At 54.5% G+C, this 113,758-nt stretch carries 109 protein-coding genes and 2 pseudogenes (1 of these 111 running past the window's edge); 64 read left to right on the top strand and 47 right to left on the bottom strand.

Translation table 11 applies throughout. The features are described 5' to 3' along the window. Position 1: a 1-nt sliver of a benzoate/H(+) symporter BenE family transporter gene (locus AAIR21_RS03500; protein ID WP_050736778.1), read on the bottom strand. 1,166 nt of this gene lie to the left of the window's left edge; a 1-nt sliver of its 1,167-nt coding sequence is all that appears in the window; the start codon is cut by the window's left edge — 1 of its three bases falls inside, at position 1; its stop codon lies beyond the left edge, outside the window. 92 nt (positions 2-93) lie between these two features. Between AAIR21_RS03500 and AAIR21_RS03495 the strand changes: the two genes are divergently transcribed. Both AAIR21_RS03495 and AAIR21_RS03490 read left to right on the top strand, forming a co-directional pair. Beyond that, positions 94-621, top strand: coding sequence for a helix-turn-helix domain-containing protein (locus AAIR21_RS03495; protein WP_050736779.1), 528 nt, complete (start codon positions 94-96; stop codon positions 619-621). 80 nt (positions 622-701) lie between these two features. Then, positions 702-2,666, top strand: coding sequence for a peptidase U32 family protein (locus AAIR21_RS03490; protein ID WP_040017455.1), 1,965 nt, complete (start codon positions 702-704; stop codon positions 2,664-2,666). On the opposite strand, the gene AAIR21_RS03485 is transcribed toward AAIR21_RS03490, so the two are convergent. Next, on the bottom strand, positions 2,667-2,897 hold the full coding sequence (locus tag AAIR21_RS03485; protein WP_025204219.1) for a DUF2554 family protein: 231 nt from the start codon (positions 2,895-2,897) through the stop codon (positions 2,667-2,669). A gap of 242 nt (positions 2,898-3,139) precedes the next feature. Here AAIR21_RS03485 and AAIR21_RS03480 point away from each other — a divergent pair, with 242 nt between their 5' ends. Beyond that, positions 3,140-3,502 (top strand): hypothetical protein, encoded by a 363-nt coding sequence (locus tag AAIR21_RS03480; RefSeq protein WP_020884170.1) that lies wholly within the window; start codon positions 3,140-3,142, stop codon positions 3,500-3,502. 158 nt (positions 3,503-3,660) lie between these two features. Here the strand turns inward: AAIR21_RS03480 and ftrA are convergent, their stop codons facing one another. Beyond that, complete coding sequence (gene ftrA, locus AAIR21_RS03475) at positions 3,661-4,662, bottom strand: transcriptional regulator FtrA (protein ID WP_032670382.1); 1,002 nt, start codon at positions 4,660-4,662, stop codon at positions 3,661-3,663. A gap of 73 nt (positions 4,663-4,735) precedes the next feature. Between ftrA and AAIR21_RS03470 the strand changes: the two genes are divergently transcribed. The 8 genes from AAIR21_RS03470 (at position 4,736) to zinT (ending at position 12,752) form a co-directional block, all read left to right on the top strand. Further along, on the top strand, positions 4,736-5,149 hold the full coding sequence (locus tag AAIR21_RS03470) for a rhodanese-like domain-containing protein (RefSeq protein WP_020884168.1): 414 nt from the start codon (positions 4,736-4,738) through the stop codon (positions 5,147-5,149). A gap of 156 nt (positions 5,150-5,305) precedes the next feature. Next, the gene (locus AAIR21_RS03465; RefSeq protein ID WP_020884167.1) at positions 5,306-6,409 is read left to right on the top strand and encodes a cobalamin-independent methionine synthase II family protein; all 1,104 of its coding nucleotides are present in this window, start codon (positions 5,306-5,308) and stop codon (positions 6,407-6,409) included. Between the two features lie 203 nt (positions 6,410-6,612). Beyond that, complete coding sequence (gene urtA, locus AAIR21_RS03460) at positions 6,613-7,884, top strand: urea ABC transporter substrate-binding protein (protein WP_020884166.1); 1,272 nt, start codon at positions 6,613-6,615, stop codon at positions 7,882-7,884. A 24-nt stretch (positions 7,885-7,908) separates the two neighbouring features. Then, a complete protein-coding gene (gene urtB, locus AAIR21_RS03455) occupies positions 7,909-9,483 on the top strand; it encodes an urea ABC transporter permease subunit UrtB (RefSeq protein WP_183516363.1) in 1,575 nt (524 codons plus the stop codon). Further along, positions 9,483-10,556: an urea ABC transporter permease subunit UrtC gene (gene urtC, locus AAIR21_RS03450; protein WP_183516362.1), complete on the top strand. Its 1,074-nt coding sequence runs from the start codon at positions 9,483-9,485 to the stop codon at positions 10,554-10,556. The genes urtB and urtC overlap by 1 nt, the downstream gene beginning before the upstream one ends. Next, a complete protein-coding gene (urtD, locus tag AAIR21_RS03445) occupies positions 10,556-11,353 on the top strand; it encodes an urea ABC transporter ATP-binding protein UrtD (protein ID WP_025204212.1) in 798 nt (265 codons plus the stop codon). The genes urtC and urtD overlap by 1 nt, the downstream gene beginning before the upstream one ends. Positions 11,354-11,362: 9 nt before the next feature. Then, the gene (gene urtE, locus AAIR21_RS03440) at positions 11,363-12,061 is read left to right on the top strand and encodes an urea ABC transporter ATP-binding subunit UrtE (protein ID WP_014170038.1); all 699 of its coding nucleotides are present in this window, start codon (positions 11,363-11,365) and stop codon (positions 12,059-12,061) included. Between the two features lie 52 nt (positions 12,062-12,113). Next, entirely contained in the window at positions 12,114-12,752 is a 639-nt protein-coding gene (gene zinT / locus AAIR21_RS03435) for a metal-binding protein ZinT (RefSeq protein WP_183516361.1), read from the top strand. 48 nt (positions 12,753-12,800) lie between these two features. Here zinT and ydeE read toward each other — a convergent pair whose 3' ends face one another. Then, positions 12,801-13,994, bottom strand: a complete 1,194-nt coding sequence (gene ydeE / locus AAIR21_RS03430; protein WP_025204210.1) for an efflux MFS transporter YdeE — start codon at positions 13,992-13,994, stop codon at positions 12,801-12,803. Positions 13,995-14,241: 247 nt separating this feature from the next. On the opposite strand from ydeE, the gene eamA reads away from it, so the two are divergent. Then, entirely contained in the window at positions 14,242-15,141 is a 900-nt protein-coding gene (eamA, locus tag AAIR21_RS03425; protein ID WP_020884160.1) for an O-acetylserine/cysteine exporter, read from the top strand. A gap of 38 nt (positions 15,142-15,179) precedes the next feature. Here the strand turns inward: eamA and marB are convergent, their stop codons facing one another. Genes marB through marR form a run of 3 tightly spaced genes read right to left on the bottom strand, consistent with a single transcriptional unit; the run spans position 15,180 to position 16,266 of the window. Next, positions 15,180-15,398 carry a multiple antibiotic resistance protein MarB gene (marB, locus tag AAIR21_RS03420; RefSeq protein ID WP_014170042.1) on the bottom strand — a complete coding sequence of 73 codons (219 nt, stop codon included), beginning with the start codon at positions 15,396-15,398 and terminating at the stop codon, positions 15,180-15,182. 32 nt (positions 15,399-15,430) lie between these two features. Beyond that, on the bottom strand, positions 15,431-15,811 hold the full coding sequence (gene marA, locus AAIR21_RS03415) for an MDR efflux pump AcrAB transcriptional activator MarA (protein ID WP_008502237.1): 381 nt from the start codon (positions 15,809-15,811) through the stop codon (positions 15,431-15,433). A 20-nt stretch (positions 15,812-15,831) separates the two neighbouring features. After that, positions 15,832-16,266, bottom strand: coding sequence for a multiple antibiotic resistance transcriptional regulator MarR (gene marR / locus AAIR21_RS03410; protein ID WP_020884159.1), 435 nt, complete (start codon positions 16,264-16,266; stop codon positions 15,832-15,834). 256 nt (positions 16,267-16,522) lie between these two features. On the opposite strand from marR, the gene AAIR21_RS03405 reads away from it, so the two are divergent. Then, a complete protein-coding gene (locus AAIR21_RS03405; RefSeq protein ID WP_014170045.1) occupies positions 16,523-17,188 on the top strand; it encodes a MarC family NAAT transporter in 666 nt (221 codons plus the stop codon). A 58-nt stretch (positions 17,189-17,246) separates the two neighbouring features. Here the strand turns inward: AAIR21_RS03405 and AAIR21_RS03400 are convergent, their stop codons facing one another. Continuing rightward, positions 17,247-18,443, bottom strand: a complete 1,197-nt coding sequence (locus tag AAIR21_RS03400) for a sugar transporter (RefSeq protein WP_020884157.1) — start codon at positions 18,441-18,443, stop codon at positions 17,247-17,249. Positions 18,444-18,620: 177 nt separating this feature from the next. Here AAIR21_RS03400 and AAIR21_RS03395 point away from each other — a divergent pair, with 177 nt between their 5' ends. Then, complete coding sequence (locus AAIR21_RS03395) at positions 18,621-19,409, top strand: PhzF family phenazine biosynthesis protein (protein WP_044866924.1); 789 nt, start codon at positions 18,621-18,623, stop codon at positions 19,407-19,409. A gap of 27 nt (positions 19,410-19,436) precedes the next feature. Beyond that, positions 19,437-20,237 (top strand): PhzF family phenazine biosynthesis protein, encoded by an 801-nt coding sequence (locus tag AAIR21_RS03390; RefSeq protein ID WP_108648283.1) that lies wholly within the window; start codon positions 19,437-19,439, stop codon positions 20,235-20,237. 51 nt (positions 20,238-20,288) lie between these two features. Here AAIR21_RS03390 and AAIR21_RS03385 read toward each other — a convergent pair whose 3' ends face one another. Continuing rightward, positions 20,289-21,251, bottom strand: coding sequence for an NmrA/HSCARG family protein (locus AAIR21_RS03385; protein WP_183516360.1), 963 nt, complete (start codon positions 21,249-21,251; stop codon positions 20,289-20,291). Between the two features lie 92 nt (positions 21,252-21,343). On the opposite strand from AAIR21_RS03385, the gene AAIR21_RS03380 reads away from it, so the two are divergent. Together AAIR21_RS03380 and AAIR21_RS03375 are read left to right on the top strand one after the other, a co-directional pair. Continuing rightward, a complete protein-coding gene (locus AAIR21_RS03380; protein ID WP_251884459.1) occupies positions 21,344-22,255 on the top strand; it encodes a LysR family transcriptional regulator in 912 nt (303 codons plus the stop codon). A 61-nt stretch (positions 22,256-22,316) separates the two neighbouring features. Then, a complete protein-coding gene (locus tag AAIR21_RS03375) occupies positions 22,317-22,799 on the top strand; it encodes a GNAT family N-acetyltransferase (RefSeq protein WP_183516358.1) in 483 nt (160 codons plus the stop codon). Here AAIR21_RS03375 and ptrR read toward each other — a convergent pair. Beyond that, on the bottom strand, positions 22,753-23,631 hold the full coding sequence (gene ptrR / locus AAIR21_RS03370) for a putrescine utilization regulator PtrR (RefSeq protein WP_014170051.1): 879 nt from the start codon (positions 23,629-23,631) through the stop codon (positions 22,753-22,755). The genes AAIR21_RS03375 and ptrR overlap by 47 nt on opposite strands. 99 nt (positions 23,632-23,730) lie before the next feature. Here ptrR and sad point away from each other — a divergent pair, with 99 nt between their 5' ends. The 9 genes from sad to AAIR21_RS03325 all read left to right on the top strand — a co-directional run bounded on the left by sad (position 23,731) and on the right by AAIR21_RS03325 (position 34,100). Beyond that, entirely contained in the window at positions 23,731-25,119 is a 1,389-nt protein-coding gene (gene sad / locus AAIR21_RS03365; RefSeq protein WP_041162600.1) for a succinate-semialdehyde dehydrogenase, read from the top strand. A 116-nt stretch (positions 25,120-25,235) separates the two neighbouring features. Next, on the top strand, positions 25,236-26,825 hold the full coding sequence (locus tag AAIR21_RS03360; RefSeq protein WP_040017476.1) for a methyl-accepting chemotaxis protein: 1,590 nt from the start codon (positions 25,236-25,238) through the stop codon (positions 26,823-26,825). 62 nt (positions 26,826-26,887) lie between these two features. Further along, the gene (gene glsB, locus AAIR21_RS03355; RefSeq protein WP_113656218.1) at positions 26,888-27,814 is read left to right on the top strand and encodes a glutaminase B; all 927 of its coding nucleotides are present in this window, start codon (positions 26,888-26,890) and stop codon (positions 27,812-27,814) included. Next, a complete protein-coding gene (locus AAIR21_RS03350; RefSeq protein WP_063156408.1) occupies positions 27,814-28,170 on the top strand; it encodes a DUF4186 domain-containing protein in 357 nt (118 codons plus the stop codon). The genes glsB and AAIR21_RS03350 overlap by 1 nt, the downstream gene beginning before the upstream one ends. Before the next feature lie 113 nt (positions 28,171-28,283). Continuing rightward, positions 28,284-29,729 carry a sensor domain-containing diguanylate cyclase gene (locus tag AAIR21_RS03345; protein ID WP_044859120.1) on the top strand — a complete coding sequence of 482 codons (1,446 nt, stop codon included), beginning with the start codon at positions 28,284-28,286 and terminating at the stop codon, positions 29,727-29,729. A gap of 109 nt (positions 29,730-29,838) precedes the next feature. Next, entirely contained in the window at positions 29,839-30,804 is a 966-nt protein-coding gene (locus AAIR21_RS03340) for a sensor domain-containing diguanylate cyclase (protein WP_014170057.1), read from the top strand. Between the two features lie 82 nt (positions 30,805-30,886). Beyond that, positions 30,887-31,414, top strand: a complete 528-nt coding sequence (locus tag AAIR21_RS03335; protein ID WP_044860087.1) for a GNAT family N-acetyltransferase — start codon at positions 30,887-30,889, stop codon at positions 31,412-31,414. A gap of 117 nt (positions 31,415-31,531) precedes the next feature. Next, complete coding sequence (locus AAIR21_RS03330; protein ID WP_434679952.1) at positions 31,532-32,983, top strand: tagaturonate reductase; 1,452 nt, start codon at positions 31,532-31,534, stop codon at positions 32,981-32,983. A 202-nt stretch (positions 32,984-33,185) separates the two neighbouring features. Continuing rightward, positions 33,186-34,100 (top strand): bestrophin family protein, encoded by a 915-nt coding sequence (locus AAIR21_RS03325; RefSeq protein ID WP_113656219.1) that lies wholly within the window; start codon positions 33,186-33,188, stop codon positions 34,098-34,100. On the opposite strand, the gene AAIR21_RS03320 is transcribed toward AAIR21_RS03325, so the two are convergent. Further along, entirely contained in the window at positions 34,088-34,636 is a 549-nt protein-coding gene (locus tag AAIR21_RS03320) for a GNAT family N-acetyltransferase (protein ID WP_050736792.1), read from the bottom strand. The genes AAIR21_RS03325 and AAIR21_RS03320 overlap by 13 nt on opposite strands. A gap of 143 nt (positions 34,637-34,779) precedes the next feature. Between AAIR21_RS03320 and AAIR21_RS03315 the strand changes: the two genes are divergently transcribed. The 5 genes from AAIR21_RS03315 (at position 34,780) to AAIR21_RS03295 (ending at position 39,769) form a co-directional block, all read left to right on the top strand. Further along, the gene (locus AAIR21_RS03315) at positions 34,780-35,220 is read left to right on the top strand and encodes a GNAT family N-acetyltransferase (RefSeq protein WP_014170062.1); all 441 of its coding nucleotides are present in this window, start codon (positions 34,780-34,782) and stop codon (positions 35,218-35,220) included. Between the two features lie 145 nt (positions 35,221-35,365). Then, entirely contained in the window at positions 35,366-36,361 is a 996-nt protein-coding gene (locus AAIR21_RS03310; RefSeq protein WP_032678150.1) for an alpha/beta fold hydrolase, read from the top strand. A gap of 44 nt (positions 36,362-36,405) precedes the next feature. Continuing rightward, positions 36,406-37,146 (top strand): response regulator, encoded by a 741-nt coding sequence (locus AAIR21_RS03305; protein ID WP_025204193.1) that lies wholly within the window; start codon positions 36,406-36,408, stop codon positions 37,144-37,146. Beyond that, positions 37,143-38,441, top strand: a complete 1,299-nt coding sequence (locus tag AAIR21_RS03300) for an ATP-binding protein (RefSeq protein ID WP_113656220.1) — start codon at positions 37,143-37,145, stop codon at positions 38,439-38,441. The genes AAIR21_RS03305 and AAIR21_RS03300 overlap by 4 nt, the downstream gene beginning before the upstream one ends. A 137-nt stretch (positions 38,442-38,578) precedes the next feature. Further along, a complete protein-coding gene (locus AAIR21_RS03295; RefSeq protein ID WP_113656221.1) occupies positions 38,579-39,769 on the top strand; it encodes a cytochrome c biogenesis protein/redoxin in 1,191 nt (396 codons plus the stop codon). 6 nt (positions 39,770-39,775) lie between these two features. On the opposite strand, the gene tam is transcribed toward AAIR21_RS03295, so the two are convergent. Both tam and AAIR21_RS03285 read right to left on the bottom strand, forming a co-directional pair. Next, entirely contained in the window at positions 39,776-40,534 is a 759-nt protein-coding gene (gene tam / locus AAIR21_RS03290) for a trans-aconitate 2-methyltransferase (RefSeq protein ID WP_434679945.1), read from the bottom strand. An 82-nt stretch (positions 40,535-40,616) separates the two neighbouring features. Then, the gene (locus tag AAIR21_RS03285) at positions 40,617-41,201 is read right to left on the bottom strand and encodes an NUDIX domain-containing protein (RefSeq protein ID WP_113656222.1); all 585 of its coding nucleotides are present in this window, start codon (positions 41,199-41,201) and stop codon (positions 40,617-40,619) included. 86 nt (positions 41,202-41,287) lie between these two features. Here AAIR21_RS03285 and AAIR21_RS03280 point away from each other — a divergent pair, with 86 nt between their 5' ends. Continuing rightward, positions 41,288-42,061 (top strand): DeoR/GlpR family DNA-binding transcription regulator, encoded by a 774-nt coding sequence (locus tag AAIR21_RS03280; RefSeq protein WP_020884137.1) that lies wholly within the window; start codon positions 41,288-41,290, stop codon positions 42,059-42,061. A 60-nt stretch (positions 42,062-42,121) separates the two neighbouring features. Here the strand turns inward: AAIR21_RS03280 and AAIR21_RS03275 are convergent, their stop codons facing one another. Then, on the bottom strand, positions 42,122-42,484 hold the full coding sequence (locus AAIR21_RS03275) for a DUF4406 domain-containing protein (protein WP_113656223.1): 363 nt from the start codon (positions 42,482-42,484) through the stop codon (positions 42,122-42,124). A 226-nt stretch (positions 42,485-42,710) separates the two neighbouring features. On the opposite strand from AAIR21_RS03275, the gene AAIR21_RS03270 reads away from it, so the two are divergent. The 3 genes from AAIR21_RS03270 to AAIR21_RS03260 all read left to right on the top strand — a co-directional run bounded on the left by AAIR21_RS03270 (position 42,711) and on the right by AAIR21_RS03260 (position 46,239). Continuing rightward, positions 42,711-44,330 (top strand): mechanosensitive ion channel family protein, encoded by a 1,620-nt coding sequence (locus tag AAIR21_RS03270; protein WP_183516355.1) that lies wholly within the window; start codon positions 42,711-42,713, stop codon positions 44,328-44,330. 343 nt (positions 44,331-44,673) lie between these two features. Beyond that, positions 44,674-45,639 carry a hypothetical protein gene (locus AAIR21_RS03265; RefSeq protein WP_063924941.1) on the top strand — a complete coding sequence of 322 codons (966 nt, stop codon included), beginning with the start codon at positions 44,674-44,676 and terminating at the stop codon, positions 45,637-45,639. A gap of 15 nt (positions 45,640-45,654) precedes the next feature. Beyond that, positions 45,655-46,239 (top strand): hypothetical protein, encoded by a 585-nt coding sequence (locus AAIR21_RS03260; protein ID WP_183516354.1) that lies wholly within the window; start codon positions 45,655-45,657, stop codon positions 46,237-46,239. A 49-nt stretch (positions 46,240-46,288) separates the two neighbouring features. Here AAIR21_RS03260 and AAIR21_RS03255 read toward each other — a convergent pair. After that, positions 46,289-46,381, bottom strand: a pseudogene (locus AAIR21_RS03255) (LysR substrate-binding domain-containing protein); the annotation flags it as partial. A 1-nt stretch (position 46,382) separates the two neighbouring features. On the opposite strand from AAIR21_RS03255, the pseudogene AAIR21_RS03250 reads away from it, so the two are divergent. The 3 genes and pseudogenes from AAIR21_RS03250 to AAIR21_RS03240 form a co-directional block, all read left to right on the top strand. Next, positions 46,383-46,919, top strand: a pseudogene (locus AAIR21_RS03250) (aldo/keto reductase); the annotation flags it as partial. Positions 46,920-46,948: 29 nt separating this feature from the next. After that, entirely contained in the window at positions 46,949-47,680 is a 732-nt protein-coding gene (locus AAIR21_RS03245) for a putative quinol monooxygenase (RefSeq protein ID WP_063156421.1), read from the top strand. A gap of 77 nt (positions 47,681-47,757) precedes the next feature. After that, a complete protein-coding gene (locus tag AAIR21_RS03240; protein WP_183516353.1) occupies positions 47,758-48,960 on the top strand; it encodes a serine hydrolase domain-containing protein in 1,203 nt (400 codons plus the stop codon). A 156-nt stretch (positions 48,961-49,116) separates the two neighbouring features. Here AAIR21_RS03240 and AAIR21_RS03235 read toward each other — a convergent pair whose 3' ends face one another. The 5 genes from AAIR21_RS03235 to AAIR21_RS03215 all read right to left on the bottom strand — a co-directional run bounded on the left by AAIR21_RS03235 (position 49,117) and on the right by AAIR21_RS03215 (position 55,816). Then, positions 49,117-49,428 (bottom strand): Silver-binding protein, encoded by a 312-nt coding sequence (locus AAIR21_RS03235; protein WP_183516352.1) that lies wholly within the window; start codon positions 49,426-49,428, stop codon positions 49,117-49,119. A 221-nt stretch (positions 49,429-49,649) separates the two neighbouring features. Then, positions 49,650-52,784, bottom strand: coding sequence for a Cu(+)/Ag(+) efflux RND transporter permease subunit SilA (gene silA, locus AAIR21_RS03230; protein WP_183516654.1), 3,135 nt, complete (start codon positions 52,782-52,784; stop codon positions 49,650-49,652). Between the two features lie 10 nt (positions 52,785-52,794). Beyond that, positions 52,795-54,045, bottom strand: a complete 1,251-nt coding sequence (locus AAIR21_RS03225; protein WP_063156426.1) for an efflux RND transporter periplasmic adaptor subunit — start codon at positions 54,043-54,045, stop codon at positions 52,795-52,797. 11 nt (positions 54,046-54,056) lie between these two features. Continuing rightward, positions 54,057-54,398 carry a cation efflux system protein CusF gene (gene cusF / locus AAIR21_RS03220; RefSeq protein WP_063156427.1) on the bottom strand — a complete coding sequence of 114 codons (342 nt, stop codon included), beginning with the start codon at positions 54,396-54,398 and terminating at the stop codon, positions 54,057-54,059. 32 nt (positions 54,399-54,430) lie between these two features. Further along, the gene (locus AAIR21_RS03215) at positions 54,431-55,816 is read right to left on the bottom strand and encodes an efflux transporter outer membrane subunit (RefSeq protein WP_183516351.1); all 1,386 of its coding nucleotides are present in this window, start codon (positions 55,814-55,816) and stop codon (positions 54,431-54,433) included. A 190-nt stretch (positions 55,817-56,006) separates the two neighbouring features. Between AAIR21_RS03215 and silR the strand changes: the two genes are divergently transcribed. Together silR and AAIR21_RS03205 are read left to right on the top strand one after the other, a co-directional pair. After that, positions 56,007-56,690: a copper/silver response regulator transcription factor SilR gene (silR, locus tag AAIR21_RS03210; RefSeq protein ID WP_032670366.1), complete on the top strand. Its 684-nt coding sequence runs from the start codon at positions 56,007-56,009 to the stop codon at positions 56,688-56,690. After that, on the top strand, positions 56,680-58,140 hold the full coding sequence (locus AAIR21_RS03205; RefSeq protein ID WP_063156429.1) for a Cu(+)/Ag(+) sensor histidine kinase: 1,461 nt from the start codon (positions 56,680-56,682) through the stop codon (positions 58,138-58,140). The genes silR and AAIR21_RS03205 overlap by 11 nt, the downstream gene beginning before the upstream one ends. Here the strand turns inward: AAIR21_RS03205 and AAIR21_RS03200 are convergent. Then, the gene (locus tag AAIR21_RS03200; protein ID WP_183516350.1) at positions 58,127-59,050 is read right to left on the bottom strand and encodes a LysR family transcriptional regulator; all 924 of its coding nucleotides are present in this window, start codon (positions 59,048-59,050) and stop codon (positions 58,127-58,129) included. The two genes, AAIR21_RS03205 and AAIR21_RS03200, sit on opposite strands and share 14 nt — an antisense overlap. 116 nt (positions 59,051-59,166) lie before the next feature. Here AAIR21_RS03200 and AAIR21_RS03195 point away from each other — a divergent pair, with 116 nt between their 5' ends. After that, complete coding sequence (locus tag AAIR21_RS03195; protein WP_063156430.1) at positions 59,167-60,576, top strand: MFS transporter; 1,410 nt, start codon at positions 59,167-59,169, stop codon at positions 60,574-60,576. 35 nt (positions 60,577-60,611) lie between these two features. Here the strand turns inward: AAIR21_RS03195 and AAIR21_RS03190 are convergent, their stop codons facing one another. Genes AAIR21_RS03190 through AAIR21_RS03180 form a run of 3 tightly spaced genes read right to left on the bottom strand, consistent with a single transcriptional unit; the run spans position 60,612 to position 63,339 of the window. Continuing rightward, a complete protein-coding gene (locus AAIR21_RS03190) occupies positions 60,612-61,607 on the bottom strand; it encodes a DUF2891 domain-containing protein (RefSeq protein WP_063156431.1) in 996 nt (331 codons plus the stop codon). 26 nt (positions 61,608-61,633) lie between these two features. Then, complete coding sequence (locus AAIR21_RS03185) at positions 61,634-62,620, bottom strand: DUF979 domain-containing protein (RefSeq protein ID WP_063156432.1); 987 nt, start codon at positions 62,618-62,620, stop codon at positions 61,634-61,636. After that, positions 62,617-63,339 carry a DUF969 domain-containing protein gene (locus AAIR21_RS03180; RefSeq protein ID WP_014170091.1) on the bottom strand — a complete coding sequence of 241 codons (723 nt, stop codon included), beginning with the start codon at positions 63,337-63,339 and terminating at the stop codon, positions 62,617-62,619. The genes AAIR21_RS03185 and AAIR21_RS03180 overlap by 4 nt, the downstream gene beginning before the upstream one ends. 244 nt (positions 63,340-63,583) lie before the next feature. On the opposite strand from AAIR21_RS03180, the gene AAIR21_RS03175 reads away from it, so the two are divergent. Continuing rightward, positions 63,584-64,132: a winged helix DNA-binding protein gene (locus AAIR21_RS03175; protein WP_014170092.1), complete on the top strand. Its 549-nt coding sequence runs from the start codon at positions 63,584-63,586 to the stop codon at positions 64,130-64,132. On the opposite strand, the gene glgX is transcribed toward AAIR21_RS03175, so the two are convergent. The 3 genes from glgX to treZ are packed head-to-tail and all read right to left on the bottom strand — an operon-like array spanning position 64,133 to position 70,477. Beyond that, positions 64,133-66,208: a glycogen debranching protein GlgX gene (glgX, locus tag AAIR21_RS03170; protein ID WP_032680984.1), complete on the bottom strand. Its 2,076-nt coding sequence runs from the start codon at positions 66,206-66,208 to the stop codon at positions 64,133-64,135. Between the two features lie 16 nt (positions 66,209-66,224). Then, positions 66,225-68,693: a malto-oligosyltrehalose synthase gene (treY, locus tag AAIR21_RS03165; RefSeq protein WP_183516349.1), complete on the bottom strand. Its 2,469-nt coding sequence runs from the start codon at positions 68,691-68,693 to the stop codon at positions 66,225-66,227. Further along, positions 68,690-70,477 carry a malto-oligosyltrehalose trehalohydrolase gene (gene treZ / locus AAIR21_RS03160; protein WP_183516348.1) on the bottom strand — a complete coding sequence of 596 codons (1,788 nt, stop codon included), beginning with the start codon at positions 70,475-70,477 and terminating at the stop codon, positions 68,690-68,692. Before treZ ends, treY begins: the two co-directional genes overlap by 4 nt. Before the next feature lie 132 nt (positions 70,478-70,609). Here treZ and AAIR21_RS03155 point away from each other — a divergent pair, with 132 nt between their 5' ends. The 4 genes from AAIR21_RS03155 (at position 70,610) to AAIR21_RS03140 (ending at position 74,113) form a co-directional block, all read left to right on the top strand. Continuing rightward, complete coding sequence (locus tag AAIR21_RS03155) at positions 70,610-71,137, top strand: GNAT family N-acetyltransferase (protein ID WP_020884118.1); 528 nt, start codon at positions 70,610-70,612, stop codon at positions 71,135-71,137. Between the two features lie 178 nt (positions 71,138-71,315). Then, positions 71,316-72,059 (top strand): 5'-nucleotidase, lipoprotein e(P4) family, encoded by a 744-nt coding sequence (locus AAIR21_RS03150; protein ID WP_194372958.1) that lies wholly within the window; start codon positions 71,316-71,318, stop codon positions 72,057-72,059. A 142-nt stretch (positions 72,060-72,201) separates the two neighbouring features. Beyond that, a complete protein-coding gene (locus AAIR21_RS03145) occupies positions 72,202-73,188 on the top strand; it encodes an MBL fold metallo-hydrolase (RefSeq protein ID WP_020884116.1) in 987 nt (328 codons plus the stop codon). Positions 73,189-73,201: 13 nt separating this feature from the next. Further along, positions 73,202-74,113, top strand: coding sequence for a LysR family transcriptional regulator (locus AAIR21_RS03140; RefSeq protein WP_183516347.1), 912 nt, complete (start codon positions 73,202-73,204; stop codon positions 74,111-74,113). Here AAIR21_RS03140 and AAIR21_RS03135 read toward each other — a convergent pair. Further along, positions 74,104-74,988 carry a LysR substrate-binding domain-containing protein gene (locus AAIR21_RS03135; RefSeq protein WP_063214437.1) on the bottom strand — a complete coding sequence of 295 codons (885 nt, stop codon included), beginning with the start codon at positions 74,986-74,988 and terminating at the stop codon, positions 74,104-74,106. The two genes, AAIR21_RS03140 and AAIR21_RS03135, sit on opposite strands and share 10 nt — an antisense overlap. A 115-nt stretch (positions 74,989-75,103) precedes the next feature. Here AAIR21_RS03135 and AAIR21_RS03130 point away from each other — a divergent pair, with 115 nt between their 5' ends. The 3 genes from AAIR21_RS03130 (at position 75,104) to AAIR21_RS03120 (ending at position 78,335) form a co-directional block, all read left to right on the top strand. Continuing rightward, positions 75,104-76,594, top strand: coding sequence for a UbiD family decarboxylase (locus AAIR21_RS03130; protein WP_331703654.1), 1,491 nt, complete (start codon positions 75,104-75,106; stop codon positions 76,592-76,594). A gap of 153 nt (positions 76,595-76,747) precedes the next feature. Beyond that, positions 76,748-77,035 (top strand): VF530 family DNA-binding protein, encoded by a 288-nt coding sequence (locus tag AAIR21_RS03125; protein ID WP_014170105.1) that lies wholly within the window; start codon positions 76,748-76,750, stop codon positions 77,033-77,035. A gap of 7 nt (positions 77,036-77,042) precedes the next feature. Next, positions 77,043-78,335 (top strand): glycoside hydrolase family 10 protein, encoded by a 1,293-nt coding sequence (locus AAIR21_RS03120; protein WP_025204161.1) that lies wholly within the window; start codon positions 77,043-77,045, stop codon positions 78,333-78,335. A 46-nt stretch (positions 78,336-78,381) separates the two neighbouring features. Here the strand turns inward: AAIR21_RS03120 and dsbG are convergent, their stop codons facing one another. The 16 genes from dsbG to AAIR21_RS03040 form a co-directional block, all read right to left on the bottom strand. Then, positions 78,382-79,140 (bottom strand): thiol:disulfide interchange protein DsbG, encoded by a 759-nt coding sequence (gene dsbG / locus AAIR21_RS03115; RefSeq protein WP_032678179.1) that lies wholly within the window; start codon positions 79,138-79,140, stop codon positions 78,382-78,384. 42 nt (positions 79,141-79,182) lie between these two features. Beyond that, the gene (locus tag AAIR21_RS03110) at positions 79,183-79,794 is read right to left on the bottom strand and encodes a DsbA family protein (RefSeq protein ID WP_063156440.1); all 612 of its coding nucleotides are present in this window, start codon (positions 79,792-79,794) and stop codon (positions 79,183-79,185) included. Positions 79,795-79,801: 7 nt separating this feature from the next. Then, entirely contained in the window at positions 79,802-81,835 is a 2,034-nt protein-coding gene (locus AAIR21_RS03105; protein WP_063156441.1) for a protein-disulfide reductase DsbD family protein, read from the bottom strand. A 47-nt stretch (positions 81,836-81,882) separates the two neighbouring features. Further along, positions 81,883-82,254 (bottom strand): hypothetical protein, encoded by a 372-nt coding sequence (locus AAIR21_RS03100; RefSeq protein ID WP_040017533.1) that lies wholly within the window; start codon positions 82,252-82,254, stop codon positions 81,883-81,885. 87 nt (positions 82,255-82,341) lie between these two features. Beyond that, positions 82,342-82,902: an RNA polymerase sigma factor gene (locus tag AAIR21_RS03095; RefSeq protein ID WP_080010525.1), complete on the bottom strand. Its 561-nt coding sequence runs from the start codon at positions 82,900-82,902 to the stop codon at positions 82,342-82,344. A gap of 5 nt (positions 82,903-82,907) precedes the next feature. Next, on the bottom strand, positions 82,908-83,327 hold the full coding sequence (locus AAIR21_RS03090; RefSeq protein ID WP_063156442.1) for a hypothetical protein: 420 nt from the start codon (positions 83,325-83,327) through the stop codon (positions 82,908-82,910). A 228-nt stretch (positions 83,328-83,555) separates the two neighbouring features. Further along, positions 83,556-86,147, bottom strand: a complete 2,592-nt coding sequence (locus tag AAIR21_RS03085) for an AAA family ATPase (protein ID WP_063156443.1) — start codon at positions 86,145-86,147, stop codon at positions 83,556-83,558. 227 nt (positions 86,148-86,374) lie between these two features. After that, positions 86,375-86,569: a phage virion morphogenesis protein gene (locus AAIR21_RS03080; RefSeq protein WP_320189567.1), complete on the bottom strand. Its 195-nt coding sequence runs from the start codon at positions 86,567-86,569 to the stop codon at positions 86,375-86,377. 239 nt (positions 86,570-86,808) lie between these two features. Then, a complete protein-coding gene (locus AAIR21_RS03075; protein WP_020884101.1) occupies positions 86,809-88,359 on the bottom strand; it encodes a methyl-accepting chemotaxis protein in 1,551 nt (516 codons plus the stop codon). 97 nt (positions 88,360-88,456) lie between these two features. Then, positions 88,457-89,473, bottom strand: a complete 1,017-nt coding sequence (locus AAIR21_RS03070; RefSeq protein WP_014170151.1) for a LacI family DNA-binding transcriptional regulator — start codon at positions 89,471-89,473, stop codon at positions 88,457-88,459. Positions 89,474-89,501: 28 nt separating this feature from the next. Then, on the bottom strand, positions 89,502-90,908 hold the full coding sequence (locus tag AAIR21_RS03065; RefSeq protein ID WP_063156445.1) for a sucrose-6-phosphate hydrolase: 1,407 nt from the start codon (positions 90,906-90,908) through the stop codon (positions 89,502-89,504). Further along, positions 90,908-92,278: a sucrose-specific PTS transporter subunit IIBC gene (locus tag AAIR21_RS03060; protein ID WP_014170153.1), complete on the bottom strand. Its 1,371-nt coding sequence runs from the start codon at positions 92,276-92,278 to the stop codon at positions 90,908-90,910. Before AAIR21_RS03060 ends, AAIR21_RS03065 begins: the two co-directional genes overlap by 1 nt. A gap of 67 nt (positions 92,279-92,345) precedes the next feature. Further along, on the bottom strand, positions 92,346-93,863 hold the full coding sequence (locus AAIR21_RS03055) for a carbohydrate porin (protein WP_014170154.1): 1,518 nt from the start codon (positions 93,861-93,863) through the stop codon (positions 92,346-92,348). Positions 93,864-94,036: 173 nt separating this feature from the next. After that, positions 94,037-94,942 carry an aminoimidazole riboside kinase gene (locus AAIR21_RS03050; protein ID WP_183516346.1) on the bottom strand — a complete coding sequence of 302 codons (906 nt, stop codon included), beginning with the start codon at positions 94,940-94,942 and terminating at the stop codon, positions 94,037-94,039. Positions 94,943-95,031: 89 nt separating this feature from the next. Beyond that, the gene (locus tag AAIR21_RS03045; RefSeq protein ID WP_183516345.1) at positions 95,032-96,243 is read right to left on the bottom strand and encodes a diguanylate phosphodiesterase; all 1,212 of its coding nucleotides are present in this window, start codon (positions 96,241-96,243) and stop codon (positions 95,032-95,034) included. 93 nt (positions 96,244-96,336) lie between these two features. Beyond that, on the bottom strand, positions 96,337-97,818 hold the full coding sequence (locus tag AAIR21_RS03040) for an alpha/beta hydrolase (RefSeq protein ID WP_183516344.1): 1,482 nt from the start codon (positions 97,816-97,818) through the stop codon (positions 96,337-96,339). Positions 97,819-98,084: 266 nt separating this feature from the next. Here AAIR21_RS03040 and AAIR21_RS03035 point away from each other — a divergent pair, with 266 nt between their 5' ends. From AAIR21_RS03035 to AAIR21_RS03005, 7 genes are read left to right on the top strand one after another with little or no spacing between them, the layout of a single operon-like run. Continuing rightward, entirely contained in the window at positions 98,085-98,939 is an 855-nt protein-coding gene (locus AAIR21_RS03035) for a MurR/RpiR family transcriptional regulator (RefSeq protein ID WP_025204147.1), read from the top strand. 12 nt (positions 98,940-98,951) lie between these two features. Continuing rightward, positions 98,952-99,527, top strand: a complete 576-nt coding sequence (gene ddpX / locus AAIR21_RS03030) for a D-alanyl-D-alanine dipeptidase (RefSeq protein WP_014170160.1) — start codon at positions 98,952-98,954, stop codon at positions 99,525-99,527. Between the two features lie 15 nt (positions 99,528-99,542). Next, positions 99,543-101,075 carry an ABC transporter substrate-binding protein gene (locus AAIR21_RS03025; protein ID WP_020884092.1) on the top strand — a complete coding sequence of 511 codons (1,533 nt, stop codon included), beginning with the start codon at positions 99,543-99,545 and terminating at the stop codon, positions 101,073-101,075. A 23-nt stretch (positions 101,076-101,098) separates the two neighbouring features. After that, the gene (locus tag AAIR21_RS03020; protein WP_014170162.1) at positions 101,099-102,121 is read left to right on the top strand and encodes an ABC transporter permease; all 1,023 of its coding nucleotides are present in this window, start codon (positions 101,099-101,101) and stop codon (positions 102,119-102,121) included. Continuing rightward, positions 102,118-103,014, top strand: a complete 897-nt coding sequence (gene ddpC / locus AAIR21_RS03015) for a D,D-dipeptide ABC transporter permease (RefSeq protein ID WP_020884090.1) — start codon at positions 102,118-102,120, stop codon at positions 103,012-103,014. Before AAIR21_RS03020 ends, ddpC begins: the two co-directional genes overlap by 4 nt. After that, entirely contained in the window at positions 103,011-103,997 is a 987-nt protein-coding gene (locus AAIR21_RS03010; protein ID WP_020884089.1) for an ABC transporter ATP-binding protein, read from the top strand. The genes ddpC and AAIR21_RS03010 overlap by 4 nt, the downstream gene beginning before the upstream one ends. Further along, positions 103,990-104,919: an oligopeptide/dipeptide ABC transporter ATP-binding protein gene (locus AAIR21_RS03005; RefSeq protein WP_044867223.1), complete on the top strand. Its 930-nt coding sequence runs from the start codon at positions 103,990-103,992 to the stop codon at positions 104,917-104,919. The genes AAIR21_RS03010 and AAIR21_RS03005 overlap by 8 nt, the downstream gene beginning before the upstream one ends. A 29-nt stretch (positions 104,920-104,948) precedes the next feature. Here the strand turns inward: AAIR21_RS03005 and AAIR21_RS03000 are convergent, their stop codons facing one another. Next, positions 104,949-105,698 carry an SDR family NAD(P)-dependent oxidoreductase gene (locus AAIR21_RS03000; protein ID WP_183516343.1) on the bottom strand — a complete coding sequence of 250 codons (750 nt, stop codon included), beginning with the start codon at positions 105,696-105,698 and terminating at the stop codon, positions 104,949-104,951. A 154-nt stretch (positions 105,699-105,852) separates the two neighbouring features. Here AAIR21_RS03000 and AAIR21_RS02995 point away from each other — a divergent pair, with 154 nt between their 5' ends. The 3 genes from AAIR21_RS02995 (at position 105,853) to AAIR21_RS02985 (ending at position 107,696) form a co-directional block, all read left to right on the top strand. Then, positions 105,853-106,758, top strand: coding sequence for a LysR family transcriptional regulator (locus AAIR21_RS02995; RefSeq protein WP_183516342.1), 906 nt, complete (start codon positions 105,853-105,855; stop codon positions 106,756-106,758). 148 nt (positions 106,759-106,906) lie between these two features. After that, positions 106,907-107,203, top strand: a complete 297-nt coding sequence (locus tag AAIR21_RS02990) for a polymorphic toxin type 44 domain-containing protein (RefSeq protein ID WP_230391351.1) — start codon at positions 106,907-106,909, stop codon at positions 107,201-107,203. A gap of 73 nt (positions 107,204-107,276) precedes the next feature. Next, positions 107,277-107,696, top strand: a complete 420-nt coding sequence (locus AAIR21_RS02985; RefSeq protein ID WP_183516341.1) for a hypothetical protein — start codon at positions 107,277-107,279, stop codon at positions 107,694-107,696. A 77-nt stretch (positions 107,697-107,773) separates the two neighbouring features. On the opposite strand, the gene AAIR21_RS02980 is transcribed toward AAIR21_RS02985, so the two are convergent. Further along, complete coding sequence (locus AAIR21_RS02980) at positions 107,774-108,202, bottom strand: OsmC family protein (protein ID WP_014170171.1); 429 nt, start codon at positions 108,200-108,202, stop codon at positions 107,774-107,776. A gap of 127 nt (positions 108,203-108,329) precedes the next feature. On the opposite strand from AAIR21_RS02980, the gene AAIR21_RS02975 reads away from it, so the two are divergent. Next, a complete protein-coding gene (locus AAIR21_RS02975) occupies positions 108,330-109,289 on the top strand; it encodes a hypothetical protein (RefSeq protein ID WP_068794656.1) in 960 nt (319 codons plus the stop codon). Positions 109,290-109,312: 23 nt separating this feature from the next. On the opposite strand, the gene AAIR21_RS02970 is transcribed toward AAIR21_RS02975, so the two are convergent. Next, complete coding sequence (locus tag AAIR21_RS02970) at positions 109,313-110,188, bottom strand: LysR family transcriptional regulator (protein WP_020884082.1); 876 nt, start codon at positions 110,186-110,188, stop codon at positions 109,313-109,315. A gap of 111 nt (positions 110,189-110,299) precedes the next feature. Between AAIR21_RS02970 and AAIR21_RS02965 the strand changes: the two genes are divergently transcribed. The 4 genes from AAIR21_RS02965 (at position 110,300) to AAIR21_RS02950 (ending at position 113,706) form a co-directional block, all read left to right on the top strand. Beyond that, the gene (locus AAIR21_RS02965; protein WP_025204138.1) at positions 110,300-111,151 is read left to right on the top strand and encodes a Vmh family MBL fold metallo-hydrolase; all 852 of its coding nucleotides are present in this window, start codon (positions 110,300-110,302) and stop codon (positions 111,149-111,151) included. 231 nt (positions 111,152-111,382) lie between these two features. Then, on the top strand, positions 111,383-111,598 hold the full coding sequence (bdm, locus tag AAIR21_RS02960) for a biofilm-dependent modulation protein (RefSeq protein WP_020884080.1): 216 nt from the start codon (positions 111,383-111,385) through the stop codon (positions 111,596-111,598). 95 nt (positions 111,599-111,693) lie between these two features. After that, the gene (sra, locus tag AAIR21_RS02955) at positions 111,694-111,831 is read left to right on the top strand and encodes a stationary-phase-induced ribosome-associated protein (protein ID WP_183516340.1); all 138 of its coding nucleotides are present in this window, start codon (positions 111,694-111,696) and stop codon (positions 111,829-111,831) included. 177 nt (positions 111,832-112,008) lie between these two features. Then, on the top strand, positions 112,009-113,706 hold the full coding sequence (locus AAIR21_RS02950; RefSeq protein WP_020884079.1) for an NAD-dependent malic enzyme: 1,698 nt from the start codon (positions 112,009-112,011) through the stop codon (positions 113,704-113,706). Positions 113,707-113,758: the final 52 nt, after the last annotated feature.

The raw sequence follows: 113,758 nt of genomic DNA, 5'->3' as shown, positions 1-113,758 counted from the left end.
TAAAAACTCCGTTGTGCGTTATAACGTCCGCTTTAAGGTAACAATGTGCGTTATAGCGTACAAGTGGTATGATCGGTCGCATCAGGAGGGAACATGGACATCACACAACATCTTGCTTACACACTGAAAACCGAGCGTCAGGCGCGTGGCTGGAGCCTCGCCAGACTGGCGGAAGAGACCGGCGTTTCAAAGGCCATGCTCGGGCAAATCGAGCGCAATGAATCCAGCCCGACGGTATCCACGTTGTGGAAAATCGCCACGGGGCTGAACATCCCTTTTTCTGCCTTCATCACGCCGGCAACTGACAGGCAGGCGGTATTCGACCCGGAACAGCAGGCGATGGTGGTGAAACCGTTATTCCCGTGGGATGAGACGCTAAAGTTTGACCACTTTTCGATAACCCTCGCTGCCGGCGCCCTGAGCGAATCCACGCCCCACGAGGCGGGCGTGATTGAACACGTGGTGGTGATCAGCGGCGAACTGGAGATGAACATTGATGGCGAGTGGCAGACCATTACTGCCGATTCGGGGGTGCGTTTTGCCGGGGATAAACCGCACGCCTATCGCAACAGCAGCGACCGGCCGGTGCATTTTCACTCCCTGATCCATTATCCCCGCTGAAGCGACGCAAAACTGTTTCGCTGCCGCATACTTCTGACTACAATAGCCGCCATTTTGACCATAACGGATAACGACGAAGTATGCGCCTGCAATCCCATCATCTCGAACTCTTAAGCCCGGCCCGCGACGCCTCCATCGCCCGTGAAGCGATCCTTCATGGTGCTGATGCCGTCTACATTGGTGGGCCTGGCTTTGGTGCCCGTCATAACGCCAGCAACAGCCTGAGCGATATTGCTGAACTGGTGCCGTTCGCCCATCGCTTTGGGGCGAAAGTGTTCGTGACCCTGAACACCATTCTGCATGATGATGAGCTGGAGCCTGCGCAACGTTTAATTACCGATCTCTACCAGACCGGCGTCGATGCCCTGATTGTGCAGGATATGGGCGTGCTGGAGCTGGATATTCCCCCCATTGAACTGCACGCCAGTACCCAGTGCGATATCCGCACGGTAGAGAAGGCGAAGTTTCTTTCTGATGTGGGTTTTTCCCAGATCGTGCTGGCGCGTGAGCTGAACCTGAACCAGATCCGCGATATTCACCAGGCGACCGACGCAACCATTGAATTCTTTATCCACGGCGCGCTGTGCGTCGCCTATTCTGGTCAGTGCAATATTTCCCACGCCCAGACGGGGCGCAGCGCCAACCGCGGCGACTGCTCTCAGGCATGTCGTCTGCCGTATACCCTGAAAGACGATCAGGGCCGCGTTGTGGCGTTCGAAAAACACCTGCTCTCGATGAAAGATAACGATCAGACTGCCAACCTGGGTGCGCTGATTGACGCCGGTGTGCGCTCCTTCAAGATTGAAGGGCGTTATAAAGACATGAGCTACGTGAAGAACATCACCGCTCACTATCGTCAGATGCTGGATGCCATCATTGAAGATCGCGGTGACCTGGCGCGTGCGTCGGCCGGTCGTACCGAGCATTTCTTTATTCCGTCAACGGACAAAACTTTCCACCGCGGCAGCACTGACTACTTTGTGAATGCCCGTAAAGGGGATATCGGTGCGTTTGATTCACCGAAGTTTATTGGTTTACCGGTGGGTGAAGTGCTGAAAGTGGCAAAAGATCACCTCGACGTGGAAGTGACCGAGCCGCTGGCCAACGGCGATGGACTGAACGTGATGATCAAGCGTGAAGTGGTGGGCTTCCGTGCGAATACGGTGGAAAAAACCGGTGAAAATCGCTATCGCGTATGGCCAAACGAGATGCCTGCGGATCTCTACAAAGCGCGCCCTAACGCGGCACTGAACCGTAACCTTGACCACAACTGGCAGCAGGCGCTGCTGAAAACCTCGAGCGAACGTCGTATCGCGGTGGACATTGAACTGGGCGGCTGGGAAGAGCAGCTGATCCTGACCATGACCTGTGAAGACGGTATCAGCGTGACGCATACGCTTGATGGTCTGTTCGAGGTGGCAAACAACGCGGAAAAAGCCCTTAATAACCTGAAGGATGGCGTGGCGAAGCTGGGGCAGACCCTTTACTACGCGCGTCATATCGACGTTAACCTGCCGGATGCCCTGTTTGTTCCGAACAGCCAGCTGAATCAGTTCCGCCGCGAGACGGCAGAAATGCTGGATGCCGCCCGCCTGGCTAACTATCCACGCGGCAGCCGCAAGGCCGAAACCGTTCCTGCGCCGGTTTACCCTGACACGCACTTGTCCTTCCTGGCGAACGTCTATAACCACAAAGCGCGTGAATTCTATCACCGTCACGGCGTACAGCTGATTGACGCAGCCTATGAAGCGCATGAAGAGAAGGGCGATGTGCCGGTGATGATCACCAAGCACTGTCTGCGCTTCGCCTTCAACCTCTGCCCGAAACAGGCGAAAGGGAATATTAAAAGCTGGAAGGCCACACCGATGCAGCTGGTGAATGGCGACGAAGTGCTGACCCTGAAATTTGACTGCCGTCCGTGCGAAATGCATGTGATTGGCAAGATGAAAAATCATATTTTCAAAATGCCGTCACCGGGTAGCGTTGTGGCCTCCGTGAGCCCGGACGATTTAATGAAAACCCTGCCGAAGCGTAAGGGTAATTAATTACCGAAAGTGCGTGTCCGGTTTGCGCGATTTCTGCCACAAGTGGTGTTCGCGCAAACCTTCCGCTGACTCTTCTGCAACGCTGCGTAATTCATCGCTATCCGCTTCATGGCGGAGCTGATGTTCCACATTCTTTACCCACACATATTCATGGCCTTTATGTCCTGCCATCAGCTGACCTGAAAATAATCCACACACCAGCAATATCAGCGTTAACCCTTTTCTCATCATTATTTCACCGTTAAATGCCGTCGCGGGACTATCATGCCAATAATTTCGTCGGGAAATTATTCAAAAATTCAAATTAGCGCAAAGAGAGTGTCAAATTCTGTGCGGCGACAGCTGTGATGAGACTTTTCCTAAAATTAGCATCAAGTTTGTTAACCGCCAATTCTGGTACGTAATTAGCCACTAGCTTTAAGGATAAATCCTATATAATGGTTAAACTCTGGCTAAGGAATGGGTCTTGTTAAATGAAAAAAATGATAGCGCTTGCGCTGCTGGTGGTTGCTGTTGGGGCGGGTGCAGGTATTTACTCTATTAGTAATGACGAACCAGAATATATTCAGTCCGCGAAAGCGCGTGTTGGGTCATATTTAACCAGCGATTACGGACGCGTGGCCTGTAATAGCACCAAAATTGATGACCAGCGCTGGCAATTAGGCTGCACCAATCAGGCAAGAGGTAAAACATTCGAGTTCGCGGTTTATCCGTCTGAAAAAGCACCGTATGGTGTGTCGCGTTCGTTTTATCTGGAAGCCATCAATGATGATGCAAAACAGAGCGCGGAGCAGGGTCTGATGCGTTATTTGCAAATCAATACCAAAGCGGGTTAATCAGGCTGTTTACCTTTCATTGAGACTATGGATGTTAGTGTGTAAGAGATCCGCTGCCCGGCCATGGAGTGTCGGGACGTAGAGACCAAAATACAAATCTATCCATGCAAGCATTTACCGCCATATTATGGCGGTTTTTTTTGTCTGCAATCCGGCCACTAGCGGGCAGGCCGCGAATAGTGTTTGCGATACTGGGCCGGTGAAAGGGCGAACTGCTGCCGAAAATGGTGACGCAGGGTCGATGCCTGACCGAATCCGGTCTGCTCCGCGATGCTGTCGATACTTAAACGACTGCTTTCCAGATAATCTTTTGCCCTCAGCAGGCGCTCATTGAGCAGCCAGCGCGCGGGCGTGGTGCCGGTCGCATCCTGAAAGCGGCGCAGAAAGGTGCGTTGACTCATGCCGACCCGACGCGCCAGTGAATCAACGCTGTGCGATACGGCAAGATGGGTGTGCAGAAAATCAAACAGCTGACCGAGACGTTGACTTTCGCGCAGTTGCGCCACCGGGCGGCTTAGCTGCTGCGGCTGTGAGCCATCCCGGTGCGGGGGAATGACCAGACGACGCGCTACGGTGTTGGCGATTTCCATCCCATAATCCCGCCGGACTACGTGTAGGCATAAATCGATACCTGCCGCGCTGCCCGCCGAGGTGAGAATGTCGCCGTCGTCCTGATAAAGTACATCTTCAACCACCTCGATGGCCGGGTACCGGGCCTTAAGCGCCTCAATATAGCGCCAGTGCGTTGTGGCTTTACGCCCATCCAGCAGCCCGGCAGCGGCAAGAACAAACACGCCGGAACAGATCGACAAAAGCTGGCATCCCCGCGCATTGGCCTTACGTAATGCCGCGCAGAGCGCGGGCGGAACCGGTGAATCCAGTCCTCGCCAGCCGGGCACAACGATCAGGTCGGCCGTCTCAAGCAGGGTTAAATCACCGTCGGTGATGAGGCGAATCCCGCCGGTCGCCCGAAGTTCACCGCTGTCTACGCCCGCCACGGCAAAACGATACCATTCGTCTCCCAGCTCCGGACGCGGCAGACCAAAGATTTCCACTGCCACGCCAAACTCAAAGGTACACAAACCGTCATACGCCAGCACAATGACCTGAGGGCGGGAAATCTGTCTTAAGTTTGTCATCTTTTTGCTGTTTTCTGGCATAAGCGAGCGCATTCACGGGCTGAATTTGTGGATAGAGTAGTGTTAACACAAACGCCAAAGATGAGGAAGGATCATGAGTTATGTTACTGAATTTCCGGCTGCTGAACCCCAGGAAGCCGTTACCCATTTTCTGCGCCGCCTGAGCGTCGAGACCGATTGCGCCGATGTGCATCATGCCATCACGAATCACGAGCAGGATTTCGTCCTGCTGCACGTCGTCGGGAGCCCGCAGCAGTTCACCCGCCGTCACGTTCCCGGTGCGCTACATATGCCGTGGCGTCAGATCACCGCCGAACGCATGGCCCAGTGGCCTGACGGCACGCTTTTTGTGGTCTATTGCGCCGGGCCTCACTGCAACGGTGCGGACAGAGCCGCGCTGAAGCTGGCGCGTCTGGGGCTGCCGGTGAAAATTATGCTCGGTGGGATCACCGGCTGGGAAGATGAAAAGTTTGAGTTTGCGAGCCAGGAATCGCTCTCCGCACTGTGAAGATGAATTTTTTTCAACACCCGTGAAATTTTCTCGTTTGCCGGCTGGCGGCAGGTATGACATCTTTTTTGGACATTTAGACATCCAGAAGTCTAAAGATTCAAATAATGAATTATCACTGCAGGCAATTATTGTCGGCAGATAAAGGAGATTTCCATGCAACGACACCATGCCCCATACCGCGCCGATGTAGTTGGCAGCTTTTTACGTCCGGATGCCATCAAACAGGCTCGCCTGAAATTCGCCAGCGGCGAAATTGATGCCGGGCAGCTTCGTGCGGTTGAGGATGAGGCGATCCGCCATGTTGTCGAGCAGCAGTGCGCCTGTGGCTTGCATGTGGTGACCGACGGTGAATTTCGTCGTGCCTGGTGGCACTTTGATTTCTTCGACGGTCTGCAGGGTGTTGAGCGTTACGATTCTCAGCAGGGTATTCAGTTCAACGGTGTACAGACCAAAGCCCACGGCGTGCGCGTGACCGGCAAGCTGGGCTTTGGCGATCACCCGATGCTGGAGGATTTCCGCTACCTGAAAAGCATTAGCGGGAATGCTCAGCCGAAGATGACCATTCCCAGCCCGAGCGTGCTGCATTTCCGCGGTGGACGCAAAGACATTGATGCGACGGTCTACCCGGATCTGAAGGACTATTTTGACGATCTGGCGACCACCTGGCGGGACGCGATCCGGGCGTTTTACGACGCGGGCTGCCGTTATCTGCAGCTGGATGACACCGTCTGGGCCTATCTCTGTTCGGACGATCAACGTCGTCAGATCCGCGAGCGTGGTGACGATGCCGACGAGCTGGCGCGTATATATGCCCGCGTTCTGAATAAGGCACTCGAGGGCAAGCCTGACGATCTCACCATCGGGCTGCATGTCTGTCGCGGCAACTTCCGTTCAACCTGGATTTCCGAAGGGGGCTATGAGCCGGTGGCTGAAGTGCTGTTCGGGACGGTCAACGTGGATGCCTTTTTCCTTGAGTACGACAATGACCGGAGCGGTGATTTTGCGCCACTGCGTTTTGTTCGCCCGGGCAAGCAGCAGGTGGTGCTCGGCCTTATCACCACCAAAAATGGCGAGCTGGAGAACCCGGAAGGGGTGAAGGCGCGTCTTGAGGAGGCGGCGAAATACGTGTCTAAAGAGCAGATTTGCCTGAGCCCGCAGTGCGGATTTGCCTCTACCGAAGAGGGCAACAGCCTGAGTGAAACCCAGCAGTGGGACAAAGTCCGCCTGGTGACGCAGATCGCCAGCGAAGTCTGGTAAACCTTCCGCCACAGCGCTGCATTATAAAAGTGCAGCGCTGTACCATTCTGAGTCGTTCTTTTTACATCCTTCGTTACCTCTCCTGTCATAGCGCTTTATCCATCCTGGCATCTTTTTTGCTCTCTCTAAGCTGACGTTTTTATTTTCTGCGTCCACGCCGTAACGGACGCCTTTGCACAGCTTTCTTTTTCAGGAGTGAAAATATGCACCGTCGTACCTTATTAAAAGCCTTCGCATTGTCCGCGTCTGTCGTAGCTATGGGGATGAGTTTTGGCGCTCAGGCGGCCGATACCATCAAGGTGGGGATCATGCATTCCCTTTCCGGCACGATGGCGATTTCTGAAACGCCGCTTAAAGATGTTGCGCTGATGACCATCGATGAGATCAACGCCAAAGGGGGCGTGCTGGGTAAGAAGCTCGAACCGGTAGTGGTTGACCCGGCCTCGAACTGGCCGCTGTTTGCCGAAAAAGCGCGCCAGCTGCTGAGCCAGGACAAAGTGGCAGTGGTGTTTGGTTGCTGGACGTCGGTGTCGCGTAAATCGGTGCTGCCGGTGTTTGAGGAGCTGAACGGACTGCTGTTTTACCCGGTGCAGTATGAAGGCGAAGAGATGTCACCTAACGTCTTCTATACCGGTGCCGCGCCAAACCAGCAGGCAATCCCGGCGGTGGAGTACCTGATGAGTGAAGACGGAGGCAGCGCGAAACGCTTCTTCCTGTTAGGCACCGATTACGTTTATCCCCGCACCACGAACAAAATCTTGCGTGCTTTCCTGCATTCGAAAGGGGTGGAAGACAAAGACATTGAAGAGGTATACACCCCGTTTGGTCACAGCGATTACCAGACAATCGTTTCCAGTATCAAAAAATTCTCTGCCGGAGGGAAAACCGCGGTGGTTTCCACCATCAACGGCGACTCCAACGTTCCGTTCTATAAAGAGCTGGCTAACCAGGGCCTGAAAGCTACCGATGTTCCGGTTGTGGCCTTCTCCGTGGGAGAAGAGGAGCTGCGCGGGATAGACACCAAACCGCTGGTGGGCAACCTGGCGGCGTGGAACTACTTTGAGTCCGTTGATAACCCGACCAACCAGGCGTTTGTGGCGGATTACAAAGCGTATGCCAGGGCACACAAATTGCCGAACGCCGACACCGTGGTCACCAACGACCCGATGGAAGCCACCTACGTCGGGATCCACATGTGGGCGCAGGCGGTTGAAAAAGCAGGTACCACCGACGTCGATAAAGTTCGGGCGGCAATGGCCGGTCAGTCCTTCAAGGCACCTTCAGGCTTTACGCTCACCATGGATGCCACCAACCACCATCTGCATAAGCCGGTCATGATTGGCGAAATTGAAGGTAATGGCCAGTTTAATGTGGTCTGGCAGACGGAACAGCCGGTGCGCGCCCAGCCGTGGAGTCCCTTCATTGCCGGTAATGACAAAAAGCCCGATCAGCCGATGAAAACCGCCAGCAACTAAGTTATCACCGCAGGGAGAAAAGTCATGAACGCCATACGCACGATCATCGCTATTGTGTGGCTTACCGGACTGCTGCCAGGGATGGTGCAGGCATCGGATGCCGACCAATTCGTGGCCGCCAGTCGCAGCCAGCAGGCAGAACTGTTGACACAGTGGGCAACCGCGCCGGAGGCGGCACGGTTGCCGCTGCTCCAGGCGCTGCAGAGTGAAAGTCTCTACACCGACAGCCAGAAACATGCGTTTGCACAACGCCAGGGGGCAATGGTTCCCCTGGGTGAAACAAAAGCCGCAGCAGGCCAAACCAAAGCCGTGCGTCTGACCAACCGGCTGCGCAATCTGGTGGCGACGGCAATGGCAACCCATCAGCTCGTGAGTGACAGTGTCACGGAAAGGCGTGCGGCAGCCCGTCAACTCCAGCGGGATGCGCAGCCTGAAATGCTCGATTTCCTGCAAAAACGGGTGAGCAGCGAAACGGATGATGTGGCCCGTCAGTCGCTGAAGCTGGCGCTGGCGAACCTCCAGCTGGCAAGTCCGCAGGCTGCGGTGCGCCTGAACGCTGTGGCGCTGTTAGGGCAATCAGACGATCCGGACGTCCAGTCCCGGCTGACGCCGTATACGCAGGCAGGATCGGAGCCGGATGCCGGTGTACGTGCCGCCGCTGCCGAAAGTCTGAAACAGATTGAGCATCGCCTGATGTGGGGCGATCTGCTTGGTCAGGCGTTTATGGGGCTCTCGCTGGGGTCGGTACTGTTGCTCGCCGCACTGGGGCTGGCAATTACCTACGGCCTGCTGGGGGTGATTAACATGGCTCACGGGGAGATGCTGATGCTGGGCGCGTACGCCACCTGGATGGTTCAGCAGGTGATGGCCGGCTTCGCCCCACAGTGGCTGGCGCTCTACCCGATCGTTGCGCTGCCGGTGGCGTTTATTGTGACCGCCAGCATCGGGATGGTGCTTGAGCGTACCGTTATTCGTCATTTGTATGGCCGACCGCTGGAAACGCTGCTGGCGACATGGGGTATTAGCCTGATGATTATTCAGCTGGTACGCATGACGTTTGGCGCCCAGAACCTGGAGGTGGCAAACCCGGCATGGCTGTCCGGTGGCGTGCAGGTGTTTGCCAATCTGACGCTGCCGTGGAACCGCATTGTGGTACTGGGTTTTGTGCTGCTGGTGCTGTTCTTCACGTGGCTCATTCTGAACAAAACCCGTCTTGGTCTGAACGTGCGCGCAGTAACGCAAAATCGCAGTATGGCGGCCTGCTGCGGGGTACCGACAGGTCGCGTCGATATGCTGGCCTTTGGGCTTGGCTCGGGGATTGCGGGTCTGGGGGGCGTGGCGTTATCGCAGTTAGGCAACGTTGGGCCTGAACTGGGCCAGGGTTACATCATCGACTCGTTCCTCGTGGTGGTGCTTGGCGGGGTGGGTCAACTGGCAGGTAGCGTGGCCGCGGCGTTTGGGCTGGGGATCTTTAATAAAATTCTCGAACCGCAAATGGGGGCGGTATTGGGCAAAATCCTGATCCTGGTGGCGATTATTCTGTTTATTCAGAAACGTCCGCAGGGGTTATTCGCACTGAAAGGGAGGGTTACTGACTGATGAGCCAGCCGCTTACCTTAACGCTGGCGCGCAAAGCGCCACGCACGACGCAGATAGCCGGTAGCCTGATCGTGGCCTGCCTGCTGGTTTTACCGTTTTTCGCCTTACTGCCCGCAACGCATCCGCTGGCGATCTCGACCTGGATGCTCACGCTCACGGGTAAGATCCTCTGCTATGCCATTGTCGCCGTGGCGCTCGATCTGGTGTGGGGCTATGCCGGAATGCTCTCCCTGGGGCACGGTATCTTCTTCGCGCTGGGCGGCTATGCGATGGGCATGTACCTGATGCGCCAGGCGGCGGGTGACGGGCTGCCCGCGTTTATGTCGTTTCTCTCCTGGAGCGAACTGCCATGGTTCTGGTGGGGGACGCAGCACTTTGTCTGGGCTCTGGTATTAATTGTGATGGTACCGGGACTGCTGGCGCTGGTGTTTGGCTGGTTTGCCTTTCGCTCAAAAATCAAAGGGGTCTATTTTTCGATCATGACCCAGGCGCTGACGTACGCGGGGATGTTGCTGTTCTTTCGCAATGAAACCGGCTTTGGCGGGAATAACGGCTTTACCGGTTTTACCACGCTGCTCGGGTTTTCCGTTACCGCGACCACCACCCGTATTGCGCTGTTTCTGGCTACCGTGATGCTGTTGTTGGTAGCGCTGGGCACAGGCTTCGCGCTGGCGAAAAGTAAGTTCGGTCGCATTCTGACCGCGGTGCGTGACGCCGAAAACCGCCTGACGTTTTGCGGGTACGATCCCCGTGGTTTCAAGCTGCTGGTGTGGACACTTTCAGCCGTACTCTGCGGCCTGGCCGGTGCACTGTATGTGCCGCAGGTGGGCATTATCAACCCGGGTGAAATGTCGCCAACCAACTCAATTGAAGCGGCCATCTGGGTTGCGCTGGGGGGGCGCGGCACGCTGGTCGGCCCGGTGATAGGCGCGGCGCTGGTGAACGGTGCGAAGAGCGTCTTTACCGTCGCCCTGCCGGAATACTGGCAGCTGTTTCTGGGGCTGATTTTCATCGCCGTGACGCTGTTTCTACCGCGCGGTGTCTACGGTTTGTTTCGTAAGGGAGAACACTGATGCAGCCAGCCGAAGGATTATTTACCCGCCAGTTACCCGGAGATCGCTATCGCGACCAGACCGATCCGGTACTGCAGCTTGAAGCCATCAACGTGAATTTTGATGGTTTTCAGGCGCTGACGGACCTCTCACTGAACATTGGCGTGGGTGAATTGCGCTGCGTGATTGGCCCAAACGGTGCGGGAAAAACGACATTAATGGACGTGATTACCGGCAAGACGCGGCCTAAAAGCGGCAGAGCGCTGTACGATCAGTCCATCGACCTGACGGCGCTTGAACCCGCCGAGATTGCCCGCCAGGGCATCGGACGTAAGTTCCAGAAGCCCACGGTCTTTGAAGCGCTCACGGTGTGGGAAAACCTTGAGATTGCGATGAAAACCGATAAATCCGTCTGGGCGAGCCTGCGGGCCAGACTCAACGGCGAGCAGCGGGACGGTATTGACGAGATGCTGCTCTTGCTGCGGCTTGGCGGCGAGCGCAATCGCCGCGCCGGGCTGCTTTCGCACGGGCAAAAGCAGTTTCTGGAGATTGGCATGCTGCTGGTGCAGGACCCGCATCTGCTGTTGCTGGATGAACCGGCGGCCGGAATGACCGACGCGGAGACCGACTATACGGCTGAGCTGTTCAGAACCCTTGCGGGCAAACACTCCCTGATGGTGGTCGAGCACGATATGGGCTTTGTCGAAACCATTGCCGACCACGTGACGGTGCTGCACCAGGGACGCGTGCTGGCGGAGGGGTCACTTCGCCAGGTGCAGGCGAATGAGCAGGTCATAGAAGTCTATCTGGGACGCTAAGGAGCCGTCATGTTACAGGTGAACGAACTGAATCAGTATTACGGCGGCAGTCATATTCTGCGCGGGGTCAGTTTTGAAGCGGCGACCGGTGAAGTGACCTGCCTGCTGGGGCGCAACGGGGTGGGGAAAACCACGCTGCTCAAGTGTCTGATGGGCCTGATCCCGGTAAAAACAGGAGACATTATCTGGCAGGGAAAAAAAATCACCCACAGCAAGCCGCACCAGCGCGTGCAGTCGGGTGTGGCCTATGTTCCGCAGGGGCGTGAGATTTTTCCACGCTTAACGGTCGAGGAGAATCTGTTGCTCGGGCTGTCACGCTTCCCCGCCCGCGACGCAAAGCGCGTCCCGGAGGATATCTGGCAGTTGTTCCCGGTGCTTAAAGAGATGAAGCATCGTCGTGGAGGCGATCTCTCCGGCGGTCAGCAGCAACAGCTGGCGATTGGTCGCGCCCTGGCGAGCCGGCCACAGCTGTTAATCCTCGATGAACCCACGGAAGGTATTCAGCCGTCGGTAATCAAAGAGATAGGTCTGGTGATCCGCAAGCTGGCGGACAGAGGGGATATGGCAATCCTGCTCGTAGAGCAGTTTTACGATTTCGCCGCTGAACTTGCCGACAGCTATCTGCTGATGTCGCGCGGGACCATCATTCAGCGTGGACGGGGCGATACAATGGAACAAGAGGGCGTTCGCGGACTGGTTGCGATTTAAAATGTTATATTATAACATCCTCATTCTTATAAAACGGAGTGAGGAGTTTGTTTTGGCTGCACATATTGGCAAATTTGCAATGACTCTGGGGGCGCTGCTGGTAAGCGGTCAGCTGTTTGCCCATTCGCATGGACATCAGATGACGGAAGCGGAACAGAAGGCGGCGAGCGGCGTCTTTGAGGATAAAGACGTCAAAGACAGAAAGCTGTCTGACTGGGATGGGACATGGCAATCCGTCTATCCGTTTTTGCTCGATGGCGCGCTGGATCCGGTTTTTAAACAGAAAGCGCAGAAGGACAAAAAATCCTTCGACGAGGTTAAAGCCTACTATCGCACAGGGTATGCGACGGACGTTGAGGCTATCGGCATCGAAAACAACGTGATGGAATTCCACAAAGGTAAGGCTATCAGTCGCTGCCAGTATGATTACAGCGGCTATAAGATCCTGACTTATGCATCAGGTAAGAAAGGGGTTCGCTATCTGTTCGAGTGTAAAGATCCGGACAGCAAGGCGCCGAAGTTTGTCCAGTTCAGCGACCATACCATCGCCCCAAAAGCCTCTTCCCATTTCCATATCTTTATGGGCAACATCTCCCACGAGGCGCTGCTAAAAGAGATGGATAACTGGCCGACGTACTACCCGAACGAAATGTACAAACAGCAGGTGGTAGACGAGATGCTGCACCATTAATGGCCTGCCCGATGCCGGGTGGACGTCATGCCGCCCGGCGTTGAGGACTTAAGCCACTTTCGGCATTTCGCACCACGCCTTCACGCTCATCCCGCGCAAAATCATCAGCCAGGCAATCACGATGGCAACCATCATGATCGCAAACAGTGACCAGTGCGGCAGGTTGGTAAGGATAATACCGGTGATCATCGGGTTTGCCGCCGCCCCAAGCCAGCCCAGCGCCTGGGCAGAGAAGTAACTCGCTTTCATACCCGGCGGGGCAATATTGTCGATCAGCATATATTCGCCCGGTGCATAGATAATCTCACCCAGCGTAAACACCGCTGCCGCAATGCCCCAGTAGACCAGGTTTTCCCCGGAGAGCATAAAACCGCCCAGACCCAGGACGAAGAAGAGTGTTCCCACCGTCATCAGCGGACGTATATTGGTGGCGGAGATCTTGCGACCGATAACGTATTGCAGGGTGACGACCACCGCAGCATTCACCGGCAGCACCACGGCGACCACGTTTTGCGCAAAGTTGCTGTCGGCATTCGCAGCCAGCACGTACTGCGAAATACAGCTGGCGAATGACCCGCCCACATACGACGCCAGCAGGCCGGAAAGGGTGTACCAGAAGAGGGCGCGGTCTTTAAGCAGTACTGACGGTTGCCACGGCATTTTCTCTTCGGTGGCATCGAGCGCAACGCTTTTTTGCACAAAGAAATGGATAAAACCGAGCGGCAGTGCGGCACAAAAAGCGGCCAGCCAGAACGGCAACTGCAGGCTGTACATCACCAGTAAGGTGCCCACCGGCGGCCCGATCGTCCAGCCAATGTTCAGGAAGCTATAGTTTAGCGAGAAAACGCGCGCTTTTTGGCTCGAGGTCAGCACATCGGCAAACCAGGCCTTAAGCACCGTTGAAAATACCGAATAGGCGCAGTTAATCAGGGAAAAGAAGAGCACCACCAGCGTGACGTTATCCACTAGCGGGATAGCAACAAACCCGGCAATAAAGGCGACGATAGAAATCAGCATGTAGCGCTTTTTATCAAACTTATCGGCGAGGATGCCAAACCCCATACTGAATACCACACCGACGGTAAGCGCAATGGTCAGGGCATAACCAATATTCTCAACGCTCATATTAAATACGCGCGTGAGATAGATGGTCATAAACGGCAGCGTTGCCCCACGACCAATGGTTAATAATAACGACGACGCCAGCAGCGCTGCGGTTGAGCGCCTGAGTGATGGTTTCATATTCCTGCCTGACAATTGCGTTTGGTATTTTGAGCCGCAGAGATTCTGGCCGCGCTCGCTCGCCGCCATCCTGCAACGTGTATTATTTTAGGTATATATCAGGAGTATCACGACATAAGGGGCTTGTATAGCACCTAATTTATCCGTAAGTGCTTCAGTTGACTGCCAGAAATAATGATCTTCTCGTGGCATGTTTTTTTCGTTACCTTGAAGTGTTTACAAAAATTTAATCATTCAGGGGCAGAGTATGACGCGAAAAGACGGGCTGCTGGCGTTGCTGGTGGTCATCGTATGGGGTCTGAATTTTGTGGTCATCAAGCTTGGGTTGCATAACATGCCCCCACTCATGCTGGCCGGTTTGCGTTTTCTGCTGGTGGCCTTCCCGGCGCTCTTCTTTGTCGCGCGCCCGAAAATTCCGTTCAGACTCTTACTGGGATACGGCCTGACCATCAGCTTTGGCCAGTTCGCGTTTCTGTTCTGCGCCATTAAGTTCGGGATGCCCGCCGGTCTGGCTTCTCTGGTGTTACAGGCTCAGGCGTTCTTTACCATCATTCTCGGGGCGTTTGTCTTTGGCGAGCGTCTGCAGGGTAAACAGCTGGCGGGGATCACCCTTGCGGTGTTCGGCGTGCTGGTGCTGATAGAAGCCAGCCTGAACGGGCAGCACGTGGCGTTACTGGGCTTTATGTTAACGCTGGCAGCGGGGCTGAGCTGGGCCTGCGGGAATATCTTCAACAAGCTGATTATGCAGCATGAGGCGCGCCCGAAGGTGATGTCGCTGGTGGTCTGGAGCGCCTTGATCCCCATTGTTCCGTTTATGGTTGCGGCGCTCATTTTTGATGGGCCGGACGTGATGCTGAAAAGCCTGGTGGAAATCGATCTCACCACCATTTTATCGCTGATCTACCTGGCGTTTGTGGCCACCATTATTGGTTACGGGATCTGGGGATCGCTGCTGGGTCGCTACGAAACCTGGCGCGTGGCGCCGTTATCCCTGCTGGTGCCGGTGGTAGGGTTGGCCAGCGCCGCGCTGTTGCTTGATGAAAAGCTGAGTGCGCTGCAGCTGCTGGGGGCCGTGCTGATCATGGCCGGGCTGTACATCAACGTGTTTGGTTTGCGCGTGCGTCGGGTAACGCGGGCAAGAGGATAAGCATAAAAAAAGCCCCGCATCCGCGGGGCAAAAACGAATCAGAAGCTGTGCTGATTATAATAAGGCACGCCTAACTCGTCGGATTTGTCACTACCAGCACCCATGTGGTTGAAGTCATAAGGTGACTGGTCATGTGCTGACGGCAAAATCATCGTGTCACGATTATTTTGCTGCGTTGCACGAGGGGTTTGCTCCGCGAAGGTCTGGCTGGAAAACAGCACCAGCAAGGCGAGGGCGGCGGAGGCTGTAACTTTCATGATTTCCTCGGTTACGTCTTTACAGGCGATGATTAACTACAATGTTTTAGTGGATACAGGTATCGGGATTCACCCGGCACGCTGGTAATACGGTATTTGTGAGGCGGCACGTCGAAGTAGTTCTTAAACGTACGCGTCAGGGTTTGCTGTGATTCAAAACCGTAACGTTCCGCCAGATAAAGGATCGGCTCATTGCTTTCTTTCAGCTTCTGGGCAATTTCCGTCAGCTTGCGGCTGCGAATATATTGACCTAATGAATGGCCGGTCTCTTTTTTGAACATCCGTTGCAGGTGCCATTTGGAGTAACCTGAACGCTCTGACACTTTTTCAAGGGAGAGCGGCGATTCCAGGTTATCTTCGATCCAGTCCAAAATGCTATGAATAGTAATAGCGTCAGTATTGCGTCTGGACATCGTCATACCTCTTTTTCTGTTTACGGCAGTATTTTCTTAAGCAAAAGCTCAAGCGTTGCCACTTCATCTGCCGTTAAGTTTTTTGTTAGTTCCTGATGCAGTGTTTGTCCTACTAGTTGATGACATTGCTCGCACATAGCCGCGCCATCGCTGGTGAGTTTCACCAGGACGCCGCGTTTGTCATTCGGGTTAGGGCTTCGTTCTATCCATCCTTTGCAAACGAGACGATCGAGCATGCGGGTTAGCGCACCCAGATCGACAGAGAGCACCTTTTTCAGCTCAACCGGCGTGATACACACTTCGCAGCGAATGGAGCACAGCACTTTGAACTGCGTGGCGGTGATATCCAGCGGTGACAGATAGTCATTGAGCAGGCGATCTTTTTTCTGGTTAACCATATGAATAAGACGACCCAGCGGAATAATGTCGTTAAAGAGATCACTGGTGCTTTTCACAATGGTTGCCCTGGCAAGTAGTTTAGTCACGGCAGATATTATTGCTCAGGCAAGTATAAGTCAACTGAATGGATCAGCGGATGCCACGAATTGCTAAAACGTTTCATGAACTTTTTTTGCATGCTTTCAATTCAAATAGATAACGAAGGGTTATCGTTAATGACCGTAAATAATCGTTACGTTGAGCGAATGGCTGAACGTCACACTTTCACCCTATAATTGCGGTGATAAACATGGATAAGGACAACGACGCACTATGTTGGATTTGATTAAAGCAATTGGTCTGGGGCTGGTGGTATTGCTGCCGTTGGCTAACCCGCTAACGACGGTTGCGCTCTTCCTGGGGCTGGCAGGGAACATGAACAGCGCCGAGCGTAACCATCAGTCGATGATGGCCTCGGTCTATGTGTTTGCCATCATGATGGTGGCTTACTACGCCGGACAGCTGGTGATGAACACCTTCGGAATATCTATCCCGGGTCTGCGTATTGCCGGCGGACTGATTGTCGCCTTCATCGGGTTCCGTATGCTGTTCCCTGCGCAGAAAGCGCATGAGTCACCTGAGGCCAAAAGCAAATCCGAAGAGCTGGAAACCGAGCCCAGCGCGAATATTGCTTTTGTCCCGCTGGCGATGCCAAGTACGGCGGGACCAGGAACGATTGCGATGATCATCAGCTCCGCGTCAACAGTGCGGGATGGTTCGACCTTCCCGGACTGGGTCATCACGGTTGCGCCCCCGCTGATTTTTGCACTGATTGGTATCATCGTATGGGCATCCTTGCGCAGTTCAGGCGCGATCATGCGCTGGGTCGGTAAGGGCGGTATTGAGGCGATTTCCCGCCTGATGGGCTTCTTACTGGTGTGTATGGGCGTGCAGTTTATTATCAACGGCGTGCTGGAGATTATTAAGACGTACCATTAATCACCCGCCCGGTAATGCAAAACGGCAACCTCGGTTGCCGTTTTACGTTGACTGCGGTCTACCCGTGATGGGCCTGTTCTTCCAGTGCGACCGGCCATTTACGGAAGATGAGCAGGGACCAGATGAGCGCCACCAGTGCCGGAATGGCACCCAGATAGCCAATCGCCGACATCGACACGTGAAGGCTAATCTGATTTCCCAGCAGCGCGCCCGCGCCAATACCAAGATTGAAAATCCCCGAGAACAGTGACATCGCCACATCCGTTGCGTCCGGGGCGAGGGCCAGCACCTTCACCTGCATACCCAGACCGATAATCATGATCGCCACTCCCCAGAACAGGCTCAGGACGGCCAGATGACCCTCGCTGCCCGCCGCTGGCATGAGTAACACCAGGCACGCCAGCAGTAAACCAATGGCGCTGCTGACCAGCGCCGACGCGTGCTGATTGCCGAGCTTACCAAACAGAATACTGCCAATAATGCCCGCGCCCCCCAGGATCAACAGCAGAACGGTGGCAAAGTTGGCGCTAAAGCCGGCCACGACCTGAACGAACGGCTCAATATAGCTGTAGGCGGTGTAATGTGCCGTGACCACAATGACCGTCAGCAGATAGATACTCAGCAATGCCGGACGACGCATTAACAGCGGCAGGCTTTTCAGCGAGCCGGAGTGTTCGCTTGGCAGCTTCGGCAGCAGTTTAATCAGGCAGACCAGGGTGATCATTGCCCCCATGCCGATAGCGAAGAACGTGGTTCGCCAGCCAAAGTATTGCCCAACGATACGGCCAATCGGCAGGCCCAGGACCATAGCCAGTGCCGTGCCGGTGGCTATCAGGCTCAGCGCCTGCGCGCGTTTACCCGCAGGTGCCAGGCGGATGGCCAGTGACGCGGTGATCGACCAGAATACGGCATGGGCAAAGGCGATACCGACGCGGCTGATGACCAGCACCGTAAAGTTCCACGCCAGAAACGACAGGACGTGGCTGACGATAAACAGGGCAAACAGCCCGATCAGCAGCTTTCGCCGTTCCATCTGGCTGGTCAGCAGCATAAACGGCAGTGACATCAGTGCCACCACCCAGGCATAGATGGTCAACATAATGCCCACCTGCGCGGTTTCCATCTGGAAACTTTCAGCGATGTCAGACAACAGCCCAACCGGAACAAATTCTGTGGTATTAAAAATAAACGCGGCAATTGCCAGCGTGACCACGCGTAGCCACGCGACTCTGCGGGTAACTGTGTTCGTTGTCATAGCGATGTCGGAGATTCGTTGCTGAAAAGAAGAGGAGACGATCTTAAAACGTCAACCGGCGAAAACTCAACCATTATGTGATGCAGATCTCAAAATTCACCTGGTAAAAGCGGTAGCCGGGGGCATGGTTTTCATTGAATATAAAAGAACATCACAACAAAAACAGGCGGTAAGACAATGCAGGAGATTGATTTTTATCTGGTAGATGCGTTCAGCAATGCCTCTTTTGGTGGAAACCCGGCGGCCGTGTGCCCGTTAGACGCATGGTTGCCTGATGAGACACTGCTCAGAATGGCACAGCAGCATAATCAGTCGGAAACGGCGTTTTTCGTCTGCAGTAAAGCGGGAATTGAGTTACGCTGGTTTACCACCCTTACCGAAGTCAACCTTTGCGGACATGCCACACTGGCAGCCGCGTACGTCCTGTTTAATGAACTCAACTATCCTGACTCGCGTATCCATTTTGATACCGCCTCTGGCCAGCTGACGGTTAGCCGGGAAGGGGACTGGATGACGCTGGACTTCCCGGCATGCCCGACGCAGGAAGAGACGCCCCCGCCGGCGATGCTTGCGGCGCTGGGGATCGGCCATTACGTTGAAGCCCGTAAGGGGCGAGCCTGGGTGGTGGTTCTGGAAAACCGCCAGCAGGTTGAGGCGCTTGCGCCGAATATCTCGGCAATGACGCCTGGCGAACATAAGGTCAGCGTGACGGCGCGGGGAGAGGGGGATTATGATTTTGTGAGCCGCTTTTTCTCACCGGGAGTTGCCGTCTGGGAAGATCCGGTCACCGGATCCGCGCATACAATGCTTATTCCCTACTGGAGTGAAAAACTGGGTAAAACAGCGATGTTTGCCCGCCAGGTGTCAGCTCGTGGCGGTGATCTGCGCTGCGAACTGAAAGGTTCACGCGTGCTGATGAGCGGGCAGGCCTCGCTGTATCTGAAAGGCACCGTCTTTCTGCGCTAAATAAGCATAACAAAAGAGGAAGAGACAATGCAGGAAATTGATTTCTATTTGGTCGATGCCTTCAGCGACAGGGCGTTTGGCGGCAACGCAGCGGCGGTTTGTCCCCTGGAAGAGTGGCTGCCGGACGAGACGCTGCTCAACATGGCGCAACAGCACAATCAGTCTGAGACGGCCTTTTTCGTACGCACTGACGGCGGATTCGAGCTGCGCTGGTTCACTACCCTTGACGAAATTAACCTGTGTGGACATGCCACACTGGCGGCATCGCATGTCATTTTCGAATACCTTGATTATCCACATACGGAAATCACCTTCACCACCCGTTTCGTCGGCGAGCTGACGGTAAAACGCAGCGGTGACTGGTTGACGCTCAACTTCCCGGCCTGGCCGACGGAGGTCGTCGATAATCCGCCAGCGCTGCTGTTGAGCGCGCTGGGCATTGAGCGGGCAAAAGAGGTGCGTGTCGGGCGCGACTACATGGTGGTGCTGGAGAACCAGCAGCAGGTAGAGGCCCTTACGCCGGATATCTCAGCAATGATTCCGCTGGATAAGATGGTCTGCGTCACGGCACCGGGCGATGAATATGACTTCGTCAGCCGCTTCTTCTGTCCGGGAGAAGGGGTGCCGGAAGATCCGGTCACGGGGTCCACTCACAGCATGTTGATTCCCTACTGGAGCGAAAAGCTGGGCAAAACCGTGCTGAACGCGCGCCAGGTCTCGCGACGGGGCGGGGATTTACGCTGTGAGCTGGCGGGGGACCGGGTGTTAATCGGCGGTCAGGCCACCCTGTATCTGAAAGGGCATATCTATTTACGCCAGGCGATGTAAGCCAGAAATGGGCCACCGTCATTTCATCATCGGGAATGACGGTGGCTTGCGTTAATCAAACGTTCGTTTTTCCCCCTGCCAGCCAGACGCAATCAGAAATTCACGCCACGTTAAGGTGGCAGGGTTTATGGTTCTGCTCCAGGTAAGATCCCGGTCTTTTCCGTAATAGCCGTAGTTCACGGCATATTCCGTCATGCCGGTAATTTCACTGACCAGTGCCGCGTTGTCTGCGAAATCGGGGAAGTGGTGAAGGAGTGCTTCTCGCGTGTAGGCTGAGCGATACCGGGCTTTTATGCCGGTGACCTCCGTGAAGGTTTCCACCATCTCACGCGGCGAAAGACACTCACCGACAACGGGTAACGTCATGCCGTTGTAGTGTTCGGGGTTATCGAACATCTCAAGCACCGCAGGGCCGGTTGCCGTGAGCGGATCGACAAAGGGCGCCCGAACGTCTTCCGGGAGATAGAGGGGAAAGATTAGCTCGTCGCCTTCTTTACGCGGCGGATAATATTCGGCCAGATTGGTGTAAAAGAACGCCAGTTGAATAAACGACGCGCTGACGGGGAGTGTGTGGATGTACTCTTCAATTCGGCCCTTATCGCTGAAATGAGGAGCCCATAGAGTTCCGCCCGTTATTCTCTCGACGTTTTCCAGACTGCTGAAGACAAGGTGTTTTACCCCGGCGTTGACGGCGGCATCTGCAAGCCTGTAGCCCAGCGCCGTTTCACCCGTTGGCATCTGCGTCGATACGGGGATGAAACCCGGTGTCATCAGAAACGCTCCGTCTGACTCGGCAAACGCCCCGATCAGATGCGCATCATTGCCCGTCTGAAGGGTGATTTGCCTCAGTTCAGCGCCCCGTTCCGCCAGCTGTTTCGCCGCAGGAGAGTCCGTGTTTTGCGTTAAGGCACGCACCCGATAGCGCCCACTTTGCAGCAGGGTTCTGGTTACGCTACGTCCTTGTTTACTGGTGGCACCAAAAACTGTTATGAGTGGTTTTTTATCATACGACATTTCATTCTCGCTCTGTGTTGTTGCGGTAGTGCATTATCGGAATGCGGGCGGCGAGCGTGAAATCGATTTATTTCTTACATGATATCCATCCTATGAATACCAAAAAGCCTGACGTAAACCTGCTGCTGACTCTGGAAGCGCTGGTCGCGGAGCAAAATGTCACCAGGGCCGCCAGCCGGCTTTGTCTTAGCCAGCCTGCCGTCAGCGCGCAGCTTAACCGGCTGAGGGGGATGTTTAACGATCCGTTATTGATCCCGGGGCGCAGGGGGATGACGCCAACCCCCAAAGCTCTTGAGCTGATGGCGACGCTTGGCGGGGCGCTGGCAAAAATACGGGATACGCTGCAATCACATGAGGACTTTGATCCGCTGCACGATTCGCTAACGGTCTCTCTGGCCTGTACTGATTACGTGCAGGCCGCGGTCATTATGCCGCTGATTGTGACCCTGCAAGAGATTGCCCCCGGCGTGCGTATTGCTGTCAGGAATTACGATCCGCATCAGCTGGCCCATCAACTGAGCTCAGGCGATGTTGATGCTGCCATAGCCACGCCAGACCCTGCGCAGGCGCAGCTCAGAACGCAACATCTTTATGACGAATCGTACGTGCTTATCGGGCGCCCTCAGCATCCTGAACTGAACGACCAACTGACAATGGAAGCGTTCGCAAAACTTGAGCATATTATCGTGTCCCCCTCGGGGGGCGGTTTTACCACGCCGCTGGATGTCATGCTGGCGGAGTCAGGGTTGCAACGTAAGGTTGCGGTGTCTGCAGCATCATTTCTGTTTGTTCCCGGCATGGTGCAGATGAGTCATCTGGTAGCACTTGTGCCCCGACGATTAATTATGGGAACCATTAACCCGCTCACCGTGATGGAACTCCCCTGGCTGAAAGAGACGTTTGACGTCAGTCTTATCTGGCATGAACGCAGCCATAACCACGCCGGACATCGCTGGTTAAGGGATACCCTCGTCAGCCTGAACGGCAATGCTGATATAAGTTAACGGTATGAAGCACGTGTGCAGGGCTGCGCTATGTTGAAATAAAAACAACAAGGAGCCCGCCATGTATTCCATTACCGCTGAATCTGCGCATCACCCTGATATTTTGCATCTGATTGCCGCGCTTGACCGCTATCAGAGCGAACTCTATCCCGCTGAAAGTAACCACCTGCTCGATCTGACCGAACTGCCGACAGCCTCACTGATCCTGATGATTATTCGGGACCGGCAGCTTCATGCCGTCGGGTGTGGTGCCGTGGTGCTCAACGGCGACGGGACCGGTGAAATGAAACGGGTGTATATCGATCCGGCTCATCGCGGGCAACATCTCGGCGAGATGCTGCTGGCGGCGCTGGAAGATGAAGCCCTGAGCCGTCACTGCCACACGCTTCGCCTGGAAACGGGCATCCGGCAACATGCCGCCATCCGTCTGTATGAGCAGTGCGGCTATGAGCAACGTCCGGCGTTTCCGCCGTATGTTGATGACCCGCTGAGCCTGTTTATGGAGAAGGCACTGGTGGTTGACGTTCGTTTAGCAGCGCTATAAAAGCCTCCAGCGGGCGGGTCATAGCCCCGCGGCGCCAGACCAGCCAGGTGGTAAGCCAGCGCCAGTTTTCTGCCAGCGGCCAGGCTTCCACCTGATGGTGGCCTGGCATACTTTCCAGCATCGAGCGAGGCATCAGCGCGATACCGGCGCCCGCGATGACGCAGGCGAGCATGCCGTGATAAGACTCCATCTCATGAATACGCCCGGGCGTGGCTCTGTCGGCGTGAAACCAGCTTTCCAGATGTCGGCGATACGAACAGTTTGCGCGAAAGGCGTAGACGTCACTGCCGCTTACCTGCGTGGCGCGTGCCACTTCTGCATGCCCGGCGGGCGTGACCAGCATCATCTCTTCCCGGTAAACCGGCATGCCTTCCAGTTCCGGATGCGAAAGGGGGCCATCGACAAACGCGGCGCTTAAGGTTCCCTCCAGTACGCCGTCAATCATTGTGCCGGACGGCCCGGTAGAGAGGGCAAACTGGATACGTGGATAACGCTGGTTAAACTGCGCCAGGCTTTCCGGAATACGCACGGCGGCGGTACTCTCCAGCGCGCCAAGCGCAAATAATCCCTGCGGTTCATCACCGGCGACGACCATTCGTGCCTCATCGACCAGCGCCAGGATCTGCTTGCTGTAGCGCAGGAAGTTATGCCCGGCGGGAGATAAACGTAAACGCTGGTTCTCACGAATAAACAGCTCAACGCCAAGATCGGCCTCCAGCTGGCGGATGCGGGTGGTCAGGTTCGACGGAACGCGATGCACCTTTTGCGCTGCCTGGGTGATGCTGCCGGTGAGCGCCACGGCGTTAAACATTTCAAGCTGAGTTAAGTCCATACCATTCTCGATTCGTGAACAAGGTGGTTAGTATTATTCATTTTTAAGAAATAGCAGAGTGCGCCACAATGAATCAACCGTTATTACGTGGAGACCATCATGACTTATTCCTCTGCTACACATGCCCTCTCTGTTAACCCAGCCACCGGTGAGACGCTCGCGGCGTATCCGTGGGCGAGCACCGACGACGTTGAACGCGCAATTGCGCAGGCTGATGCCGGTTTTCGTCAGTGGAGACGCGTAAGCGTTTCAGACCGGGCGCAAAAGCTGCGCGATCTCGCCAGCGCGCTGCGAAACCGTGCAGACGAGATGGCCCGAATGATCTCCCGTGAGATGGGCAAACCCATTTTGCAGGCGCGTGCTGAAGTGGCAAAATCCGCCAGCCTCTGCGACTGGTATGCGGAACACGGCCCGGCAATGCTGCAGCCTGAACCGACCCTGGTAGAAAACCAGAACGCGGTGATTGAATACCGGCCGCTGGGACCTGTTCTTGCCGTCATGCCGTGGAACTTCCCGCTCTGGCAGGTACTGCGTGGCGCGGTACCCATCCTGCTGGCCGGGAACAGCTATCTGCTCAAGCATGCGCCAAACGTACTCGGCTCGGCTGACCTTATTGCGCAGGTATTTGCTGACGCCGGTTTTCCGCAGGGTGTCTTTGGCTGGGTGAATGCCACGAATGAGGGCGTGAGCCAGGCGATCAACGACCGTCGTATTGCTGCCGTAACCGTAACCGGCAGCGTGCGCGCGGGGGCGGCGATTGGTGCGCAGGCAGGGGCAGCACTGAAGAAATGCGTCCTGGAGCTGGGCGGTTCAGATCCGTTTATTGTGCTCAATGATGCTGATTTGGATCTGGCGGTGAAAGCAGCCGTGGCCGGACGTTATCAGAATACCGGACAGGTTTGCGCCGCCGCTAAGCGCTTTATTGTGGAAGAGGGCATCGCTGATGCTTTCACCCAGCGTTTTGTCGAGGCGACGGCGGCCCTGAAGATGGGGACGCCGGATAGCGAAGAAAACTTTATTGGCCCGATGGCGCGATTTGACCTGCGCGATGAACTGCATCAGCAGGTGCAGGCCACGCTGGCCGAAGGCGCCACGCTGCTGCTTGGCGGGGAGAAAGTCGCCGGTGAAGGTAACTACTATGCACCGACCGTGCTGGGGAATGTCACTGCCAGCATGACGGCATTTCGTCAGGAGCTGTTTGGTCCGGTTGCGGCGGTTAGCGTTGCGAAAGACGCGGAGCACGCCCTGCAGCTGGCTAACGACAGCGACTTTGGTCTGTCCGCAACCGTCTTTACCGCGAACGATACGCTGGCGGAGAAATTCTCCCGTGAGCTGGAGTGCGGTGGGGTGTTCATCAATGGTTTCAGCGCCAGCGATGCGCGCGTGGCCTTTGGCGGCGTGAAGAAGAGCGGTTTTGGTCGTGAGCTTTCCCACTTCGGTCTGCACGAGTTCTGTAACGTGCAGACGGTATGGAAGAACAGAGTCTAGTTCGCTCTCCGATAACGGCCTTCAGCACGAAGGCCGTTGTCATTTTCCTGCAATGGTTCTGTCATTTTCGTTTCGTAGACTCGCACGCGTCTAACGTCTTGTTACTGAAGAAAATTATGAACCTAACGCAAATTTTTCGCCGTATTGCGCAGCGCCTCATCCCTCGTCAGTTTGGCCTGCTGACCGGTATTTTCTGTATTATTGGTCTTTTCTCCGCACTGCAACTCTCCTCTTCATTTTTGCTCAATGCTTCCCTGAAAGATGCTCAGCGCAACGAGCAGCAAAATCTGCTGGCATACCAGCAACAGAGCAAACTGGATCTGGCCCGCGTGTCTCTGCTGGCAGCAAGCGATCTGCTTAACCGCTCCGGCGTCTGGTTTATGCAGGATAAAGAGACCGGCTCTGAAGGAAGCTGGCACAGCCTGATGGACGAAGCTCAGGCGTCGCTGACGGTTTCTCAGCAGGCCTGGAACGCCTGGCTGGCGCTCAATCCGCCAAAAGATGACGCCCTGATCACCAGCTACCAGCTTTTCTACGGTGCCATCAAGGAGCAGGCGGAAGGGCTCATCAAGACCAACACGATCGACGCCTTTTTTGCCGTACCTGCCCAGGCTTTTCAGACTGACTTCAACGAAAACTATGCCCGCTATCAGCAGGCCAGCGAGAAGCAGGCGATGCAGGGCCGCCAGAGTCTGATGGCGCAACTCTCTGGCCTGCAAACGCTCTTCCTGATTGCACCGGTTCTGCTGCTTGCCATCGCCATTCTGGTATGGTTCGGCATGTCCCGCTGGGTCATTACGCCGCTGCGACGGTTGATTGCTCACATTAACCAGCTGGCGGCAGGAGACCTGTCCGGTACACCGCCGGGCGTACTGCGCTTTAACAAGGAGATCGGACAGTTGAGCGACAGTGTTTCCACCCTGCAGCACGGACTGCAGGAACTGGTGACCCAGGTCAGCAATGCCACCCACGCAATGGTTGAAAATATAGGCTCGCTGGCACAGGGCAACCAGAAGCTGTATCTGCAGTCGGCTCGTCAGGCGAAAGAGCTTGAAGATGTGACGACACACATCGCCGCACTGGAAAACCACGTGGAAGGGAATACAGGTTATGCAAAACTCGCCAGCTCCAGGGCGGACGAGGCGCGCCAGGTAGCCGCGGGTGGCGATCGGATGATGACAACCGTCAATGCCTCCATGCAGGCGATCGTTGACCGATCGTCAGAGATGCGCGGGATCGTGGCGATGATCGACAGCGTGGCGTTTCAGACCAACATTCTGGCACTGAATGCGGCCATCGAGGCCGCCCATGCGGGGAACCACGGGCGCGGGTTCGCCGTTGTCGCCCGGGAAGTGGGGCTGCTGGCCAGAAAGAGCAGCCACTCGACGCAGACTATTCAGGCGCTGATCAATCACTCTTTGCAGGGCATCGAAGATGGTTCCCGGGCCGTTAACCTGCTGGAAGATAATCTGCAGCAGGTGATCGGGCTGGTGGCTAATTTAAGCAGTCTGCTGAATGAGATCTCGGTCGCGACCCTGAGCCAGGGGGAGAGCATTCATCAAATGACGCGGCAGCTTCAGGCGTTAAATCAGGTTTCCCGTCAGACCGACATGCTGGTGTCTGACGCGTCGGATGCCTCTGAACGGCTGCATAAGCAATCCGATCTTTTATTGCAGGCGGTTTCGCGTTTTCGTCTTAGCGCCTGACGCAACATATAAGCCTCTGTTATACTCGCAGCCCGTTTTAGCCTGAGGGCAAGGAGCAAAGTGTGGCTGCGGTCATCCATAATGAGATGTTGGACGAGATTCTGTCGCAGGTTCGTCCGTTAATTGGAAAAGGGAAGGTTGCCGACTATATTCCGGCCCTTGCCTCAGTCAGCGGGAATAAGCTGGGTATTGCCATTTGTACGGTAGACGGGCAGCGTTACCAGGCCGGTGACGCAACCGAGCGTTTTTCAATTCAGTCCATTTCAAAAGTACTCAGTCTGGTTGCGGCCATGCGCCAGTATGAGGAAGACGAAATCTGGCATCGCGTGGGGAAAGATCCGTCCGGGCAGCCTTTCAACTCACTGCTTCAGCTCGAAATTGAACAGGGTAAGCCGCGTAACCCGTTTATCAATGCCGGTGCGCTGGTGGTTTGCGATATGCTGCAAAGCCGTCTCAGCGCCCCTCGCCAGCGTATGCTTGAAATTGTCCGTCAGCTCTCGGGCGTCGCGGATATTGCCTACAATGCGGTGGTGGCGCGCTCGGAGTTTGAACACTCCGCCCGTAACGCGGCTATCGCCTGGCTCATGAAATCGTTTGGTAACTTCCATAACGATGTCGCCACCGTGCTGCAAAACTATTTTCATTACTGCGCGCTGGAAATGAGCTGTGTTGAACTGGCACAGACATTCTTGTTCCTCGCCCATCAGGGGCATGCGCCGCACCTCGCGCAAGATGTTGTCTCGCCCATGCAGGCGCGTCAGGTGAATGCCCTGATGGCGACCAGCGGGATGTATCAGAACGCCGGAGAGTTTGCCTGGCGCGTCGGTCTTCCGGCCAAATCGGGTGTCGGCGGCGGGGTGGTGGCAATCGTGCCTCACGAAATGGCGATTGCCGTCTGGAGCCCGGAGCTGGATGAAACGGGAAATTCACTTGCCGGTGTGGCAATTCTGGAGAAACTGACCCAACGTCTGGGACGTTCCGTATACTGATGTCGACCCTGGATCCGCTTTTTGCCCGCCTGGCGCGATCGCCTTTTCGTTCGCGCTTTCGCCTGGGCACGAAGGAACGGCAGTACTGCTGGGACAAAGGTGCCGAAACCATTGACCAGCACGCCGCCGATTTTATTGCCCGGCGTCTTGCACCGGCCCATCCCAACAATGACGGAAAACAGACGCCCATGCGCGGTCATCCGGTGTTTATCGCTCAGCATGCCACCGCCACCTGTTGTCGTGGCTGTCTGGCAAAGTGGCATAACATTCCGCAGGGTGTTCAGCTCAGCGCGCAGCAACAGCATTATATTGTCAGCGTGATCCACCACTGGCTGGTGCTGCAGATGAACGCCTAAATTTGACGAGTTATGATCCTGTTGTATTTGTGTTATAGATGCAGGTTAAGTTAGTTCAGATCCTGCTGACGATCGACATAATCGCCATAAGTTATTATACGGAATGATATTTAATGCGTTCTGCTCTCTCTGCCTTCAGGTTTTTTCAACCCGATACTCCGCTGCGTAATGCGTCGTGGATCTTTATTCTGACCACCTTATTCTATTTTGTGGGTGCTGAATTGCGTCTGGTTGAAGCGTTGTCGCTGTTCTGGCCACTGAATGGCGTTATGGCGGGAGTATTCGCCCGTTATGCTTATCTGAATCGTCTGCATAACTACGCGGTCGCGTATGTTGCCATGCTGATGTACGACGCGGTCACCACCAGCTGGGGAATGGCCTCGCTGGTGATTAACCTGTCGAATATGATTTTTATCGTCGTGGTCGCCATACTGGTTCTGCGTGATAAACGGCTGATGAAAACCCCCGATCCGCTTAATGCGCTGCGTCTGTTTAACTACTGCCTGATTGCCGCGCTGCTGTGTGCCTTGCTTGGCGCGGTGGGGTCGGTCGGTATCGACAGTCACACCTTCTGGCCGCTGTTTGCCGACTGGTTTAGCGAGCAGTTTTCAACGGGGGTGCTGATTGTGCCGTGTATGCTGACGATTAGCCTGCCCGTGCGTGATATTCAGTTACGTCTGGAGCAGCTGTTCCCGGTTATGGCGTTGATTGTCTCGGTGGTGGCGTCGGTGGTGATTGGCGGCGCGGGGAGCCTCTGTTTCCCGCTGCCGGCGCTTATCTGGTGTGCGGTACGCTACCCGCTGCCCGTCACCTGTTTACTGACGTTTCTCACGGGTGCCGTTGAGATCATTCTGGTTGCCAACTCCATTATCAATATTGCCGTTGCGACACCGCTTTCGACCCCGATGATGTTCTCAGCCCGGCTGGGCATTGCCACCATGGCTATTTGTCCGGTGATGGTCTCCGTCAGCGTGGCGGCCATTAATTCACTGATTCGTCAGGTGTCACTGCGGGCAGATTATGATTTTCTGACGCATGTCTATTCCCGCTCCGGGCTTTATGAAGCGTTAAAACAAGAAGAGGCGCACCGGCATTCGCGTTTTTTAACCGTCATGCTGCTGGATATCGATTACTTCAAAAGCATCAATGATAACTACGGTCACGAGTGCGGTGACCGCGTACTGGCGGCCTTTGCCCGGCAGGTTCAGCAGGTTGTCGGTGAGGACGGTATGGTAGCGCGAATGGGCGGAGAAGAGTTCGCGGTGGTCGTGAACTCCGGGGATGCGCAGCACGGTTTTGAACTGGCTGAACGCATTCGAACCACCGTCGCACATCATCCGTTTACCTGGCGCCAGCAGACGCTGTATCTGACCGTCAGCATTGGCCTGGGCAGCGGTAAATCTGAGTCATGGCAGTTGACGGAGGTCTTTAATAAGCTGATGGCTGAAGCGGACGATCATCTCTATCGTTCAAAGAAAGCGGGGCGAAATCGGACCAGCGCCCGGCTGTCGGATGAGCAGGTTACTGCAACGTCCGGCAGCGAAACATCACTGCATTAGTCGTCATGAGCCAGTGACGTTAACAAATAGCGTCTGAACAGGATATTCGTACACTGACAATGTCTCTGTTTAAGCTACGCTTTTAGTAAAGCTTGCGTCAGGAGACGTTATGAAAACACCTGCAACCCCTGAAAACGAAACGGAACGTCTGAACTCGCTGCGCGAATCAGGCCTGCTTGAAATCGACAGTTCGCCGGCCTTTGACCGCCTGACGCGTCTGGCAAAACGCTTTTTCCAGGTGCCGCTGGCGATGGTCAATCTTATCGATGAGCATTCGCTGATCGTGAAGTCAGCGGATGGCCAGGCACCGGACTCTGTCCCGCGCAATATCTCATTTTGTGGCCATACGATCCTCAGCGAAGCGCCGCTGGTGGTGGGGGACATGCGTCAGGATGACCGCTTTGCCGATAATCCGCTGGTGGCCGGTGAGCCCGGCGTTCGTTTCTACGCTGGTTTCCCGCTTCGTCTGCGCGACGGCGCGAGCGTCGGATCGCTTTGCCTGATTGATTATTCTCCGCGCGAGTTTACGGCGGCCGATCTTGCCGTGCTGGGAGACCTGGGCGCGCTGGCAGAAGATGAATTTGCCGCCGTCAGTGCGGCGACAACCGATGAGCTGACGGGCTTATTCAACCGTCGGGGCTTTAATCAGCTCGTTCGGTTTACCCTGTCCGTCGCCCGACGCCGTGCAGAGCCGTTAACCCTCGGCTGGCTGGATCTGGATCGCTTTAAGGAGATAAACGATCGCTACGGCCACGAGGAAGGCGATAAGGCGCTGAACGTGATGGCGCAACTGATGCGTTCCTCCTTCCGTGAGGCGGATCTGCTGGTTCGCTTTGGCGGGGATGAGTTTGCCGTGCTGTTCGCCGATACGGATGAGCAGGGGGCCTGGATTGCGATGCAGTATCTGGCCGAGCAGGTCGAAAATTATAATGCCCGCAAACTGCATCCGTGGTCGCTTCTGTTCTCGTGGGGCCTCAGTGAATTCGACCACAATGGTCATGACCTCCAGCAGTGGCTAAAAGAGGCCGATGAAAAGATGTATGCCATGAAGCAGCAACGCCACCGCGAAAGATGACATAACAAAAGCCTATGATCGATCCGTTTGCGTTAATAAGATGTTAATTGCACAGTGACGGTATTCAACGTAAGGAAAAACAATGAATACCTCACTGCACATCAAAAAACTCACCCGGGAAGAGATCCTCACCCACCTCGATGCGTTGTCCGCGATCCTCGAAAACTGCGTTAACGGCGGCGCATCCGTCAGTTTTATGTTGCCCTTTAGCCCGGAAAAAGCACGTGCTTTCTGGCGCGGTATTGCTGAGAGCGTGGGACGCAATGAACGTCTTGTGCTGGCCAGTATCGATCCGCAGGACGGTGTTATCGGCACGGTACAGTTGATCACCGATCAGCCGGAGAATCAGCCGCATCGCGCGGATGTGGCAAAACTGCTGGTCCATGAAAAAGCGCGCCGTAAAGGGGCGGCAATGGCCCTGATGGAAGAACTTGAAGTTCAGGCCAGAGCCAGAGGCATTTCGGTCCTGGTACTGGATACGTCCACCGGCAGCGGTGCCGAGACGTTCTACCAGCGAGCTGGCTGGCAAAAAGTGGGGGAGATCCCGCGCTATGCATTGATGCCGGATGGCGCGATGACCGCCACCTCCGTGTTCTATAAGTTCTTATAATTATTTTTCACAACTCCATCATGAATTGATCAAAACAGGGTTCCCGGTCGTAAAGTTTTGATAAGTTATCGTACCAATCTTATCAGGCTGTATGACTAATTATAAAAGGAACCCATTGTGAACACACTTAACCGTCATGATTTTCCCGGTCCACACTATCCGGAACGTATCATTCAGTTTGGTGAAGGCAATTTCCTGCGGGCGTTTATCGACTGGCAAATCGACCTGTTAAACGAACATACCGATCTCAACGCCGGTGTGGTGGTCGTTCGTCCCATTCAAAGTGATTTTCCGCCGTCGCTGAATACGCAGGATGGACTGTATACCACGATCATTCGCGGCCTGAGCGAGAAGGGCGATGCGGTGAGCGATGCACGTCTTATCCGTTCCGTTAACCGCGAAATCAACGTTTATAATGAATACGATGCGTTCCTCAGGCTGGCTCATAACCCGGAGATGCGCTTTGTGTTCTCGAATACCACGGAAGCCGGGATCGGTTATCACGCGGGCGACACCTTTGAAGATGCGCCTGCCGTCAGCTACCCGGCGAAACTGACGCGATTGCTCTTCGAGCGTTTCAGTCATTTTAACGGTGCGCCAGACAAAGGCTGGGTCATCATTCCGTGTGAACTGATTGACTACAACGGGGATGCGCTGCGGGAACTGGTGCTGCGCTACGCGCAGGAGTGGGCGCTGCCGACGGCCTTTACTGAATGGTTGAACGATGCCAACTGCTTCTGCTCGACCCTGGTTGACCGCATTGTAACGGGTTACCCGCGTGACGAAGTGGCCGCCCTGCAGGCTGAACTGGGTTATCAGGACGGGTTCCTGGATACCGCCGAACACTTCTATCTGTTTGTGATTCAGGGCCCTGACTCCCTTGCCAGCGAACTGCGTCTTGATAAGTTCCCGCTCAACGTATTGATCGTGGATGACATCCGGCCTTACAAAGAGCGTAAAGTCGCCATTCTGAACGGTGCGCACACGGCGCTGGTACCGGTAGCCTTCCAGGCCGGGCTGGACACGGTAGGCGAGGCGATGAACGATGCTGACGTGTGTGCTTTTGTCGAAAAAGCTATCTATGAGGAAATTATTCCGGTACTGGATTTGCCGCGTGATGAGCTGGAATCGTTCGCCAGTGCGGTAACGGGCCGTTTCCGTAACCCTTACATCCGGCATCAGCTGCTGTCGATTGCCCTCAACGGGATGACCAAGTACCGCACCCGCATTCTGCCGCAGCTGCTGGCAGGGCAGAAAGCAACCGGGTCATTGCCTGCGCGACTGACGTTTGCTTTAGCGGCACTGATTGCGTTTTATCGCGGGGAGCGTAACGGGGAAAGTTACCCGGTACAGGACGACGCGCACTGGCTGGCGCGTTTCCAGCAGCTGTGGACACAGCATCACGATCGCCAGATCACTACCCGCCAACTGGTAAAATCGGTTCTGAGCGTGAGTGAACACTGGGAGCAAGATCTTACGCAGGTTAACGGCCTGGTCGAGCAGGTTACGCGGGATCTGGATGCTATTCTGCTTCAAGGAATGCGTACGGCCGTTAAACCGCTCTGCTAACACCGTTGCCCGGCTTCGGCCGGGTTTTAATGGGAATCTTATTAGTTACAACATACTATTTGCTCTGTTTTTAAAAAACACCTCTGACACCGTGCGGTTTAGGCTAGCCAGGCCAGAAAATTCAATGTTTTATTAACATGCTTGCAACCGTGAGGGGGATCACGTTTAATAGCCACGCTCTTTTTCTTTCCTGAAACTCACTATGATTGTTCGTCCTAAACAACACTGGTTACAACTCATCTTTGTCTGGCATGGCTCGGTACTGCCAAAAATCTATACCCGCTTGCTACTCAACTTCATGCTTTCTATCGCCGTGATCCTGATGCTGCCGTGGTACACGTCCCTTGGCATCAAATTTACCGTTGCGCCATTTAGCATTCTCGGTGTGGCGATCGCTATCTTTCTCGGTTTCCGAAACAACGCCTGCTATTCCCGCTACGTTGAGGCGCGCCAGCTTTGGGGGCAACTGATGATAGCGGCACGCTCTCTGTTTCGCGAGGTAAAAAACACCTTGCCGGACGATAAACATCTCGGCGAGTTTGTCCGCCTGCAGATTGCCTTTGCCAACTGTTTGCGCATGACCCTGCGCCGGGAAACGAACGCCGAACAACTTTCCCGTTATCTTCCGGAAGATGATTTACGCAAGGTGATGAACGCCAACTCGCCGGCGAACCGTATTTTACTGATCATGGGGGAGTGGCTTGCCGTCAGGCGTCGCAATGGCGAGCTCTCAGATATCCTGTTCCACAGTCTCAACAACCGGCTGAACGACATGTCCATCGTCCTGTCGGGTTGCGAGCGTATTTTGACGACACCCGTACCGTTTGCTTACACGCTGATCCTTCATCGTACGGTGTATCTGTTCTGCATCATGCTGCCGTTCGCGCTGGTCGTCGATCTGCACTACATGACGCCTTTTGTGTCGGCGCTGATTTCTTACACCTTTATCTCGCTGGATACGCTGGCGGAAGAGCTGGAAGACCCGTTTGGTACCGAAGATAACGACCTGCCGCTGGACGCCATCTGCAACATGATGGAACGTGACCTGTTGCAGATGAACGATGAAGAAGAGATCCCCGAAAGACTGTTACCGGATAAGTATTATCAACTGACCTGACGGGCATTCCATTCGTCACGGGTGATTTCCCACAGTTCGGAATCCAGCATGCCGCTGACGTACGCTTTCTTTTCTGTCCTGATAAGCCGCATGCCGCTACTGTCTGAAATACGGCGGGAGCGGCTGTTAGCAGCCGCTTTTGGCGCACGCAACACCGGCTTGTTCAGGGTGTTAAACCAATAATCCGTCGCCGCAATACTGGCCTCACGCATGTATCCCTTACCCTGAAACTCCGGCGCCAGCCAGAACCCACGGTTGTTATCTTCGACATCGTACAGGCAGATAATCCCCATCAGCTCATCCGGTGCCTCGCGACGTCGAATACTCCAGAACCAGGCAATGCCTTTTTCCATATCCGGCAATGCAACGTTATTAACATAATACTCCGCGCCGTTATCCGGGTAGGGCCAGGGTACTGAGGAGACCATATAGCGAACGATTTCCCAGCGCGGATAAAGCCGCTGTATCTGGACGGCATCTTCCGCGACCAGGGGAATAAGTAACAGGCGTTCTGTCGTTAGCGTCGGTATTGTCATCCGTGGTTCTCCCTGTTTAAGCGTTATGTTTTTGTTCACCTTCTGGTATTTTCATCTCTATCACATTCTTTTTCGGTGTGCTGGAATTCTTTACTACCAATAACTGCTTTTAAAAGGCTTTCGATTTGTAATATGAGGAATATATGGCTGTTACGGTAAGAGCTTTACGCGCAGAAGATTATTCCCAGTGGCGTCCGCTGTGGGACGGCTACACCCATTTTTATGACTGTGTCCTCGATGAGTCCGTGACCGCCGCGACATGGCAAAGGGCGCTCGACGAGCGATCATCGATGTTTTGCCGGGTTGCGGAAAGCGACGGCAACGTCATCGGCTTCGCCATGTGTATTTTGCACGAAGGAACCTGGTCGACAGCGCCCGTTTGTTATCTGGAAGATCTGTTTGTTGCTGCCAGCCAACGGGGCGCAGGGACCGGAAAAGCGCTCATTGACGCCCTGATGGACGAAGGCAAGCGCGAAGGGTGGTCGAAACTTTACTGGGTCACGCGGCAGAACAACCCGGCACGTAAACTCTACGACCAATATGGCGAAGCCGACGATTACGTTCGTTATCGCGTCTCGCTTTAAGACGCAATGACCTGTGTTTGTATCACATTGTATCAACGCCTCTGATACATACACAGGCTTGCAATAAAGGCCCATTCGCACATATCCGCTATACAAACCGATGTTGTTATATCCCCGTGAATCGTACTCAATCGGAGATAACAACATGTTCAGCAAACTCGCATACTCAACTCTCGCATTAACCGTTTCTCTTGGTACCGTCATGTCCTGTCAGGCCGAAGCAACCGGCACTGATTTCGCGACGGCGTTTGATCATCCTCAGCAGATTAACGCCGGCGACCTTAACGTCGGTTATGTCGACATCGGCCCGAAAAATGGTCAACCGATCATTTTATTACACGGCTGGCCCTACGATATTCATAGTTATGCGCAAGTTGCTCCCGCGCTGGCTGCCAAAGGATATCGGGTGATTGTGCCTTCTCTGCGTGGCTACGGAACTACCCGTTTCCTCTCAGACAAAACGCCGCGTAACGGCCAGCCTTCGGCCATGGCGAAAGACGTTGTGAACCTGATGGATGCCCTGAACATCAAGCAGGCCGTTTTTGCAGGATACGACTGGGGGGCCCGTACGGCGGACATCGTCGCGGCGCTGTGGCCAGAACGCGTTAAATCGCTGGTCTCCGTCAGTGGATACCTGATCAGCAGCCAGCAGATTGGCAAACAACCCTTACCGCCGAAAGCAGAAGTTCAGTGGTGGTATCAGTTCTATTTCGCCACCGAACGTGGTGCTGAAGGCTACGCCAAAAACACCCATGACTTCGCCCGTCTGATCTGGTCACAGGCATCACCTGACTGGAAATTTAGCGATGCAACGTTTAACGCCAGTGCCAAATCCCTTGATAACCCGGACCATGTCGCGGTGACGCTCAGTAACTATCGCTGGCGTTTAGGACTGGAAAAAGGGGAGCGCAAATACGACAGTTATGAGCAAAAACTGGCAACGCTTCCGAATATTACCGTCCCGACGATCACCATCGAAGGCGGAAACAACGGGGCGCCGCATCCTGCACCACAGGCCTACGCCGGGAAATTCACCGGCAAGTATGAACACCGTACCTTTGGCAAAACCGTAGGTCACAACCCACCACAGGAAGATCCACAGGATTTCGTCAACGCAGTTGTGGACGCAGATAAACTCTGAAATGTGCTATTTTCAATACGTTACCCTTCAGCCTGGAGATTTCTGTGGAGCATATTGATCATATCCTTGTCGTCGATGACGACAGGGATATTCGTGAGCTGATTGTCGATTACCTCGTTAAGTCCGGATATCGCGCCTCTGGCGCGGCAAATGGCAAAGAGATGCGAGTTGTGCTTGATAAACAGCATATCGATCTTGTGGTGCTGGATGTCATGATGCCCGGCGATGACGGATTAACGCTGTGCCGTCAGCTCCGAAGCGGTAAACATAAAGACTTGCCCATTCTGATGCTCACGGCGCGTAACGAGGAAACAGACCGGATCCTGGGGCTGGAGATGGGGGCAGACGATTATGTCGTGAAGCCTTTTGTTGCACGCGAGTTACTCGCGCGGATCAAAGCCATTTTACGTCGTTTCCGCACAATGCCCCCCAATTTACAGGTGACGGAAGCCGGACGACTGGTCACGTTCGGAGAATGGCAACTGGACACCGTGGCCCGTCATTTAATCGACAGTGAAGGGATGGTAGTGGCGCTCAGCGGGGCGGAATATCGTCTGCTGCGCGTGTTCCTCGATCACCCTCAGCGTGTCCTGACCCGGGATCAACTGCTAAATCTGACCCAGGGGCGCGATGCCGAGCTTTTTGAACGATCGATTGATCTGCTGGTGAGCCGGGTGCGTCAGCGTCTGAATGAAGACGCCCGCACGCCGGCCTATATCAAGACCGTGCGCAGTGAAGGCTATGTCTTTACAATGCCGGTGACCATAAAAGAGGCCAATGAATGACGCTTTGGCCACGCTCGTTGCTGTCCCGGCTGTTGGTCATCGTGCTGGCTGGACTCTTACTGGCCAATACCCTCAGCCTGACGCTGGTGATGGTTGAACGTATGCACAGCGCCCGCACCGTAATGCTGGGTAATCTGGAAAACGATGTAGCCACTAGCGTGGCCATTCTTGACCGGCTTCCCGCCCAGGAGCGGGCGGCCTGGCTGCCGCGGCTGGAGCGCGGTAACTATCGCTATATTCTCGGGCCTGGAGAACCGGGCGCACCGCCTGAGGATAAGCGTTCACGCGATGCCATTCGAACGCTAAAAGAGACCCTTACGGCTGACTACCCGCTCACGTTTACCGCCGTTCCCGGTCCCATTTCCCATATTCAGGCGCATCTCACCTTACGCGATGGCGCACCGTTGACCATCGATCTGACACCACGCATGCCGCCGGTCGCCAGCTGGTTACCTGTCGTGCTGGTATTGCAGCTGCTGCTGCTTGCGGCCTGTGCCTGGATCGCCGTGCGTCAGGTGATTCGGCCTTTTTCTCAGTTTACCCGTGCGGTTGACGCGCTGGACCCGGCGGCAAACACACCAATGACGGAGAAGGGGCCGGTAGAAGTGCAAAGAGCCGCGCATGCCTTTAACGCGATGCAGGCGCGCATTCAATCCTACCTTCGCGAACGCGCGCAGATCCTGGCATCCATTTCTCACGACCTGCAGACGCCCATCACGCGCATGAAATTGCGCGTCGAGATGGCCAATCAACCCGAGTTACGCGACAAGTTATTGAACGACCTCGATAACATGACCCGTCTGGTGCGGGAGGGGATTGCCTATGCCCGGTCATCAGAATCCCTGGAAGAGACCTCGCTAAAGCTGGAGCTCAATGCCTGGGTAAACAGCATTGCCTGTGATTATCAGGACATTGGTAAAAACGTGCAGTTTCAGGCAAACGACGCCCGCCTGCCGATAGTGACTCGGCCGCAGGCGCTTCGCCGGGTGATGACCAACCTCCTGGATAACGCGCTTAAGTTTGGTGGCTATGCCGTTATTGAGATTGATGATTCTTCTGCCGGACACATTGCTATCCATATTCTGGACGGCGGGCCGGGGATACCCGAGGCTGAACTCGACGCGGTATTACAGCCTTTTTATCGGGTAGAAACATCGCGTAACCGTGATACCGGCGGAACCGGCCTGGGGCTGGCGATTGCCGCGCAGCTGACCGCGCAGCTTGACGGGAAACTGCGGCTGGCAAACCTTCCTGAAGGCGGGCTGAAGGTCACGGTAACGCTGCCGCGTCGCTGATTGTACGGTTTTGTATCCGGTTGCGTGACCGATACGAGAGCAGACAAATCGTCCCTTTTTGCACACATCCCAAACACATCCGTACGATGAAATACCCTCACTGCAGCGTCGCAGGCCATCTGTAATGTGAGGTTTTTATGTTTTTGATAATCGCGTTTTTGGGCGGGATGATAAGCCTGCTCAGTCCATGTACGCTCCCGGTGATACCTCTTCTGTTTGCCGGTTTTCAGGGGCAGCGAAGACATATCCTGGCTCTGCTGGCAGGGATGATCGTGATGTTTACCGTGGTGGCGATGGTTGTTACGGTTGCCAGTGAATGGATCACGGATGCCACGATAATAGGGCGCTGGCTGGCACTCATTATTCTGGCTACGGCCGCGCTGGCCTTAATTTTCCCGTCCTTCGCCCAGCGCATAGCCGGGCCTGCGGTCAGCGCGGGCAATATCCTCAACACCCGCAGCGGACAAACGCGCGGAATGTTTTCCGCTTTCCTGGCCGGACTGGCCGTCGGTCTGCTCTGGTCTCCCTGTGCCGGACCGATCCTCGGGGCTATTTTCAGTATCAATATTGCGGGTCATTCGGCCATCACCACCGGCGCGCTGTTGGCGGCGTATGGCAGCGGATGTGCGCTTATGCTGGGCCTGCTTATGGCCGGCGGTCGGAAACTGATGGCACCGCTGCGAGCCAAATCAGCGCTGATGGAAAGGATGCGCAAGGGGGCGGGCGTGGTGATGTTAGCGGCTGTGGCGTTCAACGCCACGGGGATGAACTCGGTACTGAAAGGTGCAAATGGGGTGGCAGACCGTCTTGAAACGACGCTGTTGACCCTGGCGAAGCCCGCCACTGCGCCAATAAAACTGCAGCCGGTCGTAATGACCGAACCCAGCAGTCAGTTGCCTTCGTTAAGTGGAGGTACCGGGTGGATTAATGGTGACCCTGTCACGTCTGAATCATTGCGGGGTAAAGTCGTTCTGATTGATTTCTGGACCTGGGACTGCATCAACTGCCAGCATACGCTCCCGCATGTCCGCGACTGGGCCACGCGATATCAGTCCCAGGGTCTGGTGGTCATCGGCGTGCATACGCCTGAATATCCGTGGGAAAAACCGCTCTCGTCGGTGAAAAACGCGGTGAACAAATGGCAACTGCCGTATCGGATCGTGACGGATAATAACTACCAAATCTGGAACGCCTTCGGTAACCAGTACTGGCCGGCACATTACTATTTCGATGCCAAAGGGCAGTTACGTTATACCTCTTTTGGTGAAGGTAACTATGAAGAACAGGAAAAAGTTATCCAGCAGCTGCTTAAAGAGGCCCGCTCATAACGTTGCTCAGGGCTGACGTTGAGCAATGATAAACAACCGTGGAAAAGCCAGCAGTATCTGCCCGTTTTCCTGGAGCGGATACTGCTCTTCCAGCATTTCATGGTAGCGCTTGAGAAAACGTTTCTGCTCGCTCTCATTAAGCTCCTGCAGCCACGGACGTAAACCGGTCGCGCTTACCCAGTCAATGATGGCCTGGTGTGAGCTCATTTTATGGAAATAGGTTGTCCGCCAGATATCCACATCACAACCGGCGTCTGTCAGAATGTCGTAATAGGCATGCACGCCGGGCAAGGCTTCACGACCCCGATCGGGATAGCCTTGTTCCCAGGCAACTTCACGCATCGCCACATGAGTGGGCTCAAGCCAGTTGTCAGGCATCTGAATGGCCAGTACGCCATTTAACGTGAGCAGAGAGACCAGGTGCGGCAGGAGATCGTAGTGGTCGGGCACCCACTGCAATGAGGCATTGGCGTAAATCAGGCTCAGCGGCTGGCCGGGCTTAAACTGGCGGATATCGGCCTCAACAAAGTGGCAATCCGGTAAGGCGCTGCGGGCTTCGTCCAGCATCGCAGGTGAGTTATCGACCCCTGTGACGTGCGCTGAAGGCCAGCGATGTTTTAACAGCGCCGTACTGTTTCCAGGCCCGCAGCCCAGATCGACGATGGATGACACGTCATCCAGGGGAATTCGGGCGAGCAATTCAGCGGCGGGGCGCGTACGTTCGGCTCCGTATCGCAGGTACAGGGAAGGGTTCCTGTCAGCCATCTTTGCATCTCCGTTGTGCATGCTTCAGCAAGAATAGCACACGCAGACACCTGCACTGCGGCAGGTGTCTGTCCTGCGGCAATTACAGAATGCCTTTCAGGGCAACATGATAAAGCAGCATGATGGTTTTCCCGTCGACAATCCTGCCCGTTTCAATGCCGCGCAGTGCCTCTTCCAGCGTCATTTCCAGTACGTCGATATCCTCACCCTCCGCTTTGAGTCCACCGCCTTCACTGGATCTATCTTTCGGTTGGTATTCGGCGAGATAAAAATAGAGTTTTTCAGTGACGGAGCCCGGGCTCATGTAAGCTTCAAAAATTTTCTGAACGCGGGAAACGCTATAGCCGGTCTCTTCTTCCGCTTCTGCTTTAATCCGGCTTTCCGGATCCATGTTATCGAGCAAGCCCGCAGCAGCTTCAATAAGGTCATCTTCGTGCCCGTTAATAAAGACAGGGAAGCGGAACTGGCGGGTCAGGATCACCGTCTTTTTATCCCGGTTATAAAGCAGGATGGTGGCTCCGTTTCCCCGGTCGTAAACTTCGCGATTTTGCCGCTGCCATTCGCCATCGCGTCGCTGCAGATCAAAGGTATATTTTTTCAGGATGTACCAGTTATCAGACAGTGTTTCACTTTCTATGATGCGTACATCTGCACGTTTTGATTGCACGTTTGTTCCTCCTTACGTAGAGTAATTATCATAAACAGCATTGTCGTGCAGTTTCAAGATTAAACGTGCAATATCAGGAATTCCTTATGCTCACAACGCAGCGAAAACAATTGATCCTTGAAAAGCTCGAGGCTGAAGGTCAGGTCCAGTCGAAAGCGCTCAGCACGCTTTTCGCGGTGTCTGAAGATACCATTCGGCGCGATTTACGCGAGCTTGCGGCAGAAGGGCGTTTACAGCGTGTTCACGGCGGGGCGCTGCCGTCATCCTCGGCCATTGCCCCGTTTGCTGAGCGTAAATCGGTAAAGATGGATGCCAAGAAAAATGTCGCCCGTAAAGGTGCGCAGCTGATTTCTGACGGCCAGGTGGTGATCATTGACGGCGGCACGACCACGTCAGAGCTGATTACGTTTTTACCTCCTGATTTGAAGATAACCGTGGTCACGCACAGCCCAGGCATTGCGCTGGGACTTGTCGAACATCCCTCCATTGAGGTTATCCTGATCGGTGGCCGTCTGTATAAACACTCTATTGTCGCGGTCGGCGCGGCTGCTATCGAAGGCATCGAAAAAATCCATGCGGACCTGTTCTTTATGGGAGTAACTGGCATCCATCCTGATGCGGGCCTGACGACCGGTGATTTTGAAGAGGCGAGTATCAAACGTGCATTTTCCGGCAGAGCCGCCGAAACGGTTGTGCTGGCTTCCCCCGAAAAAATCAATACCGCGTCATCTTTTGTGATTGGCGATCTGTCGCTGGTGAACACGATTGTCGTTGAAGACGATACCGATAGCGCCTGGATTAACGCGGTAAAAGAAAAGGGGGTTTCCGTGGTGATGACCTCTGAACCGGAAAAGGCATAACCCACGCGAAAAGCCTTTATGATCCGGCCTGTCGGTAAGCCGACAGGCTGGCAGGCAACATCAAACCTGAGGGATATCCTCAAGCGTAGTGTAAATCTTAAGCCCCAGCGTTTGCGCCACCTCAATGTCCATATCGGCCCCTTTGGACGCGCCGGCAATCCGGTAGAGAGCATCACATTTCGCAATGAGTCGGTGCGCGACGGGATACAGCATTGCTTCACTGATTTCATCACCCATCGATTTCGAGCCAGCCGCTTTTGCCAACGGTAAGGCCAGCCATTCGCCAATAACCGGAACGTGGCCACGTTGATAGACGGCTAACGCCGCATTTTCAAGACGAGCAAGGTTTTCATCAATGCGCGCCTGTACGCCATCGGTGCCGCTACGATAGGGGCCGGCGATTAAAATCAACTGTTGTGTCATATCAACCTCAGTAAGTAAAAATGCATGAGTTTGCACGCTTGTGCGTCTTTTGTTTCTGCCCTCATATTAATCGGCAATTTCGTGCAATTTCAAGTAATATTGTGCATTGTGAGTTTTTTAAGACAGTTGCAGAAGAGTAGAGCTGGTCTATGCTCAAAAAGCAGAGATCAACCATTCTCTGGGCGTATTGAAAAATAAGAATAATCTTGCGTTTCAGGGGGGGGAAATGAAGAGGATCCTGCTCGTTACATTGTCATGCTTGCTCTCGGTAATCTCCTTTCTCAGCATAGCCGCAGAGCCGCGCCAGGAGCCGACAGATCGGGAGCGCGCCAGAACGGTTTATATTTTCCATCAGCCGATTGTTATGCTGCAGGCAAAATTCGGTCTGACCACGCCTGAAGAGCGAGTTTTGCGCATTCGTAATACGCTGCGCAATTTCTCTCAACAGGATGTTCGGGAGCCCCTGAAAATTATTCCGGTTACCCGTTACAACCAACCGGGAAGACTGATTGTGATGAACGGCAAGCCGGTGATGTTACTGGCACAAGCCGATCTCGATGAGGGTGACGACCTGACGCTTGATGAGGCAGCTCAACGTGTGCTGACCCGAATGGAGGCACAACGTACGGCGCTTCGCGATCAATATGACGCCGGGTGGCTGGCATTATCGGCAGGCAAAACGGCCGCAGGGCTGCTGGCACTGTTTGTTTTCTGGTACGGTGCCTGGCGGTCATGGCGTGGAGTAAGGCGTTTTTACCGAGGCCGCATTCTTGAGAACCGCAGTATCATTCCACAACGCTGGCGCAGGTTTGTCGGCGCGATTGAGACTCGTGTGTATGCTTTGCTGATGATTATTTTGGGTATTCTCGGGCTTTATATCTGGCTAAGTTGGGCATTCAGTCTGTTTCCCTGGACGCGCGTTTGGGGGGCATCGCTGGGTGACTGGACCATGCGTGTTCTGCGGGATATTGCACTGTCGATTGTCTCGGCTATGCCGGGCATTTTAATCGTCCTGATTATTTTTCTTATCACAGCCTTCATTCTAAAACTCCTTAAAGTCTTGTTAAATCAGGTAGAAGCAGGGCGTTTACACCTTCCCGGGATCCATCCTGAAACCGTCGGCGCGACGAGGAAGTTAATTTCTGTGGTGGTATGGTTATTTGCTCTGTCTGCAGCATACCCGTTTTTACCGGGGGCCAATTCACTGGCCTTTAAAGGTATCAGTGTATTCTTTGGGCTGATGTTGACTCTGGGATCTGCCGGGGTGATGAATCATGCCATGAGTGGCCTGGTACTGATTTACTCGCGAGCCTTGAGAAAAGGCGACATCATTCGGGTCGCGGATAACGAAGGGTTGGTCACAGAGATAGGTATGCTCGCGACGAAAATCATTACGCGGGAGAATTATGTTGTAACCGTACCGAATGCTGTCGTAGTTAGCGGCAAAATCACTAATCTCAGCGCGCAAAATCCAGATGGTGGCGTGAACCTGACGACAGGTGTCACTATCGGATACGACACGCCATGGCGGCAAGTTCATGCCATGCTGGAGATAGCCGCCAGACGGGCGAAATGTATCGATCAGTCACAACAGCCGCTGGTAAGACAATTGAGTTTGATGGACTGGTATATTGCTTATGAACTTCAGGTGAAGCTGCGTGCCGGGCAATCACTGGCGGAGGCCCGCAATGAACTGCACAGCAATATTCAGGATGTCTTTAACGAGTTTAATGTACAAATCATGTCGCCAAACTTTGTGATGCAACCAGAAGGCGCGGTCGTCGTGACGGAAGATAACTGGTATGCAGCGCCGGCAGAGAAGCCAGAGAATAAACAGCGTGAGTGAAGATGGCTATGCAGGTTTAGAGGATTCGGAGCAGATAAGGTGCATTTGAGGCTGTCAAACACCAGACAAGGATGACCACAAAAAGCCAGATTCTGCCTTAATCCATGCAAGTGCGCATAATGTATATTATGTTAAATAGATTATTATGATCCATTCCTGAGCAATGCTAATTACGCAATCCTACCCTTTTCTAATTCCTACCTATTCTGGCTGGCCCCCAGATATTGGATCAAAGTTTTAACACTGCTATCATCGAAATCATAAAATTACTCTGCTTGCCGTTTGAATATTCAGGCAGTCCACAAAAGCGTCATTTGCCCTCATGGAACGAAGGAGTTCTCTGATGAACCTCCCTGGTCAACCTTCACCTGACAACACTTTACCTGGTTACGACCTTTCTCGCAGTCTCGGTAATCAGACAGGTGCAGATATCGATTTTAAAAAACTGGCTGAACAGCTGGACTGCATGCGAAATTTTTACAACGTCGGTATTATTTTTGACGATGGTAGACAACGCTGGCTTGTACGCCCTTCCCGCCGTATCGCGGATGCTAATCAGAGCACCGTGAGCCATGTGGTGATAAGTAAAGTGCCGGATATCAAGCAACACAGTGCTGAAAAAGCCGTTGTTGCTGCTCTCACAGCGCCGTCACTGGCCACTGAAATTACCTCAACTGGTTTTGCCTGTGGTGCGATGATCGTAACGTTGGTCATGGCGTTTGGTGCCGGTGCGGCAGTACCAATGACTGCGGGAGGATCCGGGGTAATAGCTGCAATTAGTCTATCAGGTGCACTCGCGACCGGTGCGCAGTGCATGATTGGAGCTGGCAGACTGCTGGCTATTAATAACGATCACGGATCCGATGTTGCCTGGCTGGACAGCCAGGACTGGTATATTGCCACTTCTACAGTCTTGGATGTTATTTCGCTGGCTGCTGCTGGAACGGCACTGAAAGGTACATTAGAAACTTACAAGCTGATGAAAGCGGCTTCCTCAAGTAAAGTTATAACTTGGTTCCAGAGCCTTAGTCGTGCTGAGAGAAAACGAATTACAGAAGAAATCATCAAAGCTCAGAATCCTGGCATCTCCAGTTCCGGAGTTAAGGCTGCAATTCGTGCAGGTGTTTATCCGAAACGATTCCCCAGCGAATCATTGCAAAAATCACTGCAGCGTGAGTTGGTTAATGCGGTAACCAATGCCTCGGCATTTGTTGGTAGTTCACTTACGGGCACCATTCGAAATCCACAGAACACAGTCAAGTCTGGGCGCTATGTGGTAGGACTATTACAGTCATTTTCCCCAAATTAAGCGTAGAGTATTCAAATGCTTAAAGAGCTATCCCGTCGTCTACAACACTGTAACGACATAGCGGTACGTATAAACAATGCCAACGCTTCACAGTTGCAAGAACTGAAAACGCAGTTGGTCCAGCAGATGGGTAAGCCCGTGGGGCTACATACTATGGGTATCCCTGCGGCAATCAGCACCCTCGGGGTGATTGTCAGTTTTGCTATTCCGCAGCTATGGTTGGGCTACGGCGTATTCGCCGCACTCAATCAGCCGGCAGAAAAGGTATTTGCGTGGGTAGTGCTGATTGCCCTTCTGTTCGCCGGCATCAACGGTCTGACGATGTTTATGATGGGTAAAGGCAGTATTCGCGCCGTGCGGGTACATCTTTCTCTGGCATTCATAAGCCTTCTGCTGACGGTCGTTTATCTGATTGCGGCTCTGAGCGGCACCATCTGGCCAGGCGTCAATTTAACAGCCGCACTGGTGAGTGTTGTCATGTTGCTGCTCAGCGGTTTCTGTATACGATCTCCTTCCTTCTATAAGATGCTGCTATTTACACTTCATAACCGCGCCTGGCGCCAGCAAATCCGCCAGACACGCTATAACATGCAGCGTTAAACACATTCCCGCCACTACTGGCGGGACTTCGCCCTGTGCCTGCGCAACCTTATCGCTCGGTCGCGGAGATCAGAAAATCAATCAGGGCTTTCACCCTTTTCGTTTTCCCCGCGTTTTTCGGGTAATAGAGATACACTGGCGGCTACGCCTGGCAGCTGGCTAAGGCGAACGCGCTTGCAGAACGCGAAGGACTGACGCCCTTTGTTTCCATGCAGAGTCATTACAACCTGATTATGCGTGAAGATGAACGTGAACTCTTCGGTTTATGCGCTGAGGATGGGATTGCGTTGACGCCCTATAGCGCGCTGGCAAGCGGCCGCCTCTCCCGTAAAGATGGCCACACGCGGCGAGCCGTCGAGGATGACTACGCCCGCGAGAAGTATGACCGTACGGCAGAACAAGATCGGATCATTATCGAACGCGTTGCCGAGCTTGCCGAACAGTATCAGGTATCCATGACGGAAATATCACTCGCCTGGCTACTGACCAGGGTCACCTCACCCATTGTTGGTGCCACGCAAAAACGTCATGTCGAAGGTGCGGTAAACGCCGTGAGTCTGCAGCTGAGCCCGGAGGCGATCCGCTATCTGGAAGAATGCTATCAGCCCCACCTTCTGACGGGGGTTATGGCGCAAAATACGCCGCATACCAAAGACGTTAAGCAGGTCTGGACGCGGTAGCCTGTTTCTGGTTTAGAAAAAGGATCATCATGAAAAAGAGTCTCATGTTTTTAGCTTACCTGCTAATAAGCAGCCCTGCCTTTACAAAAAGTCAGGGCATACAGGGTACGCCCGTGATGAATATCGTTGAGATAAGCATCACGCCCGATCGGGACAGGCATTTTGATGAGGTTGCCAGGCAAACAATCACCGCTTCGGTTGATCATGAGGCGGGCACGCTGGCGATGTACGCGCTGAAACGCAGTGACAATGCGCGTCAGGCATATATGGTTGAGCTTTATGCAAGCGAGTTGGCCTACCGCAAACATCTGGATGCCGCTCCATACAAAGCGTTTGATGCTCAAGCTCCTGATATGATTGATCGGAAGCTGAAAATCACACTGGTGCCGCAATTTACAGGGGACAAACACATTATACCCGATGAGCGGACCATCAATAATCTGGTGGTAGTCGAGGTGAAGCCGGAATATCAGACCGAATTCAAAAACATTGTCCTTCCTGAAATGGCTCAGTCGCTCAACATAGAAAAAGGCGTGCTTGCCATGTATGCCGCGACAGACGTAGATGATCCCCACCGCTGGTATTTCTATGAGATTTACGCCAGTGAGGAAGATTATCAACTCCACAGACAGACGCTGCACTTTAGGGATTATCTAAAGCAAACGGCGCACATGAGTACCCGTAAAACGTCTATTCCTGTCAAACCACTATTTCTGCGTAATAAAGGCGGGATAACCGCAGAAATCGCCCCTGGCGGCTAAAGCGTAGAAAAATGGCGTTTACGCAGGCCAGGTGTGATACATTCCGGGCGCTCTAATGACCACCACACATGACAGGTATGCAGAACATAACTCAACATTTTCGCTGGCTTCTGCTTGTTATCCCGTCACTGAGCGGTTGTGGCACCCTCTCGCAAATGTCCTCCCCGGCAGGAACACAGGAACTCCTCACCCATAAATCGCTGGACGGCGACGTTGATAGCGTGGTCCGTCACTATATGGCGCAAAAATCCGTTCCCGGGATGACGGTTGCGGTGATCCATAATTACGGTTCTCCGCAGTTTTACAGTTGGGGCGTAACCGATGTGGCCAATCGCTACCCGATCGGGTCCAATACCTTGTTTGCCCTCGGTTCGCTCAGCAAAGGGATTACGGCGGAAGTGGTGGCTTGTCTGGTGAACGAAGGAAGGCTGAGTTGGGACGATAACCTGGCGACATTGCTGCCACCGGGTACGCCCTTAAGCGCAGATGCACAAAAAATTACTCTACTGGAACTGGTGACCCACACCTCTGGCCTGCCCCGTCAGAATATGGATGTTCCGATGCTGGGAAAATTCATCAGCTATTTAAGCAGTGGTGATAACTTTTATGGCGAACTGGATAGCGATAACGTATTGCGCTATTTAGCCAACTGGCATGCACCGCAGCATAAAATGCCGCAATACTCTAATACCGGCTATGCCCTGATTGGCTATATCCTGAAACACAAAACCGGCGAAGATATTCAGAGTTTAGCCTCGCGCTATATTTTTCAACCGCTGCAAATGGCTAACAGTAGTTTTACTCCCCAGACGTTAAAGGGATACCCGCAGCGTGCGCTTGGCCACGCTGGCGATCAGCCCAAATTCATCCCGCGCGGTCAGCTGACGCCCGACTGGCATTTTTCCAACAACATGGTAGCGGCAGCGAGTTTATACAGTAACGCCGAAGATCTGGCCGCGTATGCTCGCTATCACGTGGCGACAACCGACAATCGCTTATTGGATAGCGTCTTTGCTGAAGTCAGTAATACCGATATTCAACGCCCCGACGGTGTACAGGGTATTGCCTGGACCACCGATTTTATCGGTCTGGAAAAAATTACTTATCAGGTAGGCTATATTGGCGGCTACTCAAGCTTTATCGGTTTCGATAAACAAAAAGGCAATGCGGTAGTCGTGCTTCAAAATGCATTTAACTGGAGTAACTATATTGGTATCGCACTATTAATGGATATGGCGAAAAACGATAGCCAGAGAGAAGAACATTCTCGCGCGCTGTAACCTCGCCTGGTCATGTCTGCAAACCAACTGCAGCGCTTCTCCGTATCGGCATGATACTGCTCAGCGGTGGCTGCATTCTTACTGCGACCTTCTAAAAGATGCTGAAAACGCCCCTCACTCGAGGGGCGTATACCCGTGACATCCACCACGCGCCAGTTAATTCGCCTGATTCATACGGCGATGTTTCTCTGCCTGTTGCTGGTGAATAACAGAAGACGGCCCATTGTTCGCCGTTTCATGCACAATGGCGGCCTTCTCATGCTCATTCATCGCAGAGAAAGACTTTGCCGATTCGGGAGTAGTATTACAGGGGCCAGCTTTGAGCATTTTCTTGTGCATCTCAGCCATGGTTTGATGCGCAGTTGCCTGAGCGTTATTAACCTGGTCGTGCATGTTGATCGTTTCTGCTGCCCAGCCAGATGAGGTGACAGCCATAATGGTGACAATGGATAACAGGATCTTTTTCATGGTCGAATCTCCTAAGTTTACATGCTCTGCAATATCGTTGAATGAAAAGTCAGAGATAAATGCATCGGCGTCTGAATTATCATTGATTATAAAAACCGACCTCTGTTTATCCCGTGACGGGCTGATGACATTTCTGTCACTGGGCCATACGGGGAATAACCCCCTGCCCCATACGCATAAAAAAGGACACTCCAGCGTGTCCTTTTAATATCGTCGCGCATTTATTTATGTCTTCGCAGCCAGATTAATTTGTAGGCGGCCGGAATAATGAACAGGGATAACAGCGGAGCCGTAATCATTCCTCCAATCATCGGCGCGGCTATCCGGCTCATGACTTCTGAGCCCGCACCGGTTCCCCAGAGGATGGGCAACAGACCGGCAATGATAACCGCTACGGTCATCGCTTTCGGTCTCACGCGGAGTACCGCCCCCTGATAAAGGGCTTCATCGAGACCTTCCGCGGTAAAGGTTTCCCGCTGGGCAAGCGCCGGATGGGCTTCAATGGCATGACGCAAGTACATCAGCATCACCACGCCAAACTCTGCTGCCACCCCGGCCAGGGCAATAAAGCCGGTTCCGGTCGCCACGGACATATGGAAGCCCTGCCAGTACAGGAACCAAATTCCGCCGACCAGGGCGAATGGCAGACTCATCAGAATAAGCAGTGCCTCATCAACACGACGTAATGCCAGATATAACAAAATGAATATGATCATTACCGTCATCGGCACCATCAGTTTCAGTTTTTTATTGGCGTGCTCCAGCAATTCAAACTGTCCGGAGAAAGAGACACTGGTGCCCGGTCTTAATTTTACGTGCTGGCTGATAGCGGTTTTAATGTCGTTTACAACCGACACCATATCCCTGCCACGGGCATCAATATAAATCCAGCTGGCAGGACGGGCATTTTCCGTTTTCAGCATGGTAGGTCCGGAAACGACACGAATATCAGCGACATCGCCCAGGGTAATTTGCTGTTTCATGGGCGTCAGAATGGGCATCTGTTTCAGTGCCTGTGGGCTGTTTCGGTAATCCTGAGGGTAGCGGATATTGATCGGGTAACGGGCTACGCCCTCAACCGTCTCGCCGGTTGTTGCGCCACCGATTGCTGATGAGACAAACAGCTGCACATCACCCACCGTCATTCCGTATCGGGATGCTTTCTCCCGGTTGATATCCACGTCGATGTAGCGTCCGCCTTCCAGACGTTCTGCCAGTGCTGAAACCACGCCCGGCACGGTTTTGGCCACCGCTTCGATACGTTGTGCCGTGACATCAATATCAGACAAAACGGTGCCAGACACCTTGATACCGATTGGGCTTTTAATGCCGGTGGAGAGCATATCTATACGGTTACGGATCGGCGGTACCCAGAGGTTAGCCAGTCCGGGCAAACGCACGGTCTTATCCAGCTCATCAACGATCTTGTCAATCGTCATTCCTGGTCGCCACTGATCTTCAGGTTTGAGCTGAAGGGTGGTTTCGACCATTTCCAGTGGCGCGGAGTCGGTCGCCGTTTCGGCCTTACCGGTCTTACCAAATACGGACGCCACTTCAGGGACGGTTTTGATTAATTTGTCTGTCGTCTGCAAGAGCGCGGCAGCCTCTGCCGGCGATACGCCAGGTAACGTTGAAGGCATGTACAGCAGATCGCCCTCATTGATCTTTGGCAGAAATTCCCCCCCGACCTGACTCAGCGGCCATATGACCGTAAAAATAGTTAACGCCGCAATCAGCAAGGTCGTTTTCGGCCAGTGGAGCACGCGAAGCAATAACGGATGATAGGCATTAATCAGCAGTCGGTTCAGCGGGTTGCTGGTCTCCGCGGGGATTTTCCCTCTGATCCAGAACCCCATCAGTATAGGAATGACGATGATTGCCAGCGCGGCCGCGCCCGCCATGGCATACGTCTTCGTGAAGGCCAGCGGCCCAAACAGGCGCCCTTCCTGTCCCTCAAGCGTGAAAATGGGGATGAACGACAAGGTGATGATCAGCAGGCTGATAAAGAGCGCCGGGCCCACTTCAACGGACGCATCGGTAATGACCTTCCAGCGGGTTGCGTTGTCTATCTGCTCCCCTGGGTGTTGATGATCCCACTCTTCCAGCCGTTTATGCGCATTTTCAATCATCACAATGGCGGCATCCACCATCGCCCCCACGGCAATGGCAATCCCGCCCAGAGACATAATATTGGCGTTTAGCCCCTGGAAATGCATGACGATAAAGGCAATGCACAGGCCAAGCGGCAGAGAAACGATCGCCACCAGCGCAGAGCGGATATGCCAGAGGAACAGCGCACAGACGATGGCTACCACGATAAACTCTTCAAGGAGTTTATTACTCAGGTTATCAATGGCGCGGTCAATTAACTGGCTGCGATCGTAGGTGGTCACCACCTCGACACCCTCTGGCAGGCTGGCTTTCAGCGTCTCCAGCTTGTCTTTCACTGCGGTAATGACTTCCCGTGCGTTTTTCCCCGAGCGCAGGATCACGACGCCACCAGCAACTTCGCCCTGGCCGTTAAGCTCTGCAATGCCGCGCCGCATTTCCGGGCCCGTTTGCACGCGTGCCACATCGCGCAGATAAACCGGCACGCCGTTCTCGCCCGTTTTCAGGACGATATTATTGAAATCATCAATGGACTGAAGGTAACCGCTGGCGCGGACCATGTACTCCGCTTCCGCCATTTCAATGGATGATCCCCCTGCTTCCTGGTTAGATGATTCGAGAGCTTGTTTAACGTTGGGCAGCGTGACACCGTACTGCGCCAGTTTCAACGGGTTAACCTGAATCTGATACTGCTTAACCACGCCGCCTACTGACGCAACCTCCGCGACGTTAGGGATGGTTTTCAGTTCGAATTTCAGGAACCAGTCCTGAAGGGAACGCAGTTCTGCAAGATCGTGTTTTCCGCTGTGATCCACCAGAGCATATTCAAATATCCAGCCGACACCGGTGGCATCTGGTCCTATTTCTGAGCTTACTCCGGCAGGCAATTTGCCCTGAACCTGGTTCAGGTATTCCAGAACGCGCGAGCGGGCCCAGTACAGGTCGGTACCGTCTTCAAAAATGACGTACACATAGGAGTCACCAAACTGGGAAAAACCACGCACGGTCTTTGCGCCGGGTACCGACAGCATGGTTGTCGTGAGCGGATACGTGACCTGATTTTCAACAATCTGCGGGGCCTGACCGGGATAGCTGGTTTTTATGATCACCTGTACATCAGAGAGATCGGGCAATGCATCCACAGGGGTATTGATGATAGTCCATGTTCCCCAGACGCTGAGAAACAAAGCGCCCATCATCACCAGGAAACGGTTGGCGACGGAGCGCCGGATAATCCATTCAATCATCATCGTCTCCTTAATGGCCCGAATGCGCGTCGTCAGTTTTTTCAGGATGACGCATGCGCTCCAGCGCACCGCTAATATTGGCTTCGGAGTCAATCAGGAACAGACCGCTGACCACGACAGAATCGCCTTCGCTCAGTCCGCTGCCAATCGCGGACTGCTGCTGAGATTCATGCAGAACATGAATGCTTTTCGGCACAAAACGCCCTTCCGCATCGACCACAATCACCCGCTGTTCTTTGCCCGTATCAATCACGGCCTGGGATGGGATCAGCAGCATCTCCTGGCTCCTGGCGTTCAGTTTCAGGTAGGCGTTCATGCCGGGTTTCAGGCTTTCGTCTTGGTTGGAGACCTGCAAACGGACCTGCAGCGTGCGGGTAGTTTGATCCACGCTGGGGAGAATGTTCCATTTTTCAACGGCAAACGATTTATCCGGATACGCGGGCACTGAAATTTCAAACTGCGAGCTGTCTTTGAGAAGATACGCAATGGATTCCGGCACGGCCGCACTGATCCAGACCGGATCCATCCCCTGAATCTGTGCCACCACGTTATCTTTGGTAATGTTCATGCCCGTGCGCAGGTTAAACGCCGTAATCACGCCATCTATGGGGGCCTTGATAGTAAAACGGGTCTGGATACTCCGGGTCGCACGCAGTCGTTGAACATCCTCTTCCGGCATGCCGGCAAGACGTAGTCGCTCCAGAACACCTTTTATCTGGGTAGGGCTTCCGCCGGTACCCGATAACAACAGGAACTCGCTTTGCGCTTCCACCCATTCCGGAATGGTGATATCGATAAGCGGCGTCCCTTTTTTGACATGATCGCCCACGGTCAGTGGGTACACTCTCTCGACGAAACCCTCAGAACGCGCCTGCACAATGACAAACTGATATTCGTTATAACTGACGTTGGCCGGTATGGTCTGGGCGTAATTCAGCGCTCCCCGCGTCACTTTCTGCGTTTTGAGTCCCAGGTTCTGAACCTGCGTCGGGTCAATACGAATACCCTCACTGCTTTTTTCGTCATTTTCATCGGCATATTTCGGCACCAGATCCATATCCATAAACGGAGATTTGCCGGGTTTATCAAACCGGGTATCCGGCTTCATCGGGTCATACCAGAAAAGAACTTTTCTCTCAGTCGTGGTCTGTTCTGTTTTTTCTGCGGGATACACCGACTGCCAGGCGATAACTGAAATCAGCCCTCCTGCAATAAGGCTGCCGATGATGACGGCAGCAAACTTTATTCTTAAAGAGGCCATGCTTTTTCTCGCTATTTAATGCTCTTGAGTAAAGAGATATTGCCCTGCTGAACAAACGTAAAATTAACGTGGCTGCCGGCTTTTAAGGCGAGAATAGTTTCGTCTGCCTGGACAAAGGTAAAACGCATGGTCATGGCGGGCCAGCTAATCGCTGGAATAGCATCGTGCGCGATAGTGATTTTTTTAGTGCTCAGATCAACCGCTTTCACCACGCCGGTTCCCGCGATAACCTGCTCTGGCGTGGCTTGTGCTGCTGTGCTCATCTCCCCGTGCTGATGTGTTTCAGCATGCAGGCCTGCAGAAAATATAACGGAGAGTGCACCCAGTACGACCGCGTTAAATAAACTGTTCATTTTTGATTTCCTGATGGAGTAATTAAAAGGAATTACTCAACCCAACCGCCACCCAGCGCGGTGAATAAGTTAATTTCATTCACCTGTCGGGAATAGATAAGGTCGAGAATGGTTTGTTGTGTTGCAAAAAGAGAACGTTCAGCATCGAGCACTTCAATGTAACTGACCGCGCCACTGGAATATAAACCTCTGGCTCGCTGCAGGGTGATATGTAGCGAATCAAGATAACGCTGCTGGGCGTCAAGTTGCTGACTGATGCTGTCCCGCAATGCGAGCGCGTCGGCGACCTGTTTAAAAGCCGCCTGAATTTTTTGTTCGTAATTGACGATTGACTGCTGCTGGCGAATTTCAGCCAGTTTGAGGTTGGCTTTATTCCTTCCGGCATTAAAAACAGGAATGTCAATTTTCGGAATAAAATTCCACATCCCGCTTCCTGCGGTGAAGAGGCTGGATAATTCCGTACTGCTTGCTGAAAGCCCGCTGGTTAGCGTAATAGACGGGAAAAAAGCGGCGCGCGCCGCGCCAATATTGGCATCAGCCGCTTTCAGTTGATACTCCGCTTCCATAATGTCCGGGCGCTGAAGCAATATTTCTGACGGCAGACGAGGCGGCAGTTTGACGGGGGTAATCTCATCGACGCTGCCTCCTTTCTCTGCCGGCAGCGCGCGATAGGTTCCCAGAACCTGCTGCAGGGCATTATTGGCCTGAGCCAGCTCGCCTTCTCTTTTCGCTATTTCTGCACGGGTACTTTCAATCTGCCCCCGGGCCTGTTCAAGTGCCAGAACGTTGGTGCTGCCCGTTACCAGCTGTTGTTCAACAAAAGCCCAGGATTGTTGATAGTTTTTTAGCGTATCGCGGGCAATACGACGTTGTTTGTAGGCCAGCTGCTGGCTGAAATAGCTCTGCGACACGCTGGAGACGAGCAGGATATGCACGGCACGGCGGGCCTCCTCGCTGGCAAAATAGTTCTGTCTGTCAGCATCACTCATATTCCTGAGCTTGCCGAAGAAATCGAGTTCGTAACTGAGGTTCAACCCTGCGTCGTACTGCTGTGTGGTCGGCTTGTCCGTTTTCAGCCCACCGCTGTAGGTCACACCTGACGAGGCATTCAGCTGCGGATACCGGTCGGCATCCGTCACGTTGAACTGCGCGCGCGCTTCTTCAACCTTGAGGGCGGCCATTTTTAAATCACGGTTGTTATTCAGGGCTTCGGCGATCAGTGCTGCGACCTGAGGATCGGTAAAAAAGCTACGCCATCCGCTGTCGTGATACCCCGCCACCACCGGCGTGAGGCTATTTCGGGATAACGAGAACTGCTGCGGAACCGGTGCTGGCGGACGCGCATATTCTGGTGCCAGCGAGACGCAGCCTGCCAGGAAAAATATTGTGCTAATGCTAAGTCGTTTTAATGTGCACATCACGCTTCTCGTCCAGGCAGACCTGGTAAATGTTTCAAATGAAGTCCAGAGTATTACCAGGGTTACTCTACAGCGTGCTTCCTGTTTGCCTGGTGACAGGATAATGACAATGTTGTCATTCTTAACGTAAGTCATTGATAACGGTTTGAGGCTCTCTAGAATGTCCAGAGCAGCCAGTCAGGGGAACAAGATGAAAATACTGATCGTTGAAGACGAGATAAAAACCGGGGAGTACCTCAGCAAGGGGCTGACTGAGGCGGGGTTTGTGGTGGACCACGCTGACAATGGCCTGACCGGATATCATCTCGCCATGACCGCCGAGTATGACCTCCTGATTCTGGATATCATGCTTCCCGACGTGAACGGCTGGGATATCATCCGCATGTTACGTTCTGCCGGGAAGGGAATGCCGGTTCTGTTACTCTCAGCCCTTGGCACTATTGAACACCGGGTGAAGGGTCTTGAACTGGGCGCGGATGATTACCTGATCAAACCCTTTGCCTTTGCGGAGCTTCTCGCCCGCGTCAGGACGCTTCTGCGACGGGGCAATACGGTGATCACGGAAAGCCAGTTTCAGGTGGCTGATCTGATGATTGATCTCGTGTCCAGAAAGGTGAGCCGCGCGGGCAACCGCATCCTGCTGACCAGCAAAGAGTTCAGCCTGCTGGAGTTTTTTATGCGACACCAGGGGGAAGTGCTGCCCCGCTCCCTGATTGCATCCCAGGTCTGGGACATGAATTTTGACAGCGACACCAACGCGATTGATGTCGCCGTCAAACGGCTTCGCGCGAAAATAGACAATGATTATGAGCCGAAGTTGATCCAGACGGTCCGCGGCGTGGGGTACATGCTGGAGGCACCGGATGCGCGTTAAATTACCCAGACGCCCTTTCTCATTAGCCCTGAGGCTGACGTTTTTTATCAGCCTCTCCACGATACTGGCATTTTTCGCCTTCACCTGGTTTATGCTGCACTCCGTTGAAAAGCATTTTGCCGAGCAGGATATCAACGATCTGCAGCAAATCAGTACCGCGATGCACCGTATCCTGCAGTCCCCGGCAGATCCGGACGAGAAGAAAATCAGTAAAATCAAAGAGTCAATTGCCAGCTATCGTAACGTTGCGGTTCTGCTTCTCGACGCGCGTGGAGAGGTGTTGTTCAGTACGGCGCAGGGGGCAGCGTTACGCCCTGCCGTGAACACGGCGGCATTCAGCACGCACAGCCGGGCACGGGATGTGTTTCTCTGGACGGTAGATGCCCCCACCCTGCAGAGTCATTCCGGCGCTGAGATGAAAAGTGACACGTACCGGATTATCGCCTCGTCAGGCACGGCAACGCTGCAGGGAAAAGCGCAGAATTACGTTATGCTGATCGGGCTTTCTATTAATTTCCATCTCCATTATCTCGATGCGCTGAAAAAGAACCTGATTGCGATTGCCGTGGTGATCAGCCTGCTGATTATTCTTATCATTCGAATCGCGGTCCGTCAGGGACACCTGCCGCTGCGTAACGTCAGCAATGCCATTAAAAATATCACCTCTGAAAATCTCGATGCGAGGCTGGAACCGTCGCGCGTTCCGGTTGAACTGGAGCAACTGGTGATTTCGTTCAACCATATGATTGAAAAGATTGAAGATGTGTTCACCCGCCAGGCGAATTTTTCTGCCGATATCGCCCACGAAATCAGAACCCCCATCACCAATCTGGTGACCCAGACTGAAATCGCACTCAGCCAGAACCGGACGCCGAAAGAGCTGGAAGATATCCTCTACTCCAGCCTTGAAGAGTATAACCGGATGACCCGGATGGTCAGCGATATGCTGTTCCTGGCGCAGGCGGATAATAATCAGCTGATCCCGGACAGGGTGATGTTTGATTTAAGCGCGGAGGTCATTAAAGTCTTTGATTTCTTCGAGGCCTGGGCGGAAGAACGCCATATCACGTTGACGTTTCACGGGATGCCCTGCCTGATCGAAGGCGATCCGCAGATGTTCAGACGCGCAATCAACAACCTGTTATCCAATGCCCTGCGCTATACGCCGGAAGGCAAGACGGTGACCGTCTCAATCGCCGAACGGGAAAACGATTTTGAGCTGATGATTGCCAACCCCGGGAAACCTGTCCCGCAAGAACATCTACCCAGGCTGTTTGACCGTTTTTACCGGGTGGATCCTTCCAGGCAGCGAAAAGGCGAAGGCAGCGGGATTGGTCTTGCCATTGTGAAGTCAATTGTCACCGCGCATCATGGCAAAGTCCGCGTCGAATCGGATGCTCAGTCGACACGCTTTATCTTGTCCGTGCCTAAGCGGGTTACTCAGCACTGAGTGGTTGCTGCACAGCCCGACACACGTCCAGCACTTTCTCTCTCAGCCAGCGGTGCCCCGGATCCCTTTCCATTCGCGGGTGCCACATCTGCGATACCGTAATGGTTCGGGTTTTAAACGGCAGTTCAAAGACATGCACACTCTGCGCCATCGGCTGGTTCAGCAGATACAATGCCGGAACCATGGCGATCAGATCGGACGCCAGCGCCACGGATAACGCCGTCGGGAAACCGGGCACGACGCTGGCAATTTTGCGCTTCATCCCCACTTCTGCCAGCGCATCGTCGACAAAGCCGTGTAGCGACCCGTCGGGCGCGGCAACCACGTGGCCCCAGGAAACATAATCGTGAAGGCTGACCGTGGGGTGTGCCGCCAGCGGATGTCCCTTACGCACCGCGGCAATGAACCGATCCTGAAACAATCGCTGCAGGCGTATTTCAGGTCCCATGTTGCTCTGCACGCCAATTTCCAGGTCAACCAGCCCTTCCCGCAGATAACGTGACGTTTTCTCAGGCTTCGGCGAGAACCGAATACACACATCGGGCGCAGCTTCGGCCACGGCGGCAATCAGCAATGGGCCAAATGCAACCACAAAACCATCATTGGCTCTGATGGTGAACAGCCGCTCGAGGTTTCCTACCTTCAGCGTTTCAGTGGAGGGCTGCAATACGGCTCTTGCCTCATACACGGCCCCTCTGGCTCGCTCCCGGGTGGCCTCGGCCCAGGGCGTCAGCACCATATTACGCCCTGCCCGCACCAGGATCGGGTCGCCGGTCACCTCTCGCAGCCGGCTCAGGGTACGGCTCATGGCTGACGTACTCAGGTTTAAACGCCGCGCCGCGCCCGCCACGCTGGCTTCGGCCAGCAGGACGTCGAGGGCGACAAGCAAATTAAAATCCGGATCGGACATGATGCATCCTCAGATAAGGCGTTGTATGCAACTGAACAGTGCAACTGCTGCGTCTTCCGCCTTGTATATCCCATGATTATAGTTTCGTCATCAACATTCTTTCTGGAGTTACGACGATGACGCTATTTTCAAACCAGCCCGGCGACGAAGGATTGCCCGGCCATGAACGCGCCCGGGTGATGGCCGCGGTAATGACCACCACGCTGATGGGCGTTTTTGATGGCACCATGATCAACATCGCCTTGCCTTCGATGGCAAGCGCGATGCAGGTGCCCGCGAATGTAGCCGTCTGGTTCGCCAATGGGTATCTGTTGTCCGCGGCCATGACTCTGGCCATCTTCGCTGCCCTGGCGGCCCGCGTTGGCTACCGCCCGGTGTTTCTGACCGGACTTGCCGTCTTTACACTCACCTCGCTCGGCTGCGCGCTGGCCCGCACCCCGGACATGCTGATCGGGATGCGGATATTGCAGGGGATTGGCGGGGCGGCCACACTGAGTATTGCTCCGGCGATACTGCGCGCCGTCTTCCCCGGTCGACTGCTTGGCCGCATTCTGGGACTGCACGCCCTGCTTATCGCCTCCAGCACGGCCATTGCACCCGTACTGGGCGGGACGATCCTGGACGTACTGCGCTGGCAGTGGTTATTCGCCATTAACCTTGTTCCCGGAACGATTGCCCTGCTGTTGGCCTGGAAGGCATTACCTCGACAGCCGGCTTCAGATCCTTCTCCGTTCGATGCCCCGGGGGCACTGCTCTCCACGGTCCTGTTGGGGGCGATGATCATGACGGCCAACAGTTTCCAGCATGCTTCGCACCACATCAGCCACGAGGCTATCAGTTGGGCGCTGCTCGCTACGATTAGCGTCATCACCTTTGTCTGGCATATTCGCCGCGCCCGAAGCCCCATACTGCCTCCCGTTATTTTCCACAACGGACGCTTTACGCTCGCCGCGCTCACGTCGCTGGCCTCGTTTGTGAGCCAGGGCATCACCTTTATCGCCCTGCCGTTCCTGTTTCAGAGCGTATATGGCTACAGTCCGGTGGTCTCCGCGCTGCTGTTCACGCCCTGGCCGATAGGCATCGTACTGATCGCGCCGCATGCGGGCCGCTGGGCAGACACAATTTCAGCCCCGCTGATATCTACCCTTGGGCTTATCGTGTTTGTGGTGGGATTGATTCTGCTCGCGACACTGCCCGCCAGCCCTTCCGCTTGGAATATCTGCCTGCGAAGCCTGGTGTGCGGGATCGGTTTTGGCTGTTTCCAGAGTCCCAATAACCGGGAAATGCTCTCTAACGTGGTGCGGGAGTATGCCAGCTACGCATCCGGCGTACTGGCTATCGTGCGGACGTTTGGACAATGCCTGGGGGCTGCCGTGGTCGGCGTTCTGCTGGCCACAACGCAGAATCAGCCGGCTTTTGACGATCGGGCCGTTCATTATTCACTGTGGATTGCGGTCATTGCTTCGGCGGTTTCTGTCGTGTTTAGCGTGAGCCGGCTGCGCGCCACGCGTCAGGCTACGGCATAAACACGGTGCAGCGCACTTCGCGCTGCACCTGTGATTTACTCCAGCGCCAGCAGCGCAAAACTCGCCAGCCAGTGTCCGCCGCTGTAGTGGCTTCCCACTACATGCTCGACGCTTGCCGCCAGATGTCGGTCGACTGCCTCGTGCAGCGCCTGTTGTCCCGGATGGTTATCCGGCAGCGCGCGGGCAATATGCTTCATGCACCAGGCGCGGCTGAGGTTTAACCCATCCAGATGGGCAATTTTGGGGTCGGTACGATCGCTCACTTCTGCCGGGTGCATCAGGGCAGAAACAGACCCCACATCAGGAAGAAAGGCGTCAAACCACGTCGGGAAATGCTCCGCCACCTTACTCATCAACAGCGCTTCCGTCAGCGCGCCGGAAATGTACTCATCACCACCCGGTTCATAGTGAGCCGGGTAATGCGTGTCAGCCAGATAAAAGCGCGTCGCCGCCGTCAGAATAGCCTGCTCAAGGGCGTTATCCTGCACTGCACGGGCGTAATCAATCCCCAGCGCCAGGGCAAAAGCGGTGTTGTAATGCGTACCGACACGGATCGGATAGGTAAGCTTGCTGAGGTAATCCACCAGTCTGTCGCGAATGTCCTGCGTTAACGGCTGCAGTGTCTGATACCAGCTGGCGGCCTGAGGTAACGCGGATTGCTTCAGCTCCTGCGTCAGCGCCAGAAGCCAGCCGTAGCCATAAGGGCGCTCGAACGAGGCGCGAAACGGTGCCTTGAAATAGGCCAGCTCTTTCGCCACCTTCTCCTGCGTGATGTGTTCATCAAACAGGGCGACAATTTCATCCCGGCACGACAGTTCAGGGTAAAGCCGCACGCAGCGCAGCAGCAGCCAGTAGCCGTGCACCGCCGAGTGCCAGTCGAAGCAGCCATAAAAAATGGGGTGCAGTTCGCGGGGTGGCAGGACATCACCATCATCATTAAGCAGGTGCATAATGTGGTTCGGATATTCCTGGCGTAAATAGGTCAAAGGCATGCGGGCAAACGCGTCGGCCTGGTGTTGCGTTAATTCCATATCAGCTCCTTAGATCGTTGCCGCGCTTAGCGAAAAACGAGGAAATACATTAAGAACACGTTGACCACCAGCAGGGTTAACGCCGTTGGGATCTGGATCTTGATCACCTGGTACTTATCTTTAAGCTCCAGCAGCGCGGCCGGAACGATATTAAAGTTGGCCGCCATCGGCGTCATCAGCGTGCCGCAATAGCCCGCGTACATGCCAATCGCCAGCAGCGGTGCCGGGTTACCATGGTGAACGTTAATCAGAAACGGCAAGGCGATACCGGCGCTGAGCACCGGGAATGCCGCGAAGGCGTTGCCCATGATCATGGTGAAAAGCGCCATGCCCACGCAGTAAATCACCACCAGCATGAACCGGCTGTCGGGGTTCACAAACAGGCTTACGACCTTCTGGACTGACTCGCCGGTGTTCGCCACCACAAACACCCCGCCCAGCATGGCCAGCATCTGTGGCAAAATCACCGCCCAGCCAATGGTGTCGACCAGGCGCCGGGACTGGCGAATAGCCTGCAAGGGTGTGCCTTTTGTCAGCCACCAGCCAGTCAGGATCGCCGCCACACAGGCGACGCACAGTGCCGCCAGCGTGAGCTGTTTCTGGTCAAGAAGGAATACGCCCCCTATCGACACCCCTTTCAGGAATAATGTCCCGATCACCGTAACCACCGGGATCATCAGCGCAGGCAGGAACAGCCAGTTTTTCAGCCGCGTTGACGAGGCTTCGCGCTCGGCATCGGTAGCCATTTTATAGTGCCCTTTGCCGACAAGACCAAAGCCCGCCAGCAGAGCAATCACAATGACGCCGCCGCCGATAATTCGATAAGCAAGGGATTTGCCCAGCTCCTGCACCATCAGGTCGCCAAACAGGAAGATCCCGCCGAACAGGAACCAGAATAGCGCGGTGGTAAAACGTTTAGGATTCGCGCGATCGCGCAGGGTCATCACGACCAGCATCATCACGACAAAGCCGATCAGGTAATACACGCGGTTAATGGTGATCAGGGTCATCATGGCGCGATCTCCTGTGTACCCTGCTCAGCGCGCCAGGACATAACGTCACGACGGATGCTGGCATCCAGACGCAACAGGCGCGTCATATGAATAATCAATGCCGCGATGGCGGTCGGAATGGCCCACAGACCGATATGCAACGGTTCAATGCCCTGTATCCCATTCTCTTTCAGGAAAGCGTCGATCAGCAGCACCGCGCCAAACGCGATAAAAATATCTTCGCCAAAGAAAACCGCGATGTTGTCGCACGCCGCGGCATGCGCTTTGATCTTGTCCCGGATATGTTGCGGCAGTTCGCCATACTCATTGAGCGCTGCGCCTTCGGCCATCGGTGCCAGCAGCGGACGAACGGTCTGAGCATGCCCACCCAGCGACATCAATCCCAGCGCGGCCGTCCCTTCACGCGCCACAAAATAGAGCATCAGAATACGTGCCGAGGTGGCGCTGGCAATCTTTGCCACCCACGCCTGTGCCCGCTCTTTCAACCCGTAATATTCCAGCAGGCCAATAACCGGCAGGATCAGAATAAAGGTTGCCAGGGAACGACTGTTGACGAACTTCTCGCCAAAGGTCTCAAGCAACATCCCAAAATCCATGCCAACCAGCAGTCCGGTAGCCAGCCCCGCCACCACAACCACCAGTAGCGGGTTGAAACGCAGAGCAAAACCAATAACCACCACCGGTATACCGATGAGCGGCAACAGTGTCGAACCGTCCATAAACGTTTACCCTATCCAAAGTGAGCGTTGCGCGCCGGCGGCTATTTTTTTAATACTTCGCATCATGGCGAAGCGGGATGCAGTGCGGCGCGCGATGTTGTGTTTTGCGTCAGGCTCTGCAGAACCTGCACTAAAAAGCTATATCTGAACCACAAAAACATGTAAACAATTTATCAATAAAATGTTCTTATTTTATCGATGAGTTTACATTTCCGGGCCAACGTCACCCCCCGTAAGGAACGTTATGACTGCAAAGAAGAGTGCTGGATCATCAAATCACGACGATATAACCGATGGCCGTATCGTGTCCTCTCGCCATCTGGTATCGGAACGTTGCGCGGAATTATCAGAGCTGGAGTACGCGTTGATCATGACCAGCAACGCGTTTAACAAATGGATGGTGCGCTGCATGACCGCCGCCGGTGAGCCAGATATGGGCGCTTTTGATGTCTCGCTTCTGCATCACGTGAACCACCGCGACCGCAAAAAAAAGCTGGCCGACATCTGTTTTGTCCTGAACGTGGAAGATACCCATGTGGTGACGTATGCACTGAAGAAGCTGGTCAAGGCGGGCTACGTGACGAGTGAAAAAGCCGGAAAAGAGCTCTATTTCTCAACGACGGAGGAAGGGAAAGCGCTATGCATGAAATACCGCGACGTGCGGGAAGCGTGTCTGATCAATATCCATGCGGAGAGCGGGATTTCCGGAGCGTCTATTGGTGACACCGCGCAGTTGCTCCGGACCATATCTTCCCTGTATGACACCGCCGCGCGGGCGGCGGCATCACTGTAGTTAAGGGCGTCTGAAAAGCGAAATACTTCGTCCGGCCAGATGGTATTCCACGGCTTTGGTGATGACCGTCCCGGGGACAACGTCATCCGCCGTGGAGAGTTCCAGTACCCAACCTCCTTCGCCAAACTGGGGGATCTGGAACGGCACGGTGCCTTCAAACGGGTTAAACAGCATCAGCACATCGTGCCAGAGGCCCGGCTCCTGTCTGAGGTCCGGTCTGCTGATGGATACGCCGAGGGTGGAACCTTCATCCCACTGCTCATCCTGCTGCGGGCCGCCGCCGGCGTTAAACCAGCGGATCTCAAGCCCGTCGCGCCAGCTTTCACGCCGCAGCAACGGCTGTTTCGCGCGAAGGGCAATCAGATGGCGGGTAAAGTCGCGCAGGGCGGTGTCGTTTTCCGATAACCCCTTCCAGTCGATCCAGGAGATCTCGCTGTCCTGGCAATACCCGTTATTGTTCCCCTTTTGCGTACGGCCAAACTCGTCCCCGGCCAGCAGCATTGGCGTGCCGTGAGAGAACAACAGCGTGGTGAGGAAATTACGCTTCTGCCGCTCCCGGGTAGCGATAATATCCGGATTCTCTGTCGGCCCTTCCTCTCCGTAGTTATACGACCGGTTATCGTTATGCCCGTCGTTATTGTCTTCACCATTGTCGGCATTATGCTTTTCGTTGTAAGACACCAGGTCATTCAACGTAAAGCCGTCGTGGGCGGTGATAAAGTTGATGCTGGCCCACGGACGGCGTCCGCGCAGGTCGTACAAGTCACCGGAACCGAGCAGGCGCGCGGCGAAGTCGTTAGACACGTTATCGCCCTTCCAGTACTCACGTACGGTATCGCGGTATTTGTCGTTCCACTCCCCCCAGCCTGGCGGGAAGCCGCCGACCTGATAACCACCGGGGCCGATATCCCAGGGCTCACCAATCAGCTTCAGACGGGATAACACCGGATCCTGCGTGACGGCATCGAAAAAGCCACCGCGCGGATCAAAGCCTTCGGGCTCACGGCCCAGAATTGTCCCGAGGTCGAAACGGAAACCGTCAATATGCATCGATTCGGCCCAGTAGCGCAGTGAATCCATCACCATCTGCAGCACTCTCGGATGGGAGGTATTCACCGTATTCCCCGTGCCGGTGTCGTTAATGTAATACCGGTGTTGATCGGGTAAGGTGCGGTAATAGCTGAAGTTATCGATGCCCTTAAACGACAGCGTTGGGCCGAGCTCATTGCCTTCTGCCGTGTGGTTATAGACAACATCAAGGATCACCTCGATGCCTGCGTCATGATAGGCGCGCACCATATCGCGAAAACCCTGGATCCCCGCCGGACCGTAATAGCGTGACGCCGGTGCAAAGAAGCCGAGCGTGTTGTAGCCCCAGAAGTTTTTCAGCCCCCTGTCGAGCAGGTGTTGATCGTCCGGGAACCAGTGAACCGGCAGCAGTTCAACCGAGGTGATGCCAAGGCTTTTGATGTAATCGACCGAGGCTTTGTGTCCCATCCCTTCAAACGTACCGCGAAGTTCAGGCGGGATCGCCGGGTTAAGCTGGGTAAAGCCCTTCACGTGGCTCTCATACACAACGGTATTCGGCCACGGAATGGTTGGCCGGTTATCATCCTGCCAGTCAAAAGCATTGGGGTCGATGACCTTGCATTTTGGCGTGAACGGCGCGCTGTCGCGGGTATCAAAACTGAGGTCGAGATCGTCATGACCCAGCTCATAGCCGAAATGGGCGTCGTTCCAGTCGATATCGCCCACCAGTTCACGGGCATACGGATCGATAAGCAGTTTATTGGGGTTGAAGCGATGCCCGTTTTCCGGGTCATAGGGGCCGTAAACACGATAGCCGTACAGCGCGCCAGGCTTCAGATCCGGCACATAGCCGTGCCACACTTCATGGGTATATTCCGGCAGCTCCAGCCGGGCGATTTCGGTTTTTCCTGAAGGGTCAAACAGACAGAGCTCAACCCGCTCCGCATGTGCTGAAAACAGCGCAAAGTTGACCCCCTTCCCGTCATAATTTGCGCCTTGCTGCTGGCCATGACCGGCCCGAATTTCAAACGTATTATCCTTTGGCATTTTTTGTTCTCCACGATCATTCGCAGGTAAGCAGAACCATTAAGCATCCCGTTTCAGACGTTACATCCAGCGTCTCTTGCAGAACCCGGCTTTCACCGGTGAACAGATCCCGGTAGCGTTTTCCTGCCAGCGCATCGGGTATAGCAATAGTGGTATTGGCCCACAGTGCTTCATGGGTTGTCACGTCGAAGACCAGCCGCGGCACGGCAACAATCAGCGCCTCCTCGTCTTTCACGCGTGCGTAAACAATCAGGTTCTCCGCCCGCTCGCCGCTCACCTTCAGCGGCAGCCAGTCACCGTAATGGAATAGCGCGGCATAATGCGGACGAAGCCGTAACAGCGTGGCGGTGACATATTGCTTAACGCTCCCGTCTCGCCAGCATTCCGGGCGGGCAAACACCCCGGCATCCGCCGTGCTGAGGTGGCGCACCAGCGCGGGGAAATCCGGTTCCCGTCGGTTATCCGGGTCGACAAGGCTAAAGTTAAGCGCTTCGCAGCCCTGATAGATGTCCGGTACCCCGGGTGCGGTAAGTTTGATCACCGTCTGGCTGAGGCTGTTCATCAGCCCGGCACGGATAAAGGGCTGCATCGCCTCACTGAAATCCTTCAGGAACAGGGTGTTGTCCGGTGAAAGCAGATGCCGGGCATAGCTCAGCACCACGCTCTCATAGCTTTCGTTGCTATCTATCCAGTCTGTGCGTTGTTTGGCTTCGCGCAGCGCTTTCTCCAGGAAGCCGAGGAAGCGCTCTTCGAGTGATTTCAGCCCGTCGACATCGTCAGGTGACAGTGTGGCGGGCCAGACGCCGGCCAGAGCCTGATAAATCATCCAGGTATCAGCAGCGTTCGGCGCGGTACCGTCGCTCAGAAAACGCACGTGGGTTTGATTCATCTGCCGCCAGCGGGCCAGATTTTCGCCCCACTGTTCCGGCGCTTCCGTCAGGGTATAGAGGCGTGCCCGGGCATCTTCACCGCGCTTCGTGTCATGGGTGGATGTCCCGAGTAAGGCGTCAGGCTGACGGGCAAGACGGATGCGCATTTCCTGATGAAAACGCGATAGCGAAAAGGCGCGCGGCGTCGGGTCTGCCCCCACTTCGTTAAGCGCCAGCTCCAGGTTATGGCGAAAGAACAGCGTATCTTCCACGGATTTCGCCATCAGTGGCCCGGTGAGTTGCTGGAAGCGGGTTCTGAAACGTGCCGCGTCGTCGTGGCAATTTTCAGGAAGATCGCCGGTAAGAATGCATACGATCAGGCTCAGGGCCGCTTCAGAGGTGTTAATGCTTGCGACAACGCGATTGAGCAGCGCCACGTCAGAGGCGGTTAAGCCTTCACGGGTGCCGTAGGTCCGATACACCGGAAACGCGATCAGCAGCTCGCGCAACGCATGGTGGATCTCATCGGGTTGCAGTTCAACCGCATTGCGTCGGGCAAGATCGGTGGCGATAGTTAACAGGGTAGTGAATTCGCCCTCGAAATTGCGATCGGTCATCAGCCCTTTGGCATCCCGTAACGCTGCAAACCGATCAACGGTTTCCCCGAGCGTGTCGTCATGGATTTTCTCCAGGCGGTCAAGGCGGCTGTCGTCCACCAGAACTTCCGCCAGCGAGGCAATAAACTCGTACCCCGTGGTGCCGGAGACTGGCCATTCGACGGGGAGCTGTTCCCCTTTGGCGAGAATTTTTTCAACCGTGATGTAACACGCCGGTCCGGTTGCCTGGCGCAGACGCTGCAGATAGCCCAGCGGATCGGCCAGACCGTCGATATGGTCAATTCGCAGACCGTCAACGACGCCAGAATGAACCAGTTCAAGGATCAATCGGTGTGTATCACTAAATACCGACGCGTCTTCAACCCGCACGCCCACCAGGCCGGTGATTTCGAAGAAACGCCGCCACGAGAGCTGTTTCGGGGCTTCACGCCAGGACATCAGCCTCCAGCTCTGGGCCTCGTGCAGCGCCGCAATGCTTTTACCCTCCACAAAGGTACCCGGGTTAAGAGGATAGGCGGTGTCGTAGTAGACCAGCGCGGCTTTGTCCGTGACAGGGTCACGTTTTACAGTAATGGCGCCCTTCTCAAGCTCCGCCTCAAAGGTGTCGCCCAGAAACGGCAGCGTAAGCGGCCGTGACCAGTCAATATCGAAATAGCGTGCGTAGCGGCTCTGTTTGCCATGCTCAATCACGTCTCGCCACCAGTGATTCTCCAGCGAGGTCGACATGTGGTTAGGCACAATATCCAGTATCAAGCCCATTCCCGCCTGCCTGAGCGCGGCCGCCATACGGTCGAATCCTTCTCGTCCGCCAATGGCGGGGTCAATTTCATTCGGGTCGGTCACGTCATAGCCGTGCGTAGAGCCGGTCGTGGCGGTGAACACAGGTGAGGCGTAAAGATGGCTGATGCCGAGATCTTTCATATACGGCACCAGTTCCACGACACGGTCAAACGTCATGCCGTTACGGAACTGAATACGGTAGGTCGCGGAAGGGATCATAACGATGCTTCTCCATCAGCAAAGCGAACAATAATACTGTTCGGCGGTAACACCTCGTTCACCTCCGGCCAGCTAAAGAGCGTTTCTCCTGCCAGTGCAGGCACATCAACAGCCTTATTGCCGGTATTGAACGCCAGAGACAACGTTCCGGTCGGGAATCGCCAGCTCACTGCAATCATGCCGGGTGCCGTCCTGATGACCTTGCCCTCCACCGTGACGCCCTTTCGCAGTAACGGAACGATATGACGATGGCGCAACGTCAGCAGCGTTCGCGTGAAGCGAAGCCACGTTTTACCGTCATCGGTGGCGACCTTATTCCAGTCAATTTTGGAGCGAATAAAGGTCTTCACGTCATTCGGATCGGGGACGGACGCATCGTGCCCGGCATGGCCGGTAAACTCTTTTGCGCGCCCTTCCCGCACTGCTTTGGCAAGCTCACCGTGAAAATCGGTAAAGAACAAAAACGGATTGGTTTCACCAAACTCTTCCCCCATAAACAGCAGCGGAATATGGGGCGAAAGCAGCAGTGCAGCAAGCAACACCCGTGTTTTATCGGCCCCCGCAAGGGCGATCAGTCTCTCTCCCTGAGCGCGGTTGCCGGTTTGATCGTGGTTTTGAATAAAATCGACAAAAAACTGTGGCGGCTGCGTGTGACATTCCACGCCGCGTGACTTGCCGGTCTGGAGAGAAACCTCGCCCTGATAGACAAAACCTTCTGTCAGCGCACGGGCGAGTTTTTTCTCCGGTTCAAAGGCAAAATCCTGGTAGTACGCATGCGTTTCGCCGGTGGCAAAGACATGCGCGGCATTGTGAAAGTCATCGTTCCACTCCGCGGTAAAAAGCGGGGTCGCACCGTGTGCGTCGCGCGGATGCAGGAAGATAACGTTACGGCTGTCTTCGGTGGTGAGATGGATTTGCCGCCCGGGAATAGCCTCGCGAATGCGTTCGGCAATCTCCTGCAGGATGTGTTTATCCGACGTGTCTTCAATCTGGTCGATGGCATCAAACCGTAATCCATCAAGATGGTATTCCGTCAGCCAGAACAGCGGGGCTTCGGTAATGTATTGCCTGACCGGCTCAGTCTCGTAAGCAATCCCGTTGCCCCAGGGCGTCATCCGTTCCGCGTCGAAAAACGCGGGTGACAACACTGGCAGATAATTCCCTTCCGGGCCGAAGTGGTTAAGCACAATATCCAGCACGACAGAAAGCCCAAGCCCATGCGCGGCATCGATAAAGGCGTGGAAGTCTTCTGGCGTGCCATAGGCAGCGTGCGGTGCATACAGCAATACCCCGTCATATCCCCAGCCGCGCGATCCGCCAAACTGTGAGACGGGCATGACTTCAATCTGGGTAATGCCAAGTTCAGCCAGGTAAGGCAGTTTTTCAATGGCGGCCCGGAAGGTGCCCTCCGGGGTAAAGGTGCCGATGTGCAGCTCGTAAATCACCGTGTCTTCCCACGGACGCCCTGCCCACTCCCGGTTGCCGGGCGGATACCGTCTGGCATCGATAACAACCGAGGGACCGTTAACATCCCCAGCCTGGGCGCGCGACGCCGGATCGGGTACGGCCATGCCGTTCTGCAAAACATACTGATATTCTGTGCCGTGCGTGACGCCGGGGACGTCAATCTGGAACCAGCCGCTGCCGACCGCCGTCATTGGCAAGTCGTTTTCTGCCAGACGTAGCGTAAGTTCTTTCTGTCCTTCTGCCCAGACGCGAAAACGTACAACGTCATTGGAAATAAACTCAGCACCCCAGTGTTTTTGAAATGTCCTGAATTCCATTCATTGTCCTCGAATGACCCACATTTTACGCGGAATGAAGTACAAGCTTAGTTCAGGATCAAAAGAGTGTTACGCCAGCGGTTTTAATGGCTTCATCTATTATTTATAAAAATATTCGCCACAAGGAATACCATGCAGATTCGAAAAGGATTAAATACCGACCTCGCACGTCTTGAATGCTGTGACTTTTCATTCACCGTCAGTCACGTTGCGCGGGAGCCTTTTATACATTGTGATTTGCATATCGACGCTGTCGCCGTGCCTTATCGTAAAACGTATGAGCTCGATATGCAGACCCTTGAAAATCATTGCGTTAATCCGGATGCCATATTTCTTGTGGCCGAAACAGATGAGGGAGAAATTGCCGGTTTTATCACCGCGTCAATGAGCTGGAATAAATTTATCGCCGTTGACTATATTGCCGTTGAGCGCACGAAACGCAGAGCTGGCGCGGCGCAAAAATTGATGGCGGCCGCACACGTGTGGGCGCGAAGCGTCAACGCGGCTGGATTAAGGCTCGAAACCCAGAATGTGAATGTTTCTGCCTGCCTGTTCTACCGTCATTATGGCTTTACGTTAGGCGGATACGATCGTTTCCTCTACAACGCATTACCGGAAAAAGACGAAATCGCCCTGTTCTGGTATTACATGCTGATCTGACTCTGGCTCTAACGGATATTGGCGGACGAAAGCGATTTGTCTGAAAATTATCCACCCGGCGCGCAAGGGAATGTGCGTCAGAATATGACTCACCTGCCTCCCTTCATTTTTCTGTCACTTAACTTCAATACGCTTACATGATTTTGACAATGACGTTAAGGAAAGAAGAGTGAATTCAATGGCTAAGGCATTACTGCTGGCATTACCTGTTATGAGCGCGACCGCCACGGCAGCCGACCACGAAATCTGTGAGCCGAAAGCGTATGAGATGGCGCTGCGCTACCAACAGAAATCGGCAGAAATTATGGCACTACAGCTGCAGACCTATCGTTTCGCCACCGAGCGTTTTAACGAAAAAATAAAAGGGCTGACTGCGCCTGAGAACTATGCCGTTGTGATGGATCTTGATGAAACGGTGCTGGATAACACTCCGTTACTGGCGCGTGATGCCGAACAGTGCCACGACTACACGAAATGGGACACCTGGAGTGACTGGGAAAAGCAGGGAAAACCGGGATTAATTCCTGGCGCGAAGGCGTTTCTTGATCGCGTGAATCAAAGTAAGGTCCGTATTTATTATGTATCTGACCGGATGCAGGAAAACAAAGCAGATACGCTCAATACGTTAAAATCCCTCGGCTTACCGCAGGTTTCAGAGGATAGCGTTCTGCTCGATACGGTCAGTAAAGAAGCCCGCCGCCAGAGCATCCTGAAGAAACAGCAGATAATCATGCTCTTCGGTGACAGCCTGCCTGATTTCGCCGCGCAATTTAAAAACAAAAAGCCGAGCGAAGCGCAGCGTGAACTCGTTGAGGCCAGTGCCGATCGCTTTGGCAGTGACTGGATTGTGCTGCCCAATGCCGCGTATGGCTCGTGGTCAAAAGCCACGCTTGAAGGCTGGAAAGCCCCGCTGAAGCAATAACGTCTGGCTTGCCGGGTGGCACATTGCTGCCACCCGACATTTGACCCGACCTATCCATCCCGTTTATATGTCCTATCATTATCAGGCGGGTTCATATAATTTTACGGAGAAGTAAGATGAGCTCTTTCTGAAGGAGACCCTTATGCTGACCGTAAAAAAACTTGCCCTGACAACGCTGATTTCCAGTTCGTTATTGTTCTACCCTGCGCTTCAGGCTTCGGCAGAAACGCCCCAGCACGTGGTTAAACAGCCTGCCGGGGGCTACAGCGTGCAGGTTGGCGATATTATGGTGACCTCGTTTACCGACGGTACCGTGGCGCAAGACCTGCACAAATTACTTCGTCGGACGACCCCGCAGAAGACCGATGCGTTGCTCGCACAAAATTTCCAGACCAACCCGGTAGAGGCGTCCATTAACGCTTTTCTGATTGCTCTGCCCGGCCACAAGATTCTGGTGGATACCGGCTCAGGCCAGCTTTTTGGCCCCGGTAACGGCGGGCGACTGATTGAGAGTCTGGCAACGCAGGGGATCGCGCCGCAGGACATCACCGAGATTTTACTGACCCATGCGCACTCCGATCATGCCGGTGGCCTGGTCAAAGATGGTAAGGCGGTGTTTACCAATGCGCGCGTTTTTGTCGGCAAACCTGACATCGACTTTTTCTTTAACAACGATAATCAGAAAAAAACCGGCTACGACCAGAACTACTTCGATGTCGCGCAGAAAACCTTAAAACCGTATCGTGATGCCGGCAAGGTGGTTCCTTTTTCCGGAACCTCGCAGCTTCTGCCCGGGATAACCGGCACGGTTCACCCGGGCCATACGCCTGGCTCGGCCTTCTATACGCTGGAAAGTAAAGGCGAGAAAATCACCTTTGTCGGCGATATTATCCACGTCGCGGCGGTACAGTTCCCGCAGCCCGCCGTGACCATCGCCTACGACCAGGATCAGGACGGTGCGGCACGTGTCCGCCAGGATGCTTTTGCTGATTTTGTGAAAAACAGAGACCTTGTCGCAGCCCCCCACCTGCCGTTCCCGGGTATCGGTTACGTCACGAAAGGCGAGCACGGCGGTTACGCCTGGGTGCCCGTCACCTACACCAATCGCGACAGCCACAGCGCAAAGTAAAACGGATAACACGATGACGCCCGTTGCTGAGATGGATATCGACCTGATCCTGACGCTGGATGCATTGCTCCAGGATCAGAACATCACCCATGCGGCCGCGCGGCTCGGCATCAGCCAGCCCGCGATGTCCGCCCGTCTGGCGCGCCTGCGTTCGCTCTTTGGCGAACCGTTGTTTATCCCTTCCCCACATGGACGTGGGGTGTTGCCCACGCCCAGAGCGGAAGCGCTGCGACCGCAGGTCATGACCGTATTGCGGGGCATTAACGCGATGTTTGCTCCCACCACCTTTGATGCGCAAACCAGCCAGCGGACATTTGTGATTGCCCTGCATGAAAATCCGGCCCTGATGCTGGGTGCCGAACTGCTTAATCAGTTCCGGGCCCATGCCCCGGGGATCCGCTTGCGATTCGCGCTGCCAGAAATGGCAACCCTGCCACAGCAGCTGGAAAAGGGTGATGTGGATGCCTATATCGGTGTGAGCGCCGGCGCGCACGACGGCTGGGTCAGACGCAAACTTTTCGATGACCAGTTTGCAACAGCCCAGCGAAAAGGCCACCCCCGCGGTGTCGGGCCACTGGATCTGGAGCACTATTGCGCGCGCTCTCATCTGGTGGTCTCTTCAGAGGGTGACCCGTTTACCGGCTTTGTGGATCAAACCCTGGGCGGACTGGGGTATCAGCGCAACGTGGTGATGTCCACGCAGAGCTACGCCATGGCACCTCCACTTGTCGCCAGCACGGACCTGCTCTGCACCTTACCGGAACGTATGCTGCAACGCTTTGCCTCGACGCTGGATATCTTTCCCCCGCCGCTGCCGCTGCAGCCGATTACCATCAGCATGTACTGGCACCCGAAAAACAGTCAGGATCCGGCAAGCCTCTGGCTGCGCGAGCAACTGCTGCTGGCCGCGGGACGTCAGATGTGATCGAGGGTGTGCAGAAATTTCTTTAACACCTCTGAGCGAATGATCCGGTGGCACACCAGCTTCAGCTCGCTTTCCCTGAGCCTGTCAATGATGTCGACGTACACGACATTCTCCACGCTGACTGCCCTGGCCGAGGCCGGCAATAGCGCCATGCCAAACCCCGCAGAGACCAGGCTGATGACAGTAGGTACGTCGGTGGCGTTTTGTACCACCTCAGGCTGGAAACCTGCGACGTAACAAACGTCATAGAAGTACTGTTCGAGGCCCATTCCCTCCGGGTCGCGCAGGGAGATCCATTTTTCATCTTTCACCGAGGCGAGCGTAAGCGCGGACGATTTCGCCAGAGGGTGCTGTGAAGAGAGTGCCAGCACCGTTTTCTCGGACGTAAACGGGCGGCTTTGCAGGTCGTCAGGCAGAGACGGCAGCGGCGCCCGGATGATGGCCACATCCAGCTGGTTGCTTTGCACGGCGGTATAGAGCGTCTGCACATTCCCCGTCATTAGCGACATGGTGATGGCAGGCCACCGACTGTGCATCTGGCGCAGCGCGGCAGGCAGCCTGGTGTCAAACATGGCGCTCGATACGCACCCGAGATTCAACACCCCTTGCTCCCCCCTCGCCGTTTGTCTGGCGTCCAGTACCGCCTGTTCCGTCAGGGCGATGGCCAGCCTGGCTTTCTCCAGGAAAGCTTCACCGGCCGGCGTCAGGGTTAAACGACGATTCGCCCGGCTAAAGAGCGTAACGCCTAACCGTTCCTCTAACGTTTTAATCTGCTGACTCAGCGCGGGTTGTGCCATGTTCAGGCGCTCCGCAGCCCGGTGCATGTGAAGTTCTTCCGCAACGACAATGAAATTACGCATCTGACGAAATTGCATAACGCTTCCCTGGATTTTTTGATAATAAATTTATTATCAAAATAGCAGTAATGATGCAATTGATGCTATGGGCTGTTGCCATAAAAATGGAGGCATGCAAACACGGGAGGAAAAAATGGAAAGCCCAGTCAACGATCTCAGAAGTGCCATCGCGTTACTGCAACGCCATGAAGGACAGTATATTGAAACGGATCATCCGGTCGATCCCAACGCAGAGCTGGCGGGTGTTTATCGACATATTGGTGCGGGCGGCACGGTGAAACGCCCTACCCGAACGGGCCCGGCCATGATGTTCAATAACGTTAAAGGCTATCCGGATTCGCGTATCCTGGTGGGCATGCACGCCAGCCGGGAAAGAGCGGCACTCCTTCTGGGATGTGAACCCTCGACGCTCGCGCAGCACGTCGGTCAGGCCGTGAAAAACCCGATCGCGCCGGTTGTCGTTCCGGCATCGCAGGCCCCTTGCCAGGAGCAGGTATTCTACGCTGACGATCCTGATTTTGATCTGCGTAAACTGCTTCCGGCCCCGACAAATACGCCGATTGATGCTGGCCCGTTCTTCTGTCTGGGGCTGGTACTGGCAAGCGATCCGGAAGACAGTTCGCTGACTGACGTCACGATTCACCGTCTCTGTATTCAGGAGCGCGATGAGCTTTCCATGTTCCTGGCCGCGGGGCGCCACATTGAGGTCTTTCGTAAAAAGGCTGAAGCAGCCGGAAAACCGCTGCCGGTGACGATCAACATGGGGCTCGACCCGGCGATTTATATCGGTGCGTGCTTTGAAGCGCCCACGACGCCGTTTGGTTATAACGAACTGGGCGTTGCCGGGGCGCTGCGTCAAAAACCGGTCGAACTGGTACAGGGCGTGGCGGTAAAAGAGAAAGCGATCGCGCGGGCTGAAATCATTATCGAAGGCGAACTGCTGCCAGGCGTGCGCGTTAGAGAAGATCAGCACACCAACAGTGGCCATGCAATGCCGGAATTTCCGGGCTACTGCGGCGAGGCAAACCCTTCTTTGCCCGTCATCAAAGTGAAAGCCGTCACCCTGCGTCACCAGGCAATCCTGCAAACGCTGGTGGGGCCAGGTGAAGAGCACACCACGCTCGCAGGCCTGCCAACGGAGGCCAGCATCCGCAATGCCGTTGAAGAGGCCATTCCGGGCTTCCTGCAAAATGTCTATGCGCATACCGCGGGCGGCGGTAAGTTCCTCGGCATTCTGCAGGTGAAAAAACGCCAGCCATCCGATGAAGGACGTCAGGGACAGGCGGCGCTTATCGCACTCGCGACCTATTCCGAGCTGAAAAACATCATTCTTGTCGACGAAGACGTGGATATTTTCGACAGCGACGACATCCTGTGGGCGATGACCACCCGCATGCAGGGAGATGTCAGCATCACCACTATTCCAGGGATCCGCGGCCACCAGCTGGATCCGTCGCAATCGCCGGATTACAGCACGTCGATTCGCGGAAACGGCATTTCCTGTAAGACCATCTTCGACTGCACGGTACCGTGGGCGCTGAAGGACCGCTTCGAACGCGCGCCGTTTATGGAGGTTGACCCACGTCCGTGGGCGCCAGATTTGTTTGACACAAAACACGACTAGCGCGTTCGCGATACAGAAGAGCGTATGGCTTTCGGGTCATACGCTCTTCTGTTTTTCATCGCAGGCAAAAAGGGAAATTGCCGCTTCCCCTGCTTTCTTGTACCCTTTCGTCGTTAACCCCAACCCCACAAGAACTGAGACATCCGGACGCTTATGACTGCACACCTTTCTAAAGACCCTTTACATGGCGTAACGCTGGAGATGCAGGTCAATGCCCTGGTTGCACGATATGGCTGGAGTGAGTTGGGCGATCGAATCAAAATTAACTGTTTCAGAAAAGACCCAAGCGTTAAATCGAGCCTGAAATTTCTGCGCCGCACGCCCTGGGCTCGCGCAGAAGTTGAAGCCCTGTATCTTGATTCCCTGAATGATGAGGGGATCGCAGAACCGGACGAACCCGCCTTTAACCCCTGGGCTAACAGTCGGATAACCAAGAGCTAAAACGCAAATGACGCGACATGTAAAACGGATTGGTGCGCTGACTGCCTGCGCACTTTTACTTGTTAGTTGCTCCTCAAAACCACCAAAATCACTGGTAACGCCTCTCCCAACCGCGAGCAAACCGACCCAGCAGGCTAACGAGCCGATGCGTGGGATCTGGCTGGCAACCGTCTCACGCCTGGACTGGCCCCCGGTGGCCTCAGTGAATGGCCGCGATGCGCAAGACCGTATCGCGATGCAAAAACAGGCCCTGACGAACAAGCTCGACAAGCTTAAGCACCTCGGTATCAATACCGTGTTTTTCCAGGTCAAACCGGACAGCACGGCGCTCTGGTCGTCTAAAATTCTGCCGTGGTCAGATATGCTCACCGGCAATATCGGCGAGTACCCGGGCTACGATCCGCTGCAGTTTATGCTCGATGAAGCGCACAAGCGCGGCATGAAAGTCCATGCCTGGTTCAACCCTTACCGTGTTTCAACCAATACCAAACCGTCGACTATTGCCGCGCTGAACCGCACGTCGTCATTGCAGCCTTCCAGCGTTTATGTCCAGCACCCGGAATGGATTCGTATTGCCGGCGATCGTTTTGTGCTCGACCCCGGCATTCCGCAAGTGCGTGACTGGATAACGCAGGTGGTCACCGAAGTGGTTGCGCACTATCCCATTGATGGCGTGCAGTTTGACGACTATTTCTATACCGAATCACCGGGATCCGCGCTCAATGACGCGCAGACTTTCAGACAATACGGTCAGGGATTTGCCTCTAAAGCAGACTGGCGCCGCCACAATACGCAGCAGCTGATTGTGCAGGTCTCCCGGGCCATTAAGCAGACGAAGCCTGGCGTGGAGTTTGGTGTCAGCCCGGCTGGCGTATGGCGTAACCGCTCATTCGACCCGGCAGGCTCAGACACGCGCGGTGCCGCAGCCTATGATGAATCCTACGCCGACACGCGTCAGTGGGTGCAGCAGGGTCTGCTGGACTATATCGCGCCACAAATATACTGGCCTTTCTCCCGGGATGCGGCGCGCTATGACGTGCTGACGAAATGGTGGGCAGAGGTGGTGAAACCGACGCATACCCGCCTGTATATCGGCATTGCGTTCTACAAGGTAGGCGAACCGTCGAAAAATGAACCGGACTGGACGGTTCAGGGCGGCGTGCCGGAGCTGAAAAAACAGCTCGATCTCAACGATTCTCTGCCCAACGTGAATGGCACGATCCTGTTCCGCGAAGATTATCTTAACCAGCCGCAGACGCAGGAAGCCGTCAGCTACCTGCGCGGACGCTGGGGTAGCTGACCGGTCAATATCAGGCAGAAACCCCCTGTTTCTGCCTGTTTTTTTACTACGGCTTCGGCCCAAACATCGCCTCAAGCTGTTTCTCATCCGGCATGCCGACCACCTGCTGAAGCTCATTATCGGCATTCAGATAATAAATGGCGGGCGTGGCGTTCGCGCCCAGGTTGTCCATTAACGTCTGGTGTTTTTGCAGTATGTCGACGGTTTCACGGGATGCAGTGCCCTGCGGTTTTGGCAATTTTTTCCCGCCTGAAAGCTCGTAATCACGCCAGGCCGAAACGGGATCTTTCGCATTCAGGATAGCGGAGGCATTACGCCCACTGTTGGGGTTGAGAAACGCTACCAGCAGCGTATTAAGCTGCACCTTGCCCGCTTTCACCCACGGCTGCGCCTCGGACCAGAATTGCTTGCAGTACGGGCAGAACGGATCGGCGAAGACGAAGACTTTGCGCGGAGCGTTATCCGCCCCCTCTTTCAGGGGATGCGCCGCGTTCAGTTGCTTCCACATTTCGCGTCCCATCGGGGCGTAGATCTCTTTCTGGAAATAGCCTTCGCTCAGGTTTTTTCCTTTTTCATCGTACAGATAGCCAGAAATTACGTGCTTGCCGTCAGGGGTTAAAAACAGCGTAACGCCCATATCCTGATACTGCCCCAGCCAGGCCGGCGCGCCCCCTGGCGCATCAATTTTCTTAATGATTTTGATATTCTGCTGCTCGCTGAAGAGCTTCACCACATCCGGTATCGCTTCAGCGGCCTGAGCCAGTCCTGACGTTGCCAGCACCGACAGTAACAGTAATTTTTTCATTTTCCGCTCCGGGATCATTGGGGGCGAACCGCCCCCTTCACGTTAACGATTTTTCAGTGCGTCACTGACCATTTCATCGAACTGTTCAAAAGGAACCCAGCCCGGGAGTAACCCTTCGCCAATCAGCGTGGCCGGTGTTCCCTGGATACCCATTTTTTCGGCGATGATCAGGCTGCGTTTGATCGTCACCAGGCTCTCATCATCAGGCGTTGTGACGTTCACCCCGGCCCGTTTTTGCGCCTCCTGAATGCTGGCGTCATCGTGATATCCCTTTTTGGCCATCAGGGTATGGTTAAATTTCATAAATAGCTCAGGATGCGCGCGCCAGACGGTTAAGGCATCGCGTGCTGAGGTCAGTGAACTTTCCGACCGGAAAGGCAAAAACTTAAATACCACCGCCACATCCGGGTGTTTTTCGACGATCTTTTCCAGGTAAGGATCGAATTTCTTGCAGTACGGGCAGTTGTAATCCGTAAAGACCACCAGGGTGAGCTTCGGATCCTTAGCGCCAATGCGCGGCGAGTCCGGGTCGTTAAACAGAAAGTCATAAACCATCTTCTGTGCACGTTGCTCCTGTTCCGGCGTCATGGTCTGCGCCGCCATCACCTGCGCAGAGGTCAACAGTAGCAGAAGCGTAATAAGGATTCTTTTCATAATACATTTAGCCTTTAGCGTTGTTCAGGGTGGCAATAAGCGTGTCTTTATCCAGCAACGGCGAAAGCATCTCCCCCTCAGGGAAGCCCGGGCCGTACACCTCATTAAACGGGATGGCGTAACGGTTGCGCTTTTCAAGGAATTCGGCGATAAACGCTGACGGCTTACTCCAGTCGCCACGCAGCGCCACCACGTCCGGCTGGCTAAGCGCGGCAATAACGTCAGGCTGATTCAATACCCGATGCTCATTTACCTTGCAGGTAACACACCAGTCCGCGGAGATATCCACGAAGACCCGTTTGCCCTGCGCAAGGGCACCCTGAATAGCGTCTTCACTTAGCGGTTGCCACGGGATTGCCTGAGCGACGCTTGCGGTGTTTGTTACAGGCGGTGAGGTAAGCAACCCGCGCAGCTGGTACCCACCAAAGGCTGACAGCGCGATCACCACGCACCAGAACAGCGGCGAGGTTTTCTGCCCGGTCATCGCAAGCAGTGCGATAGCGACGACGATAAGCACTAACATCACGCTCTGGCTCACCGCCTCACCCAGATGCGGGCTAAGCAACGTCACCAGCCACAGGCTGGAAGCCAGCATCATCAGGCCAAGAATAATCTTCAGGCCGTTCATCCAGCGACCGGGTTTTGGCAGCAGCATGGCGGTTTTTGGAACCAGTGCAACGAACAACCAAGGCAAACTCATCCCCACGCCGAGCATCAGGAAGATAAGCCACAGGGAATGCAGCGGTGCGCCAAGGGCAAAGGCCACCGCCGTGCCGAGGAACGGCGCAGAACATGGTGTGGCCAGCAGCGTGGCAAACATCCCTTCGCAGAAACTGCCGGCAAGCCCCGTTCCCCCTGCCGTTGCCAGCCGTCCTGCGGCGGCAGAAGGCAGCAGCATCTCAAACGCCCCGAACAGATTGAGTGCGAAGAGGAAGGTCACCGCGACCATCAGGCCAATAAACCACGGATTCTGGAACTGAATACCCCAGCCCAGCGAGGCACCGGTCAGCTTAAGCGCGGTTACCATTGCGGCCAGCAGCATAAAGGAGACCAGGATCCCGGCACTGGTAGCCAGAAAACGGAGCCTGATCATCCGCCTGTCTGAACCCGCATGGAGCACGCTGTTGAGCTTCATGCCCATCACCGGCAGCACGCAAGGCATCAGGTTCAGGATCAAGCCGCCCAGTAGCGCAAAGAGCACCATTTTGCCGGTTCCCTCAGACACGCCCGCCGCTGACGGTTCCGCGGCCGTTGCCCCGACGGTCATCACGGTTTGCTGCGCTTTATCGCCATTGGTGAGCACAAACGACAGCGTTTTCCCCTGCAGCGAAGTGGGTTTATCTCCCCATTCATCAGTCACGGGCACCGTTACCCGAAGCTGATTGCCGTCGGATTTGAGGGTCGGTTCTCCGGGAAGAATGTCGCCTTCCAGCGGGTCAAAATAGATCCCTGGCTTGTCCCATTGGCCTTGTGTGGTTCCCGTAATGATCAGCTTGTCGTCCGATAACCAGGCTGACAGGTCTGCGGACACGCCAGATGTCGCGGGAATGGCCTGCATCGCGCGTTCAAACGCGTGGCTGAATCCCTCATCCACCGGCTGGTTAAAATCAAGGTGCAGCTTATAGTCCGTCAGCAGACAGACATTGCTGCACGTGGAAAGGGTAAGCGTCCCGTCGAGCGCATCCCCCGCCGCACCGTCGAGGGTGATGGGGATGATGACCTTATCGTGATAGCCCTGGGTGGTCATCCCGGAGATATCAAAGCGCGAAGGCACCGGCCAGTGCCAGTCATCCGTTACGCCAGCAGGCCAGGTGATTTTCGGGGCTACGCCGCCCTCGCCGGGTGAACGCCAGTAGGTTTTCCAGCCGGGCTGCAGCTCAACGGTGAGCAGCGCGAGGATGCGGTTTTGCTCCCTTTCCGCCTGAACGCGGATCCGGGCATGATCGTTTTGCGGGGAAACCAGCCAGCCTGTATCCGCCGCCTGGACAATGCCAATGCAGGACAGCCACAGGAAGACGAATCCCCTGAAGAGGTTAAACATGTTTTACTCCGTGAATAGTGAAAATTATCGTGTGGTGACGATGCTTTTCATTCACGGAAAACACAGTTTTTGAGGTGTATTCGGGGAGGCGGTGCCTGAACGGGCTGTTCTCTCGGAACGCATGCCCGCCCTTGCGTAAACAACTGAAGTAGCGCGAAGAAGATGATAATCGCCGGTAGCGCACCATCAAAGAACAGAGGCTGAGCACAAAGCAGCGAGTGTGCGCCTAACTGACACGGCGATGGCCCGGACGGCTCAGCGTCGCTGGTTTGAGCCGGGGCATCAGCAATCAGGGTCGTTTGCGGATCCAGTCCCTGCAAAAAATGGTTGAGATAAACCGCACGCTGCACCAGGCAAATAGCCATCGCCAGACATGTGATTATCAAAAGCCATTTTCCCAGAAGCTGACGGTTGCGCATAACGTTCCAAATTTACCAGACGCCCCGATCATAAACGATAGTGATGAATCTACAAGTCCTGACAATGTAAGGTTTTGTCTGTCGGCATTAGTCACCGGTCAGCGCATCATAGACGTCCCGCAGTCGCGTGCGCAGGAAAAGCACCGCCTTGTGCTTACGCGATAACAGCGCCTGCTCGCTGGCCCCGGTTTCCTCTGCCAGCATTTTAATGCTGTAGCCCTGGAGCTCCGTTTTTTCAAAAACCTCGCGCTGAGGCGGCGGAAGTTCAGACAGCGCCTGGCCCAGTTCTTCCCACAGCAGCGTTTTGAGGTACTCCTCCTCCGGCGTATGCGGGACACCGAACAGGGTTTCCGCCAGTTCATCTTCGGGGAAGTCCTCATCATCATCCCCGGTAAAATATCCTGAAAGAGAGACCTCACGTTTTTTTCGTGCCCGGTCGGTCATCTCATTACGCGCCGCGCGAAACAGCCAGGCGGCGACGTTTTCGACCGGCTGCTCCACTTTCATCAGCTGATAGGTGACTTCCTGCAAAATATCGTCGGCATCATCGCGCACTGACGTTCGTCCGCGGATAAAGGCTTTCAGCCGGGCGCGACAGGCATTAAGCGCCGACATCAGCAATGACTCTCCCGCCAACCCGGTTTTCATCTCGCTCACTCTGCTTCCGGCGTTTTTGGCGCGCTGTCGTCGCGTTTATCTTCGCGATGACCGTGCCAGCCGCAGTGCCCGCGACCATGGCGACCAAAGCTTTCGCGACGCTGCTGAATAAACGCCTCACGCTGTTCGGGGGTCATGTTCATCCAGCGTTCGTGCATACGACGGTGCGCGCCGAACATCCCCGGGCGGAAACCCAGCCCGCCGAACAGGATCCGGCTTAATACCAGAATCCCCAGCGCCTGCCAAAAACCGATGGCTTTCACGCCAAGAATGGCCGGGAGTAAGGCATTCCACAGGGTCATGACCACCAGTCCAAGCACAAGGACGATTACCGCGCCTATCACCAGCCCTTTACCCATACGGTGGCGGCCAAACCCGCGTCCGTGCCCTCTTCCGTGCATATCGAAATCTCTCATGGTGTTTACCTCATTTACAGTGATTGATTATGGCTTGTGATGAGGTAGACGGATGAGGCGGGTAAATATTGCTGGTGAGAATAAAAATTTTTTGTGCTTACGGATTTTAACATATATCGCTCACATTTGATTGCAGCTAAACTCAAAATAGCTTAAACAGCTGCAACCTTTAAACATCCCAATTGTTAATTAAAAGCCTCCCTTATATAATGAGGCTTTACACTGTAGCTAATTTCTCTTTCTAGGTTTTTCTTCAAGTTCATTTAGGAATTCAAAGAAAGAATTAAGATCAACTTCAACCTCTTCTACACTAGGGTAAGGATCTCCAATGGCAGCAGCACTGTCATGCCCTCTAAAGTAAGTACTGCATTTGGACATAGCATAATCAACCCTATCTATATCAGACTGAGAAATATCAATTAATCTTGCTAGTCGTTGCGTAGAGACACCACGTTCAAAACGAGTAACGACCTTATTAAGTAATTTCTCCTCAACCAATCTTTCCCACGCCTCACGTAAATAGCTATAAAACTGACAGCAAGCATCACGAAGTTCGGTTGTTGTTGTTTCATCCTTTTTCTCAAGCCGTTTTATATCTTGTAATTTCACTTTTAAAAAGCTATATCTTGCCCGAGTAGTCATAGCTTCCCAAGGAGCTGAGGTTTTAACTATCCCGGCGAATTTACGCGAACGCTCAAGTGCTATAGTCGAGTGATCAGTTTTTGTCCCTTCAGCCACCTCTAACAATAACTTGTAGAAAACTATATTGTGCGTTAATATCACGACCTGACGTTTTTGCGATTCTAATACTAATCGCTTAGCCACCCGACTACTCCATTCATGACTTAGTGAATTAACTGGATCGTCAAATATCACCGCTGATTTTCTAGAGTCAGCTTTCATTTCAGCTAAGAAACTGGCAATAGCAATACATCGTTGTTCCCCCTCGCTAGCAACTGAAAGTGCGCCAATGACGTTATTATTCTCATCTGCCAAAGACAATTTAAATTGTTGAACACCAGAGCGATTGCGAGATTCAACCTTGACTCTAAAACGATCAAATCCGAAACTCTGCAGTTCATCATTGAATGCAGATACGAGCGGCTCAACGACACCTGCTCTATAGATACTCGATGAGAGTGTAGAGATTGTGGTAGTACCACATTGAGACAGAATGGAATTATATTTTTTAACATCTTTATGACGTCTCAAATTCACCACAATAATTTCGCGACAATCAAATATATATTTCTTATCTTCCAGGCTAGTTAGCTCAACTTCCTTAGCCTGAATGAAATTATTCAATTCTTCATCCGACTCAATAGCCAATAGCTTTGCATTAATACCTTCAATTATATTTTTTATTTTTGTAATGCTACTTTTCATTAATGGAAGATGAGGCAAAACCAACCTTCCCACTAAGATATCTCTTCTTCCTTCGAGTTTTGAAATCATACTAATGACTTCGTCACCCAACCCTTGAAACTCATTATTTAAAAGAGAAATCGCTGCGCTATAGGGAGTAATATCAAAAGAAAGAACTAAAATATTTTTTAAAGCATCATCATATTCGCCCTTAGCCAATTTCGCCTCTTGTTCTGATTGATCATTTAAATATTTGTACAACCCCTCCATTTTGCTTTCGCTCTCATCATTTATTTCCTGAAAACATATAGGGCAAAATTCCCCTGTAACCATCGGAAAATGTTTTTTTTCATCATGCTGAATGAAATGCTGTGTTGCCTGCCATATTTTTTGCCAACTTACACCCGCAATATTATCAAAAGGTAAGTTATGAAGGGTGGCTTTACGTAACTCCTCACATACACTCGCAGTCTTTTCTTTACCTAATTTTAACTTTTCAAGTGATTCAATAGCATTATCATCTAGTAACTTTATAAGTTTATCGCAAAATAGTACAAGAGGGTCTAGCGTTGCTTTCCTTTGCTGTAAATTCTTTCTTAATGTATGTGGGGTTTGCGATTTAAAATGGTAGATTTCCTTTTTTAAAGGTTCTATCATTTCTAATTCTTCAGGCGTGATACAATGTATGCTTATTTCATCTTCAAGTGTATCAGCAGAAAGACCACTTAAAAAAATTGCTGCAGCGCTAGATGATTTTAAATCATCCAATTTGATAAAACCATTATTCCCCATTGTATCTTCTTCAATGTAGGCTCTGACACTATTCACTGCCCTAACTAACTCGGCCAATAAGTTTAAACCTACTGGTTTAAACCCAAGCGCATCTTCCTTATTGATATAATGATTAGCTGAAGAACCATCAAATACCCTTATTGACTTCAGAGCTTCAATGCTGGAACTATTATTATTCCATAAAAAAATCTCATCTAATCCGTTGACTGTTACACAAATCTCTGCCTGCGGTAGAATTTGTTCCTTTGAAAAAATGTTTCCTAATATTTGAGGGCAGTCTCCTCTGGTTAAACATGTGTTTTTTAATATACTTGAATAGCTTGACTTGCCGGCTCCATTATCACCATAAACAACAAACAATCCTTGCTCTGGAAAATTTATAGTTTGATTGTCAGCCAGCAAGCCGACTCCTTTAACATTACATAAAGTTTTAAGTGAAACTTCATTTTGCTCAGAAGTAAACCCCGTAAATTCCAAAGGCTTTATAGCTCTCTCGTAGACTTCATCTCTTTCAAGAAGACCATGTTCGATTTTTGCTATCTTTAAAATAACACTCAAGCATTCTTGATCTAATGCCCCATGAGTCAACGATAATCTTAAAGCGTGTCTCCACCAAACTGGTTTTCTTTGAGACCATTCAGCGATACTCTCGATAGGTGTCATACAAATTCCTTTAGTATTCTATTTTGTAACCTAAAGCTGTTGTTGTACGACGACTATAAAGCAATAAAATTAATTAATTAATGACTCCCATCTAAAAAAACATTTTTTGTTCACGAATATAAGAGTTAGTATGATGTACAGCAACTTTTTGACACCATCCCTTCAATAGCAAACTTATAATAACAATGCTCAATAAAAAACAGAGCTCCATAAGATAAAATCGAAGATTAACTTTTAACTATTAGCCTGTCCTGGCGTCCAATGCCTAACAACTGACGCAATGGGTATTGCACAGCATCCATATGGCAGTATGGCTGGTCTTTAAGCCCATACTGATGAATGCGCGCAATACGCTGCACTTTACCGGTAAATTCAACCGCAGCACTGTTTTCATGGCCACTGGCTTTCATGTATCGGTTCATACGCACCTTCTAAAACATTGCCCGTTTTATGCGTCAGGTCTTTTCCTTGAACGACTGGCGTTTTCGCGTCTTGTAGGATGAATCATCTAGTGCTTTTTGCTGTTTAATCCATGCTGCTGCGCCGTGCGCACTTAGCAGCCCGGCGAGCTTATCGTCATAAAACGTGAAGCCTTGTCTGGCGCAACTTTCCAGTTACGCCAGACATTAAAAAGGCTCCCTCAGGAGCCTCTCATTATCAATCAAGCCTGCGCCGGCAAACTAAAGCTCGAAATACTCCTTGAGAGCTGCTGCGCCTGCTCTTCCAGGGAAGCGGCGGCTGCGGCGGATTGCTGAACAAGTGCGGCGTTCTGCTGGGTCACGCCATCCATCTCTGTCACCGCCTGTCCGACCTGACTGATCCCGCGGCTTTGCTCTTCAGAGGCCACGGAGATCTGCTCCATCAACGTATTCACTTTATTCACGGAGCTGATAATAGAATCAATGACCTCGCCTGAGCGGTTCACCAGTTCAGCGCCGTTTTTGACGCTGGAAACCGACTGGGCAATCAGGCTTTCAATGTCTTTCGCGGCAACCGCGCTTTTCTGCGCAAGGGTGCGCACTTCACTGGCCACCACGGCGAAGCCGCGTCCTTGTGTGCCGGCGCGTGCTGCTTCAACCGCGGCGTTGAGTGCCAGAATGTTGGTCTGGAAAGCAATGCTGTTGATGACGCTGGTGATGTCCTCGATGCGCTTAGAGTTCGCCGCGATGGTATTCATTGTTTCGATCACTTCGCGGGTCACGGCCTCACCGGTGTGCGCATTGTTCACCGCGTCCTGCACCAGTTTTCCAGCCTGGTGAACGTTATCGGTGTTATTCGCCACGGTAGCGCTCAGCTCTTCCATGCTGGCCGCCGTCTGGGTTAACGCGGAGGCCTGCTGCTCGGTGCGTGAAGCCAGATCGATATTCCCGGAAGCAATTTCCTGCGCGGCGTGGGTGACGGTATGGCTCGCGTCACGCACCTGAGCGATAGTCGACAGAAGCGCCTGGCGCATCTGCTCCATTGAGCCCATCAGGTGATCGATTTCATTGCCGGAGGTGCCTTTTACCGGCACTGGAATGTCCAGTTTACCGGCGGCAATTTGGCTGCAGTGCTCGCGTGCCAGGTTGACCGGCGCGAAAACAAAGCGCTTCATCAGCAGGCTGACGGCAACAATCACGATTACAAACAGGAAAGCAATCGCCGCAATGATCGCCAGACCGGAGATGAAATTACTGCTCGCATCCTCGTTCAGGGTTTTGGCATATTTCTGGTGAACGGCAAGGACCTGGTCGAGAACGATTTCATACTGACGGTCGAGGCGGGACACCTCCGGGATAAGCGCATTAAACTTCGCGACATCGTGCGCAGCGGCGGCGTCAATCAACGGTGCCAGCCCCTGGTTACGGTAGTTTTGCCAGGCATCCTGATACGCGCTCACCAGCGGCGCTTCATCCGACAGGCGCGGAGACGCCATAAACGCCGCAAAGGCATGATCCGCTTTTGTGAGGGCCTCTTTAACCGCGGAAAGTTTCGCTGACTCGTCAGCCGAGTTCCCCGCTTCCACCATCTTCACGTACTCCATCACCCTGACGCGCAAGGTACGGCTGTGGTTGATGGGGTCAATGATCGACAGCACAACCTGGATTTCTTTGTTCACATTATCCAGGGAATTATTACTTTTAATGATGAGGCCAACGCTGGTAATGGTGCTGACGACAAAGAAGAAAAGCAGAGCAAAAAGGACAATCAGGGATGATTTTTTTAACGACATGGACCGATACCTCAAGAATAAACATTCCCTATCGTTATCGGCCGATCCAAAACTTAAATTAATTAAAGTTATTAACGTTTCCCTTCAGCAGCCAGGGCTATGCTTTCGCTTTATAGCGCCGCTGCAGGGTGGCATCCAGTTTTCGCTGTAACGGTTGTGGCGTTTCGCCGTCGATCAGTTTGCCAATCAGATCAAAGCAGTGCCACGCCAGCTGGCGGTTATCCTGGCGAATGGTATCAACCGGAATGGTGAGCGAGTCGTAAAGGTAGTGATCGTCAAAGCTGGCTAACCGGATATCACTTTGCATCAGGTTATGCTGCCCCATATAGCGCAATACCCCTTCCAGCAGACCACAGGCGGCAGTGAACAAGGCTTTTGGCGGGCGTCCCAGGCGGGCGCACAGCTCGGCGAACATCTCGTAGCCGGAGCTCGGGTGATAGTTGCCGTGAATGATCCACTCCGGACGCAGCGCCACATTGGCCTCTTGCAGTCCTTGCTTAAACCCTTCCAGACGATCGCGCGTCGGGGAAAGCCGCGGCTGCCCGCCAAGGAAGTAAATTTCATCAGGATGCTGGCGCGCAATGTCGGCCACCAGTTCCGCCGTCGGGGTAATGGAATCGGTGATCACCAACGGCAATGTGCTGTCGTTCATATGGCGGTCAAAAAGGACGACCGGCAGCTGTTCGCTCAGCTTCTGGTAGTCGGCATCATTGAGCATACTGGAGGCCACAATCAGCCCGTCCACCTGACGCGCCACCATGTTATTAACCACCACCGTCTCCTGGCCCGGGTTTTCATCACTGCAGGAGATGAGCAGTTGAACGCCTGCCTCACGGCACAGTGTCTCCAGTTCGTGAGAAAACACCGCAAAGCCGTAGTTAGTGATCTCCGGCACCACCAGGCCGATGGTGTGGCTACGGTTATCACGCAGCGAGCGCGCGTGAATGCTGGGCTGGTAGTGATGCTCTTTCGCAATCGCCAGCACGCGCTCACGCGTCTCTTCCGCCACGCGAAGCTCTTTGCTGCGCCCGTTCAGTACCAGGCTGGCGGTGGCTTTTGAAACCCCCGCCAGTTCCGCGATGTCTTTAATTGTGACGCGTTTTGTTTTTCTCACAACGACTTAGATCCGGCTGCCAAAACCCTTATTCTACCATGCAGCCGCGCAGCGACCAGTAGCGTAATGTGATGTCGGACCCACCTTCGAATCGCACCCGTGCCGGATGGTCAGGAAAATAGCGGCTGCTCATCACCCCTTCGCCATGATTGATGAAAATTTCAACGCTGGAGCTGTCACACAGAACGCGTAAATGATGAACGTCGCCCCGCCAGTAACGGGTCAATGTCTCCCCGGTTTTCAGGCTGGCGCGTTCCAGACGCAATCCACTGTCCTCGACGATAAGGCGCAACGCACCGGCGAAATCCACGGTTACTGAAGATGAGGTGAGCTCGAACTCAAGGCGCGTCGCATCAAGAGCCGGGGCATCGCTGGCGTTACCCTGCCAGCGACATTCCTCTTCGCGCAGTGCGTGCAGTTCGCGCACCGGCGTCTGCCACAGTTTGCCGTCACGGAAGTGTAATTCTCGCGGACAGGTCATCTGATGGCTCCACCCTTGCGCCCGTGTGGGCTGAAGCATCTCTTCTCCGTCCGGCACGCCCATCCAGCCAATCAGGATCCGCCGTCCGTCTTCCGCCACCGTGGTTTGGGGAGCGTAGAACTCGAAACCGGCGTCCAGCTCGTGCAACTCGCCATGTTCAAACAAAGCGCGGGTATGGTCGAACGCCCCGCTCATCCACGTGGCCGGATAAGTATTGAGATAGCGATGCGGTTCGCGCGCCAGCCCCTGCGGACAGCAGATCAATACGTGTGTCCCGTCGAGGGCAAACAGGTCCGGGCACTCCCACATGTATCCCGCCTCGGTCAGGCCGTTCACGCCATGACCGGCAATCTCTCCGCAAGACGCCCAGTGGTGCAAATCGGCAGATGTGAACAGCAGCACCTTGCCGCGTTTTTGCAGATCCTGCGCCCCCAGTACCATGTACCATACCCCGTCGTGCTGCCACACTTTCGGGTCACGCACGTGGCCGGTGTAGCCTTCCGGCAGCGCAAGAACCGGACCGAGTTTTTTGAACGTACCGTCAGCCTGTTGCGTGGCAAGGCACTGCCAGGCGGTGCGGCTGCCATCATCAAATTTCACGTTGCCGGTATAACACAACGTCAGGACACCGTTGTTATCGACGGCGCTGCCGGAATAGCAGCCGTTGCGGTCATACTCCTCATCGGGCATCAGCGCCATCGGTTCATGCTGCCAGTGCACCAGGTCTGCGGAGCTCCAGTGTCCCCAGCACTTATAGCGATGGTCGCAATCCAGCGGATTCCACTGATAGAACAGGTGGTAACGCCCGGCAAACCAGATAAACCCGTTAGGATCGTTCATCAGCCCCGTCACCGGTGCCGGATGCCATTGCGGATAATGGCTGTCGGCGTAAGCACGCGGCTGGCCTTTCATGACGGCCTGCAGGATGGCAGGCCAGCGGGAAGGTAACGTCATTATTCAGAATCCGTTTTATATTTCAGCAGCAGCGAGACGGTAAACGCCACGCCGAAGGCAATCACCATGCCGATAATATAGTTGAGCAGCGAGCTTGCCTGCACGATCGCCATGCCCGGGATGGCAGTCAGCCCGACGGCGGTCATATAAACATGCACCGAGACCACCCACGCCCCGCCTGCCGCACCGCCAATCAGCGCGGCGATAAACGGTTTCACGAAACGCAGGTTGATACCAAATATTGCCGCTTCGGTAATGCCCAGCATGGCCGAAAACGCAGACGGTAACGTAATGGCTTTAATTTTCGCGTCTTTGGTTTTAAACCAGACCGCCAGACAAGCTCCCCCCTGCGCCACGTTGGCCATCGCCCAGATAGGCAGCAGGAAGTTAACGCCAATCGACGGATTCCCCAGTAACCCGGCTTCAATGGCATGGAAACTGTGGTGAATACCGGTGATAACGATAACCGAGTAAAGCCCGCCAAATAACAGCCCGGCCAGCCAGCCCGCATGGGCGATCAGGGTGCTCAGAACAAAGGAGATACCATCCCCTAACGCACGCCCGGCCGGGCCAATGATCAGCAAGGCAATAAAGCCGGAGAGAATAACGGTGAGGAACGGCGTCAGGATCAGATCTAACGCATCCGGAATAATACGGCGCAGGTTTTTCTCCACGATACTCATAAACCAGACGGCCAGCAGCACCGGGAACACCGTTCCCTGATAGCCAATCATGGCAATCTCAAGGCCGAAGAAGTTCATGGTGTGGAAGCCAGACGCCACGCCCCAGGCGTTAGTCAGCGCCGGATGCGTCAGAATGCCGCCGAGGGTCGCCCCCAGATATGGGTTACCGCCAAATTCACGCGCGGCCGTGAAGCCAATCAGGATCGGCAGAATGATAAATGCCGCTGAGCTGCACATATCCAGCATGATATAGAGCGCGTTATCGGCATTGACCCAGCCGTAGGTTTTGACCATCCCGAGCAGGCCCATCAGTAAACCGGAGGCCACAATCGCTGGAATGATCGGCACAAAGATGTTTGAGAGCAGTCGGGCAATGCGCTGGAACGGGTTCAGCTTGCGTGCCGCCATGTCGGCCGCTTCGGACTTGCTGGATTCGCTAATCCCTGCCGCCTGAATAAACGCGGCGTAGACCTTGTTAACCACCCCCGTACCAAAAATCACCTGCATCTGCCCGGCGTTGCGAAAACAGCCTTTTACGCCGTCAACTTTGCCGATGGCCTGCTGATCGGCAAGCGTGTCGTCGACCAGCACCAGTCGAAGACGCGTTGCGCAGTGCGCCGCACTGGCGATGTTCTCTTTGCCACCGAGCAGCGGAATGAGCGCGCGGGCGATATTATCAAAATCCATAGATACCTCTGCCTGACTGTATTTTTATGATGTGAAAAACGCTCCCGCACTGCGGGAGCGTAAAAGGTTAAAACCAGGTTTCCATCTGTACCCCAAAGTTCCATTCCCCGCCGGCGTTGAAACCGCTGCTGCCAAAGGCATCATCGCTGGCGTAATTATCCAGTTTGCTGCTCCAGTCCATCCAGGTGGCGAACAGACGCAACTCAGGACGGCTGAAGAAATCGCCGATCTTGCCCGCTTTTAACGTTGGGGCAAAGGTCAGCTTGTAGAAACTTCCGTTGACGGCGTTTCGGTCTTTATACCCTTCCGGGTTTAAATCCATGTACTGATAGCTGCCCTCAAACGCCAGGGCGAAATTCTGCGTGACCTCTTTAATCAGGCGGGTATTGAGCGTGACCCACTCATAGCTGTCGCCTTTGACATAGCGGTCTTTACTGCTCTGGGCCAGAACGGCAGGCGCGATATGCCAGCCGCCACCAAGAGGCGTGACACCGTAACTTGCAAAGCGCCAGGTATCGGCTTCAGACAGCAATGCGCCATCGGAACCGATGCTCTTCACCTCTGCCCCCAGCCCGTGGCCGTACAGCAGCGCCGTTTTGGCTGAACCTTCGCGCAAACCGTAGAAACTTTCATTGTGCAATCCGACCAGGGCATGAACGCCATTGTTGGCGGCGTCGGTTTTTATCAGATCGCCATTGCTGTCTTTGCGGTCGTCGTTGTCTTTTGCCCGCAGGCCGCTCACCATCAGCTGGAACGGCCCGGCGAAGTGGTTCATGCTCAGGATGTAGTTTTGAACGTTATTGTCGATTTGCTCTTCGCTGCCGAAGTTACGCCCGTAAAGAGAGAAGTTGCTGCGCAGCGATTCATTCCATTTCACGTCATACACGCCACCACCGGTACCGGCCAGGAACACCACATCGGAATCCAGCCAGTGAATATCAAAGTTATCCCGGTCGAAGCGTTTACCGGCCCAGAAGGTACTGCCCTTCAGCGCGCCGGTAAAATCAGGCAAATTGCCCAGTTCAGCAAACGCCTGACGAATATTGAGATCGCTGGTGTCAGCGGACCAGTCGTTATAGGTTTTCTGACCATCCGCCAGCATGGCCTTGAAGCGCGTGGTCGCCCCGTTATCCAGGGTCTGTTTGTGTTCCACGTTCAGCTCAACGTAGGTATCGGCTTCATTCCCCAGACGCCCGACCGCACCACCGGTTTCCCCGGCTGGCGTCAGATAAGGGCCGCTTTTACTGCTCGACGCCGCATCGTTCATCAGCAGGCCAGAACGGGCATAGCCATGAAACTCAAACCCACTGCTCTGATCGGCTTTCTTCTCCAGGGCGGCGGTACGCTGCGCCACTTGCTGGGTTGTTGTTTGCGCCTGCTGCTGGGCAGTCACCAACTGCTGCGTTTTTTGTTCTGCGTCGGTGGCGCGTTTCTCCGCAACCTGCGCGCGGGTTTCCGCAGCCTGAAGACGCTGCTCCAGAGCAGCAAGACGCGCTTCGATACTCGTCATATCCGTTTGGGCAAAAACAGAGGTACTCCCGGCCAGCATGCCTATCATCACGGCAAGTCTGCGTTTTTTATACATTTTGTCGCATCCCTAAAAGAAGTCATTGAAAGTGCTAAATTGCTAAACCGGTTTAGGTTGATGATACTAAACCTGCCAATTTTGGATCGGCAATCTTTTTTGCTAAACCGATTTAGTAAGTGTGATCGAGGCGACAATTCAGGCCGCCGACAGACGGCCCGTTGCGGGAGGAATTACAGTTGCGGGTGATAAGGCAGCGCGGTCATCGCCCCTTTAGCCGTGGTGGCTAACGCGCCGCAGCGCTGGGCTAATGCGATCACGCGTGGAAGATCGTGGCTGTCGATACTCCCAGCGGAAGCCAGTCCATAAAGCAGTCCCGCCACGAAGGCATCACCTGCGCCGGTGGTGTCCACGCATTCAACGGGGATTGCCGGATAATGCTTTACCGTTCCGTCATGCCAGGCGATGACCCCGTCTTTGCCCTGAGTGACCAGCACCAGCCGGGCCGGACAGCGGCGCATCAGCGCGGCCAGCCCTTCCGTGACCCCAAGGTCAGCGGTTAAAAAAGCCAGTTCTTCGACGGAGAGTTTGACGACGTCAGCGCATTGCAACGCCTGTTCGAGGCAGCGGCGCAGGTCGTCCTCATCCGGCCAGAGATCCGGGCGGATATTGGGGTCGAAACTGACATAACCCCCCGCTTCCCTGACTGCGTTCATAGCCTGAAACGTTGCAGAACGGCTCGGTTCAGCGCTCAGGGCAATGGAACAAACATGCAGCCACTCTCCTGCGCTAAAGGGCGGCAGGTCGGCTGATGCCAGAAACAGATCGGCGCTCGGGCGAACCATAAAGGTGAACGAACGTTCGCCCTGTTCGTCAAGATCCACGACCACGGTTGACGTGCGGTGTGCCGGGTCGAGGCGCATCCAGTTTACGTCAACCTCCTCGTCAGCCAGCGTTTTATGCATAAAGCGACCGAAAGGATCGTCGCCGACCCTGCCGATAAAGGCGCTTTTCCCGCCCAGACGGGCAATACCGACCGCCACGTTAGCCGGCGCGCCGCCGGGGCATTGCAGCAACCGGCCTTCTCCCTCCGGTAATAAATCCACTACCGCATCGCCAAGTACCCAGATTTTTTGCATGTGATCCTCTCAGCTAAACAATGTTAAACCGTTTTAGCTATTTAAGCACAGGCAGGACGAAGGGGAAATAATACGGAAGGAAAATTGGCTTAACGCACCAGGTGTGGCCAGCTAATATCGCCTACGCCATTCAGCGCTGGACGGGCAAACAGAAAGCCCTGAAAACGTCGGATCCCGGCAGATTCAAGCCAGCACCACTCTTCCAGCTTCTCGATGCCTTCCGCCACCAGGGTGATTTCAAGGTCGGTGCAGCAGCTGACTATCGAGCGCACAATCGCCTGTTTTGGCCCACTGAGATGAATATTGCTGACAATTTCGCGGTCAATTTTAATTTTATCCGGCTGGAATCGGGTCAGCAGTGAAAGCCCGGCGTAACCGGAACCGAAATCATCGATCGCCAGGCCAATACCTTCAGCGCGCAGGTGTTTAATGGCGCTATTGAACTTATTGAACCCGGAAATCATCTCGTTTTCGGTCACTTCAATGACCACCTGCTCCGGCTGAAGCCCATGTTGTTTAATCTGTTCAACCAGAAACTCCACGGCGCCAGGCACTTTCACCAGCGACATCGGGAGAAGATTTACCGCGATTTTATGGCTCCCGATCCCCAGTTTATCGGCCAGCGCAAAAGCCCAGGCTTTGGTCTGGAGATCGACTTCATAGATTTTGTCCTGATCGAGGCGGCTGAAAAAATGCTCCGGGCTTCCCCCGTCATTACCGCGGATAAGGGCCTCAAGTGAACTGATTTTCCCTTCCAGCGGTTCGACGATGGGCTGGAGGGCGAACTGGCAGGTTTGTCTGTCCAGCAGACCCAGACTCTCGCCAAACGGCGATTTCTCAGGCGAGAGCGTCCATTTTTCCGGGGCAAAACGCGCCCCCGACGGGGCCGGTCGTTTGCCGGTAATAAACGTCTGAATAAATTTGAACACCCGATCATCAGATGTCAGATAACTGTCCAGTTTGCTGTAGTGCAGTACCGACTGCAGAACGTCTTTCGGCGACTCGTTCTGCAGGTCAAACAGCAGCATACCGACATTCTCAAAACGTCTGCGGGGGCCGTAATCCCGCATAAGCTCAACCACGCCGCTGTGCCGCTTATCCTCACGGATCTTCTGAAACAACCTAACCACACTCTCTTCCGAGCCTTCGAGGAGTTGCAGGACATCATCCCCTTTTGAAAGAAGAACGCCGGTAATATTCAATCCGGCATTGCGCGTCCTGGCCTGTTCAACCAGCGTCTGGAGTTCGGCGGATCGGCAGGATAAATTCAACTGGCTGCGGTAAATAAGAGTAGTCAGCACAAAAACGTGTTCCGATAAGAGGTATGCGTTGGACTTTACTGTTTAACATACTTCATCTGCGCGACCTAACAGATTAACCCCTTGCGGGAGAGGCTACTTTTTCTCATCCCCGATGCGTCTGTCAATCCTCTCCTGCATGTAGGCATAAAACGGGTTCGACGTCACCCGCATTAACGCGTCTTTGCCTACGCTCAGCACGGAGGTTTCCCCCCACAGCGCAATCGTGCCGAGGCTAATGCCATACCGGTTTTTCTCCGCAGGATGTCGGCCATAGAGATCGTCATCAGGCGGGAACGGCACGGCGACATGCGACAGTGAATAGACCTCCTGCGGCCAGGACATCGCCAGCGGTACCGCGGTCTCATCGGTGCGTCCCGCCGGGGTTATTTTCGCCACCGCGGCGAAACTGTCCGCGCTGGCATTGGTAATAATCGTGACACCGTAACGCCTTTTCGTCACAGGCAGTAACTCAGAGGTCGCCGCCCACGACGACGGTTTAAAGAGAGGACGGAAGCTGGCGGCCTGATTGATATCAAATACAACCAGCTCGCTGCCGTTCGCCGGAAGCAGGTCAAATAAGCCGGTGACCACGGCGCGGGTGCTGACCGTTGAATCCATCACCGACTGGAATGCGAGTACCGGCGGCAGCTGGTCCAGTCTGTGCTCCCGGGCATCCCGCCCCATTTGCTCCTGCAGGGCCTGGGTCAAGAGCCATGACTGGCGCGCCGCATTGACCGGGAAGGAATTGTATTTATACGGGTTATATTCCGGCGAGATGTTTAACCATGCCGCTTTGGCAAACGGCGGTAACATCGCCGGCAATCCGGCCAATCCTGCAAACCGGGCGAACGCCGTGACGCCAATCATTGGCGAGAGCAGAATGAGCTGTTGCGGTTTGCGAAGCGCAGGCGTGTCCAGCGCATCAAGGGCATATTTCATCGCCAGCGCCCCACCGTTGGAGTAACCCACCAGATGCAGGGGAACATTGTCTCCCGCCAGCCGCGTGGCTTCACGCACGGCAAGGCGCGTCGCTGCCAGCCACCTCTCCCAGTCAACGTCCGTCAGCGCGCCGGGCGCGGTGCCGTGTCCGGGCAGGCGTGGGACCACCGCCACAAAACCGTGCTGCTGATAATCACGGGCAAGATGCCGGACGCTGTAAGGCGAATCTGTTAGCCCGTGCAGCAACACCACCGCGCCGCGTGGCGTTCCGGCAGGCATCAGCACAAAGGAGCGGTTGGCATCGGGTGAAAATTTACCGGGCCAAACCAGGCTCTGACGGTAGTAGCGGTTTAACGGCGTGCGCTCCTCACCCTGGGTTTTGCGCGTTACCGCATTATCCAGATCGGTGAAAATGGCGTTTTCCCGGGCGACATACTGGGCAAAACTCGCCTTATCGATCTCGCGTACGGACATCTCATTTGCCCGCCAGGTATGCCAGAGATGCAGTTCCGGCCCCTGCTGCGAGAGATAAACCCGAACCGCGAGCAGGACGATCAGTACCACTCCTGCGATCATCGCCATTTTCTTTGCGAGCGCCATCAGGCGCACGCTGATACGCCAGGGCAAGTTCGCCATGCCGGGATCCCTTTCATATTTACGTTGTCTCTATCTTATCAAAAATGTGAAGACGCTGACGTATTCACGAAATTCATACCTCCCCGCTCAGCCAGTGCACCAAAAGTGAACTACGCTGCACAAATGTTGATCATTGGTTAACTAAATATTGCATGAAGTTTGCAGCACAGAGGCGTCCCGTCTCTCTGTGGACATGGCACGCGTCATGCATTGTTAATCAAATAACACAAACCTGATGACTGACAGCCTGTTAACAGCGAGGCGGTATGACGACGAAACCCGAGGTGTTGAGCCGTATTGAAGCCACGTTCAGCCAGCTGACCCCCAGCGAGAAGCGGGTGGCGAGCTGGTTGCTGGCGCATGCCGCACAGATCCCGTTTGAAACGGCTGAAAGCGTGGGTCTGGCGACCGGCACCAGCGGGATTACCGTGGGACGCTTTCTGCGAAAACTCGGCTACCGCAATCTGGAAGATGCCAAAAAGAGCCTGCGCGACCCGCATCAACCCTGGGGTATGAACGAGCGGCTGGACTCCTGGCAGCAGCAGTCCCCTCTGCCCAACCGCCTTCAGCACTCTCTGTCGCTGGAGGTGGATGCCATCACTCAGGTTTATCAGTTGGCGCACACCGACGCATTTCGCCAGGTGGTTCATCAGCTTGCCCACGCGGATGCGGTTTTTGTGCTGGGGATCCAGTCGACACGTGGGATAGCCAACGCCTTCTTCAGTCATCTTGAGTACCTTCGCCCGCGCGTCAGCTACGCCGAAGGCGCGTCCGGCAGCTGGGTTGAATCCCTGAACTCCGGTTTCGCCCACCCCTATGTGGTGCTGACCGATACCCGCACCTATTCCACCATTGCGCGGCAGTACTGTCGGGTCGCGAGCGAAAAAGGTATTTCGCTGGCCCTGATCACCGATATCTGGTGCCCGTGGGCGCGGGATTACCCGCTTGATTTACTGCAGGTGAAAACCGAAACCGGCCATTTCTGGGATTCGCTGGCACCTGTGAGCTGTCTGTTCAACCTGCTGCTGTCAGGTGTCGTGGAAGCGCTGGGTGATGCCCTTCCACAGCGGCTGGCGGTAAACCGGCAATTACAACAAGAGTTTGGTCAATTCGAACGCTAAAGGAGCGGAGCTATGCCCCCAGAGAGTGAACTGATCGATGTGGCGAAGACCTTCCCTGCGCTGCATATCGATCTGAAATACGCCACAGCCGACAACATCACGGGTCGTCCGATTTATCAGGAGGCGCTGTGCCTGCTGCATACCGATGCGGCCACCGCGCTGGCGAAAGCCATCAGCATCGCCGCACTGGCCGGGCTGAAGCTGGTGGTCTACGACGCTTATCGCCCGCAGGAGGCGCAGGCTCAGTTGTGGGATGCCTGCCCGAACCCGGAATACGTGGTTGATGTGGCGATTGGTTCCAACCACAGCCGCGGGACGGCCATCGACGTTACGCTGATGGACGAACAGAACACCGTGCTGGATATGGGGGCCGGTTTTGACGAAATGCACGACCGCTCGCATGCCTGGCACCCGTCCGTGCCGCCGCACGCGCAGCGCAATCGCCTGCTGCTTAACGCCATCATGTCCGGTGGCGGCTTTGTGGGGATCAGCAGCGAATGGTGGCACTTCGAGCTGCCGAACGCGGCCAGCTATCCCCTGCTTGACGATCGTTTTGCCTGTTTCCCGTTGACGCACACCCCTCTTTAAAACTGGAGCACTGCCATGAAAACAACGCTTCTTACTACCCTGATCGCCGCCTCGCTGGCACTCAGCGCCCCGGTTGCGCTGGCTGCCGTCCCGAAAGATATGCTGGTGATCGGAAAAGCGGCCGACCCGCAAACGCTCGACCCGGCGGTGACCATTGATAACAACGACTGGACGGTGACTTACCCCGCCTATCAGCGTCTGGTGAAGTACAAGCCAGGCTCCACCGAGGTGGAGGGCGACCTGTCAACGGGCTGGAAGGCGTCAGCGGATCAGAAAGAGTGGACCTTTACCCTTACCGATAACGCAAAATTCGCCGATGGCACGCCGGTTACTGCCGAGGCGGTAAAACTCTCCTTTGAACGTCTGCTGAAGCTTAGCCAGGGGCCGTCTGAAGCGTTCCCGAAAGATCTCAAAATTGATGCGGTCGATCCGCACACGGTGAAATTCACCCTCAGCCAGCCGTTTGCCCCGTTCCTCTACACCCTGGCCAACGACGGTGCGTCGATCGTTAACCCGGCGGTGTTAAAGGCGAACGCTGCCGATGATGCACGCGGTTATTTAGCGCAAAACACCGCCGGCTCCGGGCCATTCATGCTGAAAAGCTGGCAGAAAGGTCAGCAGCTGGTGCTCGTTCCGAATCCACACTGGGCGGGTGAGAAGCCGCACTTCAAGCGCGTTTCGGTGAAAATTATTGGTGAAAGCGCTTCACGCCGCCTGCAGCTTTCCCGTGGCGATCTGGATATCGCCGATTCACTGCCCGTCGATCAGCTTTCAGCCCTTAAGCAAGAAGGCAAAGTGGCGGTGGCGGAATATCCGTCCCTGCGCGTGACCTATCTTTATCTGAATAACAGCAAAGCCCCGCTCAATCAGGTGGATTTACGTCGGGCTGTCTCCTGGGCAACGGATTATCAGGGGATGGTGAAAGGCATCCTGAGCGGCAATGGTAAACAGATGCGCGGCCCGATACCGGACGGCATGTGGGGGTTTGACGCCACGGCAATGCAGTACAGCTTTGACGAGGCCAAAGCCAAAGCCGCGCTGGAGAAAGTCAAAGACAAGCCAGCAAGCCTGACATTCCTCTATTCAGACAACGACCCCAACTGGGAGCCGATCGCCCTGTCCACGCAGGCGAGCCTCGGCAAGATCGGCATCAACGTGAAGCTGGAAAAACTGGCTAACGCCACCATGCGCGATCGTGTCGGGAAAGGTGACTATGACATCGCTATTGGCAACTGGAGCCCGGACTTTGCCGACCCGTACATGTTCATGAACTACTGGTTTGAGTCGGACAAAAAAGGGTTGCCGGGTAACCGCTCGTTTTACGAGAACAAAGAGGTCGACGCCCTGCTGAAGGCGGCCCTGAAAACCACCGATCAGGCGGAGCGTACCCACGATTACCAGCAGGCGCAGAAGGTGGTGATCGACGAGGCGGCCTACGTGTATCTGTTCCAGAAGAACTACCAGCTGGCGATGAACAAAGAGGTGAAAGGCTTCACCTTTAATCCAATGCTGGAGCAGGTCTTTAACATCGCCACCATGAGTAAATAACGGTTCTCGCCGGGGGAAAGTGTATGACGTTCTGGAGCATTGTGCGCCAGCGCTGCTGGGGGTTAATCCTGGTGGTGGCCGGTGTCTGTATCATCACCTTTATTATTTCACACCTGATCCCCGGCGATCCGGCCCGCCTGCTGGCCGGAGACCGCGCCAGCGACGACATTGTGCAAGGTATCCGCCAGCAGCTGGGGCTGGATCAACCGTTGTATATCCAGTTTGGTCGCTATGTGGATGCGCTGGCCCATGGCGATTTAGGCACCTCTATCCGCACCGGGCGACCGGTTGCGGAAGATTTGAAGGCCTTTTTCCCGGCCACCCTGGAGCTGGCTTTTTGTTCCCTGCTGCTGGCGCTGGTTATCGGCGTGCCGCTGGGGATTTTATCGGCGGTCTACCGTGACCGCTGGCTGGATCATCTGGTGCGCTTAATGGCGATGACGGGCATTTCAACGCCCGCATTCTGGCTTGGGTTGGGAGTGATTGTCCTCTTCTACGGGCATCTGCAACTTCTGCCGGGCGGCGGAAGGCTTGACGACTGGCTCGATCCGCCGACGCGCGTTACCGGCTTTTATCTGGTGGATGCGCTGCTGGAAGGCAACGGGGAGGTCTTTTTCAATGCCCTGCAGCATCTGATTTTACCTTCGATGACGCTGGCATTTGTTCATCTCGGCATTGTGGCGCGTCAGGTTCGCTCGGCCATGCTGGAGCAGCTCAGTGAAGATTACATACGAACCGCACGCGCCAGCGGATTGCCCGGCTGGTACATCGTGCTGCGCTATGCCCTGCCCAATGCGATGATCCCGTCAATTACCGTGCTTGGACTGGCACTGGGCGATCTGCTGTATGGCGCAGTCCTCACCGAAACCGTCTTTGCCTGGCCGGGAATGGGCGCCTGGGTCGTCACCTCTATTCAGGCGCTCGATTTCCCTGCCGTCATGGGCTTCGCGGTAGTAGTCTCACTGGCCTATGTGCTGGTTAATCTGGTGGTCGATCTGCTCTATCTGTGGGTTGACCCGCGAATCGGGCGCGGAGGTGCCGAATGATGTTGACTCAGGAAACGCCCGTCCCGGTTAAAACAGCGAAAGCAGGCATCAACTGGGCAAAACTGTTCTGGATGCTGCGTAAAAGTCCCCTCACGCTGATTGGCGCCGCGATCATGATCCTGATGCTCCTGCTGATGGTGACATCACCGTGGATTGTGCCGCATGACCCCAATGCGCTGGATTTGACCGCGCGTCTGCAGGCTCCGTCTGCCGAACACTGGTTTGGCACCGACGAGGTTGGCCGCGATCTGTTCAGCCGGGTGCTCGCCGGCAGCCAGCAGTCGATCAGCGCGGGGCTGGCCGTCGTGGTGATTGCGGGTGGTATTGGCTCGCTGCTGGGCTGTTTGTCTGGCGTGCTGGGCGGGCGCGGCGACGCCATTATTATGCGCATTATGGACGTGATGCTCTCCATTCCCTCGCTGGTGCTGACCATGGCGCTGGCGGCGGCGCTGGGGCCGAGCCTGTTTAACGCAATGCTCGCCATCGCGATTGTACGTATTCCGTTTTACGTGCGTCTGGCACGCGGGCAAACCCTTGTCGTGCGCCAGTTTACCTATGTTCAGGCGGCCCGCACCTTCGGCGCATCACGCTGGCATTTAATCAGCTGGCATATTCTGCGCAACGCCCTGCCGCCGCTGATTGTGCAGGCTTCGCTGGATATTGGCAGCGCCATTCTGATGGCCGCCACGCTGGGCTTTATCGGTCTGGGCGCACAGCAACCCACCGCCGAATGGGGCGCGATGGTTGCCGTAGGGCGCAACTATGTACTTGACCAGTGGTGGTATTGCGCTTTTCCTGGCGCGGCCATTTTGATTACCGCCGTGGGCTTTAATCTTTTTGGTGACGGCATCCGCGACCTGCTGGATCCGAAATCAGGAGGGAAACAGTCATGACCGACTCTGTTTTAACCATCGAGGATTTACATCTGAGTTTCCCGATATACCGCGGTGAGGTTCATGCGCTGAACCACGTCTCGCTGGAGATTAAACGGGGTGAGATTGTCGGCGTAGTGGGCGAGTCGGGGTCGGGGAAGTCGGTTACCGCCATGCTCGCCATGCGCCTGTTGCCGGAAGGCAGCTACCGAATTCATCACGGTCAGGTGACATTGCTGGGAGAAGATGTTCTGACCGCATCGGAAAAACAGCTTCGCCAGTGGCGCGGGGCAAAAGTGGCGATGATTTTTCAGGAGCCCATGACCGCCCTGAACCCAACGCGGCGGATTGGTAAGCAAATGGTGGAGGTGATCCGCCAGCATCAGCCGCTCGACCGTCGCGCGGCGCAGCAAAAAGCGATTGCCCTGCTGGAGGAGATGCAAATCCCGGACGCGAAAGCGGTGATGGCGCGTTATCCGTTTGAACTCTCCGGCGGCATGCGTCAGCGGGTGATGATCGCCCTTGCCTTCTCCTGCGAGCCTGAACTTATCATCGCCGACGAGCCGACCACGGCGCTGGATGTGACCGTGCAGCTGCAGGTCCTGCGTCTGCTGAAGCACAAGGCGCGGGCCAGCGGAACCTCGGTACTGTTTATCAGCCACGATATGGCCGTGGTTTCCCAGCTCTGTGACCGGATGTATGTGATGTACGCGGGAAGCGTAATTGAGAGCGGTGCCACGCAAACGCTGATCCACCATCCCGTTCATCCCTACTCCATAGGTCTGCTGCAATGTGCACCTGAAAACGGTGCGCCGCGCGAGTTGCTTCCGGCCATTCCCGGCACGGTGCCTAATCTCAGCCAGCTTCCTCAAGGCTGCGCGTTCCGCGAGCGCTGCTTTGCCGCCGGGACGAAATGCGGTGAGGCACCGCGCTTGCTTCCTAATGGTGCAGAGGGCCAGATGGCTGCCTGCTGGTACCCGCAACGGGAGAAACACCATGTCTGACATTTTGCTTGAACTGGATAGCGTGCATGTCAACTTTCCCGCGCGCAAAAACTGGCTGGGCCGCGTCACGGAACAGGTGCATGCCCTCAATGGGCTGGACCTGCAGATCCGTCGCGGCGAAACGCTGGGCATTGTTGGGGAATCCGGCTGCGGGAAAAGCACGCTGGCACAGCTATTGATGGGCATGCTCAGGCCCAGCACCGGCGACTATCAGCGGACGCATCACGCGGGCGGCATGCAGATGGTTTTTCAGGACCCGCTCTCTTCCCTCGACCCGCGTTTACCGGTGTGGCGCATCATCACCGAGCCGGTGTGGGTGCAAAAACGCAGCAGTGAACGCGAACGGCGCCAGCTTGCAGAGACGCTGGCGATGCAGGTGGGTATTCGTGCGGAATATCTTGACCGGTTACCGCATGCCTTTTCAGGCGGGCAGCGCCAGCGCATTGCTATCGCCCGGGCGCTGTCGTCCAATCCAGACATCATCGTGCTCGACGAACCCACCAGCGCGCTGGATATTTCCGTGCAGGCGCAAATCCTCAACCTGCTGGTAAAACTGCAGCAGGAACGGAACCTCACCTATGTGTTGATCTCACATAACGTCTCGGTGGTCAGACACATGAGCGATCGTGTGGCGGTGATGTATCTGGGCCAGATCGTGGAACTGGGAACCACCGATCAGGTGCTTGTCAGGCCGCGCCATCCCTACACCCGGCTGCTGCTTGATTCCGTTCCCAGAACCGGTGAACCGCTGGATGAAAACCTGGCGCTGCGTAAAACAGAGCTTCCTGGCAATCGTCACCTTCCCACCGGCTGTTTTTTCCGGGACCGCTGTCCGCAGGCAGCGCAAGGGTGCGAGCGCCCGCAGTCGCTACAGCCTTCAGTTGAGGGCTGTAGCGTGCGCTGCTGGCGCAATCTGAGCTAATAGCCACGCAGGGTGGCGCTGTTTCACGTTTAAATTTGCGCCATTCCACCGTCGACAAACAGTTCGGTGGCGTTGATAAAGCTTGCTGCATCTGAGGCCAGAAACGCCACCGCTTTCCCCACTTCCCCCGGCGCGCCTAAGCGTCCCAGCGGCACCTGGGCGGCCAGCGCGTCATACAGCCCCTGACGATGTTCTTCTGGCACCAGGTCACCCAGCCCTGGGGTTTTGATGGGCCCCGGGCTCACCACGTTGACGCGAATACCGCGCCCCTGCAAATCCAGCGCCCACGAACGGGCAAAGTTGCGCACGGCGGCTTTACTGGCGCTGTATACGCTAAAGTTTGCGGTTCCTTTAATGGACACCGTGGATCCGGTCAGAATGATCGACGATCCGGCAGATAACAGCGGTAACGCTTTTTGCACGGTGAACAGTACACCGCGAACATTGGTCGCAAAAATGCGTTCAAACTGCTCTTCAGTGATAGCGCCTAACGGCAGCATGTCGCCACCACCCGCATTGGCGAACAGAATATCCAGACGCCCTTCGTCTTTTGCAATCTGCGCATAGACTTTATCGAGGTCGGAAAGTTGAGAGACGTCCGCACGGATGCCGACCGCCGCGGTGGCAATTTGTGCAACGGCAGCGTCCAGCTCCGCCTGACGACGTCCGGTGATATAAACCTTCGCGCCCTGGGCCGCCAGTTCCTGCGCGGTGGCGAGACCGATACCTGTGCTACCGCCCGTAACCAGGGCAATTTTACCTGCGAGAGACGTATTCATACTATTCACCTTTAATCATGTTTTCAGGATGCCCGCAAAAACGGTTGAAGAGGTTTTCGCTTGCGTTGAATAAACTCTATCGGTTGCAGGATTAATGAAAAAACGGGCAAAAATGAAAATCACTATTCACAGGTGGAAATAATCCGGAGTACGAATGGACCAGCTCATGGCAATGCGCGCATTTACGCGGGTGGTGGAAACCGGAAGTTTTACGCGTGCGGCTGATTCTCTGAATATGCCTATCGCCACCCTGAGCAAGCTGGTGAAATCGCTCGAAGCGCACCTGGAGATCCGGCTTTTACATCGCACAACACGACGGGTAGTCACCACACCGGAGGGTGCCGGGTACTATGAAAAAGCGCTCAGGGTGCTGATTGATATTGAAGATATCGATACGTCGTTTCGCGTTTCTCGCGCGACGCCGAAAGGCCATCTGCGCGTGGATGTGGGCGGTTCAACTGCGCGCGACGTGCTGATCCCCCTGCTGCCGGATTTTATGCAGCGTTACCCGGAAATACGCATCGACCTTGGCGTGGCCGACCGGCCCGTGGATTTGATCAGCGGTAACGTTGACTGCGTGATCCGCGGCGGCCCTCTGGACGACTCCTCCCTTATTGCCCGTCATCTGGGCGACGCTGAAATGGTCACCTGCGCGACGTCCGATTATTTAAAACATCATGGCGTACCGGCCTACCCGCGGGAGCTGTGCAATGGCCATAAGCTGATTAGCTACCTTTCTCCCGTCACCGGTCGGGCGTTCCCGTTTCGCTTCAGGGAAAAGGGAGAAAGGCTGGAGATAAGCGTTCCGCACTTCCTTGGGGTGAATGAAAGCAACGCTCATCTGGCGGCGGTGGTGGCAGGTTTAGGCATTATTCAGACGTTTCAGTATTCGGCAAAAAGGCATTTACAGGCGGGGTCGTTAACTGAAATTCTTAGCGACTGGCGACCTGACGCTTATCCGTTTCATGTGGTTTATCCGCAGAACCGGCATCTGACACATCGACTGAGAGTGTTTATCGCCTGGCTGGCAGAGGTGTTTCCTGACGCGCTGAAGGGATAGCCGGAGCAAAATACGGATAAACTTTATAGTCCATGAAAATCCGGTGCTAATGCATTTATTTCTATCCTTTAATTCAGCGTTTTTTTATTGACCTGGTGCGGATAATGGGTTGATATCTACCCAAAAATCAAACGTTAAGGATGACGTTATGGCTGTATTGCCACAAATGCCGAGTGGAGGCACAAGGTTAATTGATAGCAATATGCGTGAAGCTAGCACGCATGGCGCAGGGCGGAATATGGCGCTACCGCAAACCTATTACTGGTTCTATCAACAGGTCAAAAATCGTGGCCCGTGGGATTACAAACAGCAACGCCGTGACCTGGCTAATTTTGGTAATTTTAATTATGGGGCCACCGGGTTTGCAGCAGGGATACCAGAAGCAACCTTGTATATGGGCGCGGGTTTTGCACAAAGCCGGGCGGGAACGTCGAAGCCGCAATGAGGAACATGGTACGGTGAGTTACCTTACGGGGATGACCCTCATGACCAGTTTTGGATTAAACAGGGAATAGATTATGCCAAACAGCACGGTTATTAAGTGGCTGCACAGAGCGCTAACTGCCGCGCTGCTGGTTTTTGTAGGGTTTCAGTATTTTGCAAACCAGTCACCGGATGATGACCTTTACTCACAACAACAAATTACACCCGAGGTCTATTTGTACGTTACAAAGTACAAAGGCGGGGGTGCGACGGTTTCAGATGTTTATCGCTATTACCTGGACACAAAACTGCAGGATAATCTGTTGGAGCACCTGAAGAAACGCTCACCCTTTATGGTAGCTGACACTGGCGACGCCAAAATCTCTGGCTACGGCTCTCACGTCAATGTAAACCTCACCGGGCGTGTTTATTCGTTTACGAATTCAGATCTCTTTTACGCAGGTAATGTGGCCATCATGCCCATTATCAGCCTTAACGCAACCGGCACGCGTTAAGGTTCTTTTTGCTACCCCAAATACACCTATCCTCATGCGCACAGCTGCGCGCATGAGGGCTTTTAATGAGCTTTGGTTTAATTGAGCGTGTAATCCAGCGTGATTTCCGCGTTCAACAGCTGGGAAACCGGGCAGCCGGCTTTCGCTTTCTGAATAACGCCATCGAACTGCTGAGGGTCAATGCCAGGGACAGTAACCTTGCTCTGCAGTGCGACCTTCGTAATGGCGAAACCGCCCTCTTTTTTATCCAGTGACACGTCTGCGGTGGTATCAATGGAATCGGCGGTGTAGCCTGCTTCACCCAGCATCAGCGACAGTGCCATCGAAAAACAGGCTGCGTGTGCGGCACCAATCAGTTCTTCCGGGTTGGTCCCTTTTTCGCCTTCAAAACGGGTGTTGAAGCCGTAAGGCTGTTGATTGAGAACGCCGCTCTCGGTAGAAACAGTTCCTTTTCCGCGTTTAATATCGCCAGACCAGTGTGCTGAACCGTGCTTATGAATTGTCATTCTTGCTCTCCTTTTGGCTTACAAAGGGTTAAGTATAGACCAGAGATCTGACGCGTCCTGGAACACAGAGTATTCTGGTTGGCGCTGATTCGATACATCACTTCGAACCATCAAAAGGGAAAGGCCTATGATGCTAAACACCAGGCTTGTCGTGGCACTGACCACGCTCGCCGTGACGCTCCCCCTCTTTGCCAGCACGCCGGAGAATTTTATCTATACCAGCTCGGGCGACCTTGATGCCGCCGCCGCGTTTATCGCCCGTCGTGATATCGGTGGCGCGCAGATTGTTTATAACTGGCGTGCACTGGAGCCTGAGAAAGACAGATATGACTTCTCACCCATAGAGCGAGACCTGGCGCGCCTGAAGGCCAGCGATAAAAAGCTGTTTATTCAAATTCAGGATCGCTTCTTCGAAAAAGATGCCCGGTATGTCCCTGATTATCTGATGGCAGACACGAAGTACAGCGGCGGTATTTCTCCGCAGTTTGACAACCCTGGTGAAGGGAAACCAACAGGTTCAGGCTGGGTAGCCCGGCAGTGGGATCCTGCCGTGCGTGAACGGTATCAGGCCTTACTGGCAGCCCTGGCGAAGCGTTTTGATGGCCAGGTTTACGGTGTGAACTTACCGGAAACCGCGATTGACCTTGATGAGAAAAAGCCGCCGACAGGATTTTCGTGCGACAACTATTTTGCCGGAGAAATGGAAAACCTCGCCTTTGCGCGAAAGGTTTTCACGCAATCCCATGTCGTACAATATGTGAACTTCTGGCCGTGTGAATGGAACAATGACCATAATTACATGGGGCGGCTGTTTGAATACGCCAGTGCCCATAATATCGGGCTTGGCGGACCGGATATTGTTCCCAACCGCAAGGCGCAAATGAAAAACGCCTATCCGTTCTTTAACCAGTATAAAAACAAACTGCCGCTGGTCGCCATGGCCGTTCAGGAGCCCACGCTCACCTACCGAAACCCGGCTACCGGCAAGCCCTTCACCAAAGATGAATTTGTTCAGTTCGCAGAAGCGTATCTCGGCGCAGATATTATTTTCTGGAGCACGACGTCGCCCTGGCTGACGACGAAATAAGCCACAGGCTCACTGCGCGGGCATCAGTTCAGATGCCCTGCAATTTCATCAAGAAAGACGCGCAGGGCCGCAGGCTGATATTCCCGCGACTGGTAAATCCCGTGAATGGCGAGCGGCTTAGGGACTAAGTCTGTTAGCACCGGGACCAGCAGCCCTTGCTCGAGCGCCCCTTGCGCTTCGTGCTCGGGCAGCATTGCAATACCGCAATGTTTAACCGCCGCGTCCATCAACAACGACGAGATGCTGGCGCTAAGATTGCCGCTCACCGCGACGCTCACGCTTTCGCCTTCCAGCGTCACAAAATGCCACGACTGACCCGCAAAGAAGCTGTAATGCAGACAATTGTGCTGCGCCAAATCCTCAGGCGTCACGGGCGTGCCGTGCTGCGCAAGATAGTCCGGCGAGGCGCAAAGCACCGAACGGCACTCGCCCAGCCTGCGGGCAATCATCCCCGGCTCCGGGTTATCGGTAATTCGCACGGCTACGTCAATACGCTCGCCCACCAGACTCACGGGATGGTTATTCACATCCAGTTCAATTCTGAGCTGCGGATAACGCGCCAGCAGCCCGGGCAGTACCGGCGCAATCATGTGCATGGCGGTAAAGTGCGCGCAGGCTACCCGTAAGGTGCCGGAAGGTAAATCTTTCTCCGACTGGCCTTCAATCTCCTGCGACAGTTGCGAAAGGGTACGCGTTTTCTGCAGTACCTTTTCCCCTGCTGCGGTCAGCGTCAGCTTACGCGTTGAGCGGTTCACCAGGCGGGTCCCCGCCCACTTCTCCATCTGCTCAAGATAACGGCTTACCATGGGCCGGGAAATGCCCAGCGCACGGGCTGCGGCACTCAAACTTCCCAGCTCGCAAATCCGGTTATAGACCTGTGCGGCAATAACGCGATCCATATAACGCTCCATTTGCTCGATTTATGAAACTAAGCATGTCTTGTTTCAGGAATTCTGGCAAATGTAGAGTTCGGTACAATAGGGTCTTTCCTGATAAAAAGAGACATGATGATGAAGCTCACTCGCCTTGCACTGCTATGCACCCTCTTCACGCCGGCGGTCTTTGCCGCACCGTTGACCATTGATACCTGGAACCCGCAGGAGAAAGGCATTTTTGCGGTCTCGTCGACGCTGGTGTCCGGCCCGAAAGAGGCCGTCCTGTTTGACGCGCAGTTCAGCGTGAAAGACGGTGAAGCACTGGTGGAGAAAATTCGCCGCAGCGGTAAAACCCTGAACAAGATTGTGATCACCTCCGGCGATCCGGACTTCTACTTTGGTCTGCAGCCGCTGGTTAAAGCGTTCCCGAATGCGAAAGTCGTGGCGACTCAGCAGGTGGTTGACCATATCAAGGCCACCAAAGATGCCAAGCTGGCCTTCTGGGGCCCACAGATGAAAGACGGCGCGCCAACTACGCTGATCGTTCCCCAAGTGCTGACCTCCACCACGTTTATGGTTGATGGTGAGAAAATCGATATTGAACAGCCAGACAGCTACGCGGCCTATGTCTGGATCCCATCAGCGAAGACGATTCTTGGCGGCACGGGCGTTTCATGGGGCATCCATCTGTGGACGGCCGATACCCAGACCCGCGCACGTCGCCAGCAGTGGCAGGACACGCTGGAAAACATGGCGGCGCACAAACCTGAGCGCGTGATCCCGGGTCACTATCTGGGGACGCCACCGTCAGGTACCGGCGCTATCGATTTTACCCGTGAATATCTGCAGCGGTTCGAGCAGACGCTGGCTAATCACAAAGATTCTGCTGGCGTCATTAGCGCCATGAAAAAAGCGTATCCGGGCCTGGCCGAAGAGAGCTCGCTGGAATTAAGTGCGAAAGTGAATACCGGCGAAATGAAATGGTAAATTAATCTCTGCTCCTGCTATTTTCTCGGATAGCAGGAGCGGCATCAAAATATTCCCCCTGGTCCCCTGTCATTATTTCTCCATTTCTAAAAGTGTCTAAAAGCATGTACTTATGTCATTTTTATTTCTAAGATGAATCTTAGACACAGCAAGGGAAATATTTGCCATTCTGTTTGTGAATTACATTTTTTGCGAGCCGTACCATTACACAGACAACGACACGGAGGCAGCATGTTTACTTATTATCCGGCAAATACTGCAGCAGCACAACCTGAACTCGTTAACGCGATCGCACAGGGTCTTCACGCCGAACATGGTGCTGTGACTGAAGATGACATTTTGATGGAACTGACCAAATGGGTGGAATCCACAGACAATGACATCCTCAGTGACATCTACCAACAGACCATTAACTACGTGGTCAGTGGACAGAATGCCTCTTTGTAAAAACCTGCTAAGCTGGATCTGCAACCTAAGGGGTTACATTTCGTTTGCGTAAGCAAACTTGTCCTTAAAACTATCAACAGGATTGAGGAGTAAAGATGAAATCGAACCGTCAGGCACGCCATATTCTGGGACTGAGCTACAAGCTTTCTAACCAACGTAAAGTGGTGATTGAGGGCGACAGTGAAACGCAAGTCACCCATGCCACCGGCAGAAAACGCCACGCTGGCAAGTAAGTTCCAGTAAGAGATCCTGAACACCATCGGCAAAACCGATGGTGTTTTTGTTTATGTGTTGCGGTAATTAACATTTAGCTCCTTTATAATACCGCCTGACCGCACCCCACCGCACAGGCCAGAAAGATGACAAACAGCAGTGTCAGGGACGGATCTTCAAAAAAAAGAGTGAGTGACATGGACAACAAACTGAAAAAACATCGTTCCTTATATATCCCTTATGCCGGTCCGGTTTTACTGGAATTCCCCCTGCTCAATAAAGGCAGCGCCTTCAGCATGGAAGAGCGCAGCAGCTTCAACCTGCTTGGTCTGCTGCCCGAAGTGGTGGAAACCATTGAAGAACAGGCTGAACGTGCGTGGATCCAGTATCAGGGTTTCAAGACTGAAATCGACAAGCACATCTACCTGCGTAATATTCAGGACACCAATGAAACCCTCTTCTATCGCCTGGTTCAGAACCACCTCGAAGAGATGATGCCGGTGATCTACACCCCAACGGTGGGTGCGGCGTGTGAACGTTTCTCTGAGATCTACCGTCGCTCCCGCGGCGTATTCATCTCTTATCAGAACCGTCACAATATGGACGATATTCTGCAGAACGTGCCGAACCACAACATCAAGGTCATTGTTGTGACCGACGGGGAACGTATTCTCGGCCTCGGGGATCAGGGCATTGGCGGAATGGGGATCCCAATCGGTAAGCTCTCCCTGTACACCGCCTGTGGGGGTATCAGCCCGGCGTACACCCTGCCGGTAGTGCTGGATGTGGGTACCAACAACCAGCAGCTGCTCAACGATCCGCTGTACATGGGCTGGCGTCATCCGCGCATTACCGACGATGAGTATTATCAGTTTGTTGATGATTTTATCCAGGCCGTTAAGGCACGCTGGCCGAACGTGCTGCTGCAGTTTGAAGACTTTGCGCAGAAGAACGCCATGCCGCTGCTGAATCGCTACCGCGATGACATCTGCTCATTCAACGACGACATTCAGGGCACCGCCGCCGTGACCGTTGGGACGCTGATCGCCGCCAGCCGTGCGGCAGGCAGCCAGTTGAGCTACCAGAAAATCGTCTTCCTGGGCGCAGGCTCTGCGGGCTGCGGTATTGCCGAGCAGATTATTGCTCAGACGCAGCGCGAGGGCTTGAGTGAAGAACTGGCCCGTTCCCGCGTCTATATGGTTGACCGTTTCGGCCTGCTGACCGACGGTATGCCTAACCTCCTGCCGTTCCAGACCCGACTGGTTCAGAAACGCGAGAATCTGAAAAACTGGGATACCGACAACGAGGTGCTCTCCCTGCTGGACGTGGTGCGCAACGTGAAGCCGGACATTCTTATCGGCGTTTCCGGGCAAACCGGTCTCTTCACCGAAGAGATTATTCGCGAAATGCACAAGCACTGTGAACGCCCTATCGTGATGCCGCTCTCTAACCCGACTTCCCGTGTAGAAGCAACGCCGCAGGACATCATCGCCTGGACCGAAGGTAACGCACTGGTGGCAACCGGCAGTCCGTTCGACCCGGTGGTGTGGAAGGATAAAACCTATCCGATCGCGCAGTGCAACAACTCCTACATCTTCCCGGGGATTGGTCTGGGGGTTATCGCGTCCGGTGCGTCACGCATTACCGATGAAATGCTGATGTCAGCCAGCGAAACCCTGGCGAAACACTCACCGCTGGTGAATAACGGTGAAGGCCTGGTGTTGCCAGAGCTGAAAGACATTCATAAGGTGTCCCGCGCGATCGCTTTCGCAGTAGGAAAAATGGCACAGCAGCAAGGCGTGGCGGTGAAAACCTCCGCCGATGCGCTGCAGCAGGCCATTGACGACAACTTCTGGATGCCGGAATACCGCAGCTATCGCAGAACGTCTATCTAAAGAACAGGCCGGGTCAGGCAATCATGCCTCCCGGCCTGCCATTCTGCCCGCG

It is taken from the genome of Enterobacter sp. PTB (assembly GCF_051130085.1).
GTDB lineage: Bacteria > Pseudomonadota > Gammaproteobacteria > Enterobacterales > Enterobacteriaceae > Enterobacter > Enterobacter ludwigii.
Note: the sequence above shows the minus strand (reverse complement) of the source record. Positions and strands in the feature narration are given on the sequence as shown.

Excerpts from the sequence above, each read along its gene's own strand:
- AAIR21_RS03495 (WP_050736779.1), top strand. The coding sequence starts at position 94 with ATGGACATCACACAACATCTTGCTTACACACTGAAAACCGAGCGTCAG.
- AAIR21_RS03490 (WP_040017455.1), top strand. The coding sequence starts at position 702 with ATGCGCCTGCAATCCCATCATCTCGAACTCTTAAGCCCGGCCCGCGAC.
- AAIR21_RS03485 (WP_025204219.1), bottom strand. The coding sequence starts at position 2,897 with ATGATGAGAAAAGGGTTAACGCTGATATTGCTGGTGTGTGGATTATTT.
- AAIR21_RS03480 (WP_020884170.1), top strand. The coding sequence starts at position 3,140 with ATGAAAAAAATGATAGCGCTTGCGCTGCTGGTGGTTGCTGTTGGGGCG.
- ftrA (WP_032670382.1), bottom strand. The coding sequence starts at position 4,662 with ATGCCAGAAAACAGCAAAAAGATGACAAACTTAAGACAGATTTCCCGC.
- AAIR21_RS03470 (WP_020884168.1), top strand. The coding sequence starts at position 4,736 with ATGAGTTATGTTACTGAATTTCCGGCTGCTGAACCCCAGGAAGCCGTT.
- AAIR21_RS03465 (WP_020884167.1), top strand. The coding sequence starts at position 5,306 with ATGCAACGACACCATGCCCCATACCGCGCCGATGTAGTTGGCAGCTTT.
- urtA (WP_020884166.1), top strand. The coding sequence starts at position 6,613 with ATGCACCGTCGTACCTTATTAAAAGCCTTCGCATTGTCCGCGTCTGTC.
- urtB (WP_183516363.1), top strand. The coding sequence starts at position 7,909 with ATGAACGCCATACGCACGATCATCGCTATTGTGTGGCTTACCGGACTG.
- urtC (WP_183516362.1), top strand. The coding sequence starts at position 9,483 with ATGAGCCAGCCGCTTACCTTAACGCTGGCGCGCAAAGCGCCACGCACG.
- urtD (WP_025204212.1), top strand. The coding sequence starts at position 10,556 with ATGCAGCCAGCCGAAGGATTATTTACCCGCCAGTTACCCGGAGATCGC.
- urtE (WP_014170038.1), top strand. The coding sequence starts at position 11,363 with ATGTTACAGGTGAACGAACTGAATCAGTATTACGGCGGCAGTCATATT.
- ydeE (WP_025204210.1), bottom strand. The coding sequence starts at position 13,994 with ATGAAACCATCACTCAGGCGCTCAACCGCAGCGCTGCTGGCGTCGTCG.
- eamA (WP_020884160.1), top strand. The coding sequence starts at position 14,242 with ATGACGCGAAAAGACGGGCTGCTGGCGTTGCTGGTGGTCATCGTATGG.
- marB (WP_014170042.1), bottom strand. The coding sequence starts at position 15,398 with ATGAAAGTTACAGCCTCCGCCGCCCTCGCCTTGCTGGTGCTGTTTTCC.
- marA (WP_008502237.1), bottom strand. The coding sequence starts at position 15,811 with ATGTCCAGACGCAATACTGACGCTATTACTATTCATAGCATTTTGGAC.
- AAIR21_RS03405 (WP_014170045.1), top strand. The coding sequence starts at position 16,523 with ATGTTGGATTTGATTAAAGCAATTGGTCTGGGGCTGGTGGTATTGCTG.
- AAIR21_RS03400 (WP_020884157.1), bottom strand. The coding sequence starts at position 18,443 with ATGACAACGAACACAGTTACCCGCAGAGTCGCGTGGCTACGCGTGGTC.
- AAIR21_RS03395 (WP_044866924.1), top strand. The coding sequence starts at position 18,621 with ATGCAGGAGATTGATTTTTATCTGGTAGATGCGTTCAGCAATGCCTCT.
- AAIR21_RS03390 (WP_108648283.1), top strand. The coding sequence starts at position 19,437 with ATGCAGGAAATTGATTTCTATTTGGTCGATGCCTTCAGCGACAGGGCG.
- AAIR21_RS03385 (WP_183516360.1), bottom strand. The coding sequence starts at position 21,251 with ATGTCGTATGATAAAAAACCACTCATAACAGTTTTTGGTGCCACCAGT.
- AAIR21_RS03380 (WP_251884459.1), top strand. The coding sequence starts at position 21,344 with ATGAATACCAAAAAGCCTGACGTAAACCTGCTGCTGACTCTGGAAGCG.
- AAIR21_RS03375 (WP_183516358.1), top strand. The coding sequence starts at position 22,317 with ATGTATTCCATTACCGCTGAATCTGCGCATCACCCTGATATTTTGCAT.
- ptrR (WP_014170051.1), bottom strand. The coding sequence starts at position 23,631 with ATGGACTTAACTCAGCTTGAAATGTTTAACGCCGTGGCGCTCACCGGC.
- sad (WP_041162600.1), top strand. The coding sequence starts at position 23,731 with ATGACTTATTCCTCTGCTACACATGCCCTCTCTGTTAACCCAGCCACC.
- AAIR21_RS03360 (WP_040017476.1), top strand. The coding sequence starts at position 25,236 with ATGAACCTAACGCAAATTTTTCGCCGTATTGCGCAGCGCCTCATCCCT.
- AAIR21_RS03350 (WP_063156408.1), top strand. The coding sequence starts at position 27,814 with ATGTCGACCCTGGATCCGCTTTTTGCCCGCCTGGCGCGATCGCCTTTT.
- AAIR21_RS03345 (WP_044859120.1), top strand. The coding sequence starts at position 28,284 with ATGCGTTCTGCTCTCTCTGCCTTCAGGTTTTTTCAACCCGATACTCCG.
- AAIR21_RS03340 (WP_014170057.1), top strand. The coding sequence starts at position 29,839 with ATGAAAACACCTGCAACCCCTGAAAACGAAACGGAACGTCTGAACTCG.
- AAIR21_RS03335 (WP_044860087.1), top strand. The coding sequence starts at position 30,887 with ATGAATACCTCACTGCACATCAAAAAACTCACCCGGGAAGAGATCCTC.
- AAIR21_RS03325 (WP_113656219.1), top strand. The coding sequence starts at position 33,186 with ATGATTGTTCGTCCTAAACAACACTGGTTACAACTCATCTTTGTCTGG.
- AAIR21_RS03320 (WP_050736792.1), bottom strand. The coding sequence starts at position 34,636 with ATGACAATACCGACGCTAACGACAGAACGCCTGTTACTTATTCCCCTG.
- AAIR21_RS03315 (WP_014170062.1), top strand. The coding sequence starts at position 34,780 with ATGGCTGTTACGGTAAGAGCTTTACGCGCAGAAGATTATTCCCAGTGG.
- AAIR21_RS03310 (WP_032678150.1), top strand. The coding sequence starts at position 35,366 with ATGTTCAGCAAACTCGCATACTCAACTCTCGCATTAACCGTTTCTCTT.
- AAIR21_RS03300 (WP_113656220.1), top strand. The coding sequence starts at position 37,143 with ATGACGCTTTGGCCACGCTCGTTGCTGTCCCGGCTGTTGGTCATCGTG.
- AAIR21_RS03295 (WP_113656221.1), top strand. The coding sequence starts at position 38,579 with ATGTTTTTGATAATCGCGTTTTTGGGCGGGATGATAAGCCTGCTCAGT.
- tam (WP_434679945.1), bottom strand. The coding sequence starts at position 40,534 with ATGGCTGACAGGAACCCTTCCCTGTACCTGCGATACGGAGCCGAACGT.
- AAIR21_RS03280 (WP_020884137.1), top strand. The coding sequence starts at position 41,288 with ATGCTCACAACGCAGCGAAAACAATTGATCCTTGAAAAGCTCGAGGCT.
- AAIR21_RS03275 (WP_113656223.1), bottom strand. The coding sequence starts at position 42,484 with ATGACACAACAGTTGATTTTAATCGCCGGCCCCTATCGTAGCGGCACC.
- AAIR21_RS03270 (WP_183516355.1), top strand. The coding sequence starts at position 42,711 with ATGAAGAGGATCCTGCTCGTTACATTGTCATGCTTGCTCTCGGTAATC.
- AAIR21_RS03265 (WP_063924941.1), top strand. The coding sequence starts at position 44,674 with ATGAACCTCCCTGGTCAACCTTCACCTGACAACACTTTACCTGGTTAC.
- AAIR21_RS03260 (WP_183516354.1), top strand. The coding sequence starts at position 45,655 with ATGCTTAAAGAGCTATCCCGTCGTCTACAACACTGTAACGACATAGCG.
- AAIR21_RS03245 (WP_063156421.1), top strand. The coding sequence starts at position 46,949 with ATGAAAAAGAGTCTCATGTTTTTAGCTTACCTGCTAATAAGCAGCCCT.
- AAIR21_RS03240 (WP_183516353.1), top strand. The coding sequence starts at position 47,758 with ATGCAGAACATAACTCAACATTTTCGCTGGCTTCTGCTTGTTATCCCG.
- AAIR21_RS03235 (WP_183516352.1), bottom strand. The coding sequence starts at position 49,428 with ATGAAAAAGATCCTGTTATCCATTGTCACCATTATGGCTGTCACCTCA.
- silA (WP_183516654.1), bottom strand. The coding sequence starts at position 52,784 with ATGATTGAATGGATTATCCGGCGCTCCGTCGCCAACCGTTTCCTGGTG.
- AAIR21_RS03225 (WP_063156426.1), bottom strand. The coding sequence starts at position 54,045 with ATGGCCTCTTTAAGAATAAAGTTTGCTGCCGTCATCATCGGCAGCCTT.
- cusF (WP_063156427.1), bottom strand. The coding sequence starts at position 54,398 with ATGAACAGTTTATTTAACGCGGTCGTACTGGGTGCACTCTCCGTTATA.
- AAIR21_RS03215 (WP_183516351.1), bottom strand. The coding sequence starts at position 55,816 with ATGTGCACATTAAAACGACTTAGCATTAGCACAATATTTTTCCTGGCA.
- silR (WP_032670366.1), top strand. The coding sequence starts at position 56,007 with ATGAAAATACTGATCGTTGAAGACGAGATAAAAACCGGGGAGTACCTC.
- AAIR21_RS03205 (WP_063156429.1), top strand. The coding sequence starts at position 56,680 with ATGCGCGTTAAATTACCCAGACGCCCTTTCTCATTAGCCCTGAGGCTG.
- AAIR21_RS03200 (WP_183516350.1), bottom strand. The coding sequence starts at position 59,050 with ATGTCCGATCCGGATTTTAATTTGCTTGTCGCCCTCGACGTCCTGCTG.
- AAIR21_RS03195 (WP_063156430.1), top strand. The coding sequence starts at position 59,167 with ATGACGCTATTTTCAAACCAGCCCGGCGACGAAGGATTGCCCGGCCAT.
- AAIR21_RS03190 (WP_063156431.1), bottom strand. The coding sequence starts at position 61,607 with ATGGAATTAACGCAACACCAGGCCGACGCGTTTGCCCGCATGCCTTTG.
- AAIR21_RS03185 (WP_063156432.1), bottom strand. The coding sequence starts at position 62,620 with ATGATGACCCTGATCACCATTAACCGCGTGTATTACCTGATCGGCTTT.
- AAIR21_RS03180 (WP_014170091.1), bottom strand. The coding sequence starts at position 63,339 with ATGGACGGTTCGACACTGTTGCCGCTCATCGGTATACCGGTGGTGGTT.
- AAIR21_RS03175 (WP_014170092.1), top strand. The coding sequence starts at position 63,584 with ATGACTGCAAAGAAGAGTGCTGGATCATCAAATCACGACGATATAACC.
- glgX (WP_032680984.1), bottom strand. The coding sequence starts at position 66,208 with ATGCCAAAGGATAATACGTTTGAAATTCGGGCCGGTCATGGCCAGCAG.
- treY (WP_183516349.1), bottom strand. The coding sequence starts at position 68,693 with ATGATCCCTTCCGCGACCTACCGTATTCAGTTCCGTAACGGCATGACG.
- treZ (WP_183516348.1), bottom strand. The coding sequence starts at position 70,477 with ATGGAATTCAGGACATTTCAAAAACACTGGGGTGCTGAGTTTATTTCC.
- AAIR21_RS03155 (WP_020884118.1), top strand. The coding sequence starts at position 70,610 with ATGCAGATTCGAAAAGGATTAAATACCGACCTCGCACGTCTTGAATGC.
- AAIR21_RS03150 (WP_194372958.1), top strand. The coding sequence starts at position 71,316 with ATGGCTAAGGCATTACTGCTGGCATTACCTGTTATGAGCGCGACCGCC.
- AAIR21_RS03145 (WP_020884116.1), top strand. The coding sequence starts at position 72,202 with ATGCTGACCGTAAAAAAACTTGCCCTGACAACGCTGATTTCCAGTTCG.
- AAIR21_RS03140 (WP_183516347.1), top strand. The coding sequence starts at position 73,202 with ATGACGCCCGTTGCTGAGATGGATATCGACCTGATCCTGACGCTGGAT.
- AAIR21_RS03135 (WP_063214437.1), bottom strand. The coding sequence starts at position 74,988 with ATGCAATTTCGTCAGATGCGTAATTTCATTGTCGTTGCGGAAGAACTT.
- AAIR21_RS03130 (WP_331703654.1), top strand. The coding sequence starts at position 75,104 with ATGGAAAGCCCAGTCAACGATCTCAGAAGTGCCATCGCGTTACTGCAA.
- AAIR21_RS03125 (WP_014170105.1), top strand. The coding sequence starts at position 76,748 with ATGACTGCACACCTTTCTAAAGACCCTTTACATGGCGTAACGCTGGAG.
- AAIR21_RS03120 (WP_025204161.1), top strand. The coding sequence starts at position 77,043 with ATGACGCGACATGTAAAACGGATTGGTGCGCTGACTGCCTGCGCACTT.
- dsbG (WP_032678179.1), bottom strand. The coding sequence starts at position 79,140 with ATGAAAAAATTACTGTTACTGTCGGTGCTGGCAACGTCAGGACTGGCT.
- AAIR21_RS03110 (WP_063156440.1), bottom strand. The coding sequence starts at position 79,794 with ATGAAAAGAATCCTTATTACGCTTCTGCTACTGTTGACCTCTGCGCAG.
- AAIR21_RS03105 (WP_063156441.1), bottom strand. The coding sequence starts at position 81,835 with ATGTTTAACCTCTTCAGGGGATTCGTCTTCCTGTGGCTGTCCTGCATT.
- AAIR21_RS03100 (WP_040017533.1), bottom strand. The coding sequence starts at position 82,254 with ATGCGCAACCGTCAGCTTCTGGGAAAATGGCTTTTGATAATCACATGT.
- AAIR21_RS03095 (WP_080010525.1), bottom strand. The coding sequence starts at position 82,902 with ATGAAAACCGGGTTGGCGGGAGAGTCATTGCTGATGTCGGCGCTTAAT.
- AAIR21_RS03090 (WP_063156442.1), bottom strand. The coding sequence starts at position 83,327 with ATGAGAGATTTCGATATGCACGGAAGAGGGCACGGACGCGGGTTTGGC.
- AAIR21_RS03085 (WP_063156443.1), bottom strand. The coding sequence starts at position 86,147 with ATGACACCTATCGAGAGTATCGCTGAATGGTCTCAAAGAAAACCAGTT.
- AAIR21_RS03080 (WP_320189567.1), bottom strand. The coding sequence starts at position 86,569 with ATGAACCGATACATGAAAGCCAGTGGCCATGAAAACAGTGCTGCGGTT.
- AAIR21_RS03075 (WP_020884101.1), bottom strand. The coding sequence starts at position 88,359 with ATGTCGTTAAAAAAATCATCCCTGATTGTCCTTTTTGCTCTGCTTTTC.
- AAIR21_RS03065 (WP_063156445.1), bottom strand. The coding sequence starts at position 90,908 with ATGACGTTACCTTCCCGCTGGCCTGCCATCCTGCAGGCCGTCATGAAA.
- AAIR21_RS03060 (WP_014170153.1), bottom strand. The coding sequence starts at position 92,278 with ATGGATTTTGATAATATCGCCCGCGCGCTCATTCCGCTGCTCGGTGGC.
- AAIR21_RS03055 (WP_014170154.1), bottom strand. The coding sequence starts at position 93,863 with ATGTATAAAAAACGCAGACTTGCCGTGATGATAGGCATGCTGGCCGGG.
- AAIR21_RS03050 (WP_183516346.1), bottom strand. The coding sequence starts at position 94,942 with ATGCAAAAAATCTGGGTACTTGGCGATGCGGTAGTGGATTTATTACCG.
- AAIR21_RS03040 (WP_183516344.1), bottom strand. The coding sequence starts at position 97,818 with ATGGCGAACTTGCCCTGGCGTATCAGCGTGCGCCTGATGGCGCTCGCA.
- AAIR21_RS03035 (WP_025204147.1), top strand. The coding sequence starts at position 98,085 with ATGACGACGAAACCCGAGGTGTTGAGCCGTATTGAAGCCACGTTCAGC.
- ddpX (WP_014170160.1), top strand. The coding sequence starts at position 98,952 with ATGCCCCCAGAGAGTGAACTGATCGATGTGGCGAAGACCTTCCCTGCG.
- AAIR21_RS03025 (WP_020884092.1), top strand. The coding sequence starts at position 99,543 with ATGAAAACAACGCTTCTTACTACCCTGATCGCCGCCTCGCTGGCACTC.
- AAIR21_RS03020 (WP_014170162.1), top strand. The coding sequence starts at position 101,099 with ATGACGTTCTGGAGCATTGTGCGCCAGCGCTGCTGGGGGTTAATCCTG.
- ddpC (WP_020884090.1), top strand. The coding sequence starts at position 102,118 with ATGATGTTGACTCAGGAAACGCCCGTCCCGGTTAAAACAGCGAAAGCA.
- AAIR21_RS03010 (WP_020884089.1), top strand. The coding sequence starts at position 103,011 with ATGACCGACTCTGTTTTAACCATCGAGGATTTACATCTGAGTTTCCCG.
- AAIR21_RS03005 (WP_044867223.1), top strand. The coding sequence starts at position 103,990 with ATGTCTGACATTTTGCTTGAACTGGATAGCGTGCATGTCAACTTTCCC.
- AAIR21_RS03000 (WP_183516343.1), bottom strand. The coding sequence starts at position 105,698 with ATGAATACGTCTCTCGCAGGTAAAATTGCCCTGGTTACGGGCGGTAGC.
- AAIR21_RS02995 (WP_183516342.1), top strand. The coding sequence starts at position 105,853 with ATGGACCAGCTCATGGCAATGCGCGCATTTACGCGGGTGGTGGAAACC.
- AAIR21_RS02990 (WP_230391351.1), top strand. The coding sequence starts at position 106,907 with ATGGCTGTATTGCCACAAATGCCGAGTGGAGGCACAAGGTTAATTGAT.
- AAIR21_RS02985 (WP_183516341.1), top strand. The coding sequence starts at position 107,277 with ATGCCAAACAGCACGGTTATTAAGTGGCTGCACAGAGCGCTAACTGCC.
- AAIR21_RS02980 (WP_014170171.1), bottom strand. The coding sequence starts at position 108,202 with ATGACAATTCATAAGCACGGTTCAGCACACTGGTCTGGCGATATTAAA.
- AAIR21_RS02975 (WP_068794656.1), top strand. The coding sequence starts at position 108,330 with ATGATGCTAAACACCAGGCTTGTCGTGGCACTGACCACGCTCGCCGTG.
- AAIR21_RS02970 (WP_020884082.1), bottom strand. The coding sequence starts at position 110,188 with ATGGATCGCGTTATTGCCGCACAGGTCTATAACCGGATTTGCGAGCTG.
- AAIR21_RS02965 (WP_025204138.1), top strand. The coding sequence starts at position 110,300 with ATGAAGCTCACTCGCCTTGCACTGCTATGCACCCTCTTCACGCCGGCG.
- bdm (WP_020884080.1), top strand. The coding sequence starts at position 111,383 with ATGTTTACTTATTATCCGGCAAATACTGCAGCAGCACAACCTGAACTC.
- sra (WP_183516340.1), top strand. The coding sequence starts at position 111,694 with ATGAAATCGAACCGTCAGGCACGCCATATTCTGGGACTGAGCTACAAG.
- AAIR21_RS02950 (WP_020884079.1), top strand. The coding sequence starts at position 112,009 with ATGGACAACAAACTGAAAAAACATCGTTCCTTATATATCCCTTATGCC.